The sequence below is a fragment of the Amycolatopsis sp. NPDC004772 genome (assembly GCF_053601215.1).
The window spans coordinates 1-89604 of sequence record NZ_JBSGBK010000030.1 but is presented as its reverse complement, the minus strand read 5'-3'; the positions used below and the strand labels follow the sequence as shown (position 1 = coordinate 89604).

83 protein-coding genes are annotated in these 89604 nt (G+C 71.6%); 33 read left to right on the top strand and 50 right to left on the bottom strand.

What is annotated here, in order from left to right:
• Window positions 1–132: 132 nt before the first annotated feature.
• The 4 genes from ACWEF6_RS20115 to ACWEF6_RS20100 form a co-directional block, all read right to left on the bottom strand.
• Entirely contained in the window at window positions 133–3018 is a 2886-nt protein-coding gene (locus ACWEF6_RS20115) for a S8 family serine peptidase (protein ID WP_449684340.1), read from the bottom strand.
• A gap of 364 nt (window positions 3019–3382) precedes the next feature.
• On the bottom strand, window positions 3383–4945 hold the full coding sequence (locus ACWEF6_RS20110) for a deoxyguanosinetriphosphate triphosphohydrolase family protein (RefSeq protein ID WP_449684339.1): 1563 nt from the start codon (window positions 4943–4945) through the stop codon (window positions 3383–3385).
• Between the two features lie 192 nt (window positions 4946–5137).
• Entirely contained in the window at window positions 5138–5770 is a 633-nt protein-coding gene (locus tag ACWEF6_RS20105; RefSeq protein ID WP_449684338.1) for an SRPBCC family protein, read from the bottom strand.
• Window positions 5767–6114, bottom strand: coding sequence for an ArsR/SmtB family transcription factor (locus ACWEF6_RS20100; RefSeq protein WP_003071258.1), 348 nt, complete (start codon window positions 6112–6114; stop codon window positions 5767–5769). Before ACWEF6_RS20100 ends, ACWEF6_RS20105 begins: the two co-directional genes overlap by 4 nt.
• 128 nt (window positions 6115–6242) lie before the next feature.
• Here ACWEF6_RS20100 and ACWEF6_RS20095 point away from each other — a divergent pair, with 128 nt between their 5' ends.
• Complete coding sequence (locus ACWEF6_RS20095; protein WP_449684337.1) at window positions 6243–7910, top strand: EAL domain-containing protein; 1668 nt, start codon at window positions 6243–6245, stop codon at window positions 7908–7910.
• Here ACWEF6_RS20095 and ACWEF6_RS20090 read toward each other — a convergent pair.
• Window positions 7890–8525 (bottom strand): TetR/AcrR family transcriptional regulator, encoded by a 636-nt coding sequence (locus ACWEF6_RS20090; RefSeq protein ID WP_449684336.1) that lies wholly within the window; start codon window positions 8523–8525, stop codon window positions 7890–7892. The two genes, ACWEF6_RS20095 and ACWEF6_RS20090, sit on opposite strands and share 21 nt — an antisense overlap.
• A gap of 38 nt (window positions 8526–8563) precedes the next feature.
• Between ACWEF6_RS20090 and ACWEF6_RS20085 the strand changes: the two genes are divergently transcribed.
• On the top strand, window positions 8564–9757 hold the full coding sequence (locus ACWEF6_RS20085; protein ID WP_449684334.1) for a nucleotide disphospho-sugar-binding domain-containing protein: 1194 nt from the start codon (window positions 8564–8566) through the stop codon (window positions 9755–9757).
• Here ACWEF6_RS20085 and ACWEF6_RS20080 read toward each other — a convergent pair.
• The 4 genes from ACWEF6_RS20080 to ACWEF6_RS20065 are packed head-to-tail and all read right to left on the bottom strand — an operon-like array spanning window position 9747 to window position 13374.
• Window positions 9747–10913 carry a sulfotransferase family protein gene (locus tag ACWEF6_RS20080; protein WP_449684333.1) on the bottom strand — a complete coding sequence of 389 codons (1167 nt, stop codon included), beginning with the start codon at window positions 10911–10913 and terminating at the stop codon, window positions 9747–9749. The genes ACWEF6_RS20085 and ACWEF6_RS20080 overlap by 11 nt on opposite strands.
• Window positions 10914–10922: 9 nt before the next feature.
• On the bottom strand, window positions 10923–11711 hold the full coding sequence (locus ACWEF6_RS20075) for an SDR family oxidoreductase (protein ID WP_449684332.1): 789 nt from the start codon (window positions 11709–11711) through the stop codon (window positions 10923–10925).
• The gene (locus ACWEF6_RS20070) at window positions 11708–12898 is read right to left on the bottom strand and encodes a hypothetical protein (protein ID WP_449684331.1); all 1191 of its coding nucleotides are present in this window, start codon (window positions 12896–12898) and stop codon (window positions 11708–11710) included. The genes ACWEF6_RS20075 and ACWEF6_RS20070 overlap by 4 nt, the downstream gene beginning before the upstream one ends.
• Window positions 12895–13374, bottom strand: a complete 480-nt coding sequence (locus ACWEF6_RS20065; protein ID WP_449684330.1) for a nuclear transport factor 2 family protein — start codon at window positions 13372–13374, stop codon at window positions 12895–12897. Before ACWEF6_RS20065 ends, ACWEF6_RS20070 begins: the two co-directional genes overlap by 4 nt.
• 39 nt (window positions 13375–13413) lie before the next feature.
• Here ACWEF6_RS20065 and cysD point away from each other — a divergent pair, with 39 nt between their 5' ends.
• From cysD to ACWEF6_RS20050, 3 genes are read left to right on the top strand one after another with little or no spacing between them, the layout of a single operon-like run.
• The gene (cysD, locus tag ACWEF6_RS20060) at window positions 13414–14346 is read left to right on the top strand and encodes a sulfate adenylyltransferase subunit CysD (RefSeq protein ID WP_449684329.1); all 933 of its coding nucleotides are present in this window, start codon (window positions 13414–13416) and stop codon (window positions 14344–14346) included.
• Window positions 14346–16157, top strand: coding sequence for an adenylyl-sulfate kinase (gene cysC / locus ACWEF6_RS20055; protein ID WP_449684328.1), 1812 nt, complete (start codon window positions 14346–14348; stop codon window positions 16155–16157). Before cysD ends, cysC begins: the two co-directional genes overlap by 1 nt.
• A gap of 35 nt (window positions 16158–16192) precedes the next feature.
• Window positions 16193–16564, top strand: coding sequence for a VOC family protein (locus ACWEF6_RS20050; protein WP_449684327.1), 372 nt, complete (start codon window positions 16193–16195; stop codon window positions 16562–16564).
• Between the two features lie 3 nt (window positions 16565–16567).
• Here ACWEF6_RS20050 and ACWEF6_RS20045 read toward each other — a convergent pair whose 3' ends face one another.
• The 4 genes from ACWEF6_RS20045 to ACWEF6_RS20030 all read right to left on the bottom strand — a co-directional run bounded on the left by ACWEF6_RS20045 (window position 16568) and on the right by ACWEF6_RS20030 (window position 19871).
• Window positions 16568–17272, bottom strand: a complete 705-nt coding sequence (locus ACWEF6_RS20045) for a class I SAM-dependent methyltransferase (protein ID WP_449684326.1) — start codon at window positions 17270–17272, stop codon at window positions 16568–16570.
• A 19-nt stretch (window positions 17273–17291) separates the two neighbouring features.
• Complete coding sequence (locus tag ACWEF6_RS20040) at window positions 17292–17945, bottom strand: response regulator (RefSeq protein ID WP_449684325.1); 654 nt, start codon at window positions 17943–17945, stop codon at window positions 17292–17294.
• Entirely contained in the window at window positions 17942–19159 is a 1218-nt protein-coding gene (locus ACWEF6_RS20035; RefSeq protein WP_449684324.1) for a sensor histidine kinase, read from the bottom strand. Before ACWEF6_RS20035 ends, ACWEF6_RS20040 begins: the two co-directional genes overlap by 4 nt.
• 172 nt (window positions 19160–19331) lie before the next feature.
• Window positions 19332–19871: a snapalysin family zinc-dependent metalloprotease gene (locus ACWEF6_RS20030; RefSeq protein WP_449684323.1), complete on the bottom strand. Its 540-nt coding sequence runs from the start codon at window positions 19869–19871 to the stop codon at window positions 19332–19334.
• 183 nt (window positions 19872–20054) lie between these two features.
• Here ACWEF6_RS20030 and ACWEF6_RS20025 point away from each other — a divergent pair, with 183 nt between their 5' ends.
• Window positions 20055–21992 (top strand): ABC1 kinase family protein, encoded by a 1938-nt coding sequence (locus tag ACWEF6_RS20025; protein WP_449684322.1) that lies wholly within the window; start codon window positions 20055–20057, stop codon window positions 21990–21992.
• Here ACWEF6_RS20025 and lepB read toward each other — a convergent pair.
• Both lepB and ACWEF6_RS20015 read right to left on the bottom strand, forming a co-directional pair.
• Window positions 21916–22491, bottom strand: a complete 576-nt coding sequence (gene lepB / locus ACWEF6_RS20020; RefSeq protein ID WP_449684344.1) for a signal peptidase I — start codon at window positions 22489–22491, stop codon at window positions 21916–21918. The genes ACWEF6_RS20025 and lepB overlap by 77 nt on opposite strands.
• Window positions 22492–22529: 38 nt before the next feature.
• Window positions 22530–22862, bottom strand: coding sequence for a YnfA family protein (locus ACWEF6_RS20015; RefSeq protein ID WP_449684321.1), 333 nt, complete (start codon window positions 22860–22862; stop codon window positions 22530–22532).
• Between the two features lie 17 nt (window positions 22863–22879).
• On the opposite strand from ACWEF6_RS20015, the gene ACWEF6_RS20010 reads away from it, so the two are divergent.
• Entirely contained in the window at window positions 22880–23665 is a 786-nt protein-coding gene (locus tag ACWEF6_RS20010) for a DUF4184 family protein (protein ID WP_449684320.1), read from the top strand.
• On the opposite strand, the gene ACWEF6_RS20005 is transcribed toward ACWEF6_RS20010, so the two are convergent.
• From ACWEF6_RS20005 to ACWEF6_RS19975, 7 genes are read right to left on the bottom strand one after another with little or no spacing between them, the layout of a single operon-like run.
• A complete protein-coding gene (locus ACWEF6_RS20005) occupies window positions 23655–24050 on the bottom strand; it encodes a metal-sulfur cluster assembly factor (protein WP_310975179.1) in 396 nt (131 codons plus the stop codon). The genes ACWEF6_RS20010 and ACWEF6_RS20005 overlap by 11 nt on opposite strands.
• Window positions 24047–24496: a Fe-S cluster assembly sulfur transfer protein SufU gene (sufU, locus tag ACWEF6_RS20000; protein ID WP_449679791.1), complete on the bottom strand. Its 450-nt coding sequence runs from the start codon at window positions 24494–24496 to the stop codon at window positions 24047–24049. Before sufU ends, ACWEF6_RS20005 begins: the two co-directional genes overlap by 4 nt.
• Window positions 24493–25782: a cysteine desulfurase gene (locus tag ACWEF6_RS19995; protein ID WP_449684319.1), complete on the bottom strand. Its 1290-nt coding sequence runs from the start codon at window positions 25780–25782 to the stop codon at window positions 24493–24495. The genes sufU and ACWEF6_RS19995 overlap by 4 nt, the downstream gene beginning before the upstream one ends.
• 38 nt (window positions 25783–25820) lie before the next feature.
• Window positions 25821–26591: a Fe-S cluster assembly ATPase SufC gene (gene sufC / locus ACWEF6_RS19990; protein ID WP_310975175.1), complete on the bottom strand. Its 771-nt coding sequence runs from the start codon at window positions 26589–26591 to the stop codon at window positions 25821–25823.
• 27 nt (window positions 26592–26618) lie between these two features.
• A complete protein-coding gene (gene sufD / locus ACWEF6_RS19985) occupies window positions 26619–27791 on the bottom strand; it encodes a Fe-S cluster assembly protein SufD (RefSeq protein ID WP_310975174.1) in 1173 nt (390 codons plus the stop codon).
• 2 nt (window positions 27792–27793) lie between these two features.
• Window positions 27794–29242, bottom strand: coding sequence for a Fe-S cluster assembly protein SufB (gene sufB / locus ACWEF6_RS19980; protein ID WP_310975173.1), 1449 nt, complete (start codon window positions 29240–29242; stop codon window positions 27794–27796).
• The gene (locus ACWEF6_RS19975; protein WP_449684318.1) at window positions 29239–30057 is read right to left on the bottom strand and encodes a helix-turn-helix transcriptional regulator; all 819 of its coding nucleotides are present in this window, start codon (window positions 30055–30057) and stop codon (window positions 29239–29241) included. The genes sufB and ACWEF6_RS19975 overlap by 4 nt, the downstream gene beginning before the upstream one ends.
• A 120-nt stretch (window positions 30058–30177) precedes the next feature.
• On the opposite strand from ACWEF6_RS19975, the gene mptB reads away from it, so the two are divergent.
• The 6 genes from mptB (at window position 30178) to ACWEF6_RS19945 (ending at window position 35825) form a co-directional block, all read left to right on the top strand.
• Window positions 30178–31809 carry a polyprenol phosphomannose-dependent alpha 1,6 mannosyltransferase MptB gene (mptB, locus tag ACWEF6_RS19970; RefSeq protein WP_449684343.1) on the top strand — a complete coding sequence of 544 codons (1632 nt, stop codon included), beginning with the start codon at window positions 30178–30180 and terminating at the stop codon, window positions 31807–31809.
• A gap of 6 nt (window positions 31810–31815) precedes the next feature.
• Entirely contained in the window at window positions 31816–32742 is a 927-nt protein-coding gene (locus ACWEF6_RS19965; protein ID WP_449684317.1) for an ABC transporter ATP-binding protein, read from the top strand.
• On the top strand, window positions 32739–33521 hold the full coding sequence (locus ACWEF6_RS19960; protein ID WP_449684316.1) for an ABC transporter permease: 783 nt from the start codon (window positions 32739–32741) through the stop codon (window positions 33519–33521). Before ACWEF6_RS19965 ends, ACWEF6_RS19960 begins: the two co-directional genes overlap by 4 nt.
• A 102-nt stretch (window positions 33522–33623) precedes the next feature.
• On the top strand, window positions 33624–34589 hold the full coding sequence (locus ACWEF6_RS19955) for a COX15/CtaA family protein (RefSeq protein ID WP_449684315.1): 966 nt from the start codon (window positions 33624–33626) through the stop codon (window positions 34587–34589).
• 63 nt (window positions 34590–34652) lie between these two features.
• Complete coding sequence (locus ACWEF6_RS19950) at window positions 34653–35570, top strand: acyl-CoA desaturase (RefSeq protein ID WP_449684314.1); 918 nt, start codon at window positions 34653–34655, stop codon at window positions 35568–35570.
• A gap of 63 nt (window positions 35571–35633) precedes the next feature.
• The gene (locus tag ACWEF6_RS19945) at window positions 35634–35825 is read left to right on the top strand and encodes a hypothetical protein (RefSeq protein WP_449684313.1); all 192 of its coding nucleotides are present in this window, start codon (window positions 35634–35636) and stop codon (window positions 35823–35825) included.
• 58 nt (window positions 35826–35883) lie between these two features.
• Here ACWEF6_RS19945 and ACWEF6_RS19940 read toward each other — a convergent pair whose 3' ends face one another.
• Entirely contained in the window at window positions 35884–37086 is a 1203-nt protein-coding gene (locus tag ACWEF6_RS19940) for a hypothetical protein (RefSeq protein ID WP_449684312.1), read from the bottom strand.
• A 247-nt stretch (window positions 37087–37333) separates the two neighbouring features.
• Here ACWEF6_RS19940 and ACWEF6_RS19935 point away from each other — a divergent pair, with 247 nt between their 5' ends.
• The gene (locus ACWEF6_RS19935; protein WP_449684311.1) at window positions 37334–37462 is read left to right on the top strand and encodes a hypothetical protein; all 129 of its coding nucleotides are present in this window, start codon (window positions 37334–37336) and stop codon (window positions 37460–37462) included.
• Here ACWEF6_RS19935 and ACWEF6_RS19930 read toward each other — a convergent pair whose 3' ends face one another.
• On the bottom strand, window positions 37463–38323 hold the full coding sequence (locus ACWEF6_RS19930) for an ATP-grasp domain-containing protein (protein ID WP_449684310.1): 861 nt from the start codon (window positions 38321–38323) through the stop codon (window positions 37463–37465). It abuts the gene before it with no gap.
• Window positions 38320–38631, bottom strand: a complete 312-nt coding sequence (locus tag ACWEF6_RS19925; protein ID WP_449684309.1) for a hypothetical protein — start codon at window positions 38629–38631, stop codon at window positions 38320–38322. Before ACWEF6_RS19925 ends, ACWEF6_RS19930 begins: the two co-directional genes overlap by 4 nt.
• A gap of 83 nt (window positions 38632–38714) precedes the next feature.
• On the opposite strand from ACWEF6_RS19925, the gene ACWEF6_RS19920 reads away from it, so the two are divergent.
• Entirely contained in the window at window positions 38715–39683 is a 969-nt protein-coding gene (locus ACWEF6_RS19920) for a quinone oxidoreductase family protein (RefSeq protein ID WP_449684308.1), read from the top strand.
• Here ACWEF6_RS19920 and ACWEF6_RS19915 read toward each other — a convergent pair.
• The 5 genes from ACWEF6_RS19915 to ACWEF6_RS19895 form a co-directional block, all read right to left on the bottom strand.
• Entirely contained in the window at window positions 39673–39894 is a 222-nt protein-coding gene (locus tag ACWEF6_RS19915; protein WP_449684307.1) for a cold-shock protein, read from the bottom strand. The genes ACWEF6_RS19920 and ACWEF6_RS19915 overlap by 11 nt on opposite strands.
• 8 nt (window positions 39895–39902) lie before the next feature.
• Complete coding sequence (locus tag ACWEF6_RS19910; protein WP_310975155.1) at window positions 39903–40466, bottom strand: FKBP-type peptidyl-prolyl cis-trans isomerase; 564 nt, start codon at window positions 40464–40466, stop codon at window positions 39903–39905.
• 10 nt (window positions 40467–40476) lie between these two features.
• Complete coding sequence (locus ACWEF6_RS19905; RefSeq protein ID WP_449684306.1) at window positions 40477–42714, bottom strand: HelD family protein; 2238 nt, start codon at window positions 42712–42714, stop codon at window positions 40477–40479.
• A gap of 61 nt (window positions 42715–42775) precedes the next feature.
• Complete coding sequence (locus ACWEF6_RS19900) at window positions 42776–43177, bottom strand: hypothetical protein (protein ID WP_449684305.1); 402 nt, start codon at window positions 43175–43177, stop codon at window positions 42776–42778.
• A gap of 200 nt (window positions 43178–43377) precedes the next feature.
• Entirely contained in the window at window positions 43378–44358 is a 981-nt protein-coding gene (locus tag ACWEF6_RS19895; RefSeq protein WP_310975150.1) for a heme o synthase, read from the bottom strand.
• A 280-nt stretch (window positions 44359–44638) separates the two neighbouring features.
• On the opposite strand from ACWEF6_RS19895, the gene tkt reads away from it, so the two are divergent.
• The 6 genes from tkt to pgl are packed head-to-tail and all read left to right on the top strand — an operon-like array spanning window position 44639 to window position 52799.
• Window positions 44639–46741: a transketolase gene (gene tkt, locus ACWEF6_RS19890; RefSeq protein WP_449684304.1), complete on the top strand. Its 2103-nt coding sequence runs from the start codon at window positions 44639–44641 to the stop codon at window positions 46739–46741.
• A 14-nt stretch (window positions 46742–46755) separates the two neighbouring features.
• Entirely contained in the window at window positions 46756–47868 is a 1113-nt protein-coding gene (gene tal / locus ACWEF6_RS19885; protein ID WP_449684303.1) for a transaldolase, read from the top strand.
• Window positions 47869–47876: 8 nt separating this feature from the next.
• Window positions 47877–49499 (top strand): glucose-6-phosphate isomerase, encoded by a 1623-nt coding sequence (locus tag ACWEF6_RS19880; RefSeq protein WP_449684302.1) that lies wholly within the window; start codon window positions 47877–47879, stop codon window positions 49497–49499.
• Window positions 49496–51019, top strand: a complete 1524-nt coding sequence (gene zwf, locus ACWEF6_RS19875) for a glucose-6-phosphate dehydrogenase (protein WP_449684301.1) — start codon at window positions 49496–49498, stop codon at window positions 51017–51019. The genes ACWEF6_RS19880 and zwf overlap by 4 nt, the downstream gene beginning before the upstream one ends.
• Complete coding sequence (gene opcA / locus ACWEF6_RS19870; RefSeq protein ID WP_449684300.1) at window positions 51016–52023, top strand: glucose-6-phosphate dehydrogenase assembly protein OpcA; 1008 nt, start codon at window positions 51016–51018, stop codon at window positions 52021–52023. The genes zwf and opcA overlap by 4 nt, the downstream gene beginning before the upstream one ends.
• Entirely contained in the window at window positions 52020–52799 is a 780-nt protein-coding gene (pgl, locus tag ACWEF6_RS19865; protein WP_449684299.1) for a 6-phosphogluconolactonase, read from the top strand. Before opcA ends, pgl begins: the two co-directional genes overlap by 4 nt.
• A gap of 41 nt (window positions 52800–52840) precedes the next feature.
• On the opposite strand, the gene ACWEF6_RS19860 is transcribed toward pgl, so the two are convergent.
• On the bottom strand, window positions 52841–55150 hold the full coding sequence (locus ACWEF6_RS19860; protein ID WP_449684298.1) for a tetratricopeptide repeat protein: 2310 nt from the start codon (window positions 55148–55150) through the stop codon (window positions 52841–52843).
• A gap of 135 nt (window positions 55151–55285) precedes the next feature.
• The gene (locus tag ACWEF6_RS19855; RefSeq protein WP_449684297.1) at window positions 55286–55846 is read right to left on the bottom strand and encodes a TetR/AcrR family transcriptional regulator; all 561 of its coding nucleotides are present in this window, start codon (window positions 55844–55846) and stop codon (window positions 55286–55288) included.
• Between the two features lie 70 nt (window positions 55847–55916).
• On the opposite strand from ACWEF6_RS19855, the gene ACWEF6_RS19850 reads away from it, so the two are divergent.
• Together ACWEF6_RS19850 and ACWEF6_RS19845 are read left to right on the top strand one after the other, a co-directional pair.
• On the top strand, window positions 55917–57008 hold the full coding sequence (locus tag ACWEF6_RS19850) for an FAD-dependent oxidoreductase (protein ID WP_449684296.1): 1092 nt from the start codon (window positions 55917–55919) through the stop codon (window positions 57006–57008).
• A 290-nt stretch (window positions 57009–57298) separates the two neighbouring features.
• The gene (locus ACWEF6_RS19845; RefSeq protein ID WP_449684295.1) at window positions 57299–58498 is read left to right on the top strand and encodes a sensor histidine kinase; all 1200 of its coding nucleotides are present in this window, start codon (window positions 57299–57301) and stop codon (window positions 58496–58498) included.
• Window positions 58499–58854: 356 nt separating this feature from the next.
• On the opposite strand, the gene ACWEF6_RS19840 is transcribed toward ACWEF6_RS19845, so the two are convergent.
• The 6 genes from ACWEF6_RS19840 to ACWEF6_RS19815 all read right to left on the bottom strand — a co-directional run bounded on the left by ACWEF6_RS19840 (window position 58855) and on the right by ACWEF6_RS19815 (window position 64277).
• Entirely contained in the window at window positions 58855–59199 is a 345-nt protein-coding gene (locus tag ACWEF6_RS19840; protein ID WP_043788280.1) for an RNA polymerase-binding protein RbpA, read from the bottom strand.
• 107 nt (window positions 59200–59306) lie between these two features.
• Complete coding sequence (gene secG / locus ACWEF6_RS19835; protein ID WP_003071471.1) at window positions 59307–59537, bottom strand: preprotein translocase subunit SecG; 231 nt, start codon at window positions 59535–59537, stop codon at window positions 59307–59309.
• Between the two features lie 127 nt (window positions 59538–59664).
• On the bottom strand, window positions 59665–60450 hold the full coding sequence (tpiA, locus tag ACWEF6_RS19830; protein ID WP_449684294.1) for a triose-phosphate isomerase: 786 nt from the start codon (window positions 60448–60450) through the stop codon (window positions 59665–59667).
• Window positions 60450–61664 (bottom strand): phosphoglycerate kinase, encoded by a 1215-nt coding sequence (locus ACWEF6_RS19825; protein WP_449684293.1) that lies wholly within the window; start codon window positions 61662–61664, stop codon window positions 60450–60452. The genes tpiA and ACWEF6_RS19825 overlap by 1 nt, the downstream gene beginning before the upstream one ends.
• Window positions 61665–61669: 5 nt before the next feature.
• Entirely contained in the window at window positions 61670–62674 is a 1005-nt protein-coding gene (gene gap, locus ACWEF6_RS19820; RefSeq protein WP_091308527.1) for a type I glyceraldehyde-3-phosphate dehydrogenase, read from the bottom strand.
• A 421-nt stretch (window positions 62675–63095) separates the two neighbouring features.
• A complete protein-coding gene (locus ACWEF6_RS19815) occupies window positions 63096–64277 on the bottom strand; it encodes a winged helix DNA-binding domain-containing protein (RefSeq protein ID WP_449684292.1) in 1182 nt (393 codons plus the stop codon).
• A 71-nt stretch (window positions 64278–64348) separates the two neighbouring features.
• Between ACWEF6_RS19815 and ACWEF6_RS19810 the strand changes: the two genes are divergently transcribed.
• A complete protein-coding gene (locus ACWEF6_RS19810; RefSeq protein ID WP_449684291.1) occupies window positions 64349–64993 on the top strand; it encodes a LysE family translocator in 645 nt (214 codons plus the stop codon).
• On the opposite strand, the gene ACWEF6_RS19805 is transcribed toward ACWEF6_RS19810, so the two are convergent.
• The 5 genes from ACWEF6_RS19805 to ACWEF6_RS19785 are packed head-to-tail and all read right to left on the bottom strand — an operon-like array spanning window position 64974 to window position 72830.
• A complete protein-coding gene (locus ACWEF6_RS19805) occupies window positions 64974–65297 on the bottom strand; it encodes an ArsR/SmtB family transcription factor (RefSeq protein ID WP_449684290.1) in 324 nt (107 codons plus the stop codon). The two genes, ACWEF6_RS19810 and ACWEF6_RS19805, sit on opposite strands and share 20 nt — an antisense overlap.
• Window positions 65294–66079, bottom strand: coding sequence for a TIGR03620 family F420-dependent LLM class oxidoreductase (locus tag ACWEF6_RS19800; protein ID WP_449684289.1), 786 nt, complete (start codon window positions 66077–66079; stop codon window positions 65294–65296). Before ACWEF6_RS19800 ends, ACWEF6_RS19805 begins: the two co-directional genes overlap by 4 nt.
• Window positions 66080–66116: 37 nt before the next feature.
• On the bottom strand, window positions 66117–70565 hold the full coding sequence (locus tag ACWEF6_RS19795; protein WP_449684288.1) for a hypothetical protein: 4449 nt from the start codon (window positions 70563–70565) through the stop codon (window positions 66117–66119).
• Between the two features lie 10 nt (window positions 70566–70575).
• On the bottom strand, window positions 70576–71376 hold the full coding sequence (locus ACWEF6_RS19790) for a hypothetical protein (RefSeq protein WP_043788290.1): 801 nt from the start codon (window positions 71374–71376) through the stop codon (window positions 70576–70578).
• Window positions 71376–72830, bottom strand: coding sequence for a hypothetical protein (locus ACWEF6_RS19785; RefSeq protein ID WP_449684342.1), 1455 nt, complete (start codon window positions 72828–72830; stop codon window positions 71376–71378). Before ACWEF6_RS19785 ends, ACWEF6_RS19790 begins: the two co-directional genes overlap by 1 nt.
• Window positions 72831–72969: 139 nt before the next feature.
• On the opposite strand from ACWEF6_RS19785, the gene ACWEF6_RS19780 reads away from it, so the two are divergent.
• The 3 genes from ACWEF6_RS19780 (at window position 72970) to ACWEF6_RS19770 (ending at window position 77238) form a co-directional block, all read left to right on the top strand.
• Window positions 72970–73407: a PPOX class F420-dependent oxidoreductase gene (locus ACWEF6_RS19780; RefSeq protein WP_310975115.1), complete on the top strand. Its 438-nt coding sequence runs from the start codon at window positions 72970–72972 to the stop codon at window positions 73405–73407.
• Between the two features lie 38 nt (window positions 73408–73445).
• Window positions 73446–74267 carry a coproporphyrinogen III oxidase gene (locus ACWEF6_RS19775; RefSeq protein WP_449684287.1) on the top strand — a complete coding sequence of 274 codons (822 nt, stop codon included), beginning with the start codon at window positions 73446–73448 and terminating at the stop codon, window positions 74265–74267.
• 406 nt (window positions 74268–74673) lie between these two features.
• Window positions 74674–77238, top strand: coding sequence for a PQQ-dependent sugar dehydrogenase (locus ACWEF6_RS19770; protein ID WP_449684286.1), 2565 nt, complete (start codon window positions 74674–74676; stop codon window positions 77236–77238).
• Between the two features lie 49 nt (window positions 77239–77287).
• Here ACWEF6_RS19770 and ACWEF6_RS19765 read toward each other — a convergent pair whose 3' ends face one another.
• The gene (locus ACWEF6_RS19765; RefSeq protein ID WP_310975110.1) at window positions 77288–77656 is read right to left on the bottom strand and encodes a hypothetical protein; all 369 of its coding nucleotides are present in this window, start codon (window positions 77654–77656) and stop codon (window positions 77288–77290) included.
• Window positions 77657–77818: 162 nt separating this feature from the next.
• Between ACWEF6_RS19765 and ACWEF6_RS19760 the strand changes: the two genes are divergently transcribed.
• Entirely contained in the window at window positions 77819–78946 is a 1128-nt protein-coding gene (locus ACWEF6_RS19760; RefSeq protein WP_449684285.1) for a hypothetical protein, read from the top strand.
• Here ACWEF6_RS19760 and ACWEF6_RS19755 read toward each other — a convergent pair.
• Complete coding sequence (locus tag ACWEF6_RS19755) at window positions 78921–79529, bottom strand: TetR/AcrR family transcriptional regulator (RefSeq protein WP_449684284.1); 609 nt, start codon at window positions 79527–79529, stop codon at window positions 78921–78923. The two genes, ACWEF6_RS19760 and ACWEF6_RS19755, sit on opposite strands and share 26 nt — an antisense overlap.
• A gap of 70 nt (window positions 79530–79599) precedes the next feature.
• On the opposite strand from ACWEF6_RS19755, the gene ACWEF6_RS19750 reads away from it, so the two are divergent.
• The gene (locus tag ACWEF6_RS19750) at window positions 79600–80490 is read left to right on the top strand and encodes a sterol desaturase family protein (protein WP_449684283.1); all 891 of its coding nucleotides are present in this window, start codon (window positions 79600–79602) and stop codon (window positions 80488–80490) included.
• Here ACWEF6_RS19750 and ACWEF6_RS19745 read toward each other — a convergent pair.
• The gene (locus ACWEF6_RS19745) at window positions 80440–81399 is read right to left on the bottom strand and encodes a glucosyl-3-phosphoglycerate synthase (RefSeq protein ID WP_449684282.1); all 960 of its coding nucleotides are present in this window, start codon (window positions 81397–81399) and stop codon (window positions 80440–80442) included. The genes ACWEF6_RS19750 and ACWEF6_RS19745 overlap by 51 nt on opposite strands.
• Before the next feature lie 158 nt (window positions 81400–81557).
• On the opposite strand from ACWEF6_RS19745, the gene ACWEF6_RS19740 reads away from it, so the two are divergent.
• Window positions 81558–82412 (top strand): hypothetical protein, encoded by an 855-nt coding sequence (locus ACWEF6_RS19740; protein WP_449684281.1) that lies wholly within the window; start codon window positions 81558–81560, stop codon window positions 82410–82412.
• A complete protein-coding gene (locus tag ACWEF6_RS19735) occupies window positions 82409–82930 on the top strand; it encodes a hypothetical protein (RefSeq protein WP_449684280.1) in 522 nt (173 codons plus the stop codon). The genes ACWEF6_RS19740 and ACWEF6_RS19735 overlap by 4 nt, the downstream gene beginning before the upstream one ends.
• Before the next feature lie 3 nt (window positions 82931–82933).
• Here ACWEF6_RS19735 and whiA read toward each other — a convergent pair whose 3' ends face one another.
• The 4 genes from whiA to uvrC are packed head-to-tail and all read right to left on the bottom strand — an operon-like array spanning window position 82934 to window position 87769.
• On the bottom strand, window positions 82934–83926 hold the full coding sequence (gene whiA / locus ACWEF6_RS19730; RefSeq protein ID WP_449684279.1) for a DNA-binding protein WhiA: 993 nt from the start codon (window positions 83924–83926) through the stop codon (window positions 82934–82936).
• Window positions 83926–84912, bottom strand: a complete 987-nt coding sequence (locus ACWEF6_RS19725; protein ID WP_449684341.1) for a gluconeogenesis factor YvcK family protein — start codon at window positions 84910–84912, stop codon at window positions 83926–83928. The genes whiA and ACWEF6_RS19725 overlap by 1 nt, the downstream gene beginning before the upstream one ends.
• Before the next feature lies 1 nt (window position 84913).
• Window positions 84914–85771 (bottom strand): RNase adapter RapZ, encoded by an 858-nt coding sequence (gene rapZ / locus ACWEF6_RS19720; RefSeq protein ID WP_003101350.1) that lies wholly within the window; start codon window positions 85769–85771, stop codon window positions 84914–84916.
• 42 nt (window positions 85772–85813) lie between these two features.
• The gene (gene uvrC, locus ACWEF6_RS19715; protein WP_449684278.1) at window positions 85814–87769 is read right to left on the bottom strand and encodes an excinuclease ABC subunit UvrC; all 1956 of its coding nucleotides are present in this window, start codon (window positions 87767–87769) and stop codon (window positions 85814–85816) included.
• Window positions 87770–87935: 166 nt separating this feature from the next.
• Between uvrC and ACWEF6_RS19710 the strand changes: the two genes are divergently transcribed.
• Together ACWEF6_RS19710 and ACWEF6_RS19705 are read left to right on the top strand one after the other, a co-directional pair.
• Window positions 87936–88658, top strand: coding sequence for a S1 family peptidase (locus ACWEF6_RS19710; protein ID WP_449684277.1), 723 nt, complete (start codon window positions 87936–87938; stop codon window positions 88656–88658).
• Between the two features lie 64 nt (window positions 88659–88722).
• Entirely contained in the window at window positions 88723–89499 is a 777-nt protein-coding gene (locus tag ACWEF6_RS19705; protein ID WP_449684276.1) for an exodeoxyribonuclease III, read from the top strand.
• Window positions 89500–89604: the final 105 nt, after the last annotated feature.

The window sequence follows — 89604 nt, the reverse complement described above, 5'->3', positions numbered from 1 at the left end:
CGGGGGGGGGCGGGTCATGCATTCCAAAAACCCCCCCCTCACAGGTGGGGTCGGCCGAGGGGGGGGGCCCCCCCGGGGGGGGGGGGGGGGGCCCCCCCCCCCCCCCCCCCGCCACATTGGGGCGCTTGGGGCTTACAGCGGGTGCACCGGGCCGTTGTTGGTCACGCCCCGGACGTTCGACGGCGCTCCGGCCGCCGGGGGCTGCACGAACCCGTTGATGTGCAGGGCGACCGAGCGGATCGAACCGGCGTCGCCGCCGGCCGCGTCGACCACCGCGAACGTCCACGTGCCGTCGGCGGCCGCGCCGGCGAGGTTGCCGGTCAGGGCCTGCGTCGGCCGCCACGAGCCGGTGAACGGCGCGTTGGCCGAGGTCACCGTGCTGAACGCGGCCGCCGCGCTGTCGGCGAAGACGACCTTGCACAGGTTCTTGCCCGAGCCGCCGTTGCGCTGGAACACGGTGGCCTTCGCCCCGGAGGGCGCGGTCAGCGTGCCGACCAGGTCACCGACGTACGAGTGGTTCAGGCCCACCGCGGTCGAGGTCGGGTCGGTGCTGCACGTGGTGCCGTCCACGGAGAACGTCACCTTGGACGCGCGGCCGACCCCGGTGACCGGGATGCTCACCGACGCGCCGACCGGGCTGTTGTCCGGGATGTCCACCGGCGCGCCGGTGTAGGCGAAGTCCTGCGCGACCGGCGACGGGGTGCCGACCGGGAGCGAGAACGACGTCGTCGTCGGCGAGTGCGCCCCCGCGAAGGTGACGCGGGCGTTCAGCACCACCGGCACGCCGAGCTGCTGGCTCGCCGGGACGGTGATGGTGAAGTCGTTGACGCCGGTCTGTCCCGGGCTGATGGTGCCGTAGGACTTCGACCGCGGCGCCACCGTGACACCCGGGGTCGGGCTGGTGAGCACGACGCTGGTGGACACCGCGGTGCCGTCGCCGTCGTTGGTCACCGGCAGCGTCACCTTGGCGGTGTCGCCCGGGTCGAGCGCCGAGCCGCCGTCGGCCGGGGTGACCGTCGGCTGCTTGGCCACCGCGAGGGGCTGCGGGCTGGCACCGGTGTAGGCCAGCACCTTGTCCGCGAGGATGACGCCGGCCCCGGTGAAGTTGTCGCGGCCCGGGGTTTCGATGTCGATCGCGGTGTTGATCAGCGCCTCCCGGACCTCCGCGGGCGGCAGGCCGGGGTTGCCGGACAGCACGAGCGCGGCGATGGCGGCCGCGTGCGGGGCGGCGGCCGAGGTGCCGAAGAACGGGTTGAACCCGGTCACGCTGGTGGTGACGCCGTCGGCCGCGGTGATCTCCGGCTTGTTGCGGACCTCACCACCGGTCGAGGACACGTTGCCCGGGGTGATCGGCGTGCCGTTCGCCTCGTAGAACACGCGGCGCGGGCCGTCGGAGGAGAACCGCTCGGCCTTGGTGGCCCCGCTGAACGCGCCCGGGTACGGGCCCGCCGGGTTGGCCGGGTCGCCCGGTTCCAGTGCCCGGCCGAACGCCTTGGCCGCCGGGGCGGCCGCGACGCTGAAGGCGTCCCGCGCGGCCGAGTGGCCGACCGTCACGCCCGGGGTGTTGTAGGCCTTGAGCCCGTCGGCCGAGTCGGAGAACCGGCCGCGCAGCGCCGAAAGCGACAGGTAGCGGTTCTGGCCCGAGAACTTCACGATGGCCAGGCGCAGCCCGGTCCCGCCGAAGGCCGGCGTCGTGACGCGCTCGTACGGGTCCTGGGTGCCGGTCTGGACGTCCTGGCTGAAACTGACGACCGCGCCCGCGGAGTTGAGCAGGTAGAGGTCGTAGTCGTTCGCGGACGCGCCGAGCGGGTCCGACCAGTGCAGCGTCACCGGCACGTTGGCCGAGGACGCGTTCGAGATCGGCTCGTAGATCTGGTTGCCCGCCGCGCCGGCGAAGTTGTGCGCGGTGCCGGCGAACTTGCCGACCGACTTGCCGGAGTCGACGAAGTCGCCTTCCCAGTGCGCGGCGGTGCCGCTGGTGACGTTGCCTTCGTTGCCGGCGGAGGAGAAGTACAGCGCGCCGTCGGCGGTCACGTCGTTCACGGCCTGGGCGATGATCCAGTCCTGGAACGGCGATTCCTTGAAGTAGATGACGTCGTCGACGATGACGTCGCAGTGCGACTCGAAGCGCAGCTTGCGGATGTTGTCCGCGAAGCTGGCGTCGGAGTTGAACGCCGAGGCGAAGCCGAGCGCGGCGCGGGGCGCGAGGTCGTGGATGATCTCGAGCATCGCGGTGCCCTCGTCGCCGTCGCCCTCCTGGCCGGCGATGACGTCGACGTCCGGCGGGAGTTCGCCCTTGGCCTGCGAAGCGGCCAGGGAGTCGACGCCGTCGGACAGGGCGCACGCCTTGACGCCGACGCCGGTGACGCCGAACTGCTGGCGGGCGAGGTCGGCGTTGTGGGCGCGGTCGCCTTCGCTGACCAGCGGCGCGGCCGCGGCGGCACTGCGCCGGCTCTTGGCGGCCACGGCCTTCTGCAGCTCGCCGGCGATGCGATCGGCCTTCTGCTGCTTGGTTTCGGTCTTGGTGTCGGACTTGCCGGACGTCGCCGGCGTGGCGAGCTCCCGGGCGGTCATCGCCTGGTCGGCCTGCTCGACGCGCTTGACGTCGTCGCGCGCGGCGATCTCGCCGACCTTGGCCAACGGGACTTCGGCGCGGACGCTGCCGTAGCGGTCGGACACCGCGCGGATGCCCGCTCCGGCCTTGGTCAGCCCGGCGAGGAGGTCCGGCGAGACCTTGCTCGCGCGGATGTCGACCAGGACGGTCCCGGCCGCGGAAACGGTGGCCCCAGACTGCAGTGCGTTCAGCTGCTTCCCCACGCCCTTTTCGGCGACGAGCAGCTTGCTGTCCACTTTGGACTCGGCGGCGGTGCGGCCCGCCTTGACCGCCTGCAGGGCGGCGATCTGTTGCTGAGCGGTTTCGCTGAACGCGTCCGGACCGGACGCGGGTGCGGCCCCCGCGACGGGCGGGGAAACCAGGCCGAGCGCAGCGAGCAGGGCCGCGGCTCCGGCGGTGAACACAGTGGATCTCGATCTCGTGGAACGGGTACGACGCACGGGCGCCCTCCGAATCTCCAAGGCGCGTGCCCCGACTCACGCTGACCGACGCCGGTGATCACCGGCTGAACCCAGCTAAGTACCGGGAGTTCTCCGTAAACATCAGCCGTTCGAGTGACAAAGGACGGATAATTTCCCGAATGGGCCGGACGACGTAGGCCGTTCAGCGCAGCGGTGAACCGGTCACCGGACACGCACCGGACAAATGATCGTCCCACCACCGCCCGCAAGGGTGATCACGGAGTGGGACGTCCGGCTGGGACGTCCACAAGCAACACGCCGGACCGTGCAACCGCCGAGGCGGCCGGGAAAGTTCGTTACGGCGCCCTCAGAGCACGAACGAATCCGACCACGGCTGCGCGGCCCGCCCGGAGAGGGCGTCCAGCAGCGTCACCGCCTGCTTGTCCGTCAGCGACGCCACGAAGTCGACCACCGCCCGGCCGCGCGCCAGGCCGCGCACCGCGTCCGCCCCCGTCACCGGCTCGCCCGTCGCGCCCACCAGCAGCTCCGGCGCCGAACGCGCCAGCCCGGCGTACTCCGCGCGAGCCAGCTCGACCAGGTCGTGCAACCGCCGCGGCAGGCGGGACACCTCGTCGCGGTCGAGGAGCCACGCGTCGAGCGCGTCGACCAGGCTCGTCACCACCCCGGCCTGGCCGCGCTGGTGCAGCGCGAGGTCCGGGCGCAGCAGCACGAACCGGCGGTGCACGAACTTGAGCACCTGCACTTCGTGCCACTGGGCGGGCCGCAGCGACACGTGCCCGGTGCGGGTGGACGGCGAGGCCAGCAGGAACACGCCGTCGACCAGGCGGGACGTCCAGTTCGCGGAGAACGCCGCCGTGGCCTGCTCGGCCTCGATCGAGCCGTCGAACTCGCCGGCCAGCAGCCCGTCGACCAGCTCCGCGCGCACCCGCGCCACCGCGGCGGCGAACGCGTCGTCATCGACGATCCAGGCGTCCTTCGCGTGCATGCGGCGGCGGAGGCGCTCCAGCGACCGGCCCGGGCGGCGCAGGTCCGCGTGCAGCGTCTCGTCGTCCAGCGACACGAGTTCGGCCGCGTGCTCGAGCCACTCCCCCAGCTCCGCGGCGACCGGGGCGTGCTGCAGGACGCCGATGCGGTGGAAGTCCTGCAGGTCGTGGATGGCGTAGGCGATGTCGTCGGCGGTGTCCATCACGGACGCTTCGACGGTCTGCTGCCAGCCTTCGACGCGGCCCGCGAAGGCCGCGCGCGCCTGCTCGAAGTCGTCGAGTTCGGTGGCGTAGGCGGAGAACTTGGCCGCGCCGGTGCCCGGCAGGTCGCCCGGCTCGGCCGCCCCGCGCGGCGGCACGGCCAGTTCCGACGGGTGCGGCGCGGGGTGGTGCAGCCGCAGCCACGGGTACTTGAGGACGGCGGCCCGGACGGCGGCGGTCAGGTCCAGCCCGATCGCCGACGGCCCGCGCACGTCGGTGGTGGTGATGATCCGGAACGTCTGCGCGTTGCCCTCGAAGCCGTCGGCGAGGCCGAAGCGGTGGCGGGCGATGCGGTCGAGCGTCTGCTCCCCGAGGTGCCCGAACGGCGGGTGCCCGAGGTCGTGGGCGAGCGCGGCGGCCTCGGCGACGTCGGGGTCGCAGCCGCCCAGCTTGTCGGCGAGGCCGGCGTCGGGCCCGCCGGTGATCCGCTCGGCGATCGCGCGGGCGACCTGCGCGACCTTGAGGCTGTGGGTCAGCCGGTTGTGCAGCAGCCCGGCCCCGCCGGCGCTGACGACCTGCGTCACGCCGCCGAGCCGCGCGAAGAACGGCGACGCGGCGATCCGGTCGCGGTCGATCCGGAACGGGCTGGTCGCCAGGTCGGTGAACCCGCCGACGTTCGCCACGGGATCACGCCGCGCGGCCCGCGGGTCGGTCTCCTGATCCATGCGCCCGACCCTATCCCGCAGGTTCCCCCGAACGGCGGCCGAGCCACCACCGTGTCGACCCTCTGGTCTCGGGTGTTCGAACACGTATCCCGCGTGATCAGGCCCGTGATTCGCGTGATTGAAGCCGTAACTCGCGAGTTCCGGCTTCAATCACGCGAGTTCCGACTTGGATCACGCGAGTTCCGCCGGGCATCACTCGGGCGGCGTGGTGTACGCCTTCAGCGTGCGGTCGGCCGCCGCGCGGGCCTGGGCCGGGTCCGCGCCCGCCGCGACGTCGGCCTCGTACCAGGCCTCGTTCGACGCCGTCATGAACCGGATGCCGTCGGCCGACATCATCCAGGCCATCGCCGCCTCGGGGTCGACGGCCGTGCCCGGCGCGCGCAGGTGCAGGACCAGGCCGACCAGCGCCCCGTCCCAGCCGATGCCGACCGCGCCCGGGCCGAACTCGTCCCAGCGCTCGTCGACGTGCGCCACGTGCTCCAGCTCGAACCGCGTGCCCGAACCCTCCGGCGTCAGCCGCACCTCGATCCAGCTGACGTTGCCGTCGAACTCCCACGTCGCGGCGAAGCTCTTCGGCGGGTCGCAGCGCTCGACCGTGCCGCCGGCGTTGCCCTCCAGCTGGTACTTCCCGCCGACCTTCAGCTCGCCGCTGACCGGCAGGAACCAGCGGGGGATGCGTTCGGGGTTCGTGCAGGCGTCCCACAGGTCGTCGAGGTCGGTGTCGTAGACCTGGCTGATCGTGAGGACGCGGGCCTCCTTCCCCTCGAGCACCCGGTCGCCGAGCGTCCGGCGGACGGCGCTGATCTGGTGGTTGACGTCGATCACGAACCTTCTCCTTCGGTGAGGCGCCGGGCACGCTTGCCGCGGGCGATTTCGGTGGCCAGCGCGTCCAGCGGCGGCGTCCAGTACCGGCGGAACCGGTCGAGCCAGCCGTCGATGTCCCGCAGCGGCGCGTGGCCGACCGCGTACAGCCGCCTCGTGCCGTCCTGGCGGACGACGGCGAACCCGTTCTCGCGCAACACCTTCAGGTGCTGCGACACGGCCGGCTGCGAGATGCCGAACTCGGCCCGGATCACCTCGGTCACCGCGCCGGCGGCCCGCTCGCCGTCGGCCAGCAACTCGAGGATCCGGCGGCGGACCGGGTCGCCGAGGACGTCGAACGCGTGCACCCCGCCAAGCTACAAGCAGCTACTTATATAAGTCAACACTGAAGCAGTTACGCCGATGTGGGTAACCCACGGTGAACATCAGCCGACATCGGTTCCGCTTCGCCGCGTGACCCGCGACGATCGGGGCCGTGAAGTCGCCACGCGCGGTCCGCTTCGCCTTCCAGCCGCTGTACAGCCTCCACACGGGAGGTGTCGTGGCGCACGAAGCGCTGGCCAGGCCCGGCCGCGGAACGGTCCCGGAACTGCTCGCGCAGGCGCGCCGCGACGGCCGCCTCGCCGAAGCCGACATCGGGCTCGCGGTCGCCGCCGTCCGGCAGGACGCGGAGAACCCGACGTCGCTCCCCCTGCACCTCAACCTTTCGGCGCGCACGCTGGCCGCGCCGCCGTCGATGTACGACGACCTCCTCGAAGAGCTCGGCGACGCGGGCCGCCGCACCCGCGACGTCGTCCTGGAGATCGGCCCGCCGTTCGCGCCGCTGCCCGCCGGCCGCGCCCTCGCCGGGATGCGGGAGCTCACCGAGCTCGGCTTCCGGATCGCGCTCGACGGCCTCGGCCGCGGCGACCTGCCGCTCGGCCTGCTGGTCGAGGCGCCGATCGACCTGGTGAAGCTCGACCGGACCGTGCTGCGCGGGCTCCCGGACGACCAGGCGTCGGTCGCCGTGGCCGAGGCGTTGCTGCACTACACGAACCGCACCGGCACCCGGCTGGTCGCGACCGGCGTGGAGACCGGCGAGCAGCTCGACGCCGTCCGCGCCCTGGGCGTCCGGATCGCGCAGGGGCACCTGCTCGCGCCGCCGACCGCGGCCGGTCCCGCGCCGGCCCTGCTCACGCGCGGCCGTCCCACGACCGGGGCGCCGGCGCCGTGCGTCGGCGACTTCCTCCGCCCGGCGACGACGCTGCCGGAAACGGCGACCTGCGACGAAGTCCGCGCGGTGCTCGCGGCGGCCGACGCGCCGTCCGGGGTGATCGGCGTGGACGAGCTGAACCGGCCGCGCTGGTCGGTCGACCGGACGCGGTTCCTGGTGGCGGTCACCGGGCCGTACGGCCACGCGCTGCACGCGAAGCGCCCGGCGGCCCGGCTCGCGGACACGCCGCACACGATCGAGGCCCGCGCGGGCGCGATGGAGTTCCTCGAGCTGGTCACCGACGCCGACTGGGGCCGCACCGGCGACGACGTGGTCGTGGTCGACGAGCTCGGCCGCTGCCTCGGCGTGGTGCTGGTGACCGAGGTGGTCCGCGGCGTGGCCGAGGCGAAGGTCGAAGCGGCGGCGGCGCTGAACCCGCTGACCCGCTTGCCGGGCAGCGACACGATCGCCCGCGACGTCGCCCGCCGGATCACGATCGGCGAGCCGTTCGTGGCGGCCTGGCTGGACATCGACGGCTTCAAGGCGATCAACGACACGGCCGGCTTCGCGGCGGGCGACAACCTGATCCGCGAGCTGGGCGCGGCGCTGACGGAACTGGCCGGCGGCCTGCGGCGCATGCGCGTGAGCCACGTGGGCGGCGACGACTTCCTGGTGGTCTGCGACGTCGACGAGATCGCGACGGTGGCGGGGGCGCTGCTGGACCGGGCGTGGTCGGCGGAGGGCCTGCCGGTGACGGTCTCGCTGGCGACCCTGGTGTGCGCGAGCGGGGCGATCGGGTCGTACCAGGAGGTTTCGCGGCTGCTGGCGCCGTTGAAGAAGCGTGCGAAGGCGGTGCCGGGGTCGAGCTGGGTGCTGAGCCGCCCGGGCGCGGAGCGGGTGGAAGTGCTGCGCGGCATCGGCACCCGGGGGTTACAGGCCGCCGCCGGCTGACCAGTCGAGGGTGAGCTGTGCCGGGACGGCCATCGCCGCCCAGGCGACGTACTCCTCGTGCGTCCAGCCGCACACCGCGGTCAGGTGGTCGTACGCCTCGTGGGACATGAGCAGCCCGATCGCGTCCGCCAGGCGGCCGATCGACCCGCCTCCCGCCAGCCCCGCCGCCAGCAGCCGCTCGGCGATCTCCGCGCGGCGCGCCGCCGCCAGCTCCGCGCGGACCGCCGCCACCTCGGGGTCCGCCGCGGCCGCCGTCGTGAACGCGCGCCAGATCGGCAACGAGCCGCGCAGTCCCGCCGCCACCCGGGCCACCACCGACGGCAGGTCCGCCGGGCCGGCCGGGCCGGCGAGGGCGTCCAGGTTCATCGCGTCCGGGTCGCCCGCGAAGCCGTCGCGGAAGGCGGCCAGCAGCAGCTGCGGCTTGCGGCCCGTCTGCGTCACCGTCTCCAGGCTCACGCCCGCCTCCGCCGCGATCTGCCGCATGCTCGTGCCCCCGTAACCGCGTGCAGCGAACAGCTTCCCCGCCGTCGCCACCACGTGGGCCCGGGTTCGCCGCGCGCGTTCCTCGCGCACCGGCGATTCGTACCGGCGTCGCGCGCCTTCGGGTATCGTCATCAATTGAATAGTACAGCGTATCGCTCAAAGGGGGAGCCATGACTCGCGTACTCGTCGGCGTGCAGCCCGCGCGCGGCCACGTCGGGCCGACCAAGCCGATCGCCGAGGCGCTGGTCGCGGCCGGGCACGAGGTCACCGTCGTCACCGGGGCGCGCTACCGGCGGACGTTCGAAGACCTGGGCGCCACCGTCGCCGTCCTGCCCGCGGAGGCCGACTTCGACGAGACGGACCTGGACGGCACGATCCCCGGCCGCGCCGGGCTGAGCGGGCCGAAACTCGCCCGGTTCGAGCTGACCCACTTCGTCCGCGCCATGCCCGCGCAGCTGAGCGTGATCGACGCGCAGGACGCCGACGTCGTGCTCTGCGATCCGCTGATGATGGCCGGGCTGGCCCTGGTCCGGCGCGCCCGGCGGCCGCGCGTGCTGACGCTGGGGTTCCTGCCGTTCATGCCGCCCGTCCCGACCGGCCCGCCCGGGCACCCGCTGCGCGGCGCGATCCTCAGGACGCTGGCGCCGTGGGTGACGCGCCCGGCGCAGGAGCTGGCGAAAGACCTCCTCGGCGGCGACCCGGGCATGCTGTTCACGGACTGGCCCCTGCGCAGCGACGGCGTCCTGCAGATGACCTGCCCGGGTTTCGAGTACCCGCGGCCGGGCGTGCCGCTGCACTTCATCGGGCCGACGACGGTCAGCGCGGCGAGCGAGCACCCGCTGCCGCCGTGGTGGGCCGACCTCGACGGCGGCCGCCCGGTGGTGCACGTGACCCAGGGGACGATCGCGAACGACGACCTCGGCCGCCTCGTCGAGCCGGCCATCGACGCCCTGGCCGGCGAGGACGTCCTGGTCGTCGCTACGACCGGCGGCGGACGGCTGCGGCCGGGCCCGCTGCCGGACAACGTCCGGGTGGCCGGCCTCCTGCCGTACGACGAGCTGCTCCCCCGCTGCGCCGCGGCGGTCACCAACGGCGGGTACGGCGGCGTCAACCACGCGCTGCGCTACGGGGTGCCGCTGGTCGTGGTCGGGGCGAGCGAGGACAAGCGCGAGGTCGCGGCCCGGGTCGCCTGGTCCGGAGCCGGGATCGGCCACGCCCGCGCTTCGGCCTCGCCCCGGATGCTGCGGCGGGCGGTTCGCGCGGTGCTGGACGATCCGCGTTACCGGGATCGGGCGCGGGAGCTGGCCGGGGAAATGGCCGCCGGACCGACCACGGCCGAGGTCGTCGAGCTGATCACCGGCTGAACTCGTGCGCGGACAGGTAGCTCGCGAACCGCTCGTCGACCTCCTCGGGCGTCAACCCGAAGTCCGCCAGGCTGTAGCGGTGCACCGGCTTGCGCTCCCCCGTCCGGCTCGCCTCGTGCACCGCCGTCATGGCCGTGCGGGCTTCCGGCGTGAACTCCAGTCCGAAGTGGTCGTACACAGTGGACACCGTGCCGATCGGGTCCGCCACGAAGTCCTCGTACCGGACGTCGCAGAACTGCGCCGGGTTGTGGCGCGCGCGGGCCCAGCCGAACTCGTCCGCTCCGCGGGCCCACAGCTCCAGCTGGCCTCGGCCGATCACCTCGCCGCGAAACTTCGACGACCAGCCGTCCGCGGCCTTCTCGGCGAGGCTGCACATCGACGCCATGATCGTGCTCGGCGCCCGGTGCGTCTGGATCACCAGCGCGTCCGGGTAGTTCGCCATCAGCGCGTCCAGGGCGAACAGGTGGCTCGGGTTCTTGAGCACCCAGCGCTTGCCCGCGTCCGGCAGCCCGATCAGCTGCAGGTTTCGCCGGTGCCGGGCGTAGGCGTCCGTCCAGTCCTGTTTGGCCAGCCAGCGCGAATACCGCGGCAGGTGTGCCAGGCACTCGAACGACACCGACCGCATCGACTGGCGCAGCAGCTGCCAGCACTCCTCCACCTGGTCGGCGGACATGTGGTGGACACCCATGAACTCCGGGTGCTCGACGTGGTGGCGCTCGTACCCCGCCTGGATCCCCTGGAAGATCGGGTTGTCCGCCCACGTCTCCCGCGGCGGCCGCGGCTGCGGGACCTCGGCGAGCCACACCTCGAGCCCCTGGTGCGCGGGGTCCTCGGCGAGCAGCCGGTGCAGCGCCGTCGTGCCCGTGCGGGGCAGCCCGGTGACGAAGATCGGCCGCTCGATGCGGACGTCCGCGTACGCCGGGTTCTGCTTCCACGACGCCTCGCTCAGCAGCCGCGCCACCAGCGCGCCGCGCAGCATCGCCCGGTGCACCTTGTTGCCGTAGGGCGTCAGTTCCTCGTCGGCCTCGTACGACTCCAGCAGCACGCGCAGGCCCTCGGCGTACTCGTCCGCGCCGAAGTCGTCGAGCCCGGTGAGCTTCGACGCCGAGGCGTGCAGGTCGTCGAAGGTGCCGACGTCTTCCCGGCCGGGGCGCATGGGTCCTCCTCAGTGGTGGTACTCGCCGCCGTTGACGTCGAGGCACTGCCCGGTGATCGCGCGCGCCATCGGGGAGGCGAGGAACACCACCGCGTCGGCGATCTCGTCGGGCTCCGGCAGCTTGCGCAGGTCTATTGTGGACGCTGTCTCGGCGTAGACGTCTTCCGGTGTGATGCCGCGTTCCTTGGCCAGGTAGGCGAAGTACCACTGGAGGTTCGGCCCCCAGATGTACCCGGGCGCCACGGTGTTGACGCGCACGCCGTCCGGCCCCAGCTCGCTGGCGAGGCTCTGGGACAGCGACAGCAGCGCCGACTTCGCCATCTTGTAGGCGCCGAACGTCCGCCGCGAATGCCGCAGCACCGCCGAATTGATCATCACCAGCGAGCCCTTGCTCTCCTTGAGCGCGGGCAGGAACAGCCGGGTCAGCCGGAGCACGGAAATCGCCGCGGTCTCGAAGCCGGCGCGGACGGCGTCTAAGTCCACAGTGGCCAGATCGGTGAGCGGCGGGACGGCGAAGGCGTTGTGCACCACCGCGTCCACCCGGCCGAACGCCTCGACCGCCTCGTTCACCAGGTTCGCCGCGGAGTCCGCGTCGTCGATGTCGGTGCGGACCGCGACCGCCCGGCGGCCGAGGTCGGTCACCTCCTTCGCGACCTCGCTCAGCCGCGACTCGGTGCGCGCGGCGAGCACGACGTCCGCGCCCGCCTGCGCGCTGCGCACGGCGATCGACCGGCCGAGCCCGGGCCCGATGCCCGAGACGACGACCACCTTGCCCTGCAACACGTTCTCCACGTTCACCCCAGCATCCGGGCGGCGACGGCGTCCTGCCGGGCCGCGATCCGCGCCGCCCACTGCTCCGGCGTCACCCGCGCGTCGGCGTGGTACGGCAGGCGGTCGGGCAGTTCGTCGGTCTTGACCACCTCGACGACCGGGCCGTCGTCCGGGCCGAGGTCGCGGGCGAGCCGCTGCCAGCGGATCTGCACGTACCCGCGGTCGTGGCCGGTCAGCTCCAGCCAGTTCGCCAGGCCGGGGTCGCGTTCGGCGAGCACGAACCGGATCTTGCCGTCCGGGTCGACGCGGGCCTGGTCGGCGGTGAGGCTCGTCTGGTGGTTGATGTAGTCGAGCGAGACGTACCAGAGGCTGCCGAGCTGGATGCCCTGGTACGGCGCGTCCGCACAGCGCGGCACGGTGACGATCATCGCCTCTTCCGGGCCGAGCTCGTAGTGCCCGGCCGAGGAGAACTGCGTGGTCAGCCCGCCCGGCGTGGAGCGCGGCTCGGTCAGCGTGTTCACCGGCAGGTCGTAGTAGAACCACTTCGGGAAGGCCAGGAACGTCTTGAGCCGGCTCAGCAGGATTTTGCCGGTGACGCCGTAGCGCTTCGCCAGCGCCGACCGATCCGGCACCGGCGGCGCCTGGCCCGCGGTGTCGACGCACCGGATGCGGATCTCGCCGCGGCGTTCGGTCGCCCAGTCGCTGTAGACCTCGCGGACGACGAGCATCGACGAGCCTTCGCCGAGGACGAAGTAGTTCGGTCCCGGGTTTTCTCGGGCCGGGCCGAAGCGCAGCTCGAACCGGCCGTCCGGGCCGATCTCGAGCTTCCGGTCGTCGAACGCGGCGAGGCTGTCGGGCACCTCCACCGGCGAGTAGTCGCCGTTGAGGACCTGGAAGCTCAGGTCGGCGGTGCTGCCCCGGACGCCGGTGACCAGGTACTCGCGGTCGGCGCGGATGTTCGCGTTGAAGTACAGCGTGTCCGGGTTGTCGAGGCCCATCTTCGTGTACGGCCCGGTGGACGCGGTGAAGTACGGGAAGTCGCGCTGGTAGGCCCAGGCCATCTGCAGCGACGCGCGGATGCTGCCGGCGAGGTAGTCGTAGCCCTCCAGCAGGCCCTGCTCGGTCTGCGCCGGCGGGGCTTCGGCGATCAGCTTCTCGGCCTCGACGATGGCGTCGGCGAACGACCGGGTCAACGAGAACTCGTTCTCGATCATGCCGGCACGGCCCAGCGGTTCGCGAGCAGCCGGTAGCCGGGGATGGCCTCCCAGGACATCATCGATTCGTAGGTCCGGACGTACCCGATGTGCGTCATCCGCCAGGCGCCGTCGTGGTCGCGGCGGTAGGTGTCCTCGTAGAACGCGGCGCCTTCGATGATCACCTTGTGGTCGGGCACGATGACCTTGTCGGTGAACGACCACCGCCCGGTCGCGGTGTCGCCGTCGACCTCGATCTCGGGCTGAGCTGCGTGGTGCACCGTGATGATGCCGTTGCCGAGGCTCTGGGTGAGGAACTCGACGATGGCGTCGCGGCCCTCGAACCGCTTGCCCTCACTCCCGACCGCCCGGGTCCCGTAGTCGGCCGTGGCGTCGACGGTGAAGGTGTCGGCCACCTCGTCCCACAGCTTCAGGTCCACCCCGCGCAGGTACCGGTACTTCAGCCGCTTGATCTCTTCGAGCACGCCCAGGTCCATGCAGACAGCGTCCCGCACCGCTTGACCAAAGACAAGAACATGTTCTACTTTTTTCCGGTGTCCGTGACCTCGTACGAGCTCTCGCACCTGGCCGCGCTCGAAGCGGAGGCCGTGCACGTCTTCCGTGAAGTCGCGGCGACCTTCGAGCGCCCGGTCCTGCTCTTCTCCGGCGGCAAGGACTCGGTGGTGATGCTGCACGCGGCCGCGAAGGCCTTCTGGCCCGCGCCGCTGCCGTTCCCGGTGCTGCACGTCGACACCGGCCACAACTTCGACGAGGTCATCCGGTTCCGCGACGAGACCGTCGCCGCGCTCGGCCTGCGGCTCGAGGTCGCGAGCGTGCAGGACGACATCGACGCCGGCCGCGTCGTCGAGGAGACCGGGCCGCGGGCGAGCCGCAACCGGCTGCAGACGGTGACCCTGCTGCGGGCGATCCGCGAGGGCGGCTTCGACGCCGTGTTCGGCGGCGCCCGCCGGGACGAGGAGAAGGCCCGGGCCAAGGAGCGCGTGTTCAGCTTCCGCGACGAGCACGGCCAGTGGAACCCGCGGGCGCAGCGCCCGGAGCTGTGGAACCTCTACAACGGGCGGCACCGCCGCGGCGAGCACATCCGCGTCTTCCCGCTGTCGAACTGGACCGAACTCGACATCTGGCAGTACATCCGCGACGAGCGGATCGCGCTGCCGCCGCTGTATTACGCGCACAAACGCCCGGTCGTGCAACGCGACGGCATGCTGCTGGCGGCCACCCGCTTTCTGTCCCTCGTGGACGGTGAGACGCCGTACGAGGCGACCGTGCGCTTCCGGACCGTCGGCGACGCCACCTGCACCGGCTGCGTCGAATCGTCGGCGACGACACCGTCCGAAGTGGTCGCCGAGGTGGCCGCCACCCGCGTCACCGAACGCGGGGCGACCCGGGCCGACGACCGGATTTCCGAGGCCGGCATGGAAGACCGCAAGCGAGAGGGCTACTTCTGATGCAGCTGCTGCGGATCGCCACCGCCGGGAGCGTGGACGACGGCAAGTCCACGCTGATCGGGCGGCTGCTGTTCGACTCGAAGGCGATCTTCACCGACCAGCTCGCCGCCGTCGAACGCGCCAGCCGGGACCGCGGCGAGGACTACCCCGACCTCGCGCTGCTCACCGACGGGCTGCGGGCCGAGCGCGAGCAGGGCATCACGATCGACGTCGCCCACCGCTACTTCGCCACGCCCAAGCGGAAGTTCATCATCGCGGACACCCCGGGGCACCTGCAGTACACGCGCAACATGGTGACCGGCGCTTCCACCGCCGACCTGGCGCTGATCCTGGTCGACGCGCGCAAGGGCGTCCTCGAACAGTCGCGGCGGCACGCGTTCCTGGCGTCGCTGCTCGGCATCGGGCACCTCGTGGTGTGCGTGAACAAGATGGACCTCGTCGACTGGTCGCGGGAACGGTTCGACGAGATCCGCGAGGACTTCCGCCGGTTCGCGATGAAACTCGACGTCGCCGACCTGACGTTCGTGCCGGTTTCGGCGCTGCACGGCGACAACGTCGTCCACCGCAGCGCCAGCATGCCGTGGTACGAAGGCACTTCGCTGCTGCACCAGCTGGAGGAAGTGCACGTCGCTTCCGACCGCAACCTGATCGACGCGCGGTTCCCGGTGCAGTACGTCATCCGGCGGTCCGACTTCCGCGGCTACGCGGGCACCATCGCCGGCGGGGTGTTCAAGCCGGGTGACGAGGTCGTGGCGCTGCCCTCGGGGTTCACGTCGAAGGTGCGCGCGGTCTGGGGCCCGGGCGGGCAGCCCCTGGACGAGGCGTTCACCGGCCAGGCGGTGGCCGTGGAGCTGGCCGACGACCTCGACCTCGGCCGCGGGGCCATGCTCTGCCGGCCCGGGAACCGCGCGGAGTCGGCCCGCGAGGTGGACGCCCTGGTCTGCTGGTTCTCCGAGCGCGCGGCGCTGACGCCGGGCGCGACGTACGCGGTGCGCCACACGACCACCGAGACGCGGGGCACGGTGGAACGGCTGGAGTACCGCCTCGACGTCACCACGCTGCACCGCGACGAGACGGCGGAAGCGCTGTCCCTGAACGACATCGGCCGCATCCGGCTGCGCACGCGGTCGCCGCTGCTGTTCGACCCCTACCGCCGCAACCGGGCCACCGGGGGCTTCCTGCTGGTCGACGAGCACACCGGCGACACAGTGGCGGCGGGCATGATCACCGGCGCGGTGGCGTCCCCGGTCGTCTGGCACACTGCGGCGGTGCGGCGTGAAGACCGCCCGACGCGTGGCGCGACGGTGTGGCTGACCGGGCTCTCGGCGTCGGGCAAGTCGTCGGTGGCGGTCGAGCTGGAGCGCCGGCTGGTCGCGGCGGGCCGCCCGGCGTACCTGCTCGACGGCGACAACCTGCGCCACGGGCTCAACGCCGGTCTCGGGTTCAGCCCCGAGGACCGCGCGGAGAACGTCCGGCGGGTGGCCGAGGTGGCCCGGTTGTTCGCGGACGCGGGCGTGGTCGCGATCGCGTCGCTGATCAGCCCGTACGAGGCCGACCGCGCCCGGGCACGGACGATCCACGACGGGCTGCCGTTCGTGGAGGTCTTCGTCGACACGCCCCTGGAGGTCTGCGAAGCCCGCGACCCGAAGGGGATGTACGCGAAGGCGCGCGCCGGGGAGATCACCGGGTTCACCGGCATCGACGCCCCCTACGAGCGGCCGTCGTCGCCGGACATGGTGCTGCGCCCGGGCGACGGCGACCCGGCGGCGATGGCGGCGGCGATCCAGGCCCTGCTCGACGACCTCGGCTGAAAATCCCCTTGCCCGCGCCGCCTATGGTGGGCGGCATGACGTCGGTCAGGCAGGTTCAGGTCACCTTCGACTGCGCGGATCCGGAGCGCGTCGCCCGGTTCTGGTGCGAGGTGCTGGGGTACGAGCTCCACAGCAGCGGCGTCGCGTGCAGCGACCCCACCGGGGCAGGCCCGCGGCTGTACTTCCAGCAGGTGCCCGAGGGCAAGGTCGTCAAGAACCGCGTGCACCTCGACGTCCGGGTCGGCACCGGGCTCGTCGGCGAGGAGCGGCTCGCCGCCCTCGAGGCCGAGTGCGCGCGGCTGGAGAAACTCGGCGCGGTCCGCGGACAGCTCCTGCTCGCCGACGAGGAAAACGAGTCCTGCCAGAACATGCAGGACGTCGAGGGCAACGAGTTCTGCCTCGACTGACGCCTACTCCGCTTCCAGGACGAAGAACAGGAAGCTCGGGAAGGTGTCGAGGATTTCGAAGTCGCCGGGGAACAGCTCGCGGGCGGCCGGGGTGGGGTGCGGTTCGCTGATGACGGCGATCCGGAAACCGGCCGCGGTGAAGGCGTCGGTCATCGCGTGCAGGGGCTTGTTCCAGAACGTCATCCGCGCTTTTTCGCCGTGCAGCTCGAACTCGTCGGTCCAGGTGTACGGCTCGAAGTAGTCCGGCCGCGGGCCCTCGTGGCGGTGGGTCAGGTTGACCATCATCGGGTGGTTGACCGAAGCGATGAGCCGGCCGCCGGGCTTCAGGACGCGCCGGACTTCGGCGAGCACCGGCTCCCAGTCCCGCAGGTAGTGCAGCACCAGCGACGCCACGACGTCGTCGAACTCCGCGTCGGGGAACGGGAGCGGGTCGGCCAGGTCGGCGACCCGCAGGTCCGCGTCCGCCCCCAGCAGCCGCCGGGCGTGCTCGATCATCCCGGCGCTCTGGTCGAACCCGCTGACGACCGCGCCCTTCGCCCGCAGCTCGGCGAACAGCGGGCCCGAGCCGCAGCCGGCGTCGAGGATCCGGCGGCCCGCCACGGCACCGGCGAGCGCGAGGGTCGCGGGCCGCTCGTAGTAGGCGTTCATCAGGCTGGCTTCGTTCTCGGCCGTGTAGGCCGCGGCGAACTCGTCGTAGGCGGCAGTCATGCGGACCATGGTGCCCGAATCAGCGGGACGGTGCCACGAAGCCCGAGTCGTACGCCCGGATCACCGCCTGGGTCCGGTCCCGCGCGCCGAGCTTCGCCAGCACGTTGCCCACGTGGGTCTTCACCGTCTGGACACCGACGTACAGCTCGCCCGCGATCTCCACATTGGACAGTCCGCCGGCCATCAGCCGCAGCACTTCGCGCTCGCGCTCGGTCAGGCCGGCCGAGGCCAGGCCGTCACAGGCCGGGGCGGGGGCGTGCTGGGCGGCCAGCCGGCGGATCGCCGCGGGGAACAGTAAGGACTCCCCGGCCACGACGGTCCGGATCGCCGCGACGATCTCCTCCGGCCGGGCCCGCTTGAGCAGGAACCCGCTGGCACCGGCGAGGAGCGCGTCGTAGACGTAGTCGTCGTTCTCGAAGGTGGTCACCACGATCACCTTCGGCGGCTCGTCCACAGTGGACATCAGGTGGGTGGTGGCCCGGATCCCGTCCACGGCGGGCATCCGCACGTCCATCAGCACGACGTCGGGACGCAGCCGGGCGACCAGCCCGGGCACCTCGGCTCCGTCGGCGGCCTCGCCGAGCACGGTCAGGCCGTCTTCGCTGTCGACGATCGCCTTCAGCCCGGCCCGGATCAGCGGTTCGTCGTCCACCAGCAGCACACCGACGTTCATCGCCCGCTCCCCCACGGCACCCGCACCACGACCTCCCAGATCCCGTCCCCCGGCCCGGCCGACAGCTCGCCGCCGAGCACCGCCACCCGCTCGGCCATCCCCCGCAACCCCCGCCCGCCGCCGGCCCGGCGCGTGCCGCCGCCCAGCGGGTTGGCGACCCGCGCGCGGAGCTCGTGCGCCGCGACGCCGACGACCACCGTCACCGGGACCCTACCGGCGTGGCGCACCGCGTTGGTCAGGCATTCCTGCAGGATCCGGTAGACCTCGCGGGACACCACCGGCGGTACCGCGGCCAGGTCGCCGTCCAGGTCGGCCGTCACGTCGGTGCCCGCCAGCCGGGTCGTTTCGAGGAGGGCCGGCAGCGCGGTGAGCGTCGGCTGCGGGGCCCGGCCGGCCGCCTCCTCGCGCAGCAGGCCGAGGACGTGGTCGAGGTCGTCGAGCGCCGTGCGGGCCGACTCCTCGATGGCGCCGAGCGCCCGCTCGGTGAAGTCCGGGTCGGTGCGCAGCGTCCGCCGGGCGGCGCCGGCCTGGACGGTGACGACGCTCAGCGCGTGCCCGACCGAGTCGTGCAGCTCCCTGGCCAGCCGGTTGCGTTCGGCGAGCTGCTCGGTCCGCCGTTCGAGCCGCGCGATCCGGTCGGCGGCGGTCGTCCCGAGCAGCGCGATCGCGGCCCGGCGCAGCAGCCCGCCGGTCACGCTCACGGCGTAGATCAGCAGCACCAGGCCGAGAACGAAGGCCAGGGGCAGCCACACCGACGCCCACCCCCTCGGCACGCTGACCGCGTCGCCGCCGCCGGTCTGGAACAGCTGCCCGGTGAAGACGGCGCTGATCGACAGCCCGACCCCGACGGGGGCGGCGAGACTGAACGAGCTGACGACGAACCCGGCGCCGACGTGCAGCACGAACATCACCGCGGCGCGCCGCCGGCCCGGGCCGGTGTGCGGTTTGGCGGGCGCGTCCGGCACCGGGTCGTCGAGCAGCTCCCGGACCGCGGTCGACTCGAGGACGTGGACGGCGGGCAGGAAGGCGGTCCCGGCCAGCACGGCCAGGGTGAGCAGGCCGCCGACGAGGGTGGCCCGCTCCAGCGTGGTGACGAACGGCAGCAGCGCGGGCACGGCGACGCCGGAAAACAGGAGGTAGGGCACGCTGATGGCACCGCCGAGGACGAGGTAGACCCAGCGGCGGTAGGTCGCCTTACTCGTCAGGATCCGCACCGGCCGATCCTCGCAGGCGGGCGCCGGGCGCGCCTCCCTCTCGCGGTGGACCCGCGTCAGTCCCCGGCCGGGGTGACCGCGGCGCGGTGGTCATCGCCGGCGTGTCCCTGGGGGCGCGCCGGAAGAAAAGCCGAGGTGGCCCCCGGCGCACCGAAGGCCACCTCGAACCGGTTCACCAAGCGACCGCGCGGGTCTCCGCCTGGGGCACCAACCCGTTCACCCACAACGACTGCACCTTCGCCGCCTCGGCTGCGGACGGCTTCGCGTTCTTGCACGCCGTTCCCGGGCCGTGGCCGGACATCAGTTCGGTGCACGGGCCGGTGTAGTGGTCCGGCAGCCCGAGGTTGTGGCCGAGTTCGTGCGCGGCGATGCGGGTCGGGTCGTAGCCCTCCGCCACCTGGCTCGTGTCCAGGTAGATCTGGCCGCGCCCGTGGCCGTTCGTGTTCGTGTACGAGCCGCCGCTGTGCACCTCGTGGAACACGATCGTCGCCCCCGTGGCGCGCTTGACCAGCTTGACGTCCGTGACCGCCGCGTTCCAGTTGGCCGCGCCCTGGTCGATCTGGCTCAAGTAGTCCGGGGCGCCCGCGGAGCTGTAGTACAGCGTCGTCACCGCGGCCGCCGAAGCGGCCGGGGCGGTGACCGAGCCCAGGGCCAGCGGGGCCGCGACCGCCGCGGCCAGCGCCACGACCCGGCCGAGCACGCGTCCGTTCATCGTGTCTCCTTTGTCTGGTTAAGAGAGCACTTCACCGTGGTTCGCGCGATCAGGTTAGAAGGCCACCACCGGGGCGGCCACGGCCGAAAGTCGTTCCCCCGCGGGAGGGAGACCGCTCCCGCCGCCGCGTGATCACCCGGGCCCGGCCGCCGTGGTCTTCTCGGCGACGGCGAAAGGGAACCGATGGACATCCTGCTGGGCCTGCTGACCCTCCCCCTGTACGTGCTCCTGCTGTGGCCGCTCGTGGCCGCCGCCCGGCGCGTGCTCGGCGTCCGGATCGGCGGTGTGCGCGCCCTGTGCGCCGCCGCCTTCGGCTGGCTCGTCGCCGGCGGCATCGGGCGGGCGTTCCCCGGTTCCCTGCTGCACCACGGCGGGGCGGCGATCGGGCTGCTGATCCCGTTGGCGGGCAGCGCTTTCCTCGCGACGCTGATCTTCCTGTTCGTCGCCGAGATGGCGCTCCCGCACGGCATCGGGCTCGGCCGGCTGCGGGGCCGGCTCGCCCGCACCCGCCGGTACGCGCAGATCAGCCGGATCGCCGTCAAGCACGGCCTCGGCCGCTACCTGACCGGCCGTCGCGAACCGGGCGAGACGCGCCACGCCAAGCTCGCGCGCTCCCTGCGCCGCGCGCTGGAAGAGGGTGGCGTGACGTTTGTGAAGCTCGGCCAGCTGCTCTCCACTCGCGCGGACCTGCTGCCCCCGGTGTTCGCCGACGAGCTCGGCCGCCTCCAGGACCGGGTCGCGCCCGCCCGCGCCGACGCCGTCCGGGCTCTGCTCGCCGACGAACTCGGCGGCTCCCCCGACGACGTCTTCGCCGAGTTCGACCCCGAACCCCTCGCGGCCGCGTCGGTCGCGCAGGTCTACCGCGCGAAGCTGCGCAGCGGCGAGGACGTCGTGGTCAAGGTCCAGCGGCCGGGCGTGCGGGAGCAGGCCGAACGCGACATCGCCATCGTCCGGCGCGTCGCCGCGGCGCTGGAGGACCGCGCGGGCTGGGCGCGCTCGCTCGGCGTCGCCGGACTCGCCGAGGGGTTCGCCGCCGCGCTGGCCGAGGAACTCGACTTCACCATCGAAGCGCGCAACATCACCGCGGTGGCCGCCACGGGCTCCCCGGACGTCGTGCTCCCGAAGGTCCACAAAGGACTTTCGACCGACCGCGTGCTGGTGATGTCCCGCCTCGACGGCAAGCCGCTCACCGCGGCGAAGGACCTGCCCGCGGCCGAACGCCGGCGGCTGGCCCGGTCGCTCCTGCGCTGCCTGCTCGACCAGGTGATGCTCGGCGGCATCTTCCACGCCGACCCCCACCCGGGCAACCTCATGCTGCTCGGCGACGGCCGCCTGGGCCTGCTCGACTTCGGCTCGGTCGGCCGCCTCGACGCCGGGCTGCGCGCCGGCCTGCAGAACCTGCTGCTCGCCCTGGACCGCGGCGACCCGGCCGGCCTGCGCGACGGGCTCCTCGAGATCGTCGACCGCACCACCGAGATCGACGAACAGCGCCTCGAACGCGCCCTCGGTGCCCTGGTCGCCCGGCACTTCGGCCCCGGCCGCACGCCGGACCTCGACCTGTTCGCCGGCCTGTTCCGGGTGGTCGCGGACTTCCGGCTCAGCGTGCCGCCACCGGTGGCCGCGGTGTTCCGCGCACTGGCCACCGTGGAGGGCACGCTGGCCGCACTGGATCCCGGCTTCGACGTCGTCGCCGAGTCCCGCGCGTTCGCCGTCGAGCAGGTCGGCGCCGGGCTGCGGCCGGGCTCGCTGGGCCGCACGGCGACCGGCGAGCTGCTGGCCCTGCTGCCGGTGCTGCGCCGCATCCCCCGCCGCATCGACCGGATCGGCGCGGCGCTGGAGGAGGGCAGGCTGTCGGTGAACGTCCGCCTGTTCTCCGACGAGCGCGACCGCGACATCGTCACGGGCCTGGTCCACGAAGCCCTGCTGGCCTTCGTCGGGGCGGCAACCGGGCTGATGGCGGTGTTCCTGCTGACCGGCTCGGGCGGGCCGCGCATCGCCGAGGACCTGACCCTGCACCAGGTGTTCGGCTACAACCTGCTGGTGATCAGTGCACTGGTGGGTTTGCGGCTGCTGTTCGTCGTCTTCCGGCGGTCCGGACGAGCGTCACGATCAGCCCGGTGAACCCGGCGACGAACAGGACGAAACCGCCGAGGATCCACCAACGCAAGGTGGGAAGGGTCGAGTCGGTGAACGGCGCCCCGGGCAGGCCCACGTCGGTGAACGCGGTCACCGCGGGCAGCGGGACCGGGGTGATCACTGTGCCGGTCGCGACCACGACCCCGGTCACCCCGGACAGTTGCACAGGACCGCGGAACCGGGAGTCGTTGGCGTTGCCGCGGTTGTCGCCCTCGACGAAGATCGCACCTTCGGGCACCTTCGCCGAAAACGCCTGCAGCCCGTCGCCGGCGTGGAGGTACGGCTCGGCCAGCGGCTTGCCGTTGACCGAAGTGTGCCGATCGGTGCAGCAGGCAACAGTGTCGCCGCCGACCCCGATCACCCGGAACACGCTGACACCGGGGTGTTGCCGGGCGGCGAACGCGGTTCCGGCAACCACCACCAGGACCAGGCCCCGGCCACGGCGACGCGGGGACGATTCCGGCGGCGCGGGCGGGAACGACATTTCGGTCACCAGGATCCATCGTTCACCGACCGGTGGCGTTACCCCGTCCGCGGCGCGTACATGATCACCGCGACCCCTGCCAGGCAGAGCAGCGCGCCGATGACGTCGTACCGATCCGGCCGGTAGCCGTCCGCGATCATGCCCCAGGCCAGCGAGCCCGCCACGAACACGCCGCCGTACGCGGCGAGGATGCGGCCGAAGTGAGCGTCCGGCTGGAGGGTCGCGACGAACCCGTACACGCCCAGCGCCACCACTCCGCCGCCGATCCACAGCAGGCCGCGGCTTTCGCGGATGCCTTGCCAGATCAGCCAGGCGCCGCCGATTTCGCACACCGCCGCGGCCAGGAACAGGAGGATCGACCGCAGGACCACCCCGGGATACTAACCCCGTGCCGTTCACGCTGAGTCATCCCGCCGCCGTGCTGCCGCTGGCCAGGCGTCCCCTGGTGCCGTCGGCGCTCGTCGCCGGGTCGGTCGCGCCGGACCTCTTCTGGTTCGTCCCGCGGCTGCCCGGCGTCGGCCTGACGAAGACCCACGAACTCACGTCGGCTCTCTGGCTCGACCCGCTGCTCGCGCTGGCCCTGCTCGCCGTCTTCCAGCTGCTGCTGAAGCGGCCGCTCACCGCACTGGCCCCGCAACGCCTGGCCGAACGGCTCCCCCGCGATTTCCGCTGGAACCGGCCGGGCTGGATCGCGGTCTCGCTCGTGCTCGGCGCCGCCACACACGTCGGCTGGGACGCCTTCACCCACGAGAACGACGGATTCGCGTTCCTGCGGATCCCGCTGGTCACCGGCGTCGACGTCGGACGGCTGATCCAGCTGATCAGCACCCTCGCCGGAGCTGCCGTGCTCGGCTGGTGGCTGCGGCGCTGGTACCGCACCGCGCCCGTCGCCCCGGCGCCGCCGGGTATCCGCCACCGGAAGACCGTGGCCGCGTTCCTCGCCGCCGGCGCGCTGGCCGGGGCCCTGACCAGCGTCGCGCCCTTCGTGGCCCACCACGACCCGATGACCCGGGCGGGCGTGGCCGGCAACGCCACCTACCTGCTCGTCACCGGCGCCGGCAGCGGGTTCGCCGTGGCCCTCGTGGTCTACGCACTCGCCTGGTATAGCCCGTTATACGCGAAACGGGCCACCCCGGAGGGTGACCCGCTCGACGTGCACCGACTCAGACGGTGAAGCCGAGGGCGCGCAGCTGCTCGCGGCCGTCCTCGGTGATCTTCTCCGGGCCCCACGGCGGCATCCAGACCCAGTTGATCCGGAAGTCCTTGACCAGCCCGCCGCTGGTGAGCGCGGCGTTCGTCTGGTCCTCGATGACGTCGGTCAGCGGGCAGGCCGCCGAGGTCAGCGTCATGTCGAGGGTCGCGGTGTTGTCGGCCTCGACGCGGATGTCGTAGACGAGGCCGAGGTCGACGACGTTGATGCCGAGCTCCGGGTCGACGACGTCGCGCATGGCCTCTTCGACGTCCTCGATCTTGGCGAGGTCGAGGTCCTGCTTGGCGGTGGTCTCGGCGTCGAGGTCGGCGGCGGTGCGCCCCTCACGAGTGGCGGTTTCTTCAGTCATGCCTTTTCAGCTCCACTGCTCGTCCGGGCGACGGCGTCCTTGAAAGCCATCCAGCCGAGGAGGGCGCACTTCACGCGGGCGGGGTACTTGGCGACGCCCGCGAAGGCGACCCCGTCCTCCAGCACGTCCTCGTCCGGCTCGACCTTTCCCTTGCCCTGCATCAGTTCCACGAAGGCGTCCATGGTGGTGAACGCCTCCTCGATCGTGTGGCCGACGACGAGGTCGGTCAGGACCGACGTCGAGGCCTGGCTGATCGAGCAGCCCTGGCCGTCGTAGGAGACGTCGGCGACCTTCCCGTCCTCGACCTTGACCCGCAGCGTCACCTCGTCGCCGCAGGTCGGGTTGACCTGGAACGACTCGGCGTCGAACGGGTCACGCAGGCCGCGCCCGTGCGGGTTCTTGTAGTGGTCCAGGATGATCTCCTGGTACATGCTCTCCAGGTTCACTGCCCCACCCCGAAGAACTTCTGCGCCTCGCGGATCCCGGCCACCAGAGCGTCCACTTCGGACAGATCGTTGTAGAGGTAGAACGACGCCCGCACGGTCGCCTGCGCCTGGCAGGCCCGGTGCAGCGGCCACGCGCAGTGGTGGCCGACGCGGACGGCGATGCCGAGGCTGTCGAGCACCTGGCCGGCGTCGTGCGGGTGCACGCCGTCGATCACGAACGACACGGTCGCGCCGCGGTCCGCCAGGTCGGTCGGCCCGATGATCCGGACACCCGGGATCGCGCCGATGCCTTCCAGCGCCGCCGCGGCCAGTTCCTTCTCGTGCGCGGCGATGCGGTCCATGCCGACGGCCGAGAGGTAGTCCACGGCCGCGCCGAGGCCGATGGCCTGCGACGTCATCGGGACACCGGCCTCGAACCGCTGCGGCGGCGGCGCGAAGGTCGAGCCCTCCATCCGGACCATCTCGATCATCGACCCGCCGGTGAGGAACGGCGGCATGGCCGACAGCAGCTCGGTGCGCCCGTAGAGGACGCCGATGCCGGACGGGCCGAGCATCTTGTGCCCGGAGAACGCGGCGAAGTCGACGCCGAGCTCGTGGAAGCTCACCGGGAAGTGCGGCACCGACTGGCAGGCGTCCAGCACGGTGAACGCGCCGACCGCCTTGGCCTTCTCGACCAGCAGCTCGACCGGGTTGACCGTGCCGAGCACGTTCGACTGGTGCGCGAACGCGACCACCTTGGTGCGCGGCGTGATCAGTTCGTCCACATCGGACAGGTCGAGCCGGCCCTCCGGCGTCACCTTGAACCACTTCAGCGTCGCCCCGGTGCGCTGGCACAGCTGCTGCCACGGCACGAGGTTCGCGTGGTGCTCCATCTCGGTGACGACGATCTCGTCACCCGGGCCGACGACGAACCGCGCGGCTTCCGGGCCCGCGGTGGCGGCGTTGCCGAACGAGTAGGCGACCAGGTTGATGCCCTCGGTGGCGTTCTTGGTGAACACCAGTTCCTCGGGGTCGGCGCCGACGAACTCGGCGATCTTCGCCCGGGCGGACTCGTAGGCGTCGGTCGCTTCTTCGGACAGCTGGTGCGCACCGCGGTGGACGGCCGCGTTCGACGTCTCGACGTAGTGCCGTTCGGCGTCGAGCACGGCCGCCGGCCGTTGCGACGTCGCCCCGGAGTCCAGGTACACCAAGGGTTTCCCGTCGCGGACGGTGCGCGACAGGATGGGGAAGTCGGCCCGCAGGCCAGCCACGTCGAGTGGCAAAGAACCGGCCGAGGTGGTGGTCATCGGGCCGACTCCTCTCTTCTCGGTGTAACGGAACGGGGTCAGACCGCGGCGGGCTCGGTCTTGCCGGTGTACTTGACGTACCCGTTCTCCTCCAGCTCGTCCGCGAGCTCCTTGCCGCCCGACTCGACGATCTTGCCGTCGGCGAAGACGTGCACGAAGTCCGGCGTGATGTACCGCAGGATCCGGGTGTAGTGCGTGATCAGCATGACGCCGACCTCGCTCGAAGCCTTGTGCGCGTTCACGCCCTCGGAGACGACGCGCAGGGCGTCGACGTCGAGACCGGAGTCGGTCTCGTCGAGGATGGCGAACTTCGGCTTGAGCAGCGCCAGCTGCAGGATCTCGTGGCGCTTCTTCTCGCCGCCGGAGAAGCCCTCGTTGACCGAGCGCTCGGCGAACTCCTGCGAGATCTCGAGCTTGCCCATCTCCTCCTTGACCTCCTTGACCCAGTGGCGCAGCTTGGGGGCCTCGCCACGGACCGCGGTGGCCGCGGTGCGGAGGAAGTTGGACATGGACACGCCCGGCACCTCGACCGGGTACTGCATCGCGAGGAACAGGCCCGCGCGGGCACGCTCGTCGACGCTCATCTCGAGGACGTTCTCGCCGTCCAGGAGCACCTCACCCGAGGTGACTTCGTACTTCGGGTGCCCGGCGATCGCGTAGGACAGCGTGGACTTGCCCGAGCCGTTCGGGCCCATGATCGCGTGCGTCTCGCCCGACTTGATGGTCAGGTTGACGCCCTTGAGGATCTCCTTGGCGCCTTCGTCGGTGGTGACCGAGGCGTGCAGGTCCTTGATTTCCAGGGTAGCCATTTCTTCGTTTCCTAAGTCAGAGAGCGGTCAGGCGCCAACGGCTTCGAGCTCGGCCTCGATCGCCGCTTCGAGGCGCTCGCGCACCTCGGGGACGTCGATCTTGACCAGGATCTCGTGGAAGAACCCGCGCACGACCAGGCGCCGCGCGGCTTCTTCGGCGATCCCGCGCGACTGCAGGTAGAACAACTGCTCGTCGTCGAACCTTCCCGTCGCGCTCGCGTGGCCGGCGCCTTCGATCTCGCCGGTCTCGATCTCGAGGTTCGGCACCGAGTCCGCGCGCGCCCCGGGGGTGAGCACCAGGTTGCGGTTGAGTTCGTAGGTGTCGGTGGCCTCGGCGGCCGCGCGGATCAGGACGTCGCCGATCCACACCGTGTGCGCGTCGTCGCCCTGCAGGGCGCCCTTGTACATCACGCGCGACTTGCAGTTCGGCACCGCGTGGTCGACGAAGAGGCGGTGCTCCTGGTGCTGGCCCTGGTCCGCGAAGTAGACGCCGAGCATCTCGACGTCGCCGCCCTTGTCGGCGAAGGTCGCCGTCGGCGAGACGCGGACCAGGTCACCGCCCAGGGTGATCACGGTGTGCCGCAGCGCGGCGTCGCGGCCCAGCTTCAGGTGCTGCTCGGAGACGTGCACGGCGTCGTCGGCCCAGTCCTGGACGCTGACCACGGTGACCTTGGCGCCGTCGCCGATGACGAACTCGACGTTGTCGGCGTAGGTGCCGGAGCCGACGTGGTCGAGCACGATGACGGCTTCGGCGAAGGCCTCGGCGCGGACCTGCAGGTGCCCGTAGGCGACCTGGCCCTCGCCCGGGCCGTGGATCCGCAGCACGGACGGCTTCGACGCCTTCGTCTCCTTCGGCACCGTCACGACGGTGGCCTTGGTGAAGGACGAGTACGCCTGCGCGGCGATCCGGTCGCTCGGGACGCCGGCGGCGCCGAGCCGCTCGTCGTCGCGGCCGACGGTCTCGATCTTCAGCTCGGGCGCGGCCTCGGCTTCGAGCGTGATCTCGCCGGTGGCGGTGGCGCTGCCGTCGTGCAGGCCGCGGAGGCGCTTCATCGGCGTGAAGCGCCAGTTCTCCTCACGACCGCCCGGGACCTCGAAGGCCTCGACGTCGTAGGAGGTGAAGCGCTCCGCGCGGGAGGCCGCCGGGATGACGGCCCCCTCGCGAAGAGCCTCGGAAACGTTGTTCTCGGTAACCGACATGACTAGCCGACGGACCCTTCCATCTGGAGCTCGATCAGGCGGTTCAGCTCGAGCGCGTACTCCATCGGCAGCTCACGGGCGATCGGCTCCACGAAGCCGCGCACGATCATCGCCATCGCCTCGGCCTCGTCGAGACCGCGCGACATCAGGTAGAACAGCTGGTCCTCGCTGACCTTGGACACCGTGGCCTCGTGGCCCATCGACACCTCGTCGTTGCGGATGTCCACGTACGGGTACGTGTCCGAGCGCGAGATGGTGTCCACCAGCAGCGCGTCGCAGACGACGCTGGAGCGCGAGTGGTGCGCCCGCTTCGCCACGCGGACCAGGCCGCGGTAGGAGGTGCGGCCGCCGCCGCGCGCCACCGACTTCGACACGATGGTCGAGGAGGTGTACGGCGCGAGGTGCTCCATCTTGGCGCCCGCGTCCTGGTGCTGGCCCTCGCCCGCGAACGCGACCGACAGGACCTCGCCCTTGGCGTGCTCGCCCATGAGGAACACCGACGGGTACTTCATCGTCACCTTGGAACCGATGTTGCCGTCGATCCATTCCATGGTCGCGCCCTCTTCGCACTTGGCGCGCTTGGTGACCAGGTTGTAGACGTTGTTCGACCAGTTCTGGATGGTCGTGTAGCGGCAGCGGGCGCCCTTCTTGACGATGATCTCCACGACCGCCGAGTGCAGCGAGTCGGACTGGTAGATCGGCGCCGTGCAGCCCTCGACGTAGTGCACGTACGCACCTTCGTCGACGATGATCAGGGTGCGCTCGAACTGGCCCATGTTCTCGGTGTTGATCCGGAAGTAGGCCTGCAGCGGGATCTCGACGTGCACGCCCTTCGGCACGTAGATGAACGAGCCGCCGGACCACACCGCCGTGTTCAGCGCGGAGAACTTGTTGTCACCGGCCGGGATGACCGAGCCGAAGTACTCCTGGAACAGCTCCGGGTGCTCCTTGAGCGCGGAATCGGTGTCCAGGAACAGGACGCCCTGCTCCTCCAGGTCCTCGCGGATCTGGTGGTAGACGACCTCGGACTCGTACTGCGCGGCGACACCGGCGACGAGGCGCTGCTTCTCCGCCTCGGGGATGCCCAGCTTGTCGTACGTGTTCTTGATGTCCTCGGGCAGGTCTTCCCAGGAGGTGGCCTGCTTCTCCGTGGACCGCACGAAGTACTTGATGTTGTCGAAGTCGATCCCGGAGAGGTCGGCCCCCCAGTTGGGCATGGGCTTCTTCTCGAAGAGCTTGAGCGCCTTCAGTCGCGCTTCGCGCATCCACTCCGGCTCGGACTTCTTCGAGGAGATGTCGGTGACGACGTCCTCGTTCAATCCGCGACGGGCGCTGGCGCCCGCCTCGTCGGAGTCCGCCCAGCCGAACGCGTACTTGCCAAGGGACTCGATGGTCTCTTCCTGGCTCAGTGGCGCGGTGGTGGGAGTGCGCTGCTCGGCAGCGGCAGTCATGCGGGTTTCCCTCCATTCGGGATCCGTGCTGTGTGCCCCTCGGGGGACACCGTTCTGGCCGGCTCGGGATGGGCCGGCTGACCCGCCGTGACGGGTACGTGGGTGGTGCACGCGGAGTCCCCGCGTGCGATGGTCGCCAGCCGCTGGACGTGGGTGCCCAGCAGCTGCGCGAACGCCTCCGTCTCGGCCTCGCACAGCTGCGGGAACTCCGCGGCGACGTGGGCGACCGGACAGTGGTGCTGGCAGAGCTGCGCGCCCACGTTCTGACCAGGAGCCGGGGCGCCGACCTGGCGGGTCGACGCAGCGTAGCCTTCCCTGCTCAGCGCGGCCGCGAGGGCCTCCGCGCGCGTCGCCGGCTCACCCGGTTCGGTGATCGCGGCGCGGTGCGGGCCGACGAGCTTCTCGATGCGCTGCTCGGCGAAGGCGCGCACGGCGTCCTCCCCGGCGTGCTCGGCCAGGAAGCGGATCGCGGAGACGGCCAGGTCGTCGTAGGCGTGCCCGAAGCGGGCGCGGCCGGGCTCGGTGAGCAGGAAGAGCTTCGCCGGACGGCCCCGGCCGCGGGGCCCGCGGCGCGGCGCGTCCCTCGTCTCGGCTTCGCCGTCCGCGAGCAGCGCGTCCAGGTGCCGGCGGACGGCGGTGGGGCTGATTCCCAGCTGCTCGGCGACCACGACGGCGGTCATGGGACCCTGTTCCAGCAGCAGCCGGGCGACCTCGTGACGGGTCTTGCCCTCGGCGCTGACCTGCGACGGGACGTGCGGCTGCCCGGCGCGGGGCATGTCGCCGCCCGCCTGGTCACCCGCCTCCGTCTTTTTCACAACACAAGTGTGTCTTATTTCCGGGTGATCGGCAAAGGCGGGGTGTCCGGCAGTGACCCGACTCACTCGTGAGGCGACCGATACCCTGCACGCGTGGCAGTGGGCGAACAGGAACAGCAAGTGGCACGGCTCGAAACCGGGAGTGCCCACCCGGTGACGCTCTCGCCCGTCCACCCCCGCGAACCGCTCCCCCTGGAGGCCGCCGAACAGCGCGGGCTGAACGTCGTCCGCCGCTTCGGCACGGTCGGCTCGCTGTTCCTCGCGCTCGGCTCCCTCGGCGCCGGCGCCGCCCCGGTGATCAACCCGGTGCAGGAGATCCCGGTGCTGCGGCTGTTCACCCGGATCCCGACGGTGTCGCTGGCCATCGCCATCTCCGGGATGGGCATCCTGGTGCTGAGCTGGCTGATGCTCGGCCGGTTCGCCCAGCCCAGCCGCGAGCGGCTGGCGTCGCAGGGCCAGCTCGCGCGCACCATCGCGCTGTGGGTGCTGCCGCTGCTGGTCATCCCGCCGCTGTTCTCCCGCGACGTCTACAGCTACCTGGCGCAGAGCGAGATCGTGCACCGCGGGATGGACCCGTACGTCCTCGGCCCGGCGCAGGCCCTCGGCGTCGCCGACCCGTTCACCGCGGGCGTGTCGAACATGTGGCGCGAGACGCCGGCGCCGTACGGGCCGCTCGTGCTGCGCCTCGGCGGCTGGCTGGCGCCCCTGGCGGGCAACAGCATCGCGGTCGGCGTGCTGCTGCAGCGGGTGCTCGCGCTGGCCGGCGTGGTCCTCATCGTCTGGGCCCTGCCGCGGCTGGCCCGCCGGTTCGGCGTCCAGCCCGCGACCGCGCTGTGGCTCGGCGCGCTGAACCCGCTGCTGATCTTCCACTTCGTCGCCGGCGCCCACAACGACGCGCTCGCCGTCGGCCTGATGCTGGCCGGGCTGGAGATCGGCATCCGGCGGCTGCCGATCCGGGTGAAGGGCGACACACCGCCCCCGCTGGCCCGCGGCGAACTGCTCTACATCGGGCTCGGGGTCGCGATCATCACCCTCGGCGTCGCGGTGAAGCTGCCCGCGGTGTTCGCGCTGCCGTTCTTCGCCGTGATGGTGGCGCGGCGCTGGCACGGCCGGCTCAAGGACCTGTTCGTGGCGGGCGCCCCGATGGCGCTGTGGTTCGGCGTGGTCCTGGTCGTCGTCTGCTTCGGCACCGGCCTCGGTTTCGGCTGGGTCGGGGCGACGTTCAACACGCCCGGCCTGGTCCGCTCCTGGATCTCCCCCACCGCCGAGCTGGCCAACCTCTCCGGCGTCCTCGGCATCGCGCTCGGGCTCGGCAACCACACCGACGCGCTGGTGCCGATCCTCGGCGTGCTCGGCTACCTCGTCGCGCTGGCGATCACGTTCAAGTTCCTCTGGGACAGCTTCAAGTGGCGCTACCGCCCGATCATCGGGCTCGGCGTCGCCCTCGGCGCGGTGATGATCCTGCAGATCAACCTGCAGCCGTGGTACGTGCTGTGGGCGGTGATCCCGCTCGCCGCCGCGGCCGGGACGTCCCGCTTCCGCGTCGCCGCGACGGTGATCAGCGCGGCCCTGCCGTTCCTGCTCCCCCCGACCGGCAGCACCTTCGACGGCCGCCCGTACGTGCTGCCGTTCGCCTACGTCGCGGCGATCGTCGTCTGCGGTGGCGGGCTGCTGATCGTGCGGCGGCTGGCTCCCGTGTTGCTCGCCAAGCCGTCCCCGCGGGTGCCCGAACCGGTCGACGCCGTATCGTGACCCGATGTGAGTGTCCCTGCCGTCGAGATCAGCGGGCTGGTCAAAAGCTACGGCTCCACCCGCGCGGTCGACGGCCTCGACCTGCGGATGGAGCGCGGCAGCCTGCTCGCCCTGCTCGGCCCGAACGGGGCCGGCAAGACGACCACCGTCGAGCTCTGCGAAGGCTTTTCGAAGCCTGACGCGGGCTCGGTGCGCGTGCTCGGCCTCGACCCGGTCCGCGAGTCTTCGGCGCTGCGTCCCCGCGTCGGCATCATGCCCCAGGGCGGCGGCGCGTACCCGGGTGTCCGGGCGGACGAAATGCTGCGCCTGGTGGCCTCCTGCGCGGCTTCGCCCCTGGACCCGGCCTGGCTGCTGGACGTCCTCGGCCTGACGCCGGTCCGCCGCACGCCGTTCAAGCGCCTCTCCGGCGGCCAGCAGCAGCGGCTTTCCCTGGCGTGCGCCCTGGTCGGCCGGCCGGAGCTGGTGTTCCTCGACGAGCCGACGGCGGGCATGGACCCGCAGGCCCGGCGCCTGGTGTGGGACCTGCTCTCGGCGTTGCGCGCCGACGGCGTTTCGGTGCTGCTGACCACGCACCTGATGGAAGAGGCCGAGGCGCTGGCCGACACGGTGGTGATCGTGGACCACGGCAAGGTCGTGGTGTCCGGCGCACCGCAGTCGCTGACGACGGACGAGACGGGCGCGGGCGGGCTCCGCTTCAAGGCCCGCACCCGGCTCGACACGGCGTTGCTGACGGCGGCGCTCCCGGAGGGCTACGCGGTGCGCGAGTCGGCGCCGGGCACGTACACGGTGGTCGGTTCGGTCGACCCCCAGGTGGTGTCGACGGTCACGGCGTGGTGCGCCCAGCAGGGCGTGCTGCCGGAGGAACTGCAGGTCGGCAAGCGGACCCTGGAAGAGGTCTTCCTGGAGCTGACCGGACGGGAGCTGCGGGCATGACGTTTGCTCCGGGGACGTTCACCCCGGCGCCCGGGCGGGGATCGCTGGGCCGGATGTTGCGCACGCACGCGCGCGTCGAGGTCAGCTTGACCTTGCGCCACGGCGAGCAGGTGCTGCTGACGCTGCTGATCCCGCTGGCGCTGCTGGTCGGGCTGTCCCTTTTGGACATCCTCCCGGCGTCTTCGCTGGGGTCCGTGCCGCGAGTGGACTGGATCACCCCGCGCATCCTGGCGCTGGCGGTGATGTCCTCGGCGTTCACCGGCCAGGCGATCGCCCTGGGCTTCGACCGCCGGTACGGGGTGTTGAAGCGCCTCTCGGCGACGGCGTTGCCGAGGTGGCTGCTGGTGGCGGGCCGCCTGGCGGCGGCGCTCGTGGTCGTGGTGCTGCAGTCGGTGATCATCGGCGTGGTGGCGGCGTTCCTCGGGTGGTCGCCGTCGCCGGCCGGGCTCTTCTCGGCGGTTTTGTTGCTGGTGCTCGGGACGCTGGCGTTCGGAGCGTTGGGCGTCCTGCTGGGCGGGGCGTTGCGGGCCGAGGCGGTCCTGGCGCTGGCGAACATCGTGTGGTTCGTCCTGCTGCTGGCGGGCGGGATCCTGCTGGCGCCGTCGTCGCTGCCGCCGGGGCTGGCGCGGGTGGTGGAGCTGCTGCCGTCGGGGGCGCTGGCGGAGGGCATGCGCGCGGCGTTGGTGGACGGTGCGTTCGCGCCCGGCCCCATGCTGATCCTGGCGGTGTGGGCGGTGGTCGCCGGCGCGGTGGCTTCGCGGACGACGAAACTCACCTGAGTCCCGGTCTCCGCATGACCTAGGTCCCTTGCGGGAGTCTCCGGGTTCTGGGCGTCCGGACCTGCCGAAAGCGCGTTTTCCGCGCGCTCTACCATCGATGCCGTGCCGTTCACCAGCCTCGTCGCCCGTCTGCCGTTTCCCTCCGCCGCCGTGCAGCGGGCCGTCGGAATCGCCGCGGTCCTCGCGCAGGCGCTGATCGGCGTCACCGGTTCCATCGTGCGCGTCACCGGGTCCGGGCTCGGCTGCCCGACCTGGCCGCAGTGCGTGGCCGGCAGCCTCGTCCCGAAGCACGACTCCGGGATCGACGCCCTCAACCAGTGGATCGAGTTCGGCAACCGGCTGCTCACCGGCGTCGTCATCCTCATCGCCGCCGTCGCAGTCATCACCGCGTGGCGCGTGCAGATCGACCACCCGGAGCGCAAGCGCCTGGTCAAGCTGGCCTGGACGATGCCCGGCGGTGTCGTGCTGCAGGCCGTCGTCGGCGGCCTGACCGTGCTCGCGAAGCTGGAGTGGTGGACGGTCGCGATCCACTTCCTCGCGACCACCCCGCTCGTCTGGCTGGCCGTGCTGCTGCTGCGCGCGTTCCGCGAAGGCGACGAGACCCCGCGCCTGCTGGTCCCGCCGGGCGGCCGCACGATCCTGGTCCTGCTCGCCACCGTGCTGTGGCTCGTGCTCGCGGCGGGCACCACGGTGACCGGCGCCGGCCCGCACAGCGGCGACATCAACACCCACCGCCTGGACGCCCCGGTCGAGGCCCTCGCCCAGGTCCACGGCGGCCTGCTGGTGCTCTACCTGCTGCTGCTCGCGGTGTTCGGCCTCCAGCTGCTGCGCGTCGGCGCCCCCAAGAGCCTCTGGCAGCGCTACACGGTGGTCTGGGTGGTCGCCGTCGCGCAGGGTGGTCTCGGTTCGCTGCAGTACGCGCTGGGCGTGCCGGAGGCGATGGTGTCGTTCCACGTCCTGGGCGCGATGGCGGTCATCATCGCGACGGCCTCGCTGTGGGTGGGCAGCCGCGACCGCGGCCCGGTGACCTCGCTGGCAGCGGCGCCGAAGGAGCTCACGGCCGCCTGACGGCAACGCGGCCTTAACTCCGCGTCGGCGTGGGTGTCCGGCTCGTGGGTTACTGTTCGCGCCATGACGTCGCGCACCGCGCCCAAGCCGCTGATCTCCCACCGCCGCGGCACCGGCGAGATGATCGTGCTCAAGACCTTCCTGCTGGTGCCGTTCGCGGCGCTCCTGATCGCGGTCCCCCTGGTCTGGGGCTGGGGCATGACCTGGATCGACCTGATCCTCGCGGCGGCGTTCTACACGTTCGCCACGCTCGGCGTGACGGTCGGCTTCCACCGCTACTTCACCCACGGCGCGTTCAAGGCCTCGCGGCCCCTGCGGGTGGTGCTGGCGATCGCGGGCAGCATGGCGGTCCAGGGTTCGGTGATCTTCTGGGTGGCGAGCCACCGCCGCCACCACGCGTTCGCCGACCGCGAGGGCGACCCGCACTCCCCGTGGCTGTTCGGCACCTCGCCATCGGCGTTGCTGCGCGGCTTCTGGCACGCCCACATGGGCTGGATGTTCGGCCGCGAGGTGACCAACGCGGACCGCTTCGCCCCGGACCTGGTGGCGGACTCGGACGTCCGCTGGGTCAACCGGTACTTCTGGCTGTGGATCACGTTGAGCCTGGCCCTGCCGGCCGTGCTGGGCGGGCTGCTGTCGTGGTCCTGGTGGGGCGTGGTGACGGCGTTCTTCTGGGCGGGGTTGGTCCGGATCGCGTTCCTGCACCACGTGACGTGGTCGGTGAACTCGGTGTGCCACCTGATCGGGGAACGCCCGTTCGCGAGCCGCGACAAGGCGGCGAACTTCTGGCCGCTGGCGCTGCTGTCGATGGGCGAGTCGTGGCACAACTCGCACCACGCTGATCCGACGTGCGCTCGGCATGGGGTGTTGCGGGGTCAGGTGGATGTTTCGGCTCGGGTGATCTGGGCGTTCGAGCGGTTCGGGTGGGCGAAGGACGTGCGGTGGCCGCGGATGGATCGGCTGGCCGCGAAGCGGATTTGATCACGCGGCGTGATTGCGGCTCTGCTCTACCGTGTCCGACCACGCCCGGTAGCTTTCCGTTGCGTGGAAAGAAAAAGCAACGACCGGAACCTGCCCGTGCCCGTGATTATGCCGATCGTCGCGGTGATCGCGGCCATCGGGGTGGTGTCCGGGCCGATTTCCCCGACGACGACCGCGCCGCACCCGGCGGAGACGATCGCGGAGGAGTACGGCGGCGGCGGGAACACCGGCAACGACGTGAGCCCGTTCATCTGACCGGTTCGTAGCCGAAGCAACGGGGAAGTCCTCGTCACCGGACGTCACTTCGCTCCGGTCACGGGGATTTCCACCGGAAAGCTATCCCGTAGTTCTCCCGCGGATGGCACCCTTCGACGAAGGTGTGCCGGACGAACCCGTCGTCGACGGGGAGAAGGTGCGCGTCACCGTCCGGCGGCCGGCATCTCCGCTCGTATTCGGTTTGCTCCGCGTACCACCAGCAGGTTTCCGGCAGGCACTTCTCGTCGAACGTGATCTGGACGGTCAAGCCGGCGACCGGCTCGCCGTCCGCAGCACACTCCCCGGGATCGATGCCGTGGTGGTCGACGTCGACGTTGACCCAGCAGCGTTCCTCGTCGAGCTCCCCGTCGAGCGCCTCGGACTTGAAGGAGTAGCGCTCGTCCCGGCGGAGCGTCCGGCGGAAGCGCAGGCGAGTCCGCACCGGGTCGCCCGGGTGCGCGCCGGGTGAAGTGACCAGCCGGCACGCCCACAGCGCCGTCACCGGGATCTCTTCCGGCTCGTGCGTCCAGCCGGTCAGCGCGTGGACGTCGTAGCCGTCGACGCCGTCCTCGCAGGCGACGATGTCGCGTTCGGTGATCCGGCGCCGCACGGTCTTCCGGTGCATCACCGCCGTGACGATCATGCGCTTCACGAACACGGGCTGTGCGCCCTTCGACGCCGCTCGAGCCCGCCAGCCGGCGCACCGGCGGCCCGCGACCTCCACCACCGCCCGCCCGACGTCGATGTAGCACCGCCAGCCCGGCTCGTCCAGCGAAGGCAGTTTCCCCGCGATGACGCCGGCCAATTCCCCGATCGCCCGCCGCCAAGCCTTGTGCATGGGAGCGGTCGTACTGGGCGGTGGGTCGCCGAAGACGCCCGGCAATCGCTTCAGTTGCTTGAACCGGTCCTCCAGTGTGGCCTTCCACGTGGTCGCCCCGGGCGCGGGAGGAATCCGGAACGCCGCCATCAACGTGTTGCGCCGGCGAGAATCCCCCGCCGAGCCGAGTTTGCCGATCTCGTCGGCAATCAGCCCCAGTACCGCGAATGCCCGCAATTCGGGCGTATCGGCGAACCAGACCTCGGTCGGCGTCACCAGCGACCACAACACCGCGGCCGACTTGCTCGCCGGTTCTTCGATCGCGTAGCGGAGGAACCTGATCGGTCCGCCGTTCGAGCGGGTCGCCAGCCAGCGCAACGCGTCTTCGACGACCTCGGGTGAAGCCACCTCGCCGGCGCGCTCTCGGTTCGCCTGGATGGTCACGGCATCCTCCACCGGCAATGATCGACAATTCCCCGGCAAGCCCGGGTAATGGCGAGGAGTTCGTCGGCGGCCGTTCGGCAACGAGAAACCCGCTCCGGAAAACAAAAGATCATTTCCGGTCCCGCCGACCACCGGTCACCATTGCCCATAGGCGTACTAGTACACCATCAAGAGGGGTAGAACAATGGCCAAGGAAGTCGCCGGCAGATCGGATACGCCTCCGCCCCGGCGGGATGAGGGGGGCGCATTGCGCGAATCGATCAAAGCCGGCCTGGCCGGGATCGGCGGGCTCTACGTGGTCACCGGTTCTCTGGCGGTGACCACGATCGGAGCCGTCGTCACGCTCGTCCTGGTGGCCGTGCAGGTGGCCCGGTGACTACGCCAGCTGCTGCCGCACCGCGGACGCGAACCGCGTCACTGCCGCCGGGTCGGTCTGGCGGAAGCCCAGTGACGGCTCCGTCAGCTCCAGCTCCAGCAGCAACGGCTTCCCATCGGCCCCACGCACCAGGTCCACCCGTGCGTACAGCAGCTCGGCCCGCAGAATCCCCAGCAGACCCGAAGCCGCGTCCAAGACGTCCTCCGCCAGCGCCACGGCGTCCGCGGGCGGCGTGGCCGGGGCCAGTGATTCCGTCAGGTACAGCCCCGAGGAATCCATTGTGGACCCCAGCATCGCGCCCTTCGAGAACGCGTGCGAATAGATTCCGCCCAGGTACACCAGAGCCAGCTCGCCGGAATCGTCCACACTAGACTGATACGGCTGGATCAGCGCCGTGTGGCCTTCGGCGTGCAACCCGGCCACGTGCGCGGATGCGTCGGAGCCGGAAGCGAACCGGGCCGCCCCTCGCGAACCCGCCCCGACCGACGGCTTCACGACGAAATCGCCGGCCGGGAAGGTCGGAGCGGAGTCCGGCGCGACCAGCGAGGTCGGCACCACCGCCACGCCCGCGTCCAGGAGCTCCACCAGGTACGACTTGTCCGTGTTCCACCGCACGACCGCAGCCGGGTTGAACAGAGACGGTACCGACTCGCACCACGCGAGGAACTCCGGACGCCGGTCGGCGTAGTCCCAGGTTGCGCGCAGGATCACCGCGTCCGCCGAGGCGAAGTCGAAGTCCGAATCCCACGGCGCCCACGAGACCGAAAAGCCCAGCGACGACAACGCGGGCAGCAAAGCGTCGTCGTCGCCGTCGCCCGAAGGGAGTTCCGCGCAGCTGACCAGGACCGCGGTGGGGCTCACTTGCCCGCCATCTTGCGGCGGTGCTCCGGGCCGATCTTGGTGGCCTGCACCGTCTCCGCGTCCCACGTCGCCGGCGCGAGGTCCTCGACCGCCTCGATCAGGGCCTCGCCCGTCGCCACCGAGGGGACCACGACGTCACCGAGGGCGCCGTCGGCACCGACCAGCACCACGCGGGCGCCCGCCCGGCCGATGTTCTCCACCACCGCGCGGGACGGCTTGCCGTGCGCCTCCACGAACTTGCGGGCCGCGCCCAGCTGCGCGCCGGTCGGCGCGACGACAGTCTCTTCCGAAGTCACGTCCCGAACCATAACCAAGAACCGGCCGGAACGCGGAACAGCGTGGCCTCGGCCATAGTTGCACCGGGAGAACCCCGACCCGGAGGAGGAGCCCCATGCCCACCGCAGTGCAGGTGACGAAGACCGGCGGCCCGGAAGTGCTCGAACCAGCCGAAGTGGACGTCCGCGCCCCGGAGGCCGGGGAGCTCCTGGTCGACGTCGCCGCGGCCGGGGTCAACTACATCGACACCTACCAGCGGCAGGGCATCTACCCGGTGGAGCTGCCGTTCGTGCTCGGCCTCGAGGGCGCCGGCACGGTCGTGGAGGCCGGCGACGGCACCGGCTTCACGGCCGGCGACCGCGTCGCCTGGCAGGGGTCGATCGGCAGCTACGCGGCCCGCAAGCTCGTCCCGGCGTCGATCGCCGTGAAGGTCCCCGAAGGCGTCTCCCTGGAGACCGCCGCCGCGACCATGCTGCAGGGCATCACCGCGCACTACCTGGTCGCCTCGACCTTCGAGGTGAAGCCGGGCCACGACGTGCTCGTGCACGCGGCCGCGGGCGGCGTCGGGCTGCTCCTGGTGCAGCTGGCGAAGGCGCGCGGCGCCCGGGTCATCGGCACGGTGTCGACCGAGGAGAAGGAAAAGCTGGCCCGCGAAGCCGGCGCCGACGAGGTCATCCGCTACGACCGCGAAGACTTCGCCAAGCGCACCCGCGAGCTCACGAACGGCGAGGGCGTGGACATCGTCTACGACGGCGTCGGCAAGGACACCGTCGACGGCAGCCTGGCCAGCCTCAAGGTCCGCGGCCTGCTCGCGCTGTTCGGCGCCTCCAGCGGCCCGGTGCCGCCCCTGGACCCGCAGCGCCTCAACGCCGGCGGCTCGCTCTACCTGACCCGCCCGACGTCGGTGCACTACACGCGCACGCGCGAGGAGATCGACTGGCGCTCGAAGGACCTGTTCGACGCCATCCTCGCCGGCGAGCTGACCGTCCGCATCGGCGGCAAGTACCCGCTGGCCGACGCCCGCAAGGCCCACGAGGACCTGCAGGGGCGGCGCACCACCGGCAAGCTGCTGCTCATCCCCTGACCCACACCGCGCGCCAGTGGTAGCCGTCCTGCTCGGCGCGCTCGGCGGTGAACTCGACCTCGGCGCCCTCGCTCAGCTCCCGGAAGGTCCCCGCCGGGGCCTCGAGCGCCGAGAAGTGCACCCAGACGGGGTCGTCGAAGCCCGGCGCTTCGACGACCCCCCAGCCCTCTTCGCCGTGCCATTCGCGCACGCGGCCGCGGCGGACGTCCACCGGGGGTCCTAGGCGGCGCCGACCGCGACGGCGTCGGTCACGAAGACCAGCGTCTCGTTCGGCTTCATGCCGTTGCCGCCCTCGCCGTACGCGAGGTCCGGCGGGATGATCAGCAGGCGGCGGCCGCCCTGCTTGATGCCGGTGAGGCCCTGGTCCCAGCCCGGGATGACCTCGCCCGCGCCCAGGTTGAGGTCGAACGTCTGGCCGCGGTCGAAGGAGCTGTCCAGCTTCTTCTTGTCCGACCAGGTCACCAGCAGGTAGTTCATCTTGAGCTTCTGGCCGGCCTTGGCGGGGTCGCCGGTGCCCTCGGACAGGTCCTTCGTCACCAGCTTCTTCGGCGGGTCGCAATCGTCCGGGATGGTGATCGCCGGCACCTCGCCGAACTTGCCCGTCGTCTTGATGTCGTCCGCGGTGCACTCGCGGCCCTTGCTCTGGGCCGGCGCCGGCGCGGCGCTGGACGACGGGACGGGCGGCCCCGCCGGAGCGGCCGTCTCGGTCTTGGGCTGCTGGCCGCACGCGGCCAGCGACAGCGCCGCCGCGGCGACCACCACGATCTTCCCGATCTTCTGCATGCGAGGCACCCTAGCCAAGCACGGAGAGTGCCCGAACCTCGTCACCGGTGGCGACCACGCCGAGCCGCCGGGTCGCGCGCGTCAGGGCCACGTACAGGTCGTTGAGCCCCCGCGGCGAACCCGCGACGACCTCGTCCGGCGCGACCAGCACCACCGAGTCGAACTCCAGGCCCTTCGACCGCTCGACCGTCAGCACGCTCAGCCGTTCGTCGAACGACCCGAGCAGCGCCGAAACGGCGTCGAACCGGCCCGCGGGCACCAGCACCGCGACCGTGCCGCCGTCCACTTCGGACAGCTCGCGCGTCACCAGCCCGGGCAGCTCCGCCTCCAGGGAAGCCGGCCGCACCGACCACGGCGGCACCCCGGTCTCCCGCACCGACGAGGGCGCCGAAAGCGAAGGCGAAACCTCCGCGAGCACCCGCGCCGCGACGGCCATGATCTCGGCCGGCGTGCGGTAGTTCACGGTCAGCTGCTCCAGCCGCCACCGGTCCTCGACGTACGGCGAAAGCACCTCGCCCCACGACCGCGCCCCGCCCGCCGCACCGGTCTGGGCGACGTCCCCGACCAGCGTCATCGACCGGTTCGGCGTGCGCCGCATGAGCAGCCGCCAGTCCATCGCCGACAGCTCCTGCGCTTCGTCGACGATCACGTGCCCGAACGTCCAGGTCCGGTCCTGCGCGGCCCGCTGGGCGGCGGTCAGCTCGCTGCGCGCCTGCTGGCGTTCGGCGAACAGCTCGGCGTCGAGGACGTCGGAGACGCGCAGCAGTTCCTCGTCGATGATCTCTTCGTCCTGCTCGAGGATGTCGAGCACGCCCTCGGCGTACGCGCGATCCTCGCGCTCACGGCGTTTGCGCTCGACGCGGGCCTCGGTGTCGTCGACGCCGATCAGCTCGGCCAGTTCGTCGAGCAGCGGCACGTCCGCGGGGGTCCAGCGGGCATCCCGGCCGCTCTCCAGCAAGGCGCGGTCCTCGGGCGACAGCAGCTTCCCGGCGGCGGTGTCGAGGCGTTCGCGGTCGGCGAACAGGTCGTCGAGCACGCCTTCCGGGGTCAGCACGGGCCACAGCGAGTCGAGCGCGGCGGCCACGTTCTCGTCGGCGGCCAGCTCGGCGCGGATGTCCTGCAGGTCCTGCCCGTCGAGGAGGTCCTCCCCCAGCTTGCGGGCGGCCTGGCGGGTCAGCGCGTCGAGGACGTCGGAGACGAACAGGCGCCGCGCCGGGTTGTGCGGCCGCCGCGAGCGGCGGGCGCGGGTCCGGGCGTCGGTGCAGGTCTTGCGGTCGAGTCTCAAGACGTCGTGTTCGTACTCGATCTCGAGGACGGGCTCGGGCACGCGCTGGCGGTCGCGGACGGCGTTGGCCAGCACCTCGGCCAGCACCAGCCGCCCCTTGACCTCGGTCGTCTCGCGCGGCTCCACGCCGTCGGCGGTCAGGCCGGGGTAGAGCTGGCCGATGGTGGCGAGCAGCACGCCGGTCTCGCCGAGCGAGGGCAGCACCTGGCCGATGTAGCGCAGGAAGGTGCTGTTCGGGCCGACGACGAGCACGCCGCGGGTGGTGAGCTGCTGGCGGTGCGTGTAGAGCAGGTAGGCGGCGCGGTGCAGCGCGACGGCGGTCTTGCCGGTGCCGGGGCCGCCCTGCACGACCATGACGCCGCCGAGCGGGGCGCGGATGATCCGGTCCTGCTCGGCCTGGATGGTCGCGACGATGTCGCTCATCTCGCCGGTGCGCCGCTGCTCCAGCGCGGCCAGCAGCGCGGCCTCGCCGGCCAGGCCGAGATCCTGGCCCTGGTCGGCGGCGGTGAGGTCGAGGACCTCGTCGTCGAAGCCGGTGACCTTGCGGCTCAGCGACCGCAGGTGCCGCCGCCGGAGCACCCCTTCGGGTGACGCGGCGGTGGCGAGGTAGAACGGCCGCGCGACCGGCGCCCGCCAGTCGACCAGCAACGGCTTGTAGTCGTCGTCCTCGTCGAACAGCCCGAGCCGGCCGATGTAGGTGGTTTCCTCGGCGCTCTCGGGGACGAAGTCGAGGCGTCCGAAGGCGAGGCCCTGCTCGACCGAGCCGAGCTGGGCGAGCCGGTCGGTGTAGAGGGTGGTGGCGACGTCGCGTTCGGTGCGGGCCTGCGGGGTGCCGCCGGTCTGCCGCAACGTCTCGTCGAGGCGGCGCTGGGCTTCGAGGCGCTCGGCGTCGAGCTTCGCGTAGAGGGTGGTGACGTACGCCTGCTCGCGGGCGAGCTCGGCGGAAAAACCGTCCGAAGACAAGGATCCTGCTTTCGCCTCGGGGAAAAAGAGCCAACGAAGTCTAACGGCGCCCGCGGCGCGATCATTCCGTCCGCAGGTCGCAGTAGGGGAAGACCTCACTGCCCGGCGGGACGGCGGCCGGCCGCACCTGCTCCCCCGGCGCACACCCCACGCTCGCCGCGGGCAGCTGTTCGCCACCGGTGATGCGCCCGTCCGGGGCGCGGAACAGGGCGGCGGCGCCACGGCTGGTGAGGGCCCGGCAGTTCTCGGAGCGGTAGCGGACGCCACCTTCGCCGACGGTGGCGGTCACGGGTGTGAAGCCACCGAGGGCTTCCGGTGCGATCCAGATCACCGGGCCGACCGCGGGGTGGTCGAGCACGACCCCGATCCGCTGGCCGGGCAGGAGCACCGGGACCTCGACGGTCCGGGCGCCGGACGTCACCGGGATCCGGTAGGCGGCGAGGGTGCTGGTGTTCTCCAGCACCGCCGCGCCCGGGCCTTGCTCGGCGATCCGGACGGTGCCGCCGTCCGGGGCCGGGCCGGGGAGCGCGGTGATCTTGGCCGGGATGGCGCAGCCGGTGCCGAGCAGCCGGTCCTGGTCGAGATCGAACCGGCCGCGGCCGAGCAGGGCCAGCAGGCCGAAGGCGACGACCGCGGTGACCCCGATCCCGATCCGCCGGAGGATCAGAACGGCAGGCCGAGGGTCGGCAGCCCGATGGCCGAGTCCACCGCCAGCGCCACGAACACGATCATCAGGTACGTGTTCGACCGGTGGAACAGCGCCATCGGCTTGGTCTCTTCGCCGCGCCGCACGGCCGCCTGCAGGCTGTGCGCGTAGAAGAGGAACCAGCCGCCCGCCAGGATCGCGAACGTGCCGTACAGCCACGACGTCACCGGGAGCAGCAGGAGCGTCCACGCCACCATCACCCACGAGTAGATGACGATCTGCCGGGCGACGTGCTGGGCGGTGGCGACCACCGGCAGCATCGGGACCCCGGCGCGCTCGTAGTCGTCGCGGTACTTCATGCCCAGCGCCCACGTGTGCGGCGGCGTCCAGAAGAAGATCACGCCGAACATCACGAACGCCGGCCACTGGACCGTGCCGGTGACGGCCGCCCAGCCGATGACCACCGGCATGCAGCCCGCCGCGCCGCCCCAGACCACGTTCTGTGACGTGCGCCGCTTGAGGCCCAGCGTGTACACGAAGATGTAGAAGAGGATCGTCGCGATGGCCAGGATCGCCGAGAGCAGGTTCACCGTGAGGTACAGCACGGCCGCCGAGGCGACGCCCATCACCAGGCCGAAGATCAGCGCGCCGCGGCGGGGCACCGAGTCCTTCACCAGCGGGCGGCGCTTCGTACGGTTCATCACCTTGTCGATGTCCGCGTCGATCACGCAGTTGAGCGCGTTCGCACTGCCCGCGGCCATCGTCCCACCGACCAGCGTGGCCAGGACCAGCCACGGCGAGGGGATCTGACGGCCGGCGAGGAACATCGCCGGGATGGTGGTCACCAGGAGGAGCTCGATCACCCGGGGCTTGGCCAGCGCGGCGTAGGCGCCGACGACCCGGCGGAGGCTTCGCCGCTCACCGTGCGGTCGCTCACCGGTCGGGTGCACGGCGCTGGTGTCGTCACTGCGTCCGTGCGCAGCGTTCACCAACGACATTTCACTCCCTGCGTCAGGTTCGGGCGGGACAGCGCGGGTAGCCGAAGAACCAGCCACTGAACCCTCGAACGATGTTAGACGTGGTGAATCCCGTGGGTGATCGCGGGTCCTCGACCGGCCCAAGCACTAGGCTGGCCGCGACGGGCCGCGATTGCCCCTGCGCATGGCCGCGAGCAGGAATATCGTCCCTTCGGGATCGATTGAGATAAGTAGCCGCGCGTACGGGTAACCGGAACGAGGAAGACCAGCCGCAACCATCATGACCGGGAGTTGGAGTTCAGTGTCCGAAACCGCCACTACCAGCGAGAACAACCCACTCCTCCGGCGTAACGTCCCCGCCGACTGGACCGACACCGACACCCGCGCCGTGGACACCGTCCGGGTGCTGGCCGCCGACGCCGTGGAGAACTGTGGCAGCGGCCACCCCGGCACCGCGATGAGCCTCGCGCCGCTCGCCTACACGCTGTTCCAGCGGGCCATGCGGCACGACCCGAACGACCAGCACTGGCCGGGCCGCGACCGGTTCGTCCTGTCGGCCGGCCACTCGAGCCTCACCCTCTACATCCAGCTCTTCCTCGCCGGCTACGGCCTCGAGCTCGAGGACCTCAAGCAGCTGCGCAAGTGGGGCTCCAAGACCCCGGGTCACCCCGAGTACCGCCACACCGACGGCGTCGAGACCACCACCGGCCCGCTGGGCCAGGGCCTGGCCAACGCCGTGGGCATGGCGATGGCGGCCCGCCGCGAGCGCGGCTTGCTCGACCCGGACGCGGCGCCCGGCGAGAGCATCTTCGACCACCACATCTATGTGATCGCCTCCGACGGCGACATCGAAGAGGGCGTCACCTCCGAGGCCTCGTCCATCGCGGGCCGCCAGGAGCTGGGCAACCTGATCGTCTTCTACGACGACAACAAGATCTCGATCGAGGACGACACCAACATCGCGCTGTCCGAGGACACCGTCGCGCGCTACGAGGCCTACGGGTGGCACACCCAGGTCGTCGAGGGCGGCGAGGACGTCGTCGCGATCGAGGAGGCCATCAAGGCCGCCAAGGCCGAGACGCAGCGGCCGTCGTTCATCGCGCTGCGGACCGTCATCGGCTACCCGGCCCCCAAGAAGATGGGCACCGGCAAGGCGCACGGCGCCGCGCTGGGCGGCGAAGAGGTCGCCGCGGTCAAGGAGATCCTCGGCTTCGACCCGGAGCAGTCGTTCCAGGTCGAGGACGACGTGCTCAAGCACACCCGCCAGGCGGCCGAGCGCGGCAAGGCCGCGCACGCCGAGTGGCAGGAGAAGTACGAGGCCTGGGGCCAGGCCAACCCGGAGCGCAAGAAGATCGGCGACCGGATGAAGACCCGCTCGCTGCCCGAGGGCTTCGCCGACAACCTGCCGAAGTGGGAGCCGGACGCCAAGGGCATCGCCACCCGCAAGGCCTCCGGTGAGGTGCTCAACGCCCTCGCCGAGCCGCTGCCGGAGCTGTGGGGCGGGTCGGCCGACCTGGCCGAGAGCAACAACACGACGATGAAGGGCGCCGACTCGTTCGGTCCCGAGAAGGCCGCCACCGACATGTGGCAGGCCAACCCGTACGGCCGGACGCTGCACTTCGGCGTCCGCGAGCACGCCATGGGCTCGATCCTCAACGGGATCGCGCTGCACGGCGGCACCCGCCCGTACGGCGCCACGTTCCTCATCTTCTCCGACTACATGCGCCCGCCGGTCCGGCTGGCCGCGCTGATGAAGGCGCCGGTCACCTACGTGTGGACGCACGACTCGATCGGCCTCGGCGAGGACGGCCCGACGCACCAGCCGATCGAGCAGCTCTCCGCGCTGCGCGCGATCCCGGGCCTCAACGTCGTCCGCCCGGCGGACGCCAACGAAACCGCGTACGCCTGGAAGGCCGTGCTGGAGGACACCGACCACCCGTCCGGCCTGGCGCTGACCCGCCAGAACGTGCCGGTGCTCGAGGGCACCAGCGCCGAGGGCGTGGCCAAGGGCGGGTACGTCCTCGCCGACAGCGACGGCACTCCGGACGTGGTCCTCATCGCCACCGGTTCCGAGGTCCAGCTCGCCGTCGAGGCCAAGAAGACCCTGGACGCCGACGGCGTCAAGGCGCGCGTCGTGTCCATGCCGTGCGTCGAGTGGTTCGACGCGCAGGACGCGGCCTACCGCGAATCCGTCATCCCGGCCGGTGTGAAGGCCCGCGTGTCCGTCGAGGCGGGCATCGCCCAGTCGTGGCACCGCTTCACCGGTGACGCCGGGGTGAACGTTTCGATCGAGCACTTCGGCGCCTCCGCCGATGCCGCCACACTGTTCCGTGAGTTCGGGTTCACCGCGGAAGCAGTCGTCGAGGCCGCCCGCCGCTCGATCCAGAACACCAAGAATTCCTGAAGGGGATGACAGTAATGAGCAACGACAAGCTCGCGGCACTGTCCGAGGCCGGTGTATCGATCTGGCTCGACGACCTCTCCCGTGAACGCCTGAACACCGGCAACCTGGCCGACTTGATCCGCGACAAGCACGTCGTCGGCGTGACGACGAACCCGACGATCTTCGCGAACGCGATGTCGAAGGGCGACGCCTACGACGAGCGCACCCGCGAGCTCGCCGCCCAGGGCGCCGACGTCGAGGCCACCATCCGGGACCTGACCACGACCGACGTGCGCAACGCCGCGGACCTGTTCCGCGACGTCTACACCGCCACGAACGGCGTCGACGGCCGTGTCTCCATCGAGGTCGACCCGCGCCTGGCCAAGGACACCGGCAAGACGGTGGCCGAGGCGAAGGACCTGTGGAAGACCGTCGACCGGCCGAACGTGCTGATCAAGATCCCGGCCACCGAAGAGGGCCTGCCGGCGATCACCGCCACGCTCGCCGAGGGCATCAGCGTCAACGTCACGCTGATCTTCTCCGTCGAGCGCTACAAGAAGGTCATCGAGGCCTTCTTCGCGGGCCTGGAGCAGGCCAAGGCCAACGGCCACGACCTGCGCGGCATCCACTCGGTGGCGTCCTTCTTCGTGTCCCGTGTGGACACCGAGATCGACAAGCGCCTGGAAGCCATCGGCACCGACGAGGCCCTGGCCCTGCGCGGCAAGGCGGCCGTCGCCAACGCGCGGCTCGCCTACGCGGCCTTCGAGGAGCTGTTCGCTTCGGACCGCTGGAAGGCCCTCGCGGCCGATGGCGCCAACGCGCAGCGCCCGCTGTGGGCCTCGACCGGCGTGAAGAACCCGGACTACTCCCCCACGCTCTACGTCGACGACCTGGTCGTCAAGGACACCGTCAACACGATGCCGGAGAAGACCCTCGACGCGGTCGCCGAGCACGCCGACCTGCAGGGTGACCGGGTCACCGGCCACGGCAAGGACGCGCAGAAGGTGTTCGACCAGCTCGAAGCCGTCGGGATCGACATCACCGACGTGTTCCTCGTCCTGGAGAACGAGGGCGTCGAGAAGTTCGAGAAGTCGTGGACCGAGCTTCTGGAGACCGTGAACGGGCAGCTCGAGAAGGCGAAGGGCTGAAGCACGACATGACGACAGGTGAGAAGACCGGCGTCGAGATCGTGGACGCCGCACTGGCGGAGCGGGCCGCGCCGCTGGCCGAGCGGCTGGTCGCCGACCAGGCCGCCTCGAAGCTGGCGGCGCAGGACGCGACGCTCTGGGGGCCGGACGCCGAACCCGAGGCGTCGATCCGGCTGTCGTGGACGACGCTGCACAAGTCGTCGCGGCCGCTGATCGGCGAGATCGAGGCGCTGCGGACCGAGCTGCGGTCCGAAGGCGTCGACCGCGTCGTGCTGGCCGGCATGGGCGGCTCGTCGCTGGCGCCGGAGGTGATCACCGCGACCGACGGCGTCGCGCTGACCGTCCTCGACACGACCGACCCGGGCCAGGTCGCGGACGCCCTCGCGGGCGACCTCGAGCGCACGGTGATCGTGGTGTCGTCGAAGTCGGGCGGCACCGTCGAGACCGACAGCCACCGGCGGATCTTCGCGAAAGCGTTCGCCGACGCGGGGATCGACGCCGCGCGGCGGATCGTGGTCGTCACCGACCCGGGCTCGCCGTTCCAGGCACTGTCCGAAAAGGAGGGTTACCGCAAGACCTTCCTGGCCGACCCGCACGTCGGCGGCCGCTACTCGGCGCTGACCGCGTTCGGGCTCGTCCCGGCCGGCCTGGCCGGCGCGGACGTCGCCCGGCTGCTCGACCAGGCCGCTTCGGTGGCCGAGGAGCTGGCCGCGGACTCGGCGGACAACCCGGCGGTCAAGCTGGCCGCCGCGTGGGCCGCCGCGCACGAGGCCGGCGCCGAGAAGGTCGTCCTCGCGGACACGGGCTCGGGCATCAAGGGCTTCCCCGACTGGGCGGAGCAGCTGATCGCCGAGTCCACCGGCAAGCAGGGCACCGGCCTGCTGCCGGTCGCGGTCGAGGGCGCGGAGGCGGCCGGTTTCGCCGACGCGAAGTCCGACGCCACGGCCACCGCGGTCGGCAGCCCGCAGGGCGCGGCGAAGATCGCCGTCACCGGCTCGCTGGGCGCGCAGTTCCTGCTCTGGGAGTTCGCCACGGCGCTCGCCGGCCGGCTGCTCGGGATCAACCCGTTCGACCAGCCCGACGTCGAAGCCGCGAAGAAGGCGGCCCGCGCGCTGCTGGACGACCCGGAGAAGCTGAAGGGCGGCGAGGAGCCGTCCAACGTGGACGGTCCGGTCGAGATCTTCGGTTCTTCCGGCGTGGCCACGGACGGCAGCCTGACCGACGTGCTGCGCGCGTTCTTCGCTTCGGCGCCGGACGCGGGCTACATCGCGGTGCAGGCCTACCTCGACCGGCTCGACGACGCCTCGACCGAGCTGCTGCGCGGCGAGATCGCCAAGCGCACCGGGAAGCAGACGACGTTCGGCTGGGGCCCGCGGTTCCTGCACTCGACCGGCCAGTACCACAAGGGCGGGCACCAGAACGGCGTCTTCCTGCAGCTCACCGGCGCCGTCGAGCAGGACCTCGACGTGCCGGACCGGCCGTACACGCTGGGGCAGCTGCAGCACGCCCAGGCCCTCGGCGACGGGCAGGTGCTCGCCGAGCACGGCCGCCCGGTGCTGCGCCTGCACCTGACCGACCGGGCCGCGGGCCTCGCGGCCGTCGTCCGCGCGGTACAGGAGGTCACCGCATGACCTGGACCAACCCCCTTCGCGATCCGCGGGACAAGCGGCTCCCGCGCATCGCCGGGCCGTCCAGCCTGGTGATCTTCGGCGTCACCGGCGACCTGGCCCGCAAGAAGCTGATGCCCGCCATCTACGACCTGGCCAACCGCGGGCTGCTGCCCGCCGGCTTCTCGCTCGTCGGGTTCGCCCGCCGCGACTGGGAGCACCAGGACTTCGGCGAGCTCGTGCACGACTCGGTCAAGGAGCACGCGCGGACGCCGTTCAAGGAGTCGGTGTGGAACCGGCTCGCCGAAGGCATCCGGTTCGTGCAGGGCACCTTCGACGACGACGACGCGTTCGACCGGCTCGCGAAGACGGTCCGCGACCTCGACGAGGAACGCGGCACCGGCGGCAACACCGCGTTCTACCTGTCGATCCCGCCCGGCGCGTTCCCGGTGGTGACCAAGCAGCTGGCCCGCTCCGGGCTGGCGAACGCCGACGACAAGACCTGGCGGCGCGTGGTCATCGAGAAGCCGTTCGGGCACGACCTGAAGAGCGCCGAAGAGCTCAACGCGATCGTCAACGACGTCTTCCCCGAGGAGTCGGTGTTCCGCATCGACCACTACCTCGGCAAGGAGACGGTGCAGAACATCCTGGCGCTGCGCTTCGCCAACCAGCTGTTCGAGCCGATCTGGAACGCCAACTACGTCGACCACGTGCAGATCACCATGGCCGAGGACATCGGCCTCGGCGGCCGCGCGGGGTACTACGACGGCATCGGCGCCGCCCGGGACGTCATTCAGAACCACCTGCTGCAGCTGCTGGCCTTCACCGCGATGGAGGAGCCGCTGTCGTTCGAGCCGCGGGCCCTGCGCGCGGAGAAGATCAAGGTGCTCTCGGGCGTGACGCCGGTCGGCCCGCTGAGCAAGACGAGCGCGCGCGGCCAGTACGCGGGCGGCTGGCAGGGCGGCAAGAAGGTGCCCGGCCTGCTGCAGGAAGAGGGCTTCGCGAAGGACTCGAAGACCGAGACCTACGCCGCGGTGACCCTCGAGGTGCAGAACCGCCGCTGGGCCGGGGTGCCGTTCTACCTGCGCACCGGCAAGCGGCTCGGCCGGCGCGTCACCGAGATCGCCGTCGTGTTCAAGCGGGCGCCGCACCTGCCGTTCGACTCGACGTCGACCGAGGAGCTGGGGCAGAACGCCCTGGTCATCCGGGTCCAGCCGGACGAGGGCATCACGCTGCGGTTCGGCTCGAAGGTGCCAGGGACCACGATGGAGGTCCGCGACGTCACGATGGACTTCGGCTACGGGCACGCGTTCACCGAGTCCTCCCCCGAGGCCTACGAGCGCCTGATCCTGGACGTCCTGCTGGGCGAGCCGTCGCTGTTCCCGGTGAACGAAGAGGTCGAGCTCTCCTGGAAGATCCTCGACCCGATCCTGGAGCACTGGGCGAAGGAAGGCGCGCCCGAGCAGTACGCGCCGGGCACGTGGGGTCCGCCGTCCGCCGACGAAATGCTGGAGCGCACCGGCCGGAAATGGAGGCGCCCGTGATCATCGACCTGCCGTCCACCACGACTTCGGCACTCAACAAGAAGCTGGTGGAGATCCGCGAACAGGGCGGGCAGGTCGCGCTCGGGCGCGTCCTGACGCTGGTGATCGTGGCCGACGACGACGCCAGGCTCGAAGAGGCCATCGAGGCGGCCAACGGCGCGAGCCGCGAGCACCCGTCGCGGGTGATCGTGGTGGCCAAGGGCGCCCGCACGGCGGCCCCGCGCATCGACGGCCAGATCCGGGTCGGCGGCGACGCCGGCGCGAGCGAGGTCATCGTGCTGCGCCTGTACGGCCCGCTGGCCGCGCAGGGGCAGAGCGCGGTGGTGCCGCTGCTGCTGCCGGACGCGCCGATCGTGTGCTGGTGGCCCGGGGCCGGTCCGAAGGACCCGGACAAGGACCCGCTCGGCGAGCTGGCCCAGCGCCGGATCACCGACTCGGCCGCGGAGAAGAACCCGGTCAAGGCGCTGACCACGCGGGCGAAGGCGTACACCGAGGGCGACACCGACCTGGCCTGGACGCGCCTGACGCACTGGCGCGCCCAGCTCGTGTCGGCGCTGGACCTGCCGCCGTACGAGAAGATCACCGGCGCGACGGTGACCGGCGAGGCCGACTCGCCGTCGACCGAGCTGCTGGCGGCCTGGCTGGCCGAGTACCTGAAGGTGCCGGTCAAGCGGGTCAAGAGCTCGGGCGCGGCCGGCATCATTTCGGTGACGCTCGACCGCAAGTCGGGCCCGGTCGAGCTGCACCGCCCGGACGGCCGCGTCGGCACGCTGACCCAGCCGGGCCAGCCGACCCGCCGCATCGCCCTGCAGCGGCGCAGCACGCAGGACTGCCTGATCGAGGAGCTCCGCCGGCTCGACCCGGACGAGGTCTACGAGGCGGCCCTGCACGGCCTGGGCAAGATCACCTCGGGCACGAACGGCAAGACGGGCGCCCCGGCCAAGGCGGACGTGACGTCCCCGGCCGCGGCGGCGGGTTCGGCCGCTTCGGGTGCCACGAAATGAGCAAGACGGAAGTCGTCGTCTACGCGAACCAGGACATCCTGGCCGCCGCGGCGGCCGCCCGGCTGGTGACGCGGCTGGTGGACGTCCAGGCGGCCAAGGGATCGGCATCCCTGGTGCTGACCGGCGGCGGCACGGGGATCGCGGTGCTGTCGGAGCTGCAGGCCTCGTCGGCACGGGACGCGATCGACTGGTCCCGGCTGGACATCTACTGGGGCGACGAGCGGTTCGTCCCGGCGGATTCGGACGAGCGGAACGAGAAGCAGGCGCGCGAAGCGTTGCTGGACCACGTCCCGCTGGACCCGAAGCGGGTGCACGCGATAGCCCCGTCGGACGGCGAGTTCGGTTCCGACGTGGACGCGGCGGCTGCGGCTTACGCTTCGGTGCTGGCATCGCACGCGGGACCGGAGGACCACGGCGACGTGCCGTCGTTCGACATCATGCTGCTGGGCCTCGGCGGCGAGGGCCACACGGCCTCGGTGTTCCCGGAGTCCCCGGCGGTGTACGAGACCGAGCGTTCGGTGGTGGCGGTCCGCAACTGCCCCAAGCCGCCACCGACGCGCGTGTCATTGACACTGCCGGCGATCCGGCGGGCCCGCGACGTGTGGCTGATGACGGCCGGATCGGCGAAGGCGGACGCGGTGGCGTTGGCGTTGGCCGGTGCGGGTGAGGTCCAGCTGCCGGTGGCCGGGGCGCGCGGGCACCGCAGGACGCTGTGGCTGCTGGACCGCGCTGCGGCGGGGAAGCTGACGAAGGTCTATCAGCCGCCTACGGCGTGAGCTTGTTCCGGGTGGAGGCCTCCTGCTTCGGCAGGGGGCCTTCATTCGTTCGCGCGTTTTCGCCAGTACGCGAGGTTCGATTCGGTGTTCGCGATGCTCGGGTGATCGGCTTCGAGCACTCGCCTTCGGTCGGTCAGGAGCTCCTCATAAGCGGCAACCGCTCCGGCCGGGTCACCGGCTCGCCCCCGCCACGAGGCGAGGTGGGCGCGGGCGATGAAAGTCTCCGGGGCATCGGGGCCCAGGAGCCCGATCCAGTCGGCGACGATTTCCTCGTAGGCGGCCAAAGCTCCAGCCGCATCGCCGTCTTCACCACGGTAGCGGGCGAGGTTGGATCGAGTCGTCAGGGTCAGCCGGTGATCAGGACCGAGCACCTGGAGCTGGTCGGGCAGCATTTGTTCGAGAGCGGTGATCGCCCCCTTCAGATCGCCGGCTTCTCCGCGCCAGACCGCGAGGTTGTGGCGGTCGGTGAGCGTGTCCAGGTCATCAGGACCAAGCACCCGGAGGCGATCGGCGACGACTTGTTCGTAGGCGGCGATAGCTCCGGCCGGATCACCGGCATCCCCACGATATCGGGCGAGGTTGGACCGGGTCGTGAGAACGTTCGGGTGGTCGGGACCGAAGACCCGGATCCGGTCGGCGAGAAGGTCTTCGAGGGCGGTGATCGCTCCCGCGGGGTCGCCTGCTTGGCCGGCCCAGTAAGCGATGTTGTGGCGGCAGCTCAAGGTATCGGTGTGATCGGGGCCGAGTGCCTCGACGGTGACTTCGTACAGGCGGCGGAAGTAATCGGCTGCTTGGCCGACGAGGCCGCTGACTCCGAGGCTGTCGCCGGCTCGGAACAGCGACGGGTGCAGTCCGGAGGACAAGATGCGCTCCCCGGCCAGCGCGACGAGGGTTTCGACATTGGCCCGCAGTACCTGCCCGAGAACGCGATCCCGTTCGATTTCGGGCCATGCTTCCAGCAGCGCATCCGCGGCACTGCGCGCCAGAGCGGGCATGCCGGCCTCCGGGATCTGGTCGCGCACCGCGCGTTGCACCAACGCGTGCACGCGGACCGAGCGCACGTCCGCCGTGGGATCGAACGTGATCAGGCTGAGCCGGTGCAGGCAGGCCAGACCGTCGCGGGCTTGCTCCGGCGTCGCGTCCAGCAGTTCGGCGACCGCGTCCGTGGTGAACACCGAGAGCGGGATGCCGTTCGGATCGAGCAGGGAAGCGATTTCCAGCAGCGGACCGGCCAGCCCGACCGGATCGAGGCTGTCGGCCAGTTCGATCGACATGGACCACGTCGTCGCCACCGTCTGCTGGTGACTGCGCAGTGACCGCCTTCGGTCGGCGAACCTGGCCAGGTACTCGCGGCACGTCAGCACCCGATCGAGCGCGTAGGCCGTGGCCTGGCCGAGAGCCAGTGGCAGGTAGCCCAGCTCGGCGGCGAGTTCGTCGGCGCCGTCCAAGGCTTCGGGGCGATCCGCGAAGGACGCTGTCAGATACGCGTGCGCCTCCTCCGGAGTGAAGACGTCCACGTCGATGATCCGGCGGTGCCGTCCCCTCAGCGCGGCGTCGCGGCGGCGGGTCGTGACCAGCACCTGGCCGTTCTGGGGCGGCCAGAGGTCCTCGATGTGCCGAGGGTCCTGGAGGTCGTCGAGAACGACCAACCACGGCGCCGTCGTCGCGCGCAGCCACTCCAGGAGCTGGCGGGCGCCTTCTTCGGGGTTGTCGACGGCCACGCCCGTCACCGCCTCGGCGACCTTCGCGTACGTCGAGACGATCGCTTCGCGCGAGCCCGCCGTCACCCACACGAGGAGCTCGACGTGCCGGTCCGCCCACAACGTCTCCGCGTAGTTGACCGCCAGCTGCGTCTTGCCGACGCCGCCGAGCCCGGACAGGACCTTCGTCGGCTCCGACGTCAGGACCACCGCGTCGCCGTCCGCGACCGCCTCGTGCACGAGCCGCATCGCCGCGCGGCTCTGGAACGCGGGCGCCGCCGGCGGCATGAGGCCGGCCTGGTACGGCAGCTCGACTGCCTGCCGGGAGGGCAGGACGTACGTGTTGTTGACGTCCCGCCCGGCTTGCTGGACGCGACCGTTCCCGGACGCGGTGGCGTCCTGGCTCAGCGAGGCGGGTTGATGTCCCGGCCCGCCTGCTGGATCGTCGCGTTGTCCGAGGCCGTCGCGTGCTGAGTGACCCCCGGGCTCGCCGGGGGTGCGCCGGAAGACTGCAGCCAGACGCTCACCCCAGCGCTGATCACCGTCAGAACCGCCACCGCCGCCCATGCCCACCAAGCGTCCTTCACGTCGGTGGCGATGTTGATCGCCACGCCCAGGCCCGATGTCACCACTGCTGCGGCCGCGGCCCACGCCCAGGTTTTCCCACTCACAGTGACTGGGTACGCCAGACGCGGGTCCGGCGTTGCACAAGACACGCCACCATCACCCGGACAGAGCAAGGCGCAGCCGATTCGGCGGTCCACGCCCGGGTGGGCGGAGCGGGCCTCACTCCGTGCGCCAGCCGCGCTGCAGGCTGGCGAAGATCTGCTCCGCCGCCCAGCTGGGGTGCTCGTGCGCCTGGATCAGCTCGCGGGACGCCAGCGCGAACCGGGCCAGGGCCGCCCATGTGACGTCGTCCTCGGGGGCGCCCATCTCCTGCGCGATCGCGCGGGCCAGCGCCGTCTCGTGGCGCATCCACATTCGCCGGGCGTAGTCGCGCAGGGCCGGCTCGTTCTCGATCAACCGGAGGAACTCGCCGCTCGGGGCGCTCTCGGTCAGCCGCAGGATGTGCTTGCGCAGCGCGTCCACGATCGAGTGACCCGGCGGCCGTCCGTGGACCGCCAGGACCAGCGCCGCCTCGATGTCCTCGTCCTGGTCGAACACCAGGGCTTCCTTGCTGGGGAAGTACTTGAACAACGTCGTCACCGAGACGTCCGCGGCGTCCGCGACCTCCTTCACGCCGACCTTCTCGTACCCGCGCTCGAGGAACAGCGCGAGCGCGGCGTCGGCGAGGGCCTTGCGGGTCTGCGCCTTCTTGCGCTCGCGGCGTCCGATCACTTCGGTCATGCGGCAAAGTCTAACTCACTTCAAAAGTTTACTCGTTGCACTTTTTGAGTGACTCTGCTTTCGTAGTGACATGACTTTTCCTCGCATCGCGATCGCCGGCGCCGGCCTGGGCGGGCTCGCCTGCGCCCGTGTCCTGCAGCTCCACGGCCTCGACGTCATCGTCTTCGAACAGGAACCCGCCGCCGGCGCGCGGCCACAGGGCGGGACGCTCGACATGCACGCCGACACCGGCCAGGTCGCCCTCCGCACCGCACAGCTGGACGAACCGTTTCGTACATTGGCCCGGCCCGAGGGTCAGCAGATGCGCGGCGTCGACCCGCACACCGGCGAGGTCGTCATGGACGAGACCCCCGACGGCGACAACCGGCCCGAGATCGACCGGGGCCAGCTCCGCGACCTCCTGCTGGACTCCCTCTCCCCCGGCACCGTCCGCTGGGGACGACCGGTCGCCGACGTCACCGGGGCCGCCCGGCTGACGTTCGCCGACGGCACGTCCGAGCAGTTCGACCTGGTCGTCGGCGCGGACGGCGCCTGGTCCCGCGTCCGGCGTGCCCTCACCGGCGTCCGGCCGGAGTACAGCGGCGTCACGTTCGTCGAGTTCGGCTTCGACGACGCCGACCGCCGCCACCCTTCCCTGGCCGCGCGGACTGGCCAGGGAACGATGATGACGAAGGCCGGCGGCAAGGCGCTCGTCGCGCAGCGCAACAGCAACGGCCACATCCGCTGCTACGCCGTCTTCTACGCGCCCGAGGACTGGGCCGCCGGCCTCGACTTCGCCGCCACGGACGCGGTGCGCGACCACCTGCTCGAGCGGTACGCCGGCTGGCACCCGGACCTGCTCGCCTACCTGCGGGACCACGACGGCAGGTTCACGCACCGGCCGCTGCACGTCCTGCCGGTCCCCCACGCCTGGACGACCACGCCCGGCCTCACCCTGCTCGGCGACGCCGCGCACCTGATGCCGCCGCTCGGCGTCGGCGCGAACCTCGCCCTGCTGGATGGCACCGAGCTGGCGACCGCGCTGGCCACGTCGCCGAGCGTCGGAGACGCCGTCCGCGCGTACGAGGCCGGCATGCTGCCGCGGTCGATCGAGACGGCGAAGGCCTGCGCGTCCGGCCTGCACGACCTGCTCAGCGACGACCTGAGGTCCATGGCCGCCTGAGAACTACCGCCGAGCGACCACACGTGGGTAACATGATTCCCACGATGTGGTCGCCTTGGCACACACTGGGAGACAGAACTCCCACACTCGGTAGCACCCATCGCCCGCTATCCCCCGGACGGCCCAGCGGATTACGGAATCCGGACGCCGGAACGCCGACCGCGGGTGAAACTAACCGTCTCCGTACGCGACCTCGTTAGCATCCGCACATTTGTCTGCCGCTGCGCGTCCCGATCGGGCCCTGCGCGCCTCTCACCAACAAGTCCACAAGACGAATGGGGTCGCCAGCGATGAGTACAGAGGGACTCTCGATTCCAGGCATCTCGATCGCCGGCTCGGGGCCGTCGGCCGCCGAGCGGGTGCGCAAGCGCGGGCTGAGCCTGTTCGGCTCGGTGCCCCGCCCCGCTGTGGTCACGTTCGCCATCGAGGCGGCGGCCGTCATCCTGGCCGTGCTCGACGTCTGGCTGGTGATCCCCGAGAAGGCCCAGCCCTATTCGATCTGGCTCTCCGGCGCCGCGTGCCTCGCGGTGGTGTTCCGCCGGAAGTTCCCGTTCCTCGCCGTGCTCGTCGCGGTCCCCGGCTTTCTGGCCGGCTGGGCGCAGCTGGCGTCGATGATCACGCTCGGCATGCTCGCCACCCGCCGTCAGCTGCACTGGCAGGTCTGGGTCGGCGCGGCGCTGGTGTGGACGTGCCGGTTCGTGCAGTGGCCGCTGGAGGACTTCGCCGAGCTGAGCTGGCGCGAGCACATCCTCGACGGCATCTACGGCGTCCTGGTCGCCGGCATGCCGATCGCGATCGGCCTGCTGATCGGCGCCCGCACCGAGGTCTCGAACAAGCTCGCCGAGCTGGCCACGAGCCGCGACCGCGAGCGCCGCTTCCACGCGGACGCCGTCCGCGCCGAGGAGCGCGCCCGGCTGGCCCGCGAGATGCACGACGTCGTCTCCCACCAGATCACGCTGATCGCCATGCAGGCCGGCGCGCTGCAGGCCCAGACCACCGACGACCGCGCCCAGGAGACGGCGCAGGTCATCCGCACGCTGTCCAAGCGGACGCTGGAGGAGCTGCGGTCGCTGGTCAGCGTGCTGCGGGCGGGCTCGGACGACGACGGCCCGCGGCCGGGCATCAACGAGCTCGACCGGCTGATCCGGACGTCCGACGTCCCGGTGCACCTGACGGTGGAGCACCTGCCGGAGGCGCTGCCCAACCAGGTCTCGGCGGCGGCGTACCGGACGGTGCAGGAGTGCTTGACGAACGTCCACAAACACGCCCCGGGCGCCACGGCGACGATCCGCATCCAGGGTGAGCACGGTGCGCTCAAGATCGAGGTCCGCAACGAGCGCGCGAACCGCCCGGCGGAGGGCCTCCCCTCGGGCGGCCACGGCCTGACGGGCCTGGCCGAGCGAGCCCGCTTGCTCGGCGGAAGCTTCGAGACGTCTGGAACTGAGGACGGCGGCTTCCGAGTGCGGGCGCGGTATCCGCTGGACCGCTGACCTCCGGCCCCCGGTATCCAGCTTACCGGCGGGCACCGACACTTTCGGACGGCCGGCAGCCACGAGCGGCGGGTTTCGGACGGAAAGCGACCGGAACCCACCGTTCCCAAGGTCGGCGGCCCAGGAATTGTCGGTGCCCGCCAGTAGCGTGGAAATCGGGGGCTGCTCAGGCAGGCGCGCTGCCCACCTGGCACATGCGATGCCTCGCCAAGCACGCGCAATGCCCCGCTAGGCACACGCTATGCCTCGCCAGTCACGCGTGATGCCCCTTCGAGCACCGGGCGGGGCTGGTTGAGCGCGCAAAAAGCCACCTCGAGGGGGTCCGCTTCCCTCGGGGTGGCTTCCAGCAAGAACCGCTAGAGGATTTCCCGGCGCTTGCGCAGGCGGTCGAGCGCCTCCGCCAGGATGGCCTCGCCGTCGGCGTCGCTGCGCCGCTCCTTCACGTACGCGAGGTGGGTCTTGTACGGCTCGGTCCGCGGCGCGGCCGGCGGGTTCTTCTCGTCCTGCCCACCGGGGAGCCCGCAGCGGGGGCAGTCCCACTCGTCCGGGATTTCCGCGTCGAGCGCGAACGACGGCCGGGCCTCGTGCCCGTTGGCACACCAGTAGGAGATGCGGCGGCGCGGCGCCGACTCTCCCCGTTCCGATTCGCCCGTAGGACCGGCACCCACCCGGGTGCCCCGAATCGCGTTACCGCCAACCATGAATCCTCACACCTAGGAATCGGCGGCGCGCCCCCCAATAGGCACGCCGAATCGCTGCGCCCCGCCACCTCGACCCGGTCGCGGCCGGCGGCGGAACGCCGGACGCCTCACACCTTGAGCAGCAGACCCAGGCCCACGATGCTGATCAGCCAGACCGCGCCCAACAGCAGGGTGATCCGGTCGAGGTTCTTCTCGGCCACGCTCGACCCGGCCAGGCTCGACTGCATCCCACCGCCGAACAGCGACGACAGGCCACCGCCCCGGCCACGGTGCAGCAGCACGGCGACCACCAGCAGGACGCTGGAGACGATCAACAGGATTTGCAGGAACAGCTTCATGTCATCCTCTGGGCTCTAGGAGAATGCAGGGGTACGGCATGGTCGTTTCCGACCACCACCGTACCCCTGGACTCGTCCACTGCTGTGTGACGGACCGGATACACAGGCTACCCGGTCGTGGCCTCGATCAGGGCAGCGGCCCGCCCGCGGCGAGTGCGCAGAGTTTCGTGAACTCCTCACCGTCGAGGCTCGCTCCGCCGACCAGGGCACCGTCGATGTTCTCGCAGGCCACCAGCTCGCCGATATTGCCCGATTTGACCGATCCCCCGTAGAGCACCCGGACGGACGAAGCGACCTCGTCGCCGTACTTCTCCTGGAGGGTCGCCCGGATCGCCTTGCAGACCTCTTCGGCGTCCGACGACGACGCGACCTTGCCGGTGCCGATCGCCCAGACCGGCTCGTACGCGACCACCACGTCTTTGACCTGCTCGGCCTTCAGGCCCTTCAGGCCTTCGATCAGCTGCGTCGTGGTGTGGTGGATGTGCTCGCCGGCCTCGCGGACCTCGAGCTTCTCCCCGATGCAGAGGATCGGCGTGATGCCGTGCTTGAGCGCGGCCTTGACCTTCTTGTTGACCAGCTCGTCGGACTCGGCGTGGTATTCGCGCCGCTCCGAGTGGCCGACCGTGACGAACTTGCAGCCCAGCTTGGCCAGCATCGGGCCCGAAATGTCGCCGGTGTAGGCGCCCGAATCCTGCGGTGCGACGTCCTGCGCGCCGTAGGTCAGCGACAGCTTGTCGCCGTCGACCAGGGTCTGCACGCTGCGGATGTCGGTGAACGGCGGCAGCACCGCCACGTCGACCTTCGCGTAGTACTTCTCCGGCAGCGCGAAGGCGATCTTCTGCACCAGCGCGATCGCCTCGAGGTGGTTCTGGTTCATCTTCCAGTTGCCGGCGATGAACGGCTTGCGTGCCACTAGTTCTTCTCCTCCAGGGCGACCACGCCCGGCAGTTCCTTGCCTTCGAGGTACTCCAGGGAGGCGCCGCCGCCGGTGGAGATGTGCGAGAAGCCGTCCTCGGGCAGGCCCAGCTGCCGCACCGCGGCCGCCGAGTCGCCGCCGCCGACCACGGTGAACGCGTCGCTCTTCACCAGCGCCTCCGCGACGGCACGCGTGCCGCCCGAGAACGCCTCGAACTCGAACACGCCCATCGGGCCGTTCCAGAACACGGTCTTGGCGTCGGCCAGCTTGCTCGCGAACAGCTCGCGGCTGCGCGGGCCGATGTCGAGGCCCTGGCGGTCGGCCGGGATGGCCGTCGAGTCGACGACCTCGTGCTCCGCGTCGGCGGCGAACTCGGTCGCGGCCAGCACGTCGACCGGCAGCACCAGCTCGACGCCGCGTTTCTCGGCTTCGGCGAGGAAGCCCGACACCTGCTCCAGCTGGTCTTCCTGCAACAGCGACTGGCCGACCTCGTGGCCCTGGGCCTTGAGGAACGTGTACGCCATGCCGCCGCCGATGAGCAGCCTGTCGACCTTCGTCAGCAGGTTCGCGATGACGCCGAGCTTGTCGGACACCTTCGCGCCGCCGAGCACGACCACGTACGGGCCCTGCAGGTCGTCGGTCAGCTTCTTCAGCACGTCCAGCTCGGCCAGCACCAGGCCGCCCGCGTACGCCGGCAGCACCGACGCGACCTCGTAGACCGAGGCCTGCTTGCGGTGGACGACGCCGAAGCCGTCGGAGACGAACGCGCCGCCCGGGACGAGCGCGCCCAGCTCGGCGGCCAGCTCGGAGCGGTCCACGGCGTCCTTGCTGGTCTCGCGCGCGTCGAAACGCACGTTCTCCAGCAGGACGACGCCGCCATCGGCCAGGCCGCCGGTCAGCGCCTTCGCGGACTCGCCGACCAGGTCACCGGCCAGCGCGACCTCGGCGCCGAGCAGCTCCGACAGCCGCTTCGCGACGGGCGCGAGCGTGTACTTCGGGTCCGGCTCGCCCTTCGGACGGCCGAGGTGCGCGGTGACGACGACCTTCGCGCCCGCGTCGGCGAGCTTCTTGATCGTCGGCAACGCGGCACGGACCCGGCCGTCGTCGGTGATGCGATCCCCGTCGAGCGGGACGTTCAGGTCGCTGCGCACCAGCACGTAGCGGCCCTGAACGCCCTCGCCCAGCAGGTCGTCGAGGTTCTTGACGCTCATCTGCTTCAGGACAGCTTCGAACCGACGAGCTTGACCAGGTCGGCGAGGCGGTTGGAGTAGCCCCACTCGTTGTCGTACCAGCCGACGACCTTGACCTGGTTGCCGATGACCTTGGTCAGCGGCGCGTCGTAGATGCAGGACGCCGGGTCGGTGACGATGTCCGCCGAGACGATCGGGTCGTCCGAGTAGCGCAGGATGCCGGCCAGCGGGCCCTCGGCGGCGGCCTTGTAGGCGGCGTTGATCTCCTCGACGGTGGCGGCCTTGGACAGCGTCACGGTGAGGTCGGTGGCCGAGCCGGTCGGGACCGGGACGCGCAGCGCGTAGCCGTCCAGCTTGCCCTGCAGCTCCGGCAGGACCAGGCCGATGGCCTTCGCGGCACCGGTCGAGGTCGGGACGACGCTCAGGGCGGCGGCGCGGGCGCGGCGCAGGTCCTTGTGCGGGGCGTCCTGCAGGTTCTGGTCCTGGGTGTACGCGTGGACCGTGGTCATCAGGCCCTGCTCGATGCCGAAGGCGTCGTTGAGGACCTTGGCCAGCGGGCCGAGGCAGTTGGTGGTGCAGGACGCGTTCGAGATGATGACCTGCGAGCCGTCGTACTTGTCGTCGTTGACGCCGAGCACGATGGTCAGGTCCTCACCCTTGGCGGGCGCGGAGATGATGACCTTCTTGGCCCCGCCGGCGATGTGCGCCTTGGCGGCGTCGGCGTTGGTGAAGAAGCCGGTCGACTCGAGGACGACGTCGACGTTCAGCTCGCCCCAGGGCAGGTTGGCCGGGTCGCGCTCCGCGAGGGCCTTGATGGTCTTGCCGTCGACGACGATGCCCTCGTCGCTGACGCTGACCTCACCCGGGAACCGGCCCAGGATGGAGTCGTACTTCAGCAGGTGGGCCATGGTGGCGACGTCGCCGAGGTCGTTGAAGGCGACGACCTCGATGTCCTGGCCGCTGGCCTGCACGGCGCGGAAGAAGTTGCGGCCGATGCGGCCGAAGCCGTTGACACCTACGCGAACGGTCACTGCTGCCACTCCTCTGAGGATCGGCCGGCACTCCGGCCGTGACTTGCGGGCTCGCGGCCACCCTAGCGTGCGGGCATGCGCGTCCCTGACTGCCCTGACGAGACTTCCACCACTTGGCGAACGGGTCAAGAATCGATTAAGAAGCGGCGGCGCCACGCCGGGTGATCCGAGGGTGGACCACGACGGACCAGTGAAGGCGCGGGGTCCGGGCGCCGGGACCGGTTCCGGCTGATCGCGCCGGGTGCATGGTGACCGGCAAGCGGGTTCGCCGCGGGCCGAATTTCGACACTTGAACGATCCAGCCGACAGGGGGCCTCCGAAGGGTGTGGCGGCGGCTCGCGAGGCGGCACGTGAGGTCGATGACTCGACCGATCCAGCGACGGGGCCGCCCCGCCGGGTGACCACCCCGCCGACGCGCCCCTCATGCCGTCAGCTCCCGCTCCAGCGGCGTACGGAACCGCGGCACCGTGCGCGCCTCGCCGAACCACTTCGCGCACTTCTCCGCCTCCACCTCGACCGCCGCCCGGGCTTCCTCGCCCACGTCCTCCAGCAGCCGGAACGCCACCTCGCCCGAGGCGCGCTGGGCCCAGCCGCCGACCACCTTCCCGGAAGCCCACACCGTCGGGCCGATGTTGCCGCTGCGGTCGAACAGGGCCGCGCGGTGCGGGCCGAGGAACCAGTCGCGGTCCTGCCAGCCCATCGGGGTCGGGTCGAGCGCCGGCAGGAACGCCACCCACGGCGGTGGCGGTGGCACCGGCTCGAGGTCGTCCGCCAGGGCCACCCCCGGTACGCCGTCGAGGTCGACCTCCGCCGGGGACAACGCCGCCAGCGCCTTCTTCGTCTGCCCCGCCGTCCAGCCCGACCACCACCTCAGGTCGGACACCGGGGCCGGGCCGTACGCGCGCAGCCAGCGCCGGGCCAGCTCGGCCCGGGCCTCGTCCGGCTCCCGCAGCGACCAGCCTCCCGGCACCCACTCATCCAGGGGGTGCCAGACGTACTGGCTGCTCAGCCAGCTGCCGCGGGGACGGCCGCGCGCGATCCGGCCGCCCGCCGCCAGGAGGAACAGCACCCGGCTCGTCACGTTGCCGATCGCTTCGTACGGCTTGCCCGCCGCCATCAGCAGCTGCTGGCGCAGCCTCGGCTCGTCCTCGCTCAGCTGCTGCGCCGTCGCCGAGCCGCGGGCCCGCAGCGCCGCCTCGACCGAGGCCTCGACCTCCTTCAGCCACGCGCCCGGCTCCGGCACGTTCTCCGGGTGCCCCTGCTGCCCGAGGTGCTGTTCGAGCAGCTTCCGCTGCTTCACGACGATGTCCGCCGAGCAGCCCGCCTGCACGAGCGCCGCCGTGTCCAGGTCCGTGACGAACACCGTGCGGCGCATGCCCAGCAGCCGCAGCAGCGAACGCTCTTCGTAGAGCGCCCGCTCCACGGCGGACACCGCCGGCGCGGCGAGCCGGGCGGACGCGGACAGGTGGACGGTCGCCGGGTCGGTGGCGTGCAGTGCGACGACCCCGGCGACGGCGTCCGCCACCGAGGCCGCGGGCGCGGCCAGGTGGTGCCGGACGGCGAGGCGGGCCCGGCGCTGGTCGGTGCTGATCTTCGGAGGCACCCGCTGTTCCTACCACCCGGCACCGACAAAACTGCCTGGTCGTGCCGGTGACCAGGCGATAGCCTCGGGAAATGGTCTCCGGTACGCACTTCGCGGCCTTCGCCGCGCTGACGTTCCTCATGGTAGTGGTCCCCGGCCCGAGTGTGCTGTTCACGATCAGCCGCGCGCTCACCGTCGGGCGGCGCGACGCGCTCCTTACCGTCGCAGGCAACTCCGTGGGCGTCTACACGCAGGTCGTCGCGGTCGCGTTCGGCCTCGGCGCGCTGGTGACGACGTCCGCGGCGGTGTTCACCGCGATCAAGATCGCCGGCGCGATCTACCTGGTGTACCTGGGAATCCAGGCCGTGCGCCACCGCCGGAAGCTGACCGACGCAATGGCCGCGAAGGTGCGCGCCACCCCGGGCCGCGTGCTGACCGTGCTGCGCGACGGCTTCGTCGTCGGCTTCGCGAACCCGAAGTCGATCGTGTTCCTGGCGGCGCTGCTGCCGCAGTTCGTCGACCCCGCCGCCGGTTCGGTGCCGGCCCAGATGCTCGTCCTCGGCCTGTGCCTGCCCGCGATCGCGCTGGCCACCGACAGCGCGTGGGCGCTGGTCGCCGGCACCGCCCGCGCGTGGTTCGCCCGCTCGCCGAAGCGCCTGGAACTGGTCGGCGGCACCGGCGGCCTCGTCATGATCGGCCTGGGCACCACGCTGGCCTTCACCGGCCGGGGTGACTGAGCACCAGGTCGAGCAGCCCCGGGAAGGCGGCGTCGAATTCGGGGCGCCGCAAGCGGTTCAGCCGGCGCGGGCCTTCGTCGCGCTGTTCGATCAGGCCCGCCGCGCGCAGTACCCCGAAGTGGTGGCTGAGCGTCGCCTTCGCCACCGGCAGGTCGAAAGTGCCGCACGCCTTCGTCCACTCGGGCACGGCCGCCAGCTCGCGCAGGATGCTGCGGCGCACCGGATCGGCGACGGCGGCGAGCGCGTCGTGCAGCGAGACCTCCGCCGGGAGCACGTGCGTGAGCCCGCGGGCCCGTGCGGTCACCGGACCGCCTCCACCAGGCCCGGCCACCACTCCCGCGGCAGGCCGTCGAGCGGGACGACCACCTGGTCGGCACCCGCGGCCCGGTACTCCCGCAGCCGCGCGGCCACCGCCTCGAAGCTGCCTGACACGGTGAGGCCGTCGACCAGCCGGTCCGACAGGTCCGCGATGTCCGCGCCGGTGAAGCCCATCCGCCGGAAGTTGGCCGCGTAGCCCGGCATCCCGGCCAGGAACCCCAGTGAACCGCCGCGCACGAGCTCGCGCACCCGGGCCGCGTCGGTCTCCGCCACCACGTTCAGCAGCACCGCCAGCTGCCGGTCCGCGCCCAGGATTTCCCGCGCCGAAGCGACGTAGTCCGTCGTCACCAGGTACGGGTACGCGCCCGAAGCGCGATCCCGCGCCAGCTCCAGCATCCGCGGCCCGAGCGCGGACAGGATCCGCGCGGACGGCGGCACGACGTCCTCGATCTCGTCGAGGTAGTCGCCGAGCGTGGCCAGGGGACGCGCGCCGTGCGCCCCGCCCAGGCCGACCACGAACCGGCCCGCGGGCAGCTCGGCGTAGGCCGCGCTCACCTCGCTCGAGGGCACCCGGTCCACCGACAGGATCCCGCTCGCCACCTGGATCCGCGACGTCCCGCGGACCACCTCGGCGATCCGCGGGAGGTTGTTGCCCTGCCCGCCGGCCAGCCAGAGCGTGTCGAAGCCCAGTTCTTCGAGCTCGACCGCGACGGCGGTGCCGGTGTCCAGTGCGGTGTGGGTGGCCCCCAGCGGCCCCAGTGTCGTCATGCGCCCGGCAACCACGGGACCCGGGACGTTGTTCCCGTCAGGCCGGTTGTTCGTCCTCAGCGGAATCGGGTTCCCGCGTGAACATCCGGGTCGCCGACAGCCGCGCGACGCCGTCGGGCTCGCCCAGGTCCTCCAGGGAGTTGCGGATCGTCGAGTCCACCGACAGGTACTTCCGGCCCGCGCGCAGGTCGGCGTCGTTGCGCAGCCGCACGATCAGCGGGAACTCCGACAGCGCGCCCGCGTCGAACAGGCCCGTCGTGTAGATCAGCTGCACGCCGAGCGCCTCGGCCACCGCCCGCTGCAGTTCCAGGAGGTACCCGGCCGAGGCGCGGCCGATCGGGTTGTCCAGGAACAGCACGCCGGAGTGCCGGTTGCGGACCTTGCCGCGGTTGTTCGCCCGCAGCGCCGCCAGGGTGCAGTACAGGATGATCGCCGCGGTCAGCTGCTGGCCGCCGGAGAACACGTCCCGGATCTCCGAGACGCGCTGGCGTTCGGTCCGCAGCACCGAGTCCGGCTTGAGCATGTCGACGCGGAACCCCTTGGGCGCCGCGGCCCGGACGCCCCGCAGCACCAGGGAAAGCCCGTCGCGCTTGACGTCCCGGCCGTCCGCCGTCTTGCCGACGGCAGCCTCGTCGACGACCTCGCCGAGCTTCTCGGTGAGCGCGTTGTCCTCCAGCTCGGTGAAGCGGATGCGGAGGAACTCCTGCCCGGACCAGTCGCCGAGGCCGTCCGGCAGCCGGGAGACGCGCTGCGCCGAACGCAACGTCCGGAGCGCGCCGTCGACCATGCCCTGCAGGCGGGTGATGATGCCGCCGCGGTGCCGGTCGATCTGCGCGAGGTCGTCGGTGAGCGACCGCAGCCGCGGCCGCAGCGCCTCGGCCCACTCGGCGGCGTGCGCCGGCAGCTGGTCGCGCTTGACCGAGATGACCTGCTGCCGCACCGGGGTGCTCAGCTTCTCGAACCGCTTTTCCGTCGCGTACTGCGCGAGCTGGTCCGCGGCCGCGCGCACCCGCCGGTCACCGGCGTCGGCGGCTTCCTGGGCCTGGTTGAAGGTCGCGTTCAGCCGCGCGTGCTGGGCGCGCGCGGTGTCGACGTCGCCGTCGTAGGCGGCCGCGTCCGTGTCGCTCACCAGGTGGCCCATCGACTCGGCGAGCAGCGAGAAGCCGGACGCCGAGTTCTTCGCCGACTCCAGGGTGGCTTCGGCCGCCGCCCGGCGGTCCTGCAGCTCTTCCCACTTCCGCGCGGCCGCCGACGCCTCCAGCCCGGCCGCGTCGATCAGTTCCAGGCCGTGCTCGATGTCCCGCGGCTTCTCGCCGTTGACGCCGTTCTGCAGCGGCAGCGCGTCCAGTTCGGCGCGCCGGGTCGAGACGAGCCCGATCGCTTCGGTGCGCTCGTCTTCGAGGCCGTCGACGACCCGGCGGGCGCGGGCCAGCGCGGCCGCCCGGGCCGACGCGTCGGAGCCGTCGGGCGTCTCCAGGAGCTCGCCCGCACGCACGCGGACGGCCTCGTCCATGGCCTCCACGGCCGAGCCGGCCGCGGCTTCGGCGGATTCGGCCTGCTCCAGTTCGCTCCGCAGGTCGCTGCCGACCTCGACCTTCGCGTACGCCTCCGACGCCGAAGCGAACGTCCGCCGCAGCGCGTCCACCGGTTCGGACGGCGCCGGGCCGTCCGCCGCGTCGGCCGCCCCGGGCACTTCGGCCAGCTCGGCGCGCGCGGTGGTCGCGGTCCGGCGGTGGCCGTCCGCGGTGCGCTGCTCCTCCCCCGCCTGCTCGCGCAGCCGGGCCGCCTTGCCCGCCGCGTCGGACGCCTGGAGGTCGGCGCGCTCGGCAATCTCGGCCGCCCGCTCGGCTTCTTCGGTCCACTCGGCGATCCGGGCGCTGCGGACCCCCAGTTCGCCGAGCCGCCGGGCCTTCTCCTCGGCTTCGGCGGCGGCCGCCCGCAGCTCGGGGACGCGCTCGCGCAGCGACGCGGCCTTTTCGCTCAACCGCGCGAAGTCCGCGTCCGCCTGCTCCAGCGCGGTGCGGGCGGTCTCCCGCGCGGTCCGCGCCGCCTGGGCCTGCTCGGCGAGGGTGGCGACGGCGCCGGGCGGGTAGTCCTCGCGCCACGTCGTGAGCTTCCACGTCAGGGCGCCGTCCGCGGACAGCTTGGCGGACAACGCTTCGAGCCGCCGCTGCCGCTCGGTGTGCCGCCGCGCGACGGCTTCCCGTTCGGCGTCGGCGGCTTCTTCGTCGTACATCGCGGGGTTCGGTGGTACGAGGAACTCGACACCGGGCGCGGACGGCACCTCGGCCTGCAGCGCTTCGGTCGTGCCGACGGCGATGATCGCGCTCGGCAGCAGCCGCCGCTTCGTCAGCACCTCACGGGCGCGATCGGCGTGCGCGGCGTCGTTCAGCAGGACGCCGGACACCAGCTGCGGCAGGCTTTCCAGGACTTCGGCGCGCCGGGAAGCGTCCAGTTTGGACAGATAGCGCCAGCCGGACCACGCGGTGATCCCGGCCTCTTCCAGGGCGTCCAGCGCGGCCTGGACGTCCTCCGGCGGCGGCAGCAGCCCGCCGGACCCGAGGGCGGCCAGGGCCCGCTCGTCGGCGGACTCCTCCATCCGCAGCCCGGTCTGCTCCTTCTCGACGGCCGCGCTCGCCTCGCGCAGCCGTTCCAGCAGCACCGGAAGGTCGCTTTCCAGGGTGACGTCGTCGGCGCCGAGCAGCTCGACCAGGCGGCTTTCGGCGGCGAGGGCGTCGGTCCGGCGGTGCGCGCGGTCGAGGTCCTCGGTGGCGCGTTCCAGACGGTCCTGGGTGGTGCCGGCGAGCTGGTGGGCCTCGTTCACGGCCCGTTGCGCCGCCTGGAGGTCCGTGCCGACGCGGTCGAGTTCCTGTTCCCGCCGGGCCAGCTCGGCCGAAGCGGACTCGGCCGCGGCACGAGCAGCGCGCGAAGCTTCGGCGACGTCGGCACCCGAGGGCAGCAACCCGGCACGGACCGCCGCTTGGACCTCTTCGCGCAGTTCGGTGATCCGCGTGGTCAGCCCGCGCGCCTCGGCCCGGCGGGCGGCCGCGAGGTTCGCGGCTTCATCGCGCTCGGTCTGCGCCTTCTCGGCTTCGGCACGCAACGCGCCCGCGTGCGCTTCGGCCTTGTCGGCCTGCCGCTGGGCGTCCTGCGCCAGCGCGTGCAACCCGCGTGCCAGCGCCGAAGCGGCGTCGTTGCGCGCCTTCAGCGCCGGACGCGCCTTCTCCTCCCGGCTGCCGACGAGTTCGCGCAGGTCCTTCGCCTTGCGTCCCGCGTTCAGCGAGTTGAGCACGGTCGCCGTCTCGCGCCAGGCTTCCGCTTCGGTTTTCGCCGCGGCGAGCTCGGCGTCGACGCGCTTGCGGGCCTCCTGGGCCTCGTCCAGCCGCAGCACCGCGACGAGCCGGCGCAGCTCGGTGACCGCCGCGGCGAGCCGCCGGTGGTCGCCCTCGGCGAGCTTTTCCGCGGACTTGACCTCGGTGACGTGGTCCTCGAGGCCGGACAGCCGCGCGTTCTCCAGCTCGTTGCGGGCGACGACCCGCCCGGCCAGCGAAGCCATGTCGGCCTTCGCTGCTTCGGCGATCTTCCGCGACTCCGCGGCGACACCTTCTTCGGCGGCCAGCGGGCCCAGGAGGTCGAGCGCGCCCGCCACGAAGTCGCGCTCGGACAGCAGATCCCCGCGCTGGGCCAGGTTGTGGGCGTAGGTCGCGACGACTTCGGCGAGGTCCTTCGGCTCTTCTTCGGAGATGACCGCGCGCAGCAGGAACTCGACGAAGGCGTCGTCGGTGCCGAACGCGAACGCGTCCGCCGCTTCACCTTCGCCCGCGTTCATCGCGCGCTGGTAGCGGAACAGCTCGGTGTCGAGGCCCAGGCCGTCGAGGCGGCCGGTCCACTCGTGGTGGCGGCGGGTCCAGGACAGCTCCAGCTCCGGTTCGGCCAGCTGGGCCGCGGTGAGCTTGTCGTGGAAGCCGGACATGGTGAGCAGCCGGCCGTCCTGGGTCATCGGCAGGGAATCGAGCCCCAGCGCGGCGGTCGGGCGGAAGCAGTACCAGGAGTCGACGAGGTTCTCGGAGTCGGCGGACACGACGTGCCCGCGCCACTCCGACACCTTCCCGGTGATGATCCGGTGGCCGCTCTCGACGTGCAGCCACTCCAGGACGACGTGCGAGACGTCCTTGGCGGCGACGAACTTCTCCAGGACCTTGGTGCTGGTGGTGCCCACGACCTGGCGGCGGCCGGGCAGCATCACCGAGAAGATCAGCTTGATGAGGACGGACTTGCCGCCGCCGTTCTCGAGGAACAGCACGCTGGCCGGCGACGGGCGGTGCAGCTCGGCCGGGCCGGTCGCGTGGATGCCCGCGCTGAACAGCGCGTCCTGCTTCGGCGCGGTGATCTTGGCGCCGACGCCGCTGAAGTCGAGCACGACGTCCTGGTAGCGGGCACCCGCCGGGCCGACCGAGTGCAGGCGGACCCGCGAAAGCTCGTACATCGATTCCCCTCTACAGCGTGTCGGACGCCGCGGCGCGCAGCGTGCCCCCGGCGGTCGCGACGGCCACGACGTCGAGCGCGAGCAAGTCGTCGAAGGCGGCGTCGGCGGCGAGTTCGCGGACCTGGATCTGGTAGCGCGGGGTGGTCCGGTAGGTGCCGCCCTGCTCGTCGCTGACCGGGACCAGAAAGCCCTGGTCGGCGAGGAACCGCAGGGCGCGGCTGACCATGCCGCGGGTGGTGTCGGCGGCGAGCCGGCCGTCCTTGGTGGCCGCGGCCGCGGGACGGCGGGTGTAGGCGCGCCAGGCCTGTTCCAGCTCGGGCGCGTCGGCCAGGGGGTCGTTGTTGGCCTCGGCGGCCGCGGCGCGTTCGTCGAGCATCCGCGCGGCTTCGCGGACCATGGCGTCGACCTGCTCGACGCTGACGCGGCCGATGTAGGTGTCGTTGGCGAGGTCGTCGGGCCGCGGATAGCCGAGCGCGGCGGTGGCGAGGTGGATCAGGCCGTGCAGCACCTTCTCGGTCTCGCGGCGCTCGCGGATCTTGGCCTGGCGGGCGTAGGAGTCCATCTTGATCTCGAAGACGGACTCGTCGGTGGCCGCCAGGACCGCGCCGGCCTGCTGGTTGACCTCGAGGACCATCAGGCCGAGCCCGGCGGCGACGGCGTGGGTGAGGGCCTTGAACGCGTTGTCCTCGCCGTAGCGGCGCACGAGGTCGCCGTAGACGACGTCACGCGCGGGCAGCTGCTTCGGCCGCATGCCGAAGGCGACCAACCGGGCCGCGGCCTCGGCGTCCACGCTGCTGTGGGACAGCGCCATTACGCGACCTCCTCTTCTTCATCGGCCCGCTCTACGGCGGCGGTGGACAGGAGCAGGTCGGCGCCGCCGAACTCCGGGTCGTCCAGGAGCGTGCCGTCGTCGACGGCCAGGAGCACCGAGCGGTCGCCCTGGCGGCGGGCCGCGCCGATCCCGGGACTGTAGGCGTGGACCGCGCGCAGCGCGATCAGGGCGGCGAGCCCGGGCTGGCGGCTGCGGCGGGCTTCTTCGAGCAGCCCCGACAGCCGCCGCGGCACTTCGGGCAGGTCGAGCAGTTCGTCGGCCCGCCGCCAGACCTCGTCGCCGAACTTGTCGCTGACCTCGGCGGGCATGAGTTCCGGTTCCGGGATCTCGCCGACCAGCTGATCGCGTTCCGGCGCGGGCCGCAGCAGCAGCGAGACGAGGGAGGACAGCGACGGCACGACCGGCGCGGTGATCCCGGCGGCGGCGTGGAAGAAGTGCTCGGCGGGCGCGACGGCGTCGGCCAGCGGCAGGCCCAGGGTCGGCACGAGGAGCTGGCCGAAGAGGTCCAGGGTGGCGCGCTGGGGCGGGCCGGAGAACTGCTGGCGGTCCTGCTCGGCGCGGAACACCGCGCCCGCGTCGGCCAGCCGGGACTGCAGGCGCGTGTGCCGGCGGATGCAGTCGCCGACGATGTCGACGAGCTCGGCGGCGCGGCGCTTCTTGTCGAGGTCCTCGGTCTCGTCGCGGGCGGTGGTGATGTTCTTGAGGATGGCGTTCTCGGCGCGGAACCGGGCCTCGATGTGGCTCAGCGCGCTGTCGAGCAGCTCCGGGACCTCGCGTTCCCAGTCGACCGACCGGACGTCGCGGCGGGTGGCGTCGAGCTTCGCGCGCAGGGTCTCGCCGTACTGGACGGTCCGGTAGCGGGCCTGCTCGGCGGCGAGCTTGGCGTCGGCGAGCCGGCCGCGGTTGATCAGGTTCTCGAGCTTGACCTCGGCGGCGATCTGCGCGGACTCGACGTCGGTGTCGAGCGCGCCGACCAGGACGTTGATCGCCTCGTCGGTGGCGCGCAGGTAGACCTCGCCGTCGCGGGCGGCCAGCTCGACCAGCAGCTTGAAGTCGAACTGGCGCCGCTGGTAACCGCCCGGCCCGATCGAGCCGTAGACGCGCCGGAAGCCGCGGTCGGTGGTGCCGACGTTGATGAGGTTGTCCAGGACCCACTTGGCCACCCGGACGTGCTCCTCGGGCATCCGCGACGGCGCCTGCTGGGCGATGAACGGCAGCAGCCGGTCGATGACCTCGTCGTGGCCGGCGCCGGTGTCGAAGTCCATCGCGATGGTGACCTGGTCGATCGTGTGCAGCGCGATCTCGGCCATCTGGTAGATCGTGGCGTCGGCCCAGTCGAGCTTCGCTTTCCGCGCGTCGAGGTCGTGCAGCGGCGCGGTGCAGGCCAGCGCCTTGAGGCGGCGCGTCAGCCCCTCGTCGGCCAGGCCCGTCATCCCGGTGTCGTCGTCTCGCACAGCAGGCCAGGCTAGTCGGCCACCCTCTGCGCACGCGCGGGTGACTCCATCCATGCCCCCACCACCACCCTCAAAGGTGGCGCTGACGCGCCGCAGTATTTGCATTAACGTCCCTCCTATGCGTGAGATGAGCCGTGACGAGTGGTGGAAGTTCGCCTCCGAGGGGACCCGGACCGGCATGCTCGGCCTGGTCAGGGCCAACGGCGCCCCGATCGTGACGCCGGTGTGGTTCCTGCTGAACGAAGGCCCGGACGGCGACGAGCTGATCTTCACCACCGGCACCGAGACGCTCAAGGGCAAGGCCATCGCCCGCGACGGCCGGATTTCGCTGGCCGTCGACGACCAGAAGCCGCCGTTCTCCTACGTCCAGTTCACCGCCGAGGCGCGGCTGACCCACGACCTGGACGACATGCTCGCGTGGGCGACCAAGCTGGGTGCGCGGTACATGGGTGCCGAGCGCGGCGAGGAGTACGGCAAGCGCAACGCCGTCCCCGAGGAATCCCTCGTCCGGGCGAAGATCACCAAGGTGATCGCGCGCGCCGACATCGCCGGCTGAGGGCGTTTCGCTGGTAATCTGCCCCTGGGGGTGGGGGTATGCCTTCAGGGGACAGACGCGACGCCGTCAAGGCGATCGTCAGTGCGGGCCAGCGGGAACTGGTGGCCGAGCTGGAACGCCTCGACGGCGGGCGCTTCGGCCGGTCCGGGCGCACGAGACTGCTCGAAAACGGGGACGTCTTCGAACGCGCCGTCGTCAGCGCGGCCTTCTCGGACGAGGACTCCGCGGCCGGGCTGTCGGTCGTGCTGCACCCGCGCAACCCGTACGTCCCGGCGTTCCAGGCGCACTTCCGCTACCGGGAGGCCGCGGAAGCGTGGTGGTTCGGCGGCAGCGTCGACCTCCTCCCCTGCTACGGCTTCGCCGCGGACGCGACCCACTTCCACCGCGTCCTGAAGAGCCACTGCGACACGCTCGACCCGGCGTTCCACGCCCAGGCGAAACGCGCGTGCGACGACCGTTTCCGGCTCCCCCACCGCAACGAAGCCCGCGGCATCGGCGGCATCCTCTTCGACCACCTGAGCCTGCCGGGCCCGGACGGCTGGCGACGCTCGGCGGCCTTCACGGCGGCGGGCATCGCCGCCATCGCCCCGGCGTACTTCCCGATCGTCCACCGGCGCAAGGACGTACCGTACGGCGAACGCGAGCGGCACTGGCAGCTCCACCGCCGCGGCCGGTACGTCGAGTTCACGCTGGTCAACGACGCGACCCAGGCCGACGCCGACACGCTCCTGACGGCGCTGCCACCGTCGGCGCGCTGGGAGTCGGAGTTCGCGCCCGAGCCGGGGAGCGCGGAGGCGGAGCTGGCGGCGTTCCTCGTGCCGCGCGACTGGGCGGCCGAAACTGTCGGTGCCCACCGGTAGAGTCGAAAACGGGGGGGCGCCCCGGCGGCCGCAGCTCGATCGGGCCGCATCACCGCCGCCCGCCGCCTGCGGATCCGCGAGCCCCACGACTGCGGCGGCTACGCCGGAGAAAGCCCGTTGGGGCGCTTGAAGCAGGCTGTGGACCAGCGCGCCCGGCAGCCTCCGATCGATCCGCCGCACCGAAGCATCTCGGTCGCCACGCTGGGCCGTCCGGATGCACTGCCCCGGTGAGCGGGAAACCGTTGGCACGCAGGGTGAGCCATCGTGTCGAGTATTGACAGGGCCCGCTCCCAGGGTGTGTGATCTGTCCCATAGATAGGAAACTTTCCTAACTATTGCCGCCGGTGGTCCGCCGACCATTCCGCCCCGGTCACCCCCTGTCCCCCGACAACGCAGGAGGCTCCCAGTGGCACCCCGTCCACCGTGGCGCGTGGTACTGGCCGGTACCGCCGTCGCGGCGCTCGGCCTCACCGCGGTCAGCCCGGTAAACGCTTTCGCGGCCGATACCGACTACGAGTCCGAGAACGCCACCATCTCGCAGGGCGCGGTCGAGTCGAACCACGCCGGCTACTCCGGCACCGGCTTCGTCAACTTCGACAACGTCGTCGGCAGCTACGTCGAATACTCCGTGAACGCCGCCCAGGCGGGCACGCACACGCTGACCTTCCGCTACGCCAACGGAACCGCCGACAACCGGCCGGTGAAGCTCACCGTCGACGGCGGCGACAAGGGCACCGTCGACTTCCCCGCCACCGGCGCGTGGACGACCTGGAAGACCGTCACCGCGACCGTCCAGCTCACCGCCGGCGTCAACAAGGTCCGCACCACCGCGACCACCGCCAACGGCGGCCCGAACGCCGACAAGCTCACCGACACCTTCACCGCGCCGGTCGACGGCGAACCGCCGTCGCCGCCGTCGAACCTCAAGGCGAGCAACGTCCTGCCCACCGCGGCCACCTTCACCTGGACCGCCGCGACCGACAACGTCGGCGTCGTCCGCTACGAGGTCAACCGCGGCGGCAACATCCTCAAGACCGTCGACGGGAACACCACGAGCGCGACCGTCGACAACCTGACCCCGAACACCGCCTACGACATCTCCGTCGGCGCGTACGACGCCGCGGGCAACCCGTCGCAGCAGAGCAACGTGGTCACCTTCACCACGCCGCCCAGCAACGACACCGCCCCGCCCAGCGTGCCGGGCAACCTGCGCTCCACGAGCGTCACCGCGAACAGCGTCTCCCTGGCGTGGAACGCTTCCACGGACAACGGCGGCACCATCGCCGGGTACGACGTCTACCAGGGCGCCACGAAGGTCGCGACCACGACTTCCCTGAGCACGACGGTCACCGACCTCACCCCGAACACCTCCTACACCTTCACCGTCAAGGCCCGCGACCCCGACGGCAACACCTCGGCCGCCAGCAACGCCGTCACGGCGAAGACCAGCGCGCCGGGCGGTGCCGGGGGCATTCCCGAGTACGACAAGGACATCGCGAAGGTCGACCTCGGCTGGTCGGTGGACTTCCTGCCCAACGGCAACGCGCTGGTGACCGAGCGGGACCGGTTCGAGGTCCTGCTGGTGACGCCGTCCGGCCAGAAGACCACGCTGGGCAAGGTGCCGGGCGCGGTCGGCACGAACGGCGAAGGCGGCCTCCTCGGCCTGGCGATCTCGCCGAACTGGTCGAGCGACCACGCGATCTACCTCTACCACACGGCATCCGGGGACAACCGGATCGTGAAGATGACCTACGACGGCACCACGCTGTCGTCGACGTCGACGCCGGTGCTGACCGGGATCGCGAAGAACCGCTACCACAACGGCGGCCGGATCAAGTTCGGCCCGGACGGCAAGCTCTACGCCACCGTCGGCGACGCCAAGAACAGCGACAACGCGCAGAACAAGAGCTCGCTCAACGGCAAGATCCTGCGGCTCAACCCGGACGGCTCGGCGCCTTCCGACAACCCGTTCTACGCCACCGGCGGCAACGCGCGGTACGTCTGGAGCTACGGCCACCGCAACCCGCAGGGCCTGGCCTGGGACTCCCGCGGCCAGCTGTGGGCGGCGGAGTTCGGCGAGAGCAGCCAGGACGAGCTCAACCTGATCCAGAAGGGCGGCAACTTCGGCTGGCCCAGCTGCGAAGGCACGCAGGGCAGCTGCAGCGGCTTCATCGCCCCGAAGAAGACCTGGTCGACGTCGCAGGCCGGGCCGAGCGGGCTGGAGATCGTCAACGACTGGATCTACATCGCCGGCGTCACCGGGCAGCAGCTGTTCGCCACGCAGATCAACGCCGCCGGCACCGGCGTCGGCACGGTGTCGACGCTCTTCTCCGGCCGCTGGGGCCGGCTGCGCTCGGTCACCAAGACCCCGGACGGCGGGCTCTGGCTGACCTCGACGAACAACGACAAGAACGGCGGCACGCCGTCGGTGCTGGACAACGTGATCGTGCGGCTGAAGTTCCCCGGCGGCGGCACGCCCGGCGGTTTCAAGCTGACCAGCTCCGCCTTCGCCGACAACGCGACCATCCCGGACAAGTACACCTGCGCCGGGGACGGCACGGCGGGCCAGGACCCGTCGCCGCCGCTGGCGTGGGGCGCTTCCGACGGCGCGAAGGGCTACGCCGTCGTGTTCGCCGACGTCGCCAACAGCGGCAACAAGCTGCACTGGGCGATCTGGGACGTCCCGGCGGCCACGCGGTCGCTGCCGGAGGGGCTCGGGGCGGGGTACACCGTGCCGAACCAGGGTGGCGCGAAACAGAAGGCGATGGGCAGCGGGGCGAACGCGCAGAAGTTCTTCGGCCCCTGCCCGGGCGGGTCGAGCCACCCGTACACGTTCACCCTCTACGCCCTGAACACCGCCACGGTCCCCGGCCTGACGTCGTCCTCGACGATGGCCCAGGTCGAAACGGCGATCAAGGGTGCGTCGACGGCGAACGTCGTGCTGCGCGGCAAGTCCAGCGCAGCCGCCTGAAAGCCGCGGCAGGGGTGACCGGAGCGGCGCCGGTCACCCCTGCCGCCCTTCACTGCGTCCCCGACAGCCGGCGCAGGTGCGCGTCGACGTCGAAGCCGTGTTCCTCCAGCCGGCGGCGGGCCAGCAGCAGTTCGTCGGGGGTGAACAGCTCGGCGTACTCCTCGCGCAGCATGACCGCCTCGGAGCTGCGGCCGAGCTGGTTCTTCTCCCAGAGCACGGTGAACCCGCCCGCGGTGCCGGCGCCCCGCAGCAGCAGCCGGGCCGCTTCGACGCCGCCGTGCTCGCGCACCATGCGTTCGAACTGGGCGGGCCGGTAGCCGTAATCCTTGGCGAGAACCCGGCATCCGTCGAGCAGATCCTCGGTGAATCGCGCAGCCAGCCGAGGATCGGCCGGGACGGATGCGGCTGGTTCGGGCATGGGGCAACCTCTCGACGGGACGGCTTCCCAGATTAATCGCGAACCGGCCCCGTTTCGCTACGCCATTCGAGCAACGAATTCGCGAAGAGCACTCTCCGTGTCGACCAAGCGGACAAACAAGGCAAAACGAAACTGTCGGTGCCGTCTGCCATCCTGACTGCCATGCACACCGTGGTCCACGGCGAAGTTCACGTCCACTATGGACAGATCTACGTCCACGACGAGGAAGGAGAGCCGTTCGAGGGTGACCTGCACGCGTGTTTCGCCGGGCAGCGCAACGGGCTGTGCGGCGCCGCGGTGCCCGGCACCCTCTTCCTGATCACCGGGCTGCACACCGGCGAGGTCGGCTTCACCGCCGAGGTGCACCCGGCCGAGCCGCCGGACAGCGGCGCGGAGGACGTCGTCGAGGCCTCCTTCCGCGCCGAAGGCCGTACGGCGCTGGTCACCTGGGGTGGCGGCGACGCGTGGGACCTCGAGCTGACGCCGGGCGACTACCGCGTCCGCTACAGCGGCACGGCGATGGACGCGGGCCGCGAGCGCGACACCCGGCTCGGCGGCGAGCCCCGGCAGGACAGCTACCTGCTGCAGTTCTGGCCCGCGCCGCCGGTTCCGGACGTCGTCGTCCGCGAAACGAGCGCGATCGCGGCCTACTGGCACGGGTTCGCGCGGGAGCTGCCCCCGCCGCCGACGGACGAGGAGCTCGCGCAGCGGTGGGAAGCCCGCCGGCGGGCCGAGGAGGAGGCGCGGGCGAAGGCGGAACAGGAACGGCTGCTGCGGGAATGGGGTGGCGTGCTGCCGCCTTCACCGGTGCGCGAGCTGCCGCCGGGTTCGCTGCGGGAGTTCGCCAAGCGCGATCGGGCCCTGGTGGGAGCCGCGGTCACCGCGGGGCCGGAGGTCTGCCGCGCGCTCGCCCGCCGGGTGGCGCACCTGGCGTTCGAGCGGGCCGGGCTGGACGGCGTCGGCTGGATCGCCGACGGCTTGCGCGCACTGGACGAAGGGAGCCCGCTGCCGCCGCCGTTCGGCGACTGGGCCGCGGCGTGGGATCGGCTGCTGTCGGATCCGGAAGTGCCGCAGACGCTGGTGCGCACGCCGGACGGGCGGCACGACAATGCGTTGCAGCAGGCCATGGCGTTCCCGGCGATCTTCGCCGCGGCGGGCGAGGACGCGTGGGAGGCGTTGGGGTCGGCCTTGTCCGCGGCCGAGCACACCTACGGCGACGATCGGGCCCGGCTCCGGGAGGAGGTGCGTGCGGCGCTGGCGGAAGTCACCAGCCGAACAGGCCACCCATGATCCGCGCGCACCGGGCCGTCATCGCGCCGGCGTCTTCGTCGGGGCGGTCGATCCACCAGCTGATCAGCGAGTCGACCACGCCGGTCCACACCTGCGCCACCGCCTCGATGTCCGCCGGGTCGGCCAGGCCGCGCGAGGTCAGCAGCTGCGTGGCGCCCAGCACCGCGAACGCGTCGAGCCGGCGGCGGTAGTCCGCGGCCGCCGCGGCGATGTCGCCCGTGGAGGGCACCGTGGCGTCGCGCAGGAGGCGCCAGGCGTACCGGTCGTGATCGAACGTCGTGAAGATCGCCGAGAGCACCTTGAGCGGCATCTGGTCGGGCTCGCCGCCGGCGGCCATGGTCGTCGCGACACCGTCGGTGAGGCGGCCGCCCGCGCGGTGGAGGCAGGCCAGGTACAGCCCGTCCTTCGAGCCGAAGTACTGGTACAGCAACGGCTTCGTGACCCCGACCCGGCGCGCGATCTCGACCATCGATGCGCCCGCGTACCCGGCCCGGCCGAACTCCTCGGTGCCGGCCACGACGAGCTGGGCCTCGCGCTCTTCGCGGGGCATCCCCTTGGTCCCGACCGCCCTTGACTCCGTCACACGGGAGAGCCTACCGTGCGTAAAGTGACCCGAGGGTAAGTTACCGTATGGTCAGATTCGAGGAGGCGACGTGGCCGACTTCCTGGCGCACCTGCGCGACCCCGTGCTGTTCGCGGTTCCGGTGTTCCTGCTGTTCGTGACGATCGAAATCGTCGCCGTGCACGTGCTCGGCCACGACGACAACGTCGTCGGCTACAGCGTCGCCGACACGCGGACGAGCATGCTGATGGGCACGGTCGCCGTCGGGGTCAACACGCTGTTCCGGCTCGTGATGCTGGTCGTGTTCGCGGCGCTGTTCGAGCTGGCACCCGTCAAGTTCGACCCGCGCGACTGGTGGACGTGGGTGCTCATGCTGCTGGGCCAGGAACTCGTGTTCTACGCCTACCACCGGGCCAGCCACCGCGTGCGGCTGCTCTGGGCCGGGCACCAGGTGCACCACTCCAGCGAGCACTACAACTTCTCGACGGCGCTGCGCCAGAAGTGGACCCCGTACTTCCAGCTGCCGTTCTGGTCCGTGCTGGCGCTGTGCGGCATCCCGCCGTGGATGATTCTGACCGGGCTGTCGATCGACCTCGTCTACCAGTTCTTCGTGCACACCGAGAAGGTCGGCAAGCTGCCGCGCTGGTTCGAGTACGTCTTCAACACCCCGTCCCACCACCGCGTCCACCACGGCAGCGACGAGGAGTACCTCGACGCCAACTACGGCGGGATCCTGATCATCTGGGACCGCATGTTCGGCAGCTTCGTCCCCGAGGGCAAGCGGCCGACGTACGGGCTGACGAAGAACATCGGGACGTACAACCTGCTACGCGTGGGTTTCCACGAGTACGGCTCGATCCTGCGCGACCTCCGGGCGGCCCGGACGTGGCGCGAGCGCGCCGGGTACGTGTTCGGGCCGCCCGGCTGGCCGCTACGCGATGTCCCGCAGGGCGAGGCTGTTGAGGGGCGGGCGCTGCGGTGAGGTGAGGTCGGTCAGCACGATCTCCCGCTCGACGCCGGGTGACGTCCCGCGCCGGAACTGGGCGAGCAGCGTCGCCGGCGGGGCCGCGGTGACCAGCCGGCCGTGGCGTTCCAGCCGGTCGAAGAGCGTCTGCATGATCTGCCCGGACATCCGGCCCAGCGCCTGGGTGCTCTGGTGGCGGTGCGCGCGGTGGCCGAGGTCGACCTGCGCGAGCGCGTCGAGGCCGCGCAGTTCGAGCAGGTCGATCAGGTGCCCGACCTCGACGCCGTAGTTCGCGACGAACGGGATGCTCTCCAGCACTTCCCGGCGGCCCGCGTACTCCCCGGCGAGGGGCTGGACGAACCCGGCGAGCTCGGGCCAGAACATGTTGAGCAGCGGCCGGGCGACGAGTTCGGTGACCCGGCCGCCGCCGTCGGCCTCGGTGCCGAGCGGGCGGTGGTAGAAGCCCTTGACGTAGGCGACCGAGGGGTCGGTGAGCAGCGGGCCGAGCAGCCCGGTGACGTAGCCGGTGGTGAAGTCGTACAGGTCGCCGTCGACGAAGACGACGAGGTCGCCGCTCGTCGCCGCGACACCCTTCCACAGCGCTTCGCCCTTCCCGGCCAGGCCTTCGAGGCCGGGGAAGACGGCGTCCTGCGCGACGACGTCGGCCCCCGCGGCGGCGGCGACCTCGGCGGTGGCGTCGGTGGAGTGGCTGTCGACGACGAGGATCTCGTCGACGAGGCTGCCGTGCAGCTCGTCGCGGATGGCACCGACGATCGCGCCGACGGTGGCTTCCTCGTTCCGGGCCGGGATGACGACGGAGACGGTGGTGCCGCGTTTGGCCGCGACGAGCTCCTGGGTGGTCCAGTCCCCGGCCTTGCTGCTGCGCCGGGAGAGCCAGGTGCCGATTTCCGGCGAAACCTGCAGCATGCGCTTCCCCTTCCCTCGTTCGCTTCCGAGGTTCGGGGGCCCGCGTTTCCGGCACGGCTCCCGGGCGCTACCGCGGTGTTACGAGATGGCGCGCCGTGTTAATCAGGCTGACGGCCGCAGGCAACGCGCCTAGGCTCACGGCGAACCGAGGGGGAAGAGTGCGCGAAGCGATCCGGCCGTTCCGCTGGGACCTCGTGCGCCCCGACCACCTCGGCACCCTGCTCGACGGCCTTCCCGAGCCGGACCTGTGGTTCCTCGACGACCTGATCGAGTGCGCCGCGAAGGTGCTGGCCCGGTCCGGGGACGGCGAGCTCCACTTCGTCGGCCGGTCCGCGGACTCCGTCTTCGACCTGCTCGGCGGCGCCTTGCCCGACCCGGGCCGGCTGCACTTGCTGCCGTTGTCCACCACGTGGCTGAGCGGCTGGCCCGCCACCCGGCTGCACCCGGCCGAAGTGGCGCAGCTGCGCGCCAACCTGGCCGCGCACGGCCTGCACCCGGCCGGGCTCGCCCGTGGTGCGCGCCCGATCACCTTCGCGGACGTCGTGTCCACCGGCCGGACGCTCGAGCAGCTGCTCGGCATCCTGCGGAACTGGGCCGCCGACGAACGGGCCGACTGGCCGGCGATCCGGCGCCGGGTCCGGATCGTCGGCCTGACCCGGCGCACGCACACCAGCCCGAACACCCGCCGGTGGCAGCAGCACGCGGACTGGGCTCGCGACGTGCCGATCCGGAACGTCTCCGTCGAGTCCGCGCTGTTCAGCTACCTCGCCGACCACCAGCACAAGCTGACGCCGTCGTTCGGCCGCTACCGGTGGGCCGACGAGGAGGTCCGCCGGCCCGGCCACGACCACCGGACCCGCCGGGCGCTGGCCGAAGCGGCCGCGATCGCCGAGGCCGGGCGCACCCCGGCCGTCCGCGAAAAGCTGGTCCGGGTGCTCCAGCGCGAACCCGCGATCGCCGAGCCGTGGCTGCGGGAGCTCGTCGGGCGTCTCACGTCGAAGGGGAGCACATGACCGCAGCGCACGACGACCAGGACCGGCGGTTCCGCCTGGACGTCCTCGCCATGATCGTCCAGGAGGAGTTGCTCGCGGCCGGGTTGCCGGTGCTGTCCGGCAACGATCCGACCGGCTCGGTCGGCGCCGTCGTGCACGCCGACGTGCCGGAGCTTCGCGGCGTGACGGTCGACTGGCAGGCCCACCGTCTCTTCTGGGACGCCAGCCAGGAGGCCTGGGCCGAGGATCCGCACCAGGAAGGCGCCGAATGCGCGGCGTTCGGCAAACTGGCGGTCGCGGTCGGCGAAGCGATGGCCGAGGCGATGCGGAAGATCCTCACCGCGGCCGGGTTCGAAGTCACCGACAGCGGCGACGACTACTCGCCGGACCAGCTGCTGGTGACCCGCTGCCTGGCCCGCTCGCCCTGGCAAGTGCGCCGCGAGGCCAAGTTCGAGCGGCAGCAGGAGTCGATGCGGGCGGCCTGGAACGCGCGGCACGCGGCCGAATGCCCGAACCACGGACCGGACAGCGACCGCTGAGCCTCAGGCCTCTTCTTCTTCCAGCATCTCCGGGGTGACCGCCGACTCGGTGTCCGGGATGTTCAGGTCCTTGGCCCGCTTGTCCGCCATTGCCAGCAGCCGCCGGATCCGGCCCGCCACCGCGTCCTTCGTCATCTGCGGGTCCGACAGCTGCCCCAGCTCTTCCAGGGACGCCTGGCGGTTGGACAGCCGGAGCCGGCCTGCGGCCAGGAGGTGGTCCGGGGCCGTGTCGCCGAGGATCTCCAGGGCGCGCTCCACCCGGGCCGCCGCCGCGACCGCCGCGCGGGCCGAGCGCCGGAGGTTCGCGTCGTCGAAGTTGGCCAGGCGGTTCGCCGTCGCGCGGACTTCGCGGCGCATCCGGCGCTCTTCCCACTGCAGGACGCTCGCGTGCGCGCCCAGCCGCGTCAGCAGCGCTCCGATCGCGTCGCCGTCGCGGACCACCACGCGGTCCGCTCCCCGGACCTCGCGGGACTTCGCCTGGATGCCCATCCGGCGGGCCGCGCCGACCAGGGCCAGCGCCGCTTCCGGGCCCGGGCAGGTCACCTCGAGCGAGGACGAGCGGCCCGGCTCGGTCAGGGAGCCGTGCGCGAGGAACGCGCCCCGCCACGCCGCTTCCGCGTCCGCCACGCCCCCGGACACCACGGCCGCCGGCAGGCCGCGCACCGGGCGGCCGCGCTGGTCGATCAGCCCGGTCTGGCGGGCCAGGCCCTCGCCGTCCTTCACCACGCGCACGACGTACCGGGTGCCCTTGCGCAGGCCGCCGCTGGCGGTGATCACGTGGACGTCCGAATGGTGGCCGTACAGCTCGTGGATCTCCTTGCGCAGCCGTCGCGCGACCGAGCCCGTGTCCAGCTCCGCCTCCACGACCACCCGGCCGGCCACGATGTGCAGCCCGCCGGCGAAGCGAAGCAGCGACGCGACCTCCGCCCGGCGCGGCCCGATCTTCGTGATCTCCAGCCGGCTCAGTTCGTCCTTCACCGCGGCGGTCATCGCCATTACTGCCCCTCCCTGCCTTTCGCTCCTCCCCCGTGCTCCCCGCCGAGACCGAGAGCCTCCCGCATGCACAACGCGAGCGCATCAGGATCATGCCGTCCCGGCACTTCGGGGTCGCCCACCGCCCCCAGGTGCGCCCGGCCGCCCAGCCGTTCGGCCGCGCGCCGGAGATTCGCCGGGTCGGGCACGGAATCGCGGTCCGCGATCACCGCGTCGACCCGCAGATCGGGCGCGTGCTCGAAGAGGACGTCGAGGTGCCGCTCCGGCGAGAATCCCGCGGTTTCCCCCGGCTGGGGGACAAGGTTGAGCACGAGCACCTTCGTCGCGGCCGTCCTCACGAGCGCGTCGTGCAGCCCCGGTACGAGCAGGTGCGGCAGCACGCTGGTGAACCACGAGCCGGGCCCGAGGAACACGACGTCGGCGTTCAGCACCGCCTGGACCGCTTCCTCGCACGCCAGCGGCGGGCGCCCGGCCCGGCCCGGCGAGCGCAGGCTGACCCGCCGCACCTGCCCCGGAGTGGTGGCCACCGCGACCTGGCCGCGGATCGTCCGCAGGGCCGTCGGGTCCTCGCTGTCGAGGCCGCTGACCTGCCCCTCGATCTCGAGCGGCTCCGGCGACATCGGCAGCACCCGGCCCGAGACGCCCATCAGCCGGCAGGCCTCGTCGAGCGCGGCGACCGGGTCGCCGAGCACCTCGAACAGCCCGGCCAGCAACAGGTTCCCCACCGCGTGCCCGGCCAGCGCGCCGTCGCCGCCGAAGCGGTGCTGGAAGACCTCGGCCCACAGCGTGCCGCCGTCCTCCGCGGCGAAGGCGGCGAACGCCTGCCGCAGGTCGCCCGGCGGCAGCAGCCCGAGCTCGCGCCGCAGCCGGCCGGACGATCCGCCGTCGTCGGCCACGGTCACGACCGCGGTGACGTCGGGGGTCACCCGCCGCACCGCGGACAACGTGGCGTGCAGTCCGTGGCCGCCCCCGAGGGCGACCGCGCGCACGTTATTCACGACCAAGGTCGCGGTGCACCACCTTCACGGCCATACCGTCCTCTTTGGACAGACGCTGGGCGAGCTCGACCGACAGCGCCACGCTGCGGTGCTTGCCGCCGGTGCAGCCGACGGCCAGCGTCAGGTACCGCTTGCCCTCGCGCTTGTAGCCGGCGCCGATCAGCCGCAGCAGCTGGTGGTAGCGGTCGAGGAACTCCTCGGCCCCCTCCTGCGAGAGGACGTAGTTGCGGACCTCGCCGTCGAGCCCGGTGTGCTCGCGCAGCTCCGGGATCCAGAACGGGTTGGGCAGGAACCGGACGTCCATCACCAGGTCGGCGTCCATCGGCAGGCCGTACTTGTAGCCGAAGGACAGCACGGTGACCCGGGTCTGGGTGCTCGCCTCGGACCCGAACGCGTCCTCGATCTTGGCCCGCAGGTCGTGCACCGACAGCGACGACGTGTCGAGCACCAGATCGGCCTCTTCGCGCAGCGGCTCCAACAGGGTCCGCTCCGCGGTGATGCCGTCGGCGAGCCGGCCGTCACCCTGCATCGGGTGGCCCCGGCGGACGGCCTCGAAGCGCCGCACCAGCACGGCGTCGGTCGCCTCCAGGAACAGGACCCGCGGCTTGTAGCCCCGGGCGTCGAGGTCCTTGATCACCGAGGCCAGGTCGTCGGTGAACGCGCGCGAGCGCACGTCCATCACGACCGCCACCTTCGTGATCGCGCCGCGCGCCTGCGCACCCAGCTCGACCATGGTGGCGATCAGCTCCGGGGGCAGGTTGTCGACGACGAACCAGCCCAGGTCCTCCAGGCACTTGGCCGCCGTGCTGCGGCCCGCCCCGGACAACCCGGACACGACCGCGACCTCCATGCCGGAGCCGCGGATCTCCTCTTGCGCACTCACTGTGTTTCCCTACTCCCCTGCTCCTGTGCCGTTGCTCGCGCCGGACTCCCCGGCCAGCGCGGCGACCACGGCCTCCGCGGTGCGCCTGCCGAAGCCGGGCACCGCCTCGATCTCTTCGACCCTGGCCTGCTTGAGCTTCTTCACCGAGCCGAAGTGCTTGATCAGCGCGGTGCGGCGAGCCTGCCCCAGCCCGGGCACACTGTCCAATTCGGACGTCTGCAGCCGCTTGGAGCGCTTCTCGCGGTGGTAGGCGATGGCGAACCGGTGGGCCTCGTCGCGGAGCCGCTGCAGCAGGTACAGCCCCTCCGACGTCCGGGGCAGGATCACCGGATCGGGGTCGGCGGGCAGCCAGACCTCTTCCAGCCGCTTGGCCAGCCCGACCACGGAGATGTCGGTGATGCCGAGCTCGGCCAGCACGTCGGCGGCCGCGGTGGCCTGCGGGCCCGCACCGTCGACGACCAGCAGGTTCGGCGGGTAGGCGAACTTCTTCGGCCGCCCGGTCTCCGGGTCGAGGCCCGGCGTGCTCGACTCCTCGGCGGTTTCCCTCAGATAGCGGTAGAACCGCCTGCGCACGACCTCGGCGATCGAAGCGACGTCGCCCTCGGTCGCCGCCTCCCGCAGCGCGAAACGGCGGTACTCGGACTTGCGCGCGAGCCCGTCTTCGAAGACGACCAGCGACGCGACGACGTCGCTGCCCTGGATGTGGCTGATGTCGATGCACTCGATGCGCAGCGGCGCGGTGTCGAGGCCGAGGAACTCCTGCAGTTCGGTGAGCGCGGCCGAGCGGGCCGTGAGGTCGCCGGCGCGGCGCAGCTTGTGCTGGGTGAACGCCTCGCCCGCGTTGCGCTGCACGGTCTCGGCCAGGGCCTTCTTGTCGCCGCGCTGCGGCACCCGCAGCTGGACCCGCGAGCCGCGCAGCCCGGTGAGCCACTCCGCGACCGCCTCGGCGTCCGCCGGCAGCTCCGGCACCAGGACCTCGCGCGGGACGACCGGGCCGGCGTCGACGTCGTCGCGGGCGTCGAGCTCGGCTTCGTCGCCGTAGAACTGGGTGAGGAAGTGGTCGACCAGCGCCGGGACGTCCATCTCCTCGGCCTTGTCGATGACCCAGCCGCGCTGGCCGCGGACCCGGCCGCCGCGCACGTGGAAGACCTGGACGGCGGCTTCGAGCTCGTCATGGGCGAACGCGACGACGTCGGCGTCCGTGCCGTCGCCGAGCACGACGGCCTGCTTCTCCATGGCGCGGCGCAGGGCGCCGAGGTCGTCGCGCAGCCGGGCCGCGCGCTCGAATTCCAGCTCCTCGGACGCGGCGGCCATCTCGGCTTCCAGGCGCTTGATCATGACGTCGGTCTTGCCGGCCAGGAAGTCGCAGAAGTCCTCGACGATGTCGCGGTGCTCGTCGGCCGAGACGCGGCCCACGCAGGGCGCCGAGCACTTGTCGATGTAGCCGAGCAGGCAGGGGCGGCCGATCTGGCCGTGCCGCCGGAACACCCCGGCCGAGCAGGTGCGCGCCGGGAAGACCCGCAGGAGCAGGTCGAGCGTCTCGCGGATGGCCCACGCGTGCGCGTACGGGCCGAAGTACCGGACGCCCTTCTTGCGCGCGCCGCGGTAGACGTGCAGGCGGGGGAACTCCTCGTTCAGCGTCACCGCGAGCACCGGGTAGCTCTTGTCGTCGCGGTAGCGGACGTTGAACCGCGGGTCGAACTCCTTGATCCAGTTGTACTCGAGCTGGAGGGCCTCGACCTCGGTGGTGACGACGGTCCATTCGACGCTCGCGGCCGTGGTGACCATCTGGCGCGTGCGCGGGTGCAGGCCGGAGAGGTCGGCGAAGTAGGAGTTCAGCCTGCTGCGGAGGCTTTTGGCCTTGCCGACGTAGATGACCCGCTTGGTCGCGTCACGGAACTTGTACACGCCAGGGGCATCCGGGATGCTCCCCGGCGAGGGACGGTAGGTGGTCGGGTCAGCCACTCCTCCAGACTATGGGGCGGCACCGACAGTTTTCGCACACCCCCGGGCTGCCCCATCGGAAGTAGGGTGTTCGTCCGTTTCCGACCTTCGTCGGTGTCCGCATCCGTGACGCGGTGGTTACTTTCCGACCGGCCGATCCGGTCCCCCTGTCGAAAGGATCACCGCCGTGACCTCTCTCCGTCTCCTCGGCGCCGCCTCCGCCGCGGCCGTCGCGCTGACCCTCGCCGGCGGCGCGGTCGCCTCCGCGGGCGTCCAGCCGAACATCGTCGGCGGCGGCACCGCCCCGACGGTCTCCTGGGGCGCCCAGGTGTACGTGAACACGCCCGGACGCGACTACCAGGGCTTCAACTGCTCCGGCACGGTCATCGCGTCCCGCTGGGTGCTGACCGCGGTGCACTGCCTCGACCAGGACAACTCGGGGATGTACGTCCGGGTCGGCAGCAACACGCTGCTCTCGGGCACGAAGATCGCCGTCGACGGCGAGTACGAATCCCCGAACGGCGACATCGCGCTGCTGCACCTGGCCTCGGCGACCGGCGCCGCGCCGATCTCGCTGGGCAGCTCGGACCCGGCGACCGGCAGCACGAACCAGATCTACGGCTGGGGCCGCACCACCCCGACCGGCCCGCCGGCGACGGCGCTGAAGACGGCGAACGTCCAGGTGACCGGCCGGTCCACGGACGCCTACGGCGGCCGCGCGATCCAGAGCGTCGGCGTCAACGGCTCGGCGTGGAAGGGCGACTCGGGCGGCCCCCAGGTCTCGGGCGGCGTGCAGGTGGGCGTGGCGTCGACGGTGCAGAACCAGAGCGGGTCGAACACGCGCGGCACGAACAACTACGCGAGCGTGGCGGCGAGCCGGTCCTGGATCCGGACGACCGCGGGCGTGTGAGTCCCCGGGGCGGCGCTCCGGCGCCGCCCCGGTTTTGTCGGTGGCGTGTGCGATGCTCGCAGGCATGCGGATCGCCACCTGGAACGTGAACTCCATCGTCCCCCGCCTGCCCCGGGTCCTGGGTTTCCTGGAGGAGACGGCACCGGACGTGCTGTGCCTGCAGGAGCTGAAGAACACGACGGAGGCGTTCCCGGCGGCCGAGATCGAGGCGCTGGGGTACGAGGTCGCGGCGTACGGGCTCGGGCGCTGGAACGGCGTCGGCATCGTGTCGCGGGTGGGGCTGACCGACGTCGTCCGTGGGCTGCCGGGCGAGCCGTCGTTCGAAGGTGCCGCGGAGGCGCGTGCGGTGGGCGCGACGTGCGGCGGCGTGCGGGTGTGGTCGGTGTACGTGCCCAACGGGCGCGAGCCGGACAGCCCGCACTACGCGTACAAGCTGGAGTGGCTTTCGTCGCTGCACTCGCTGGTCGCTGCGGAGATTGCGGCCGGGCCGTTCGCGGTGCTCGGGGACTTCAACGTGGCCCCGACGGACGCGGACGTCTGGGACATCACGCTGTTCGCGGAGTCGACCCACGTGACGAAGCCGGAGCGCGACGCCGTGGCCCGCCTGCGGGACCTGGGCCTGTCGGACGTCTTCCCGCGGCCGCTGAAGTACGACCACCCGTTCACGTACTGGGACTACCGGGCGGGGAACTTCCCCAACAACAAGGGCATGCGGATCGACCTGGTGTACGGGAACGAGGCGTTCACCGACGCCGTCACGGATTCCTATGTGGACCGGGACATGCGGAAGGGCAAGGGGCCGTCGGACCACGCGCCGATCGTGGTCGACCTGGACCTCTGACCCACCGGCCCCAAGCGCCCCAATGTGGCGTTGGTTGCGTCCAGCGCACCCAATGTGGCGGGGGGGGGGGGGAACTCCACCACAACCAACAAGATAGAGGATAGC

Coding starts and splice junctions, on each gene's coding strand:
- ACWEF6_RS20110 (WP_449684339.1), bottom strand. CDS start 4,945: ATGGATCAGGAGACCGACCCGCGGGCCGCGCGGCGTGATCCCGTGGCG.
- ACWEF6_RS20090 (WP_449684336.1), bottom strand. CDS start 8,525: ATGACGATACCCGAAGGCGCGCGACGCCGGTACGAATCGCCGGTGCGC.
- ACWEF6_RS20085 (WP_449684334.1), top strand. CDS start 8,564: ATGACTCGCGTACTCGTCGGCGTGCAGCCCGCGCGCGGCCACGTCGGG.
- ACWEF6_RS20080 (WP_449684333.1), bottom strand. CDS start 10,913: ATGCGCCCCGGCCGGGAAGACGTCGGCACCTTCGACGACCTGCACGCC.
- ACWEF6_RS20070 (WP_449684331.1), bottom strand. CDS start 12,898: ATGATCGAGAACGAGTTCTCGTTGACCCGGTCGTTCGCCGACGCCATC.
- ACWEF6_RS20065 (WP_449684330.1), bottom strand. CDS start 13,374: ATGGACCTGGGCGTGCTCGAAGAGATCAAGCGGCTGAAGTACCGGTAC.
- cysD (WP_449684329.1), top strand. CDS start 13,414: ATGTTCTACTTTTTTCCGGTGTCCGTGACCTCGTACGAGCTCTCGCAC.
- cysC (WP_449684328.1), top strand. CDS start 14,346: ATGCAGCTGCTGCGGATCGCCACCGCCGGGAGCGTGGACGACGGCAAG.
- ACWEF6_RS20050 (WP_449684327.1), top strand. CDS start 16,193: ATGACGTCGGTCAGGCAGGTTCAGGTCACCTTCGACTGCGCGGATCCG.
- ACWEF6_RS20045 (WP_449684326.1), bottom strand. CDS start 17,272: ATGACTGCCGCCTACGACGAGTTCGCCGCGGCCTACACGGCCGAGAAC.
- ACWEF6_RS20040 (WP_449684325.1), bottom strand. CDS start 17,945: ATGAACGTCGGTGTGCTGCTGGTGGACGACGAACCGCTGATCCGGGCC.
- ACWEF6_RS20030 (WP_449684323.1), bottom strand. CDS start 19,871: ATGAACGGACGCGTGCTCGGCCGGGTCGTGGCGCTGGCCGCGGCGGTC.
- ACWEF6_RS20025 (WP_449684322.1), top strand. CDS start 20,055: ATGGACATCCTGCTGGGCCTGCTGACCCTCCCCCTGTACGTGCTCCTG.
- lepB (WP_449684344.1), bottom strand. CDS start 22,491: ATGTCGTTCCCGCCCGCGCCGCCGGAATCGTCCCCGCGTCGCCGTGGC.
- ACWEF6_RS20005 (WP_310975179.1), bottom strand. CDS start 24,050: ATGACTGAAGAAACCGCCACTCGTGAGGGGCGCACCGCCGCCGACCTC.
- ACWEF6_RS19995 (WP_449684319.1), bottom strand. CDS start 25,782: ATGACCACCACCTCGGCCGGTTCTTTGCCACTCGACGTGGCTGGCCTG.
- sufC (WP_310975175.1), bottom strand. CDS start 26,591: ATGGCTACCCTGGAAATCAAGGACCTGCACGCCTCGGTCACCACCGAC.
- sufD (WP_310975174.1), bottom strand. CDS start 27,791: ATGTCGGTTACCGAGAACAACGTTTCCGAGGCTCTTCGCGAGGGGGCC.
- sufB (WP_310975173.1), bottom strand. CDS start 29,242: ATGACTGCCGCTGCCGAGCAGCGCACTCCCACCACCGCGCCACTGAGC.
- ACWEF6_RS19960 (WP_449684316.1), top strand. CDS start 32,739: ATGACGTTTGCTCCGGGGACGTTCACCCCGGCGCCCGGGCGGGGATCG.
- ACWEF6_RS19950 (WP_449684314.1), top strand. CDS start 34,653: ATGACGTCGCGCACCGCGCCCAAGCCGCTGATCTCCCACCGCCGCGGC.
- ACWEF6_RS19925 (WP_449684309.1), bottom strand. CDS start 38,631: ATGGTTCGGGACGTGACTTCGGAAGAGACTGTCGTCGCGCCGACCGGC.
- ACWEF6_RS19920 (WP_449684308.1), top strand. CDS start 38,715: ATGCCCACCGCAGTGCAGGTGACGAAGACCGGCGGCCCGGAAGTGCTC.
- ACWEF6_RS19910 (WP_310975155.1), bottom strand. CDS start 40,466: ATGCAGAAGATCGGGAAGATCGTGGTGGTCGCCGCGGCGGCGCTGTCG.
- ACWEF6_RS19895 (WP_310975150.1), bottom strand. CDS start 44,358: ATGTCGTTGGTGAACGCTGCGCACGGACGCAGTGACGACACCAGCGCC.
- tal (WP_449684303.1), top strand. CDS start 46,756: ATGAGCAACGACAAGCTCGCGGCACTGTCCGAGGCCGGTGTATCGATC.
- ACWEF6_RS19880 (WP_449684302.1), top strand. CDS start 47,877: ATGACGACAGGTGAGAAGACCGGCGTCGAGATCGTGGACGCCGCACTG.
- zwf (WP_449684301.1), top strand. CDS start 49,496: ATGACCTGGACCAACCCCCTTCGCGATCCGCGGGACAAGCGGCTCCCG.
- pgl (WP_449684299.1), top strand. CDS start 52,020: ATGAGCAAGACGGAAGTCGTCGTCTACGCGAACCAGGACATCCTGGCC.
- ACWEF6_RS19855 (WP_449684297.1), bottom strand. CDS start 55,846: ATGACCGAAGTGATCGGACGCCGCGAGCGCAAGAAGGCGCAGACCCGC.
- ACWEF6_RS19850 (WP_449684296.1), top strand. CDS start 55,917: ATGACTTTTCCTCGCATCGCGATCGCCGGCGCCGGCCTGGGCGGGCTC.
- ACWEF6_RS19845 (WP_449684295.1), top strand. CDS start 57,299: ATGAGTACAGAGGGACTCTCGATTCCAGGCATCTCGATCGCCGGCTCG.
- ACWEF6_RS19840 (WP_043788280.1), bottom strand. CDS start 59,199: ATGGTTGGCGGTAACGCGATTCGGGGCACCCGGGTGGGTGCCGGTCCT.
- secG (WP_003071471.1), bottom strand. CDS start 59,537: ATGAAGCTGTTCCTGCAAATCCTGTTGATCGTCTCCAGCGTCCTGCTG.
- ACWEF6_RS19825 (WP_449684293.1), bottom strand. CDS start 61,664: ATGAGCGTCAAGAACCTCGACGACCTGCTGGGCGAGGGCGTTCAGGGC.
- ACWEF6_RS19810 (WP_449684291.1), top strand. CDS start 64,349: ATGGTCTCCGGTACGCACTTCGCGGCCTTCGCCGCGCTGACGTTCCTC.
- ACWEF6_RS19800 (WP_449684289.1), bottom strand. CDS start 66,079: ATGACGACACTGGGGCCGCTGGGGGCCACCCACACCGCACTGGACACC.
- ACWEF6_RS19795 (WP_449684288.1), bottom strand. CDS start 70,565: ATGTACGAGCTTTCGCGGGTCCGCCTGCACTCGGTCGGCCCGGCGGGT.
- ACWEF6_RS19790 (WP_043788290.1), bottom strand. CDS start 71,376: ATGGCGCTGTCCCACAGCAGCGTGGACGCCGAGGCCGCGGCCCGGTTG.
- ACWEF6_RS19785 (WP_449684342.1), bottom strand. CDS start 72,830: ATGACGGGCCTGGCCGACGAGGGGCTGACGCGCCGCCTCAAGGCGCTG.
- ACWEF6_RS19780 (WP_310975115.1), top strand. CDS start 72,970: ATGCGTGAGATGAGCCGTGACGAGTGGTGGAAGTTCGCCTCCGAGGGG.
- ACWEF6_RS19775 (WP_449684287.1), top strand. CDS start 73,446: ATGCCTTCAGGGGACAGACGCGACGCCGTCAAGGCGATCGTCAGTGCG.
- ACWEF6_RS19765 (WP_310975110.1), bottom strand. CDS start 77,656: ATGCCCGAACCAGCCGCATCCGTCCCGGCCGATCCTCGGCTGGCTGCG.
- ACWEF6_RS19760 (WP_449684285.1), top strand. CDS start 77,819: ATGCACACCGTGGTCCACGGCGAAGTTCACGTCCACTATGGACAGATC.
- ACWEF6_RS19745 (WP_449684282.1), bottom strand. CDS start 81,399: ATGCTGCAGGTTTCGCCGGAAATCGGCACCTGGCTCTCCCGGCGCAGC.
- ACWEF6_RS19735 (WP_449684280.1), top strand. CDS start 82,409: ATGACCGCAGCGCACGACGACCAGGACCGGCGGTTCCGCCTGGACGTC.
- whiA (WP_449684279.1), bottom strand. CDS start 83,926: ATGGCGATGACCGCCGCGGTGAAGGACGAACTGAGCCGGCTGGAGATC.
- rapZ (WP_003101350.1), bottom strand. CDS start 85,771: ATGGAGGTCGCGGTCGTGTCCGGGTTGTCCGGGGCGGGCCGCAGCACG.
- ACWEF6_RS19705 (WP_449684276.1), top strand. CDS start 88,723: ATGCGGATCGCCACCTGGAACGTGAACTCCATCGTCCCCCGCCTGCCC.